General features: G+C 64.0%; 113 protein-coding genes, 1 tRNA gene and 1 pseudogene (2 of these 115 cut by a window edge). 60 read left to right on the forward strand and 55 right to left on the reverse strand.

Annotation, left to right across the window (positions count from 1 at the left end; genetic code table 11):
• The 4 genes from pstB to C3F42_RS17815 form a co-directional block, all read left to right on the forward strand.
• On the forward strand, positions 1-243 hold the end of the coding sequence (gene pstB / locus C3F42_RS17800) for a phosphate ABC transporter ATP-binding protein PstB (RefSeq protein ID WP_031315066.1). 591 nt of this gene lie to the left of the window's left edge; the window shows 243 of its 834 coding nt (coding positions 592-834); its start codon lies beyond the left edge, outside the window; the stop codon is at positions 241-243.
• Between the two features lie 73 nt (positions 244-316).
• Positions 317-1,087 (forward strand): phosphate signaling complex protein PhoU, encoded by a 771-nt coding sequence (phoU, locus tag C3F42_RS17805; RefSeq protein WP_023630537.1) that lies wholly within the window; start codon positions 317-319, stop codon positions 1,085-1,087.
• A gap of 162 nt (positions 1,088-1,249) precedes the next feature.
• Positions 1,250-2,161, forward strand: coding sequence for a response regulator (locus C3F42_RS17810; protein WP_038707068.1), 912 nt, complete (start codon positions 1,250-1,252; stop codon positions 2,159-2,161).
• Between the two features lie 151 nt (positions 2,162-2,312).
• Positions 2,313-3,212, forward strand: coding sequence for a M23 family metallopeptidase (locus C3F42_RS17815; RefSeq protein WP_094010894.1), 900 nt, complete (start codon positions 2,313-2,315; stop codon positions 3,210-3,212).
• Positions 3,213-3,262: 50 nt separating this feature from the next.
• On the opposite strand, the gene C3F42_RS17820 is transcribed toward C3F42_RS17815, so the two are convergent.
• The 3 genes from C3F42_RS17820 to phoB all read right to left on the reverse strand — a co-directional run bounded on the left by C3F42_RS17820 (position 3,263) and on the right by phoB (position 6,820).
• Complete coding sequence (locus C3F42_RS17820; RefSeq protein ID WP_023630539.1) at positions 3,263-4,603, reverse strand: hemolysin family protein; 1,341 nt, start codon at positions 4,601-4,603, stop codon at positions 3,263-3,265.
• Between the two features lie 183 nt (positions 4,604-4,786).
• Entirely contained in the window at positions 4,787-6,058 is a 1,272-nt protein-coding gene (gene phoR, locus C3F42_RS17825) for a phosphate regulon sensor histidine kinase PhoR (protein WP_232887958.1), read from the reverse strand.
• 72 nt (positions 6,059-6,130) lie between these two features.
• Positions 6,131-6,820, reverse strand: a complete 690-nt coding sequence (gene phoB / locus C3F42_RS17830; RefSeq protein WP_003253341.1) for a phosphate regulon transcriptional regulator PhoB — start codon at positions 6,818-6,820, stop codon at positions 6,131-6,133.
• Positions 6,821-6,982: 162 nt separating this feature from the next.
• On the opposite strand from phoB, the gene C3F42_RS17835 reads away from it, so the two are divergent.
• Entirely contained in the window at positions 6,983-7,354 is a 372-nt protein-coding gene (locus tag C3F42_RS17835; protein ID WP_023631403.1) for a hypothetical protein, read from the forward strand.
• Positions 7,355-7,408: 54 nt separating this feature from the next.
• Here C3F42_RS17835 and ubiA read toward each other — a convergent pair whose 3' ends face one another.
• Entirely contained in the window at positions 7,409-8,299 is an 891-nt protein-coding gene (ubiA, locus tag C3F42_RS17840; RefSeq protein WP_038707067.1) for a 4-hydroxybenzoate octaprenyltransferase, read from the reverse strand.
• Positions 8,299-8,856, reverse strand: a complete 558-nt coding sequence (locus C3F42_RS17845; protein WP_031315457.1) for a chorismate lyase — start codon at positions 8,854-8,856, stop codon at positions 8,299-8,301. Before C3F42_RS17845 ends, ubiA begins: the two co-directional genes overlap by 1 nt.
• Before the next feature lie 193 nt (positions 8,857-9,049).
• Here C3F42_RS17845 and C3F42_RS17850 point away from each other — a divergent pair, with 193 nt between their 5' ends.
• The 4 genes from C3F42_RS17850 (at position 9,050) to C3F42_RS17865 (ending at position 11,392) form a co-directional block, all read left to right on the forward strand.
• The gene (locus C3F42_RS17850; RefSeq protein ID WP_023532601.1) at positions 9,050-9,217 is read left to right on the forward strand and encodes a rubredoxin; all 168 of its coding nucleotides are present in this window, start codon (positions 9,050-9,052) and stop codon (positions 9,215-9,217) included.
• Positions 9,218-9,250: 33 nt separating this feature from the next.
• Positions 9,251-10,399 carry an NAD(P)/FAD-dependent oxidoreductase gene (locus C3F42_RS17855; protein WP_104444690.1) on the forward strand — a complete coding sequence of 383 codons (1,149 nt, stop codon included), beginning with the start codon at positions 9,251-9,253 and terminating at the stop codon, positions 10,397-10,399.
• Between the two features lie 188 nt (positions 10,400-10,587).
• Positions 10,588-10,884 (forward strand): HU family DNA-binding protein, encoded by a 297-nt coding sequence (locus tag C3F42_RS17860; RefSeq protein WP_023631266.1) that lies wholly within the window; start codon positions 10,588-10,590, stop codon positions 10,882-10,884.
• A gap of 133 nt (positions 10,885-11,017) precedes the next feature.
• Positions 11,018-11,392, forward strand: a complete 375-nt coding sequence (locus tag C3F42_RS17865; RefSeq protein ID WP_050707542.1) for a hypothetical protein — start codon at positions 11,018-11,020, stop codon at positions 11,390-11,392.
• Positions 11,393-11,480: 88 nt separating this feature from the next.
• Here the strand turns inward: C3F42_RS17865 and C3F42_RS17870 are convergent, their stop codons facing one another.
• The 6 genes from C3F42_RS17870 to exbB all read right to left on the reverse strand — a co-directional run bounded on the left by C3F42_RS17870 (position 11,481) and on the right by exbB (position 18,222).
• Positions 11,481-12,890 (reverse strand): aminoacyl-tRNA deacylase and HDOD domain-containing protein, encoded by a 1,410-nt coding sequence (locus tag C3F42_RS17870; RefSeq protein ID WP_104444691.1) that lies wholly within the window; start codon positions 12,888-12,890, stop codon positions 11,481-11,483.
• 78 nt (positions 12,891-12,968) lie between these two features.
• A complete protein-coding gene (gene recG / locus C3F42_RS17875; RefSeq protein WP_094010897.1) occupies positions 12,969-15,047 on the reverse strand; it encodes an ATP-dependent DNA helicase RecG in 2,079 nt (692 codons plus the stop codon).
• A gap of 4 nt (positions 15,048-15,051) precedes the next feature.
• Positions 15,052-15,978: a hydrogen peroxide-inducible genes activator gene (locus C3F42_RS17880; RefSeq protein WP_038707064.1), complete on the reverse strand. Its 927-nt coding sequence runs from the start codon at positions 15,976-15,978 to the stop codon at positions 15,052-15,054.
• Between the two features lie 94 nt (positions 15,979-16,072).
• Positions 16,073-16,807, reverse strand: a complete 735-nt coding sequence (locus C3F42_RS17885; RefSeq protein WP_023632734.1) for an energy transducer TonB — start codon at positions 16,805-16,807, stop codon at positions 16,073-16,075.
• Complete coding sequence (gene exbD / locus C3F42_RS17890) at positions 16,804-17,232, reverse strand: TonB system transport protein ExbD (protein WP_023632733.1); 429 nt, start codon at positions 17,230-17,232, stop codon at positions 16,804-16,806. Before exbD ends, C3F42_RS17885 begins: the two co-directional genes overlap by 4 nt.
• A 3-nt stretch (positions 17,233-17,235) precedes the next feature.
• Positions 17,236-18,222 (reverse strand): tonB-system energizer ExbB, encoded by a 987-nt coding sequence (gene exbB / locus C3F42_RS17895; RefSeq protein ID WP_023632732.1) that lies wholly within the window; start codon positions 18,220-18,222, stop codon positions 17,236-17,238.
• 191 nt (positions 18,223-18,413) lie between these two features.
• Here exbB and C3F42_RS17900 point away from each other — a divergent pair, with 191 nt between their 5' ends.
• Positions 18,414-19,271 carry an SDR family oxidoreductase gene (locus C3F42_RS17900; RefSeq protein WP_038707063.1) on the forward strand — a complete coding sequence of 286 codons (858 nt, stop codon included), beginning with the start codon at positions 18,414-18,416 and terminating at the stop codon, positions 19,269-19,271.
• Between the two features lie 46 nt (positions 19,272-19,317).
• Here the strand turns inward: C3F42_RS17900 and C3F42_RS17905 are convergent, their stop codons facing one another.
• The 5 genes from C3F42_RS17905 to C3F42_RS17925 all read right to left on the reverse strand — a co-directional run bounded on the left by C3F42_RS17905 (position 19,318) and on the right by C3F42_RS17925 (position 24,049).
• The gene (locus tag C3F42_RS17905; RefSeq protein WP_104444692.1) at positions 19,318-20,043 is read right to left on the reverse strand and encodes a hypothetical protein; all 726 of its coding nucleotides are present in this window, start codon (positions 20,041-20,043) and stop codon (positions 19,318-19,320) included.
• 55 nt (positions 20,044-20,098) lie between these two features.
• A complete protein-coding gene (locus C3F42_RS17910; RefSeq protein ID WP_028689951.1) occupies positions 20,099-20,479 on the reverse strand; it encodes a RidA family protein in 381 nt (126 codons plus the stop codon).
• A gap of 23 nt (positions 20,480-20,502) precedes the next feature.
• Positions 20,503-22,611 carry a bifunctional GTP diphosphokinase/guanosine-3',5'-bis pyrophosphate 3'-pyrophosphohydrolase gene (gene spoT / locus C3F42_RS17915; protein WP_038707062.1) on the reverse strand — a complete coding sequence of 703 codons (2,109 nt, stop codon included), beginning with the start codon at positions 22,609-22,611 and terminating at the stop codon, positions 20,503-20,505.
• A gap of 59 nt (positions 22,612-22,670) precedes the next feature.
• Positions 22,671-22,934, reverse strand: coding sequence for a DNA-directed RNA polymerase subunit omega (rpoZ, locus tag C3F42_RS17920; protein WP_008091595.1), 264 nt, complete (start codon positions 22,932-22,934; stop codon positions 22,671-22,673).
• 239 nt (positions 22,935-23,173) lie between these two features.
• Positions 23,174-24,049 carry a LysR family transcriptional regulator gene (locus C3F42_RS17925; protein ID WP_104444693.1) on the reverse strand — a complete coding sequence of 292 codons (876 nt, stop codon included), beginning with the start codon at positions 24,047-24,049 and terminating at the stop codon, positions 23,174-23,176.
• Positions 24,050-24,256: 207 nt separating this feature from the next.
• Between C3F42_RS17925 and C3F42_RS17930 the strand changes: the two genes are divergently transcribed.
• The 3 genes from C3F42_RS17930 (at position 24,257) to C3F42_RS17940 (ending at position 28,070) form a co-directional block, all read left to right on the forward strand.
• The gene (locus tag C3F42_RS17930; RefSeq protein ID WP_094010901.1) at positions 24,257-25,639 is read left to right on the forward strand and encodes a glutamine synthetase family protein; all 1,383 of its coding nucleotides are present in this window, start codon (positions 24,257-24,259) and stop codon (positions 25,637-25,639) included.
• Between the two features lie 4 nt (positions 25,640-25,643).
• Positions 25,644-26,417 carry a gamma-glutamyl-gamma-aminobutyrate hydrolase family protein gene (locus C3F42_RS17935; protein ID WP_023631274.1) on the forward strand — a complete coding sequence of 258 codons (774 nt, stop codon included), beginning with the start codon at positions 25,644-25,646 and terminating at the stop codon, positions 26,415-26,417.
• A gap of 111 nt (positions 26,418-26,528) precedes the next feature.
• Positions 26,529-28,070, forward strand: coding sequence for an APC family permease (locus tag C3F42_RS17940; protein ID WP_023631275.1), 1,542 nt, complete (start codon positions 26,529-26,531; stop codon positions 28,068-28,070).
• Positions 28,071-28,146: 76 nt separating this feature from the next.
• Here C3F42_RS17940 and gmk read toward each other — a convergent pair whose 3' ends face one another.
• Complete coding sequence (gene gmk / locus C3F42_RS17945; protein ID WP_023631276.1) at positions 28,147-28,767, reverse strand: guanylate kinase; 621 nt, start codon at positions 28,765-28,767, stop codon at positions 28,147-28,149.
• Between the two features lie 13 nt (positions 28,768-28,780).
• A complete protein-coding gene (locus C3F42_RS17950) occupies positions 28,781-29,644 on the reverse strand; it encodes a YicC/YloC family endoribonuclease (RefSeq protein WP_038707059.1) in 864 nt (287 codons plus the stop codon).
• 224 nt (positions 29,645-29,868) lie between these two features.
• On the opposite strand from C3F42_RS17950, the gene rph reads away from it, so the two are divergent.
• Both rph and C3F42_RS17960 read left to right on the forward strand, forming a co-directional pair.
• Positions 29,869-30,591 (forward strand): ribonuclease PH, encoded by a 723-nt coding sequence (gene rph, locus C3F42_RS17955; protein WP_038707058.1) that lies wholly within the window; start codon positions 29,869-29,871, stop codon positions 30,589-30,591.
• A gap of 24 nt (positions 30,592-30,615) precedes the next feature.
• Complete coding sequence (locus C3F42_RS17960; RefSeq protein ID WP_023629897.1) at positions 30,616-30,984, forward strand: DUF4870 domain-containing protein; 369 nt, start codon at positions 30,616-30,618, stop codon at positions 30,982-30,984.
• A gap of 47 nt (positions 30,985-31,031) precedes the next feature.
• Here the strand turns inward: C3F42_RS17960 and C3F42_RS17965 are convergent, their stop codons facing one another.
• On the reverse strand, positions 31,032-31,811 hold the full coding sequence (locus C3F42_RS17965) for an exodeoxyribonuclease III (protein WP_023629898.1): 780 nt from the start codon (positions 31,809-31,811) through the stop codon (positions 31,032-31,034).
• An 80-nt stretch (positions 31,812-31,891) separates the two neighbouring features.
• On the opposite strand from C3F42_RS17965, the gene pyrE reads away from it, so the two are divergent.
• Positions 31,892-32,533: an orotate phosphoribosyltransferase gene (gene pyrE, locus C3F42_RS17970; RefSeq protein WP_023629899.1), complete on the forward strand. Its 642-nt coding sequence runs from the start codon at positions 31,892-31,894 to the stop codon at positions 32,531-32,533.
• A 56-nt stretch (positions 32,534-32,589) separates the two neighbouring features.
• Here the strand turns inward: pyrE and C3F42_RS17975 are convergent, their stop codons facing one another.
• The 5 genes and pseudogenes from C3F42_RS17975 to coaBC form a co-directional block, all read right to left on the reverse strand.
• The gene (locus tag C3F42_RS17975) at positions 32,590-32,796 is read right to left on the reverse strand and encodes a hypothetical protein (RefSeq protein WP_023629900.1); all 207 of its coding nucleotides are present in this window, start codon (positions 32,794-32,796) and stop codon (positions 32,590-32,592) included.
• A 178-nt stretch (positions 32,797-32,974) separates the two neighbouring features.
• Positions 32,975-33,880, reverse strand: a complete 906-nt coding sequence (gene argB / locus C3F42_RS17980) for an acetylglutamate kinase (protein ID WP_023629901.1) — start codon at positions 33,878-33,880, stop codon at positions 32,975-32,977.
• Positions 33,881-33,910: 30 nt separating this feature from the next.
• A pseudogene (locus tag C3F42_RS17985) lies at positions 33,911-35,284 on the reverse strand (phosphomannomutase/phosphoglucomutase); the annotation flags it as partial.
• 134 nt (positions 35,285-35,418) lie between these two features.
• Positions 35,419-35,874: a dUTP diphosphatase gene (gene dut, locus C3F42_RS17990; RefSeq protein ID WP_094010903.1), complete on the reverse strand. Its 456-nt coding sequence runs from the start codon at positions 35,872-35,874 to the stop codon at positions 35,419-35,421.
• 5 nt (positions 35,875-35,879) lie between these two features.
• On the reverse strand, positions 35,880-37,091 hold the full coding sequence (gene coaBC / locus C3F42_RS17995) for a bifunctional phosphopantothenoylcysteine decarboxylase/phosphopantothenate--cysteine ligase CoaBC (RefSeq protein ID WP_094010904.1): 1,212 nt from the start codon (positions 37,089-37,091) through the stop codon (positions 35,880-35,882).
• A gap of 127 nt (positions 37,092-37,218) precedes the next feature.
• Here coaBC and radC point away from each other — a divergent pair, with 127 nt between their 5' ends.
• Entirely contained in the window at positions 37,219-37,899 is a 681-nt protein-coding gene (gene radC, locus C3F42_RS18000; RefSeq protein WP_023629973.1) for a DNA repair protein RadC, read from the forward strand.
• 57 nt (positions 37,900-37,956) lie between these two features.
• Here radC and C3F42_RS18005 read toward each other — a convergent pair whose 3' ends face one another.
• Complete coding sequence (locus tag C3F42_RS18005) at positions 37,957-39,546, reverse strand: ABC transporter substrate-binding protein (protein WP_038707056.1); 1,590 nt, start codon at positions 39,544-39,546, stop codon at positions 37,957-37,959.
• 371 nt (positions 39,547-39,917) lie between these two features.
• On the opposite strand from C3F42_RS18005, the gene rpmB reads away from it, so the two are divergent.
• Both rpmB and rpmG read left to right on the forward strand, forming a co-directional pair.
• Positions 39,918-40,154 carry a 50S ribosomal protein L28 gene (gene rpmB, locus C3F42_RS18010; protein WP_023629974.1) on the forward strand — a complete coding sequence of 79 codons (237 nt, stop codon included), beginning with the start codon at positions 39,918-39,920 and terminating at the stop codon, positions 40,152-40,154.
• Between the two features lie 11 nt (positions 40,155-40,165).
• Positions 40,166-40,321, forward strand: a complete 156-nt coding sequence (gene rpmG / locus C3F42_RS18015) for a 50S ribosomal protein L33 (protein ID WP_003253507.1) — start codon at positions 40,166-40,168, stop codon at positions 40,319-40,321.
• Positions 40,322-40,425: 104 nt separating this feature from the next.
• Here the strand turns inward: rpmG and C3F42_RS18020 are convergent, their stop codons facing one another.
• Positions 40,426-40,785, reverse strand: coding sequence for a cupin domain-containing protein (locus C3F42_RS18020; protein WP_094010905.1), 360 nt, complete (start codon positions 40,783-40,785; stop codon positions 40,426-40,428).
• A 195-nt stretch (positions 40,786-40,980) separates the two neighbouring features.
• Between C3F42_RS18020 and C3F42_RS18025 the strand changes: the two genes are divergently transcribed.
• Both C3F42_RS18025 and C3F42_RS18030 read left to right on the forward strand, forming a co-directional pair.
• Positions 40,981-42,474, forward strand: a complete 1,494-nt coding sequence (locus C3F42_RS18025; RefSeq protein ID WP_023629975.1) for an aldehyde dehydrogenase — start codon at positions 40,981-40,983, stop codon at positions 42,472-42,474.
• A 104-nt stretch (positions 42,475-42,578) separates the two neighbouring features.
• Positions 42,579-43,718: an MFS transporter gene (locus tag C3F42_RS18030; protein WP_023629976.1), complete on the forward strand. Its 1,140-nt coding sequence runs from the start codon at positions 42,579-42,581 to the stop codon at positions 43,716-43,718.
• 109 nt (positions 43,719-43,827) lie between these two features.
• Here the strand turns inward: C3F42_RS18030 and C3F42_RS18035 are convergent, their stop codons facing one another.
• The 8 genes from C3F42_RS18035 to C3F42_RS18070 form a co-directional block, all read right to left on the reverse strand.
• Positions 43,828-45,615: a monovalent cation:proton antiporter-2 (CPA2) family protein gene (locus C3F42_RS18035; protein ID WP_094010906.1), complete on the reverse strand. Its 1,788-nt coding sequence runs from the start codon at positions 45,613-45,615 to the stop codon at positions 43,828-43,830.
• A gap of 226 nt (positions 45,616-45,841) precedes the next feature.
• Entirely contained in the window at positions 45,842-46,858 is a 1,017-nt protein-coding gene (locus tag C3F42_RS18040) for an alpha/beta hydrolase (protein ID WP_094010907.1), read from the reverse strand.
• Between the two features lie 31 nt (positions 46,859-46,889).
• Entirely contained in the window at positions 46,890-47,141 is a 252-nt protein-coding gene (locus tag C3F42_RS18045) for a DUF2790 domain-containing protein (RefSeq protein WP_094010908.1), read from the reverse strand.
• A gap of 176 nt (positions 47,142-47,317) precedes the next feature.
• On the reverse strand, positions 47,318-48,805 hold the full coding sequence (locus C3F42_RS18050) for a YifB family Mg chelatase-like AAA ATPase (protein ID WP_104444694.1): 1,488 nt from the start codon (positions 48,803-48,805) through the stop codon (positions 47,318-47,320).
• Positions 48,806-48,855: 50 nt separating this feature from the next.
• Positions 48,856-49,290 carry a DUF2493 domain-containing protein gene (locus C3F42_RS18055; RefSeq protein ID WP_081941301.1) on the reverse strand — a complete coding sequence of 145 codons (435 nt, stop codon included), beginning with the start codon at positions 49,288-49,290 and terminating at the stop codon, positions 48,856-48,858.
• A 10-nt stretch (positions 49,291-49,300) separates the two neighbouring features.
• Positions 49,301-52,012, reverse strand: coding sequence for a magnesium-translocating P-type ATPase (gene mgtA, locus C3F42_RS18060; RefSeq protein WP_104444695.1), 2,712 nt, complete (start codon positions 52,010-52,012; stop codon positions 49,301-49,303).
• Between the two features lie 801 nt (positions 52,013-52,813).
• The gene (locus C3F42_RS18065; RefSeq protein WP_031316465.1) at positions 52,814-53,242 is read right to left on the reverse strand and encodes a molybdopterin-binding protein; all 429 of its coding nucleotides are present in this window, start codon (positions 53,240-53,242) and stop codon (positions 52,814-52,816) included.
• Positions 53,243-53,266: 24 nt separating this feature from the next.
• Positions 53,267-53,530, reverse strand: coding sequence for an accessory factor UbiK family protein (locus tag C3F42_RS18070; RefSeq protein WP_104444696.1), 264 nt, complete (start codon positions 53,528-53,530; stop codon positions 53,267-53,269).
• A gap of 406 nt (positions 53,531-53,936) precedes the next feature.
• On the opposite strand from C3F42_RS18070, the gene glnK reads away from it, so the two are divergent.
• From glnK to sutA, 3 genes are all read left to right on the forward strand, one after another.
• Positions 53,937-54,275: a P-II family nitrogen regulator gene (glnK, locus tag C3F42_RS18075; RefSeq protein WP_002555808.1), complete on the forward strand. Its 339-nt coding sequence runs from the start codon at positions 53,937-53,939 to the stop codon at positions 54,273-54,275.
• A gap of 47 nt (positions 54,276-54,322) precedes the next feature.
• Positions 54,323-55,657 (forward strand): ammonium transporter, encoded by a 1,335-nt coding sequence (locus C3F42_RS18080; protein ID WP_038707050.1) that lies wholly within the window; start codon positions 54,323-54,325, stop codon positions 55,655-55,657.
• Positions 55,658-56,087: 430 nt separating this feature from the next.
• The gene (gene sutA, locus C3F42_RS18085; RefSeq protein WP_023632536.1) at positions 56,088-56,417 is read left to right on the forward strand and encodes a transcriptional regulator SutA; all 330 of its coding nucleotides are present in this window, start codon (positions 56,088-56,090) and stop codon (positions 56,415-56,417) included.
• A 61-nt stretch (positions 56,418-56,478) separates the two neighbouring features.
• Here sutA and C3F42_RS18090 read toward each other — a convergent pair whose 3' ends face one another.
• The 6 genes from C3F42_RS18090 to C3F42_RS18115 are packed head-to-tail and all read right to left on the reverse strand — an operon-like array spanning position 56,479 to position 61,092.
• Positions 56,479-57,174, reverse strand: coding sequence for an HAD family hydrolase (locus C3F42_RS18090; protein ID WP_038707049.1), 696 nt, complete (start codon positions 57,172-57,174; stop codon positions 56,479-56,481).
• Entirely contained in the window at positions 57,171-58,070 is a 900-nt protein-coding gene (xerC, locus tag C3F42_RS18095; RefSeq protein WP_094010912.1) for a tyrosine recombinase XerC, read from the reverse strand. The genes C3F42_RS18090 and xerC overlap by 4 nt, the downstream gene beginning before the upstream one ends.
• Positions 58,070-58,780: a DUF484 family protein gene (locus C3F42_RS18100; RefSeq protein WP_023632259.1), complete on the reverse strand. Its 711-nt coding sequence runs from the start codon at positions 58,778-58,780 to the stop codon at positions 58,070-58,072. The genes xerC and C3F42_RS18100 overlap by 1 nt, the downstream gene beginning before the upstream one ends.
• A gap of 13 nt (positions 58,781-58,793) precedes the next feature.
• Positions 58,794-59,624 carry a diaminopimelate epimerase gene (gene dapF / locus C3F42_RS18105; protein WP_094010913.1) on the reverse strand — a complete coding sequence of 277 codons (831 nt, stop codon included), beginning with the start codon at positions 59,622-59,624 and terminating at the stop codon, positions 58,794-58,796.
• 4 nt (positions 59,625-59,628) lie between these two features.
• On the reverse strand, positions 59,629-60,876 hold the full coding sequence (lysA, locus tag C3F42_RS18110) for a diaminopimelate decarboxylase (RefSeq protein WP_094010914.1): 1,248 nt from the start codon (positions 60,874-60,876) through the stop codon (positions 59,629-59,631).
• 9 nt (positions 60,877-60,885) lie between these two features.
• On the reverse strand, positions 60,886-61,092 hold the full coding sequence (locus tag C3F42_RS18115) for a lipoprotein (protein ID WP_052752569.1): 207 nt from the start codon (positions 61,090-61,092) through the stop codon (positions 60,886-60,888).
• 207 nt (positions 61,093-61,299) lie between these two features.
• Here C3F42_RS18115 and cyaY point away from each other — a divergent pair, with 207 nt between their 5' ends.
• The 3 genes from cyaY to rnk all read left to right on the forward strand — a co-directional run bounded on the left by cyaY (position 61,300) and on the right by rnk (position 62,418).
• Positions 61,300-61,632, forward strand: a complete 333-nt coding sequence (gene cyaY, locus C3F42_RS18120) for an iron donor protein CyaY (RefSeq protein ID WP_023630903.1) — start codon at positions 61,300-61,302, stop codon at positions 61,630-61,632.
• A 1-nt stretch (position 61,633) separates the two neighbouring features.
• A complete protein-coding gene (locus tag C3F42_RS18125; RefSeq protein ID WP_081941300.1) occupies positions 61,634-61,852 on the forward strand; it encodes a DUF1289 domain-containing protein in 219 nt (72 codons plus the stop codon).
• A 155-nt stretch (positions 61,853-62,007) separates the two neighbouring features.
• Positions 62,008-62,418: a nucleoside diphosphate kinase regulator gene (rnk, locus tag C3F42_RS18130; protein WP_023630905.1), complete on the forward strand. Its 411-nt coding sequence runs from the start codon at positions 62,008-62,010 to the stop codon at positions 62,416-62,418.
• 5 nt (positions 62,419-62,423) lie between these two features.
• Here rnk and C3F42_RS18135 read toward each other — a convergent pair whose 3' ends face one another.
• The 3 genes from C3F42_RS18135 to C3F42_RS18145 form a co-directional block, all read right to left on the reverse strand.
• Positions 62,424-65,288, reverse strand: a complete 2,865-nt coding sequence (locus C3F42_RS18135; protein WP_094010915.1) for a class I adenylate cyclase — start codon at positions 65,286-65,288, stop codon at positions 62,424-62,426.
• Positions 65,289-65,456: 168 nt separating this feature from the next.
• Positions 65,457-65,708, reverse strand: coding sequence for a TIGR02647 family protein (locus tag C3F42_RS18140; protein ID WP_023630906.1), 252 nt, complete (start codon positions 65,706-65,708; stop codon positions 65,457-65,459).
• A gap of 51 nt (positions 65,709-65,759) precedes the next feature.
• Positions 65,760-66,062: a hypothetical protein gene (locus tag C3F42_RS18145; RefSeq protein WP_023630907.1), complete on the reverse strand. Its 303-nt coding sequence runs from the start codon at positions 66,060-66,062 to the stop codon at positions 65,760-65,762.
• A 146-nt stretch (positions 66,063-66,208) separates the two neighbouring features.
• Between C3F42_RS18145 and C3F42_RS18150 the strand changes: the two genes are divergently transcribed.
• A complete protein-coding gene (locus C3F42_RS18150; protein ID WP_023630908.1) occupies positions 66,209-66,871 on the forward strand; it encodes a glutathione S-transferase in 663 nt (220 codons plus the stop codon).
• A 95-nt stretch (positions 66,872-66,966) separates the two neighbouring features.
• Here C3F42_RS18150 and argH read toward each other — a convergent pair whose 3' ends face one another.
• On the reverse strand, positions 66,967-68,361 hold the full coding sequence (argH, locus tag C3F42_RS18155) for an argininosuccinate lyase (RefSeq protein ID WP_094010916.1): 1,395 nt from the start codon (positions 68,359-68,361) through the stop codon (positions 66,967-66,969).
• A 296-nt stretch (positions 68,362-68,657) separates the two neighbouring features.
• Between argH and C3F42_RS18160 the strand changes: the two genes are divergently transcribed.
• The 7 genes from C3F42_RS18160 to rsd all read left to right on the forward strand — a co-directional run bounded on the left by C3F42_RS18160 (position 68,658) and on the right by rsd (position 75,146).
• Complete coding sequence (locus C3F42_RS18160) at positions 68,658-69,407, forward strand: LytTR family DNA-binding domain-containing protein (protein WP_104444697.1); 750 nt, start codon at positions 68,658-68,660, stop codon at positions 69,405-69,407.
• Positions 69,408-69,590: 183 nt separating this feature from the next.
• Complete coding sequence (gene hemC, locus C3F42_RS18165; protein ID WP_104444698.1) at positions 69,591-70,532, forward strand: hydroxymethylbilane synthase; 942 nt, start codon at positions 69,591-69,593, stop codon at positions 70,530-70,532.
• Positions 70,529-71,299, forward strand: a complete 771-nt coding sequence (locus C3F42_RS18170; protein WP_094010918.1) for a uroporphyrinogen-III synthase — start codon at positions 70,529-70,531, stop codon at positions 71,297-71,299. The genes hemC and C3F42_RS18170 overlap by 4 nt, the downstream gene beginning before the upstream one ends.
• A 46-nt stretch (positions 71,300-71,345) precedes the next feature.
• Entirely contained in the window at positions 71,346-72,443 is a 1,098-nt protein-coding gene (locus C3F42_RS18175; RefSeq protein ID WP_038707044.1) for a uroporphyrinogen-III C-methyltransferase, read from the forward strand.
• Complete coding sequence (locus tag C3F42_RS18180) at positions 72,440-73,678, forward strand: heme biosynthesis protein HemY (RefSeq protein ID WP_023629194.1); 1,239 nt, start codon at positions 72,440-72,442, stop codon at positions 73,676-73,678. Before C3F42_RS18175 ends, C3F42_RS18180 begins: the two co-directional genes overlap by 4 nt.
• Positions 73,679-73,947: 269 nt before the next feature.
• Positions 73,948-74,445 (forward strand): disulfide bond formation protein B, encoded by a 498-nt coding sequence (locus tag C3F42_RS18185; protein WP_094010919.1) that lies wholly within the window; start codon positions 73,948-73,950, stop codon positions 74,443-74,445.
• 230 nt (positions 74,446-74,675) lie between these two features.
• Positions 74,676-75,146, forward strand: coding sequence for a sigma D regulator (gene rsd / locus C3F42_RS18190; protein WP_094010920.1), 471 nt, complete (start codon positions 74,676-74,678; stop codon positions 75,144-75,146).
• A gap of 1 nt (position 75,147) precedes the next feature.
• Here the strand turns inward: rsd and C3F42_RS18195 are convergent, their stop codons facing one another.
• Complete coding sequence (locus C3F42_RS18195) at positions 75,148-75,813, reverse strand: FKBP-type peptidyl-prolyl cis-trans isomerase (protein ID WP_094010921.1); 666 nt, start codon at positions 75,811-75,813, stop codon at positions 75,148-75,150.
• 224 nt (positions 75,814-76,037) lie between these two features.
• Here C3F42_RS18195 and C3F42_RS18200 point away from each other — a divergent pair, with 224 nt between their 5' ends.
• A complete protein-coding gene (locus C3F42_RS18200) occupies positions 76,038-77,042 on the forward strand; it encodes an AlgP family protein (protein ID WP_104444699.1) in 1,005 nt (334 codons plus the stop codon).
• Here C3F42_RS18200 and C3F42_RS18205 read toward each other — a convergent pair.
• Positions 77,018-77,497 carry a TIGR02444 family protein gene (locus tag C3F42_RS18205; RefSeq protein ID WP_094010923.1) on the reverse strand — a complete coding sequence of 160 codons (480 nt, stop codon included), beginning with the start codon at positions 77,495-77,497 and terminating at the stop codon, positions 77,018-77,020. The two genes, C3F42_RS18200 and C3F42_RS18205, sit on opposite strands and share 25 nt — an antisense overlap.
• A gap of 50 nt (positions 77,498-77,547) precedes the next feature.
• Between C3F42_RS18205 and C3F42_RS18210 the strand changes: the two genes are divergently transcribed.
• The 3 genes from C3F42_RS18210 (at position 77,548) to C3F42_RS18220 (ending at position 80,757) form a co-directional block, all read left to right on the forward strand.
• Positions 77,548-79,458 carry an ATP-binding cassette domain-containing protein gene (locus tag C3F42_RS18210; protein ID WP_104444700.1) on the forward strand — a complete coding sequence of 637 codons (1,911 nt, stop codon included), beginning with the start codon at positions 77,548-77,550 and terminating at the stop codon, positions 79,456-79,458.
• Positions 79,458-80,045 carry a mechanosensitive ion channel family protein gene (locus tag C3F42_RS18215; protein WP_023630588.1) on the forward strand — a complete coding sequence of 196 codons (588 nt, stop codon included), beginning with the start codon at positions 79,458-79,460 and terminating at the stop codon, positions 80,043-80,045. Before C3F42_RS18210 ends, C3F42_RS18215 begins: the two co-directional genes overlap by 1 nt.
• A 79-nt stretch (positions 80,046-80,124) precedes the next feature.
• Positions 80,125-80,757, forward strand: a complete 633-nt coding sequence (locus C3F42_RS18220; RefSeq protein ID WP_023630587.1) for a LysE family transporter — start codon at positions 80,125-80,127, stop codon at positions 80,755-80,757.
• Between the two features lie 66 nt (positions 80,758-80,823).
• Here C3F42_RS18220 and C3F42_RS18225 read toward each other — a convergent pair whose 3' ends face one another.
• The gene (locus tag C3F42_RS18225; protein ID WP_094010925.1) at positions 80,824-81,576 is read right to left on the reverse strand and encodes a slipin family protein; all 753 of its coding nucleotides are present in this window, start codon (positions 81,574-81,576) and stop codon (positions 80,824-80,826) included.
• A 3-nt stretch (positions 81,577-81,579) separates the two neighbouring features.
• Positions 81,580-82,923, reverse strand: a complete 1,344-nt coding sequence (locus C3F42_RS18230; RefSeq protein ID WP_104444701.1) for a nodulation protein NfeD — start codon at positions 82,921-82,923, stop codon at positions 81,580-81,582.
• A 96-nt stretch (positions 82,924-83,019) separates the two neighbouring features.
• Between C3F42_RS18230 and C3F42_RS18235 the strand changes: the two genes are divergently transcribed.
• The 3 genes from C3F42_RS18235 (at position 83,020) to C3F42_RS18245 (ending at position 84,489) form a co-directional block, all read left to right on the forward strand.
• The gene (locus tag C3F42_RS18235; RefSeq protein ID WP_023629227.1) at positions 83,020-83,478 is read left to right on the forward strand and encodes an aminoacyl-tRNA deacylase; all 459 of its coding nucleotides are present in this window, start codon (positions 83,020-83,022) and stop codon (positions 83,476-83,478) included.
• A gap of 59 nt (positions 83,479-83,537) precedes the next feature.
• Positions 83,538-83,780 (forward strand): DUF2789 domain-containing protein, encoded by a 243-nt coding sequence (locus C3F42_RS18240; protein WP_023629226.1) that lies wholly within the window; start codon positions 83,538-83,540, stop codon positions 83,778-83,780.
• Positions 83,781-83,850: 70 nt separating this feature from the next.
• Entirely contained in the window at positions 83,851-84,489 is a 639-nt protein-coding gene (locus C3F42_RS18245; RefSeq protein WP_023629225.1) for a hypothetical protein, read from the forward strand.
• A 6-nt stretch (positions 84,490-84,495) separates the two neighbouring features.
• Here C3F42_RS18245 and C3F42_RS18250 read toward each other — a convergent pair whose 3' ends face one another.
• Complete coding sequence (locus tag C3F42_RS18250) at positions 84,496-84,933, reverse strand: CBS domain-containing protein (RefSeq protein ID WP_023629224.1); 438 nt, start codon at positions 84,931-84,933, stop codon at positions 84,496-84,498.
• A 146-nt stretch (positions 84,934-85,079) separates the two neighbouring features.
• Entirely contained in the window at positions 85,080-86,810 is a 1,731-nt protein-coding gene (locus C3F42_RS18255) for a dipeptidase (protein ID WP_104444702.1), read from the reverse strand.
• 219 nt (positions 86,811-87,029) lie between these two features.
• Here C3F42_RS18255 and C3F42_RS18260 point away from each other — a divergent pair, with 219 nt between their 5' ends.
• A complete protein-coding gene (locus C3F42_RS18260) occupies positions 87,030-88,880 on the forward strand; it encodes a DUF3857 and transglutaminase domain-containing protein (protein WP_104444703.1) in 1,851 nt (616 codons plus the stop codon).
• A gap of 267 nt (positions 88,881-89,147) precedes the next feature.
• Positions 89,148-90,359 (forward strand): site-specific integrase, encoded by a 1,212-nt coding sequence (locus tag C3F42_RS18265; protein ID WP_104445321.1) that lies wholly within the window; start codon positions 89,148-89,150, stop codon positions 90,357-90,359.
• On the opposite strand, the gene C3F42_RS18270 is transcribed toward C3F42_RS18265, so the two are convergent.
• Entirely contained in the window at positions 90,360-90,908 is a 549-nt protein-coding gene (locus tag C3F42_RS18270; RefSeq protein ID WP_104444704.1) for a hypothetical protein, read from the reverse strand. It lies immediately after the preceding gene.
• A gap of 178 nt (positions 90,909-91,086) precedes the next feature.
• On the opposite strand from C3F42_RS18270, the gene C3F42_RS18275 reads away from it, so the two are divergent.
• The 11 genes from C3F42_RS18275 (at position 91,087) to C3F42_RS18325 (ending at position 98,397) form a co-directional block, all read left to right on the forward strand.
• Positions 91,087-91,287, forward strand: coding sequence for a helix-turn-helix domain-containing protein (locus tag C3F42_RS18275; protein WP_104444705.1), 201 nt, complete (start codon positions 91,087-91,089; stop codon positions 91,285-91,287).
• The gene (locus tag C3F42_RS18280; protein WP_104444706.1) at positions 91,284-91,931 is read left to right on the forward strand and encodes a hypothetical protein; all 648 of its coding nucleotides are present in this window, start codon (positions 91,284-91,286) and stop codon (positions 91,929-91,931) included. The genes C3F42_RS18275 and C3F42_RS18280 overlap by 4 nt, the downstream gene beginning before the upstream one ends.
• Before the next feature lie 67 nt (positions 91,932-91,998).
• The gene (locus tag C3F42_RS18285) at positions 91,999-92,403 is read left to right on the forward strand and encodes a MarR family transcriptional regulator (protein WP_104444707.1); all 405 of its coding nucleotides are present in this window, start codon (positions 91,999-92,001) and stop codon (positions 92,401-92,403) included.
• Between the two features lie 262 nt (positions 92,404-92,665).
• On the forward strand, positions 92,666-92,866 hold the full coding sequence (locus tag C3F42_RS18290; RefSeq protein WP_158659575.1) for a hypothetical protein: 201 nt from the start codon (positions 92,666-92,668) through the stop codon (positions 92,864-92,866).
• Positions 92,867-93,104: 238 nt separating this feature from the next.
• Positions 93,105-94,397, forward strand: coding sequence for a site-specific integrase (locus tag C3F42_RS18295; protein ID WP_104444709.1), 1,293 nt, complete (start codon positions 93,105-93,107; stop codon positions 94,395-94,397).
• Positions 94,394-94,594 (forward strand): hypothetical protein, encoded by a 201-nt coding sequence (locus C3F42_RS18300; protein ID WP_104444710.1) that lies wholly within the window; start codon positions 94,394-94,396, stop codon positions 94,592-94,594. Before C3F42_RS18295 ends, C3F42_RS18300 begins: the two co-directional genes overlap by 4 nt.
• A gap of 177 nt (positions 94,595-94,771) precedes the next feature.
• Positions 94,772-95,446: an HK97 family phage prohead protease gene (locus tag C3F42_RS18305; protein WP_104444711.1), complete on the forward strand. Its 675-nt coding sequence runs from the start codon at positions 94,772-94,774 to the stop codon at positions 95,444-95,446.
• 9 nt (positions 95,447-95,455) lie between these two features.
• Positions 95,456-96,580 carry a phage major capsid protein gene (locus C3F42_RS18310; protein WP_104444712.1) on the forward strand — a complete coding sequence of 375 codons (1,125 nt, stop codon included), beginning with the start codon at positions 95,456-95,458 and terminating at the stop codon, positions 96,578-96,580.
• Positions 96,581-96,961: 381 nt separating this feature from the next.
• Positions 96,962-97,324 (forward strand): hypothetical protein, encoded by a 363-nt coding sequence (locus C3F42_RS18315; protein WP_104444713.1) that lies wholly within the window; start codon positions 96,962-96,964, stop codon positions 97,322-97,324.
• A 2-nt stretch (positions 97,325-97,326) separates the two neighbouring features.
• Complete coding sequence (locus tag C3F42_RS18320; protein ID WP_104444714.1) at positions 97,327-97,914, forward strand: tail assembly protein; 588 nt, start codon at positions 97,327-97,329, stop codon at positions 97,912-97,914.
• 51 nt (positions 97,915-97,965) lie between these two features.
• The gene (locus tag C3F42_RS18325; protein WP_104444715.1) at positions 97,966-98,397 is read left to right on the forward strand and encodes a hypothetical protein; all 432 of its coding nucleotides are present in this window, start codon (positions 97,966-97,968) and stop codon (positions 98,395-98,397) included.
• 219 nt (positions 98,398-98,616) lie between these two features.
• Here C3F42_RS18325 and C3F42_RS18330 read toward each other — a convergent pair.
• The 3 genes from C3F42_RS18330 to C3F42_RS18340 form a co-directional block, all read right to left on the reverse strand.
• Positions 98,617-98,693, reverse strand: a tRNA-Arg gene (locus tag C3F42_RS18330).
• Between the two features lie 85 nt (positions 98,694-98,778).
• A complete protein-coding gene (locus C3F42_RS18335) occupies positions 98,779-99,642 on the reverse strand; it encodes an ABC transporter ATP-binding protein (protein ID WP_104444716.1) in 864 nt (287 codons plus the stop codon).
• Positions 99,639-101,222 (reverse strand): ABC transporter permease, encoded by a 1,584-nt coding sequence (locus C3F42_RS18340; RefSeq protein WP_256586204.1) that lies wholly within the window; start codon positions 101,220-101,222, stop codon positions 99,639-99,641. The genes C3F42_RS18335 and C3F42_RS18340 overlap by 4 nt, the downstream gene beginning before the upstream one ends.
• Before the next feature lie 299 nt (positions 101,223-101,521).
• Here C3F42_RS18340 and C3F42_RS18345 point away from each other — a divergent pair, with 299 nt between their 5' ends.
• Both C3F42_RS18345 and C3F42_RS18350 read left to right on the forward strand, forming a co-directional pair.
• The gene (locus C3F42_RS18345; RefSeq protein WP_104444717.1) at positions 101,522-102,562 is read left to right on the forward strand and encodes an ABC transporter substrate-binding protein; all 1,041 of its coding nucleotides are present in this window, start codon (positions 101,522-101,524) and stop codon (positions 102,560-102,562) included.
• 28 nt (positions 102,563-102,590) lie between these two features.
• Positions 102,591-103,496 carry a TauD/TfdA family dioxygenase gene (locus C3F42_RS18350; RefSeq protein WP_104444718.1) on the forward strand — a complete coding sequence of 302 codons (906 nt, stop codon included), beginning with the start codon at positions 102,591-102,593 and terminating at the stop codon, positions 103,494-103,496.
• A 32-nt stretch (positions 103,497-103,528) separates the two neighbouring features.
• Here C3F42_RS18350 and C3F42_RS18355 read toward each other — a convergent pair whose 3' ends face one another.
• Complete coding sequence (locus tag C3F42_RS18355) at positions 103,529-104,434, reverse strand: LysR family transcriptional regulator (RefSeq protein ID WP_046853704.1); 906 nt, start codon at positions 104,432-104,434, stop codon at positions 103,529-103,531.
• A 192-nt stretch (positions 104,435-104,626) separates the two neighbouring features.
• On the opposite strand from C3F42_RS18355, the gene C3F42_RS18360 reads away from it, so the two are divergent.
• The 3 genes from C3F42_RS18360 to gabD form a co-directional block, all read left to right on the forward strand.
• Positions 104,627-106,960, forward strand: coding sequence for a TonB-dependent receptor (locus tag C3F42_RS18360; protein ID WP_104444719.1), 2,334 nt, complete (start codon positions 104,627-104,629; stop codon positions 106,958-106,960).
• Positions 106,961-106,977: 17 nt separating this feature from the next.
• The gene (locus C3F42_RS18365; RefSeq protein ID WP_104444720.1) at positions 106,978-108,651 is read left to right on the forward strand and encodes an aryl-sulfate sulfotransferase; all 1,674 of its coding nucleotides are present in this window, start codon (positions 106,978-106,980) and stop codon (positions 108,649-108,651) included.
• A 279-nt stretch (positions 108,652-108,930) separates the two neighbouring features.
• Positions 108,931-110,218: the 5' portion of an NADP-dependent succinate-semialdehyde dehydrogenase gene (gene gabD, locus C3F42_RS18370; RefSeq protein ID WP_023632033.1), read on the forward strand. 155 nt of this gene lie beyond the right edge of the window; the window shows 1,288 of its 1,443 coding nt (coding positions 1-1,288); its start codon is at positions 108,931-108,933; the stop codon falls past the right edge of the window.

Genomic DNA, 110,218 nt, shown 5'->3' on the forward strand with positions numbered 1-110,218 from the left:
GACGAGCCGTGCTCGGCACTGGACCCGATCTCGACGCTGAAGGTCGAAGAGCTGATCTACGAACTGAAATCCAAGTACACCATCGTCATCGTGACCCACAACATGCAGCAGGCGGCCCGTGTTTCGGACTACACCGCCTTCATGTACATGGGCAAACTGGTCGAATTCGGTGATACCGACACCCTGTTCACCAACCCGGCGAAGAAGCAGACCGAAGACTACATCACCGGTCGCTACGGCTAAGACCGGCAAGGTAGGAACGCCAGGGAACGACACGAACGACTTGAAGCCTGCAGCTGCTTCGCGGAGCCAAACGATGATCAACAAAGAAAGCCTTACCCACCACATCTCCCAGCAGTTCAACGCCGAGCTCGAGGAGGTGCGCAGCCACCTGCTGGCCATGGGCGGGCTGGTGGAGAAACAGGTGAACGACGCCGTCACCGCGCTGATCGAGGCCGACTCGGGCCTTGCCCAGCAAGTGCGCGAGGTCGACGAACAGATCAACCAGATGGAGCGCAACATCGACGAGGAGTGCGTGCGCATCCTCGCCCGTCGCCAACCGGCGGCCTCCGACCTGCGCCTGATCATCAGCATCTCCAAGTCGGTGATCGACCTGGAGCGCATCGGTGACGAATCGACCAAGATCGCCCGCCGTGCCATCCAGCTGTGCGAGGAAGGCGAGTCGCCGCGTGGTTATGTCGAGGTGCGCCATATCGGCGACCAGGTGCGCAACATGGTCCGCGACGCGCTGGACGCCTTCGCCCGCTTCGACGCCGACCTGGCGCTGTCGGTGGCCCAGTACGACAAGACCATCGACCGCGAGTACAAGACGGCGCTGCGCGAGCTGGTCACCTACATGATGGAAGATCCGCGCTCGATCTCCCGCGTGTTGAGCGTGATCTGGGCCCTGCGTTCGCTGGAGCGCATCGGCGATCACGCACGCAACATCTCCGAGCTGGTGATCTACCTGGTGCGTGGTACCGACGTGCGCCACATGGGCCTCAAGCGCATGAAGGCCGAGGTGCAGGGCGAAGCGTTCGATGAGGGCGAAATCGCTAATGTTCCGGCTGAACCGGACGATAAATAGGATTGCTCCCGAGCATGAACGCCCGGCAACCGCCGGGCGTTTTCGTTTGCGGTCGAGCACCAGCAGGCACCCGCGAACCGTGTGAGAAGTCCCGGCGTGACCAGTGGTTTGGCAAATGGCCATCAGTCGGCGGTATGCTAGCCGGGATCAAGAGGAGTATCGATGAGTAAAGTGAATGTGCTGGTCGTGGATGATGCCCCGTTCATCCGCGACCTGGTAAGGAAGTGCCTGCGCAATGCCTTCCCCGGCATGGTGATCGAGGACGCGGTCAACGGTCGCAAGGCCATGGCCATGCTGAGCAAGGAACGTTTCGACCTGGTCCTGTGCGACTGGGAAATGCCGGAGATGTCCGGCCTCGAACTGCTGACCTGGTGCCGTCAGCAGGAAGAGATGAAGACCATGCAGTTCATCATGGTGACCAGCCGTGGCGACAAGGAAAACGTGATCCAGGCCATCCAGGCCGGCGTTTCCGACTTCGTCGGCAAGCCGTTCACCAACGAGCAGCTGCTGACCAAGGTGAAGAAGTCGCTGACCAAGATCGGCAAGCTCGACAGCCTGATGTCCAGCGCGCCGGCGCGGGTCAACTCGGCGTTTGCCAACGATTCGCTCAGTGCCCTGACCGGTGGTCGTCCGGACGCGGCCAAGGTAACCGCGCCCGCCGCTGCGCCAGTGGCAGCGGCGGCCAAGCCTCTGATCAACGCCCCCACGCCGAAGACTGCCGCTGCGGCGGCCCAGACTGGTCGTGGCCAAGGCCAACTGCGCCTGTCCAGTGGCACCCAGCCGTGCATGATCAAGGCCTTGAGCCTTAAGGAAGCCCTGCTGGTGGTGCGCCGCGGCACTAACCTGCCACAGGTGCTCGAAGGCGCGGTGCTGGACCTGGAGCAAGGTGAGAACGCCGAAACGGCGCGTCTGAACGGCTACCTGCACGCCATTGCGGCGCTGGAGCCCAAGCCTGAGAGCGACTGGCTGCAGCTGACCTTCAAGTTCGTCGACCAGGATGCGCAGAAACTCGACTACCTGTCGCGACTGATCGCCCGCGGCACGGCGCAGAAGCACTTCACGCCTGGCGCCTGATGGCCACTTGAGCACCGCGTCGCAGCGGATGTAGTGGGAGCGGGCTTGCCCCCTCCCACGTTACACCTCCAGCATCCCGACCAACTGTCATATCCCTCTCAAATCCGGCTGCTAGGCTTCGACAGAACACCACTGTCAAAAAGCCACCATCATGCCGCCCTCCAGACTGCTGCTGTTCTGTGCCTTGCTCACGGCCTCGGCGTCGAGCCTGGGCATGACCATCTACAAGACCACTGATACCTATGGCGTGGTTTCCTATTCCGACCGACCCCGCGTTGGCGCCAAGGTTTTCGTGTTCCGCGAACCCATGGTCGAGCGCCTGGACGGCCAGGTGCGGCTGAAGACCGAGGATTTCGCCGGTGGCGTGCGTTTTGTCGCGCGCAACGAGCTGTTCGTGCCGATGGAAGTTGAACTGCGTGTGGAGCGCCTGGCCAATGCCCAGGGCGGTAACGCCCCGCGCATCGTCCGGCGCCTGGTGCCGCCACGCTCGAACCTGATCCTCAGCGTGGTACAGGCTCGCCAAGGGGCTCGCCTCAAGTACGACACCAAGTTCCGCTACGCCATGGGCGACCCGGGCCAGCGCCCGCAGGGCTACCGTTATCCGTTCCCCTGGAAGGGCGGGCCGTTCCGCCTGAGCCAGGGCCCCAACGGCCGTTTCAGCCACTTCGGGCCCAAGGGCCGCTACGCCATGGATATCGCCATGCCCGAAGGCACGCCGATCATCGCGGCACGCGGTGGGGTGGTGGTGAAGATCGAGAACAACCAGAGCGGGCGGGGCAACAATCCGGCGGGCAATTTCGTCAGGATCCTGCACCCGGACGGCACCATGGGCGTTTACCTGCACCTGATGCGCGGTTCGGTGGTGGTGGGCGAGGGGCAGCGGGTTGCACAGGGGCAGCCATTGGCCAAATCGGGCAACACCGGCAACAGCAGCGGGCCGCACCTGCATTTCGTGGTGCAGCGCAATGTGGGGCTGGCGCTTGAGTCGATCCCGTATCAGTTCGACCGGCCAATCGGTGGTTTGCCGGACTTTACCGCAGGGAATCCATGACGCATTGCGGAGCAAGCCCGCACCCACGGATGTAGGCGCGGGCTCTCGGGTCAATCGAGCTTGAGCACCTTGGCCAGCACGATCTTCGGCCCTTTCATCTTCTTGATGATGATGCGCAGGCCTTCGACCTCCAGCACTTCCTCTTCCTCAGGGACGCGCTTGAGGGTCTCGTAGATCAGCCCGGCGAGGGTTTCAGCCTCGATGTGGTCCAGGTCGATACCCAGCAAACGCTCGACCTTGAACAGCGGCGTATCGCCGCGCACCAGCAGTTTGCCCGGCTGGTAGGCGAGGATGCCGCGCTCGGTCTTGCGGTGCTCGTCCTGGATATCGCCCACCAGCACTTCCAGCACGTCTTCCATGGTCAGGTAGCCGATCACCTTGCCGTCGGCTTCCTCGACCAGCACGAAGTGCGCGCCGCCCTTGCGGAACTGCTCCAGCAACTGGGCCAGTGGCATGTGCCGGGACACCCGCTCCAGCGGGCGGGCGAGGTCTGCAAGGTCGATGGTTTGCGGCAAGTGGTCGAGCTCTGCGAGCTCCAGCAGCAGGTCCTTGATGTGCAGCAGGCCGGTGAATTCTTCGCGCTCGGCGTCATACACCGGGTAGCGGCTGAACTTGTGACGGCGCAGCAGGGCGAGGATTTCCTTCAGCGGCGCATGGGCATCGATGCTGACCATGTCCTCGCGGGAGTTGGCCCAGTCGACCACCTCCAGCTCGCCCATCTCCACGGCCGAGGCCAGCACGCGCATACCCTGGTCGCTTGGGTCCTGGCCACGGCTGGAGTGCAGGATCAGCTTGAGCTCCTCGCGGCTGTAGTGATGCTCGTGGTGCGGCCCGGGCTCGCCTTGACCGGCGATGCGCAGGATAGTGTTGGCGCTAGCGTTGAGCAGGTAGATCGCCGGATACATCGCCCAGTAGAACAGGTACAGCGGCACGGCGGTCCACAGCGACAGCAGCTCTGGCTTACGGATCGCCCAGGACTTGGGTGCCAGCTCGCCGACAACGATGTGCAGGTAGGAGATCACGAAGAAGGCGACGAAGAACGAGATCGCCTTGACCAGCTCCGGGCTGTCCACGCCGACATAGGCTAGCAACGGCTCGAGCAGGTGGGCGAACGCTGGCTCGCCGACCCAGCCCAGGCCCAGGGAGGCGAGGGTGATGCCCAGTTGGCACGCCGAGAGATAGGCGTCGAGCTGGTTGTGCACCTTGCGCAGGATGCTGCCACGCCAGCCATGCAGCTCGGCGATGGACTCGACGCGGGTGGAGCGCAGCTTGACCATGGCGAACTCGGCGGCCACGAAGAAGCCGTTGAGCAGCACCAGGAACAAGGCGAAAAGGATCATGCCGAAATCGGCGAACAACGAGGTGAGGCTGATACCAGGGGAAGGGTCCATGATGGGGTTTTTACGGGGTCCGTCTTTGAAAGGGAGAAAAAAAGTGCCAGCGATGGCTGGCACGGGGGATCCAATGTAGCGGCTGGCGCCGCAAAAGCAAAGGGGACGCTGACCGCATCGCGGGGCAAGCCCGCTCCCATGCCAGCAGAGGCAAGCGTGGGAGCGGGCTTGCCCCGCGCGGGGTCATCCTCGATTTGTGACCAACTGCGCCGGCGCAAAGTGGCAGGTAAAGGTACTGCCATGCCCCGGCACGCTGCTGATTTCCAGGCGTGCGCGATGGCGCATCAGCACGTGCTTGACGATCGCCAGGCCCAGCCCGGTGCCGCCGGTGTTGGAGGCGCGGCTGGAGTCGACGCGGTAGAAGCGTTCGGTCAGGCGTGGCAGGTGCTTGGCCTCGATACCGACCCCCGAGTCCTGCACGCTGAGGTGCGCGCCCTGGTCGTCGGCCCACCAGCGAATGCGAATGGTGCCCTCATCCTGGGTGTACTTGACCGCGTTGAACACCAGGTTAGAGAACGCGCTGCGCAGCTCCGACTCGCTGCCCTTGAGGCGTATGCCAGGCGTTGCTTCCAGGCTGATCCGCTGGTTGCGCGGGCCGGACAGGGCCTGGGCGTCGTTCTTGATGGCGGTGAGCAGGGTGTCGACCAGCACCGGCTGGTTGTCCGAGGGATAATCGGTGGCTTCGAGCTTGGCCAACAGCAACAGGTCGTTGAGCAGCGTCTGCATGCGTGAGCCTTGCGCGCTCATCTGCTGCAAGGCACGGCTCCAGCGCGGGTTCACGTCCTCGACGTTGTCCAGCAGCGTCTCCAGGTAGCCGGTGATCACCGTCAGCGGCGTGCGCAGTTCGTGGGAGACGTTGGCGACGAAGTCCTTGCGCATCTGTTCCAGCTGGTGGATGCGGGTCACGTCGCGCACCAGCATCAGATGTTCGTTGTTGCCGTAGCGGGTAAGGTGCAGTTGCACGCGCAGGCGGTCGTTGATCGGCGACGGGATCTCCAGCGGTTCGGCGTAGTTCTCCGACTCGAAGTACTCCTTGAAGCGCGGGTGGCGCACCAGGTTGGTCACCGGCTGGCCGCCGTCCTGCGGGGTCTTGAAGCCCAGCAGGGTCTCGGCGGCGCGGTTCCACCACTCCAGGTTGCCGTCGCTGTCGAGCATGATCACCGCATCGCGCAGCGCGGCGGTGGACTCCTGGACCCGGTCGATCACTGCCTGCAGGCGGCCACGCACGCGCTGGTCGCGGCGCTGCAGGTGATAGATGCTGTCGAACACTTCGCCCCACAGGCCGTAGCCATCGGGTGGCGCCTCATCGGGTTGATGATTGCGCAGCCAGTCGTGCAGGCGCAGCAACTGCTTCAGTGTCCAGCCCAGGTAGAAGGCCAGGCCGATGGCCAGGCTCCAGCCATAGTACCCGCTGACCAGCCCGCCGATCAGGCAGACGGTGATCAGCAGGAGCATGTGGCGAATCAGGGTCGCGTGCCAGTTCTGGTTCAATTGACAGTCCTTGTACAGCGGGCGCTTGGGCTTCGATCAGCTTTTGGTCGAGAAGCGATAGCCAGTGCCGCGGACGGTTTGTACCAGATTTTCGTAGGCTTCACCCAGTGCCTTGCGCAGGCGGCGGATGTGCACGTCGACGGTGCGCTCCTCGACATAGACGTTGCCGCCCCAGACCTGGTCGAGCAACTGGCCGCGGGTGTAGGCGCGCTCCTGGTGAGTCATGAAGAACTGCAGCAGGCGGTACTCGGTGGGGCCCATCTCGGCCGGCTTGCCGTCGATGGTCACGCGGTGGCTGATCGGGTCTAGCAGCAGGCCGCCGACTTCGATCGGCGCTTCGCTGTCGCTTGGGCCGGTGCGGCGCAGCACGGCCTTGAGGCGCGCCACCAGTTCACGGGGCGAGAACGGCTTGGTGATGTAGTCGTCGGCGCCGACTTCCAGGCCCTGGATCTTGTTGTCCTCTTCACCCTTGGCGGTGAGCATGATGATCGGGATGTCGCCGGTCAGCTCGTCGCGCTTGAGGCGGCGGGCCAGTTCGATGCCGGAGGTGCCCGGCAGCATCCAGTCGAGCAGGATCAGGTCCGGCTTGCGGTCGACGATGATGGCGTGGGCCTGTTGCGAGTTCTCGGCCTCGAGGCAGTCATAGCCGGCCATTTCCAATGCAACGGCGATCATCTCGCGGATAGGCGCTTCGTCGTCGACGATCAGAATGTTTCTGCCAACCATGCTCAATTACCTCTCCCAGGAACGATGTCTTGGCCCGCATTAGATAACGGAATTATTGCAGCTGTGTGACAGGGCGTGGGCGGTTCTGGCGACATTGCGTGACTGGACTAGGCTAAAAGTGGCCGCGAACATTCAATCCACCCCTGAACAATGGTGATTCCAATGACACGACATACGCTGAGCTGGATGGCCCTTTGCGCTGCGCTGGCAGTGCCGGGGGTGGCGTCGGCTCATCACGCCATGGAGAAGGATGGCATGTGGGTCGACCACGATGGCATGACGCTGTACACCTTTGACAAGGACGCTGGTGGCAAGTCCATGTGCAATGGCGAGTGCGCCAAGAACTGGCCGCCGTTGATGGTGAAGAAGGACGACGAGGCGCCGAAGGACAAGTGGACTCACGTCACCCGCGACGATGGCTCGATGCAGTGGGCCTATGACGGCAAGCCGCTGTACACCTTCGTCAAGGACAAGAAGGCCGGGGATACCACCGGTGATGGCATGAAGGATGTCTGGCACGTCGCCAAGCCTTGATGCACCTGGCGTGGGAGCGCCGCACCGCCGCTCCCACCATTGGCCTGCGCAATGTCAGCGCAGCGCGTAGTCCAGCACCACACCAATGAAGATCAACAACCCCGCCCAGTGGTTGTGCAGGAACGCCTTGAAGCACGACTCGCGGTCCAGCTTGCGCGTCGACCAGAACTCCCAGGCGAAGCATATCGCCGCCGCCAGCAGCCCCAGGTGGAACCAGCCGCCCAGCTCGAAGCGGTTGCCCGCCAGGAGCAGGCAGCCCAGCGACAGCAGCTGCAGGCTCAGGATGATCACCCGGTCGGCCTCGCCGAAGAGGATGGCGGTGGATTTCACGCCGATCTTCAGGTCGTCGTCACGGTCGACCATGGCGTAGTAGGTGTCATACCCCACCGTCCACAGCAGGTTGGCGATGTACAGCAGCCAGGCGCTGGCCGGCAGCTCGCCACCCGCGGCGGTGAAAGCCATCGGGATACCCCAGGAATACGCCGCGCCCAGCACCACCTGCGGGTAGTAGGTGTAGCGCTTCATGAACGGGTAGCAGAAGGCCAGGGCGACCGCGCCGAACGACAGCCAAACCGTGGTGGCGTTGGTGCACAGCACCAGCAGGAAGCTCACTCCCACCAGCAGGGCGAACAGCACCAGCGCTTCGCGGGGCTTCACCCGGCCGCTGGCCAGTGGCCGGTCGGCGGTGCGCTTGACGTGGCCGTCCACCTTGCGGTCGGCGAAATCGTTGATGCAGCAGCCGGCGGCACGCATCAGCACCACGCCGAGGCCGAAGATCAGAACGTTGGCCAGGGTCGGCGAGCCGTTGCCGGCAATCCACACCGCCGACAGCGTCGGCCACAGCAGCAGGTAGATGCCGATGGGGCGGTCCATGCGGCTCAGCTGGACAAAGTCCCAGGCGCGCGGGTGCAGGCGGTTGAGAGACTTGAGCAGTTGCATGTACATCAGCGGTTTTCCTCCGTGGCCGCGTGCCACAGGGCGGGCAGGAACACCTCGGCCACCAGCAGGTCGAGGCCGGCGCGTTCGAAGCGCGAGCGCCTTCCCCACAGCCCGGAGCTGGTGACCTCTACGGGCAGCCAGTCCTGTGGATAACTGCACACTTCGATAGGGTGGCGGACGAACGCCTGGTCGCAGAACAGTAGCTCGCCCAGCGAGCGGCTGCCCAGGGTCTCCAGGTCGAGCCCCCCGCGCTCCAGCGCTGTGCGGCTGGCGACGCTGCGGGCGAATACCCACGGCTGGCCATGGCCGCGCAGGTAGACCTCGCGCACCCAGCCCTGCGCGCCAGGCCGCAGGCCCAACGCGGCGCATTCATCGTCACGCAGTGGCTGCCAGCCCTCGAACAAAGGGGTGACGCTGAAGTGGTCATGGGAAAGACCGGTCAGGCGACGGGTCAGGGAGCCTTCGTCGAACAACCAGTCCAGGGTCGGCTGGTCGGGCAGGGGCGCCAGTTGCGGATACGCCAGCCACGCGACAGCGGCTGCTTGCGGGGTTTCGTACGGCACGTCGGTATGCTTGATACAGGCCAGAGAGGCGGCGAGCTTAGCATGATTGCCGTCCTGGCTTGCATACTGCCAGCAGGCCCAGTACAAAAGCCGACCAGAGATTGCACGGTGGTCACTTGCAGGCGCGGGCGTGCCCCACGACCCGGCCACCAGTTGCAACGCACCAATGAGCCTGACCGAGGAACAGCATCCGATGAAGAAGTGGCAATGTATTGTCTGTGGCTTGATCTACGACGAAGCCGATGGTTGGCCGGACGACGGCATCGCCCCCGGCACCCGCTGGGAAGACGTGCCGGAAGACTGGCTGTGCCCTGATTGTGGCGTAGGCAAGAGTGACTTCGAAATGATCGCCATTGGCTGATCGCAACCCTGGCTTGAACAAGGAACGCACGACATGACGTCCCCCGTGGTGATCATTGGTACCGGCCTTGCCGGTTACAACCTGGCGCGAGAGTTTCGCAAGCTGGACGGCGACACGCCGCTGCTGCTGATCACCGCCGACGACGGTCGCTCCTACTCCAAGCCGATGCTGTCCACCGGCTTTGCCAAGCAGAAGGACGCCGACGGCCTGTGCATGGCCGAACCGGGCGCCATGGCCGAGCAGCTCAAGGCCGAGATCCGCACCCATACCCGCATCAGCGGTATCGACCCCGGCCACAAGCGCCTGTGGATCGGCGAGGAAGCGGTGGAATACCGCGACCTGGTACTGGCCTGGGGTGCGCAGACTGTGCAGGTGCCCGTGGAAGGCGATGCGGGCGAGCTGGTCTTCCCGATCAACGACCTTGAGGACTACGCACGATTTCGTGTCGCCGCCGCAGGCAAGCAACGGGTGCTGATCCTCGGCGCCGGCCTGATCGGCTGCGAATTCGCCAACGACCTCACCTTGGGCGGCCTGCAGTGCGAGGTCGTGGCGCCGTGCGAACAGCTAATGCCGACCTTGCTGCACCCGGCGGCGGCCGCTGCCGTGCAGGCAGGCCTTGAAGGGTTGGGCGTGCGTTTCCATCTCGGCCCGGTGCTGACCCGCCTGCAACGTTTTGGGGAGGCTGTGGAGGCGCACTTGTCCGACGGCAGCGTCATCCCTTGCGACCTGGTGGTGTCTGCGATCGGCCTGCGGCCGCGCACCGACCTGGCGGCGGCAGCGGGCCTGCAGGTCAACCGCGGGGTGGTGGTGGATCGCCAGCTGCGCACCTCTCACGCCAACATCTTCGCCCTGGGCGACTGCGCCGAGGTCGATGGTATCAACCTGCTTTACGTCATGCCCTTGATGACCTGCGCCCGCGCCCTGGCCCAGACCTTGGCCGGCAACCCGACCGCAGTGGCCTATGGCCCGATGCCGGTCACCGTGAAGACGCCGGCCTGCCCGCTGGTGGTGTCCCCGGTGCCGGCAGGCTACGAGGGCACTTGGGTGGTGGAAGGCAGCGGTGGCGACCTGAAAGTGCTCTGCCATGGCTCCGATGGCCAACTGCTGGGCTACGCCCTGACCGGCGGCGCGGTCATGGAGAAACTGGCGTTGAATCGCCAGTTGCCACCCTTGATGGCGTAAATGGCGGGCGTTCTGTCGTAATTATCCTGTTCTTGCCACGACAATGGCCGCCCAGATACTGGCGCGGCCCCGGTCGGCGTGCCATCCTCACTGGCGTCTACCGCAGCCTAGAGCCTGCGGTGCCTTGAACGCTGCTTCCTTCGGCAGCACGGCATAACAACAAGAAATCCCGTCAAAGAGGCTTCACTATGCGTAAACCAGAACTCGCCGCCGTCATCGCCGAAAAGGCCGACCTGACCAAGGAAAAGGCCAATATTGTCCTGAACGCGATTCTCGACAGCATCACCGGCGCACTCGACAAGGACACCGTCACCCTGGTCGGCTTCGGCACCTTCGAAAAACGCCACCGCGGCGCTCGCACCGGCAAGAACCCGCAGACCGGCGAGCCGGTTAAGATCAAGGCCAGCAACACTGTCGCCTTCAAACCGGGCAAGGGCCTGCGTGACAGCGTCAACGCACCGGCCAAGCCTGCCAAGAAAAAGTGATCGACAAGCCATCGAGACGGGCGCCTTAAGGCGCCCGTTGTGTTTCTGGTAAGCAAATGCGGCGAACTTGCATAAACAGGGCGATAAACGGATAAACTGCGCGACTCAGTCATTTTTCACTCGAGGCGCGTTGATGAAGTTTCGTTTTCTTCTCTGGGCCATGGGCTTGCTGATGGCCAAGGCCAGCCGCAACAACCCGGCGTTCCAGCAGCAGCTGCAGGACAAGGACCTGGTCTTCCAGATGCAGACGCTCGACGGCAAGGTTGCCCGGCACTTCATCGTCAAGGACCTGCGCATCAGCAGCAAGGGCGGCCTGCACCCGCAGCCGGCGTTCGCCATTGCCTTCAAGGATGCCGCGTACGGCTTTGCCACGCTGCAAGCCGGTAACAAGCAGCTGGCTTTCATGCAGGGGATTCAGGAGAAGAACATCCAGATCAAGGGCAATCCGGCGCTGGTGATCTGGTTTCAGGGCTTGATGAAGTACCTGAAACCGAAGAAGAAAGCGTAGTAGCGGCTTTAGCCGCGATGCAGGCACCGCGGTTTCTGGCACCCGCTTCGCGGTTGATCGCGGCTGAAGCCGCTCCTACGGGGCGGCCTTAATGCGAATGCGGCGCGTGGAACTGCGACGCCAGCTCGCGTAGCAATGCCTCGGCCTCCAGCACCTTGTTCACCACCTCTTCGGCCTTGTCCCGGGTCAGCCCCAGGCGCTCGAGCAGGGCATCCGGGATCTCGTCTTTTGGCCCCGAGCCGATCCCCCGGGCGCGCAGCAGGCGCGTCGCCAAGCACACCAGGTTGGGGAACGCCGCATAATCGCCGTCGTACGCCGGATCATGCTGGAAGCGCAGGGCTGTGGACAGTTCATCGGGCATGTCCCACAGCTTCATCAGCCAGGCACCGATCTGTTCACGGCTGATCCCCAGCAAGTGCTGCTCCACATAGCTGTGGCACAGGTGCGGGTTGACCTCCAGATGACGGCAGATCAGCGAGAAATGCGGAGGGAAGACGTGGGCCAGCAGCAGGTAGCCGAAGTTGTGCAGCAGCCCGGCCAGGTAGGTCAGGCCTGCTTCCGGGCGTTCGGCGCGCGGCATGGCACGGGTCAGGCCCTCGATCACGGCAGCGGTATAGATCGACTGCTGCCAGTACGGCGTGGCCTGTTGCGGGTGGTCCTTGGGCAGGCTCAGGGTCTTGCCCAGGGCCAGGCCCAAGGCCAGGTTGATCACCAGGTCGAAGCCCAGTACCCGCACGATGGCGTCTTCCACCGAGCGGATCTTGCCGGGTGAGGCGTAGTAGGGCGATGCCGCCCAGCTGACGACTTGCGCAGCCAAGGCCGGGTCGGTTTCGACCACGCCGGTGATGTCATCGATGCTGGCATTGGGGTCGACACGCAGCTTGATGATCTTCTGCGCGGTGTCGGCCAGCGGCGGAATCTCGATGGTCTGCTCCAGGCGCTGCTGGATGCGCCGGGCGGTGAAGGCCTGGACTGCGCGAATGACTTCCTTGGGAGGACCGTCCAACTGATCGAAACTGAGGCGAATATCGCTGATCGGCTGGCCGAAGGTGCTGGCACTGGCCTTGACCAGCATCTTCTTGAAAGCCGTCCGGCCGATTTCCAGGAGCAGCCCGGCTTCACCGGACTGGATCAGCAGGGTTTCGTTGTCGAGCAGGCTCTTTTCGTACTGGCACGGCGAGCTGGTCAGCGCGGGAATGGCGGGCAGGGTCTTGAGGTGATGCTTGTCGAGCATCTGCTTCAAGCGCTCCAGCGGCACGGCCTTGAGCTTGCGTCCGGTCAGTTCCTCGAGGCGCTTGAGGTCCAGCAACTGGCTTTGCGGGAACAGCACCATCAAGGCACCGATCTCGTCATCGAGCAGCACGGCCTGTACGCGCGAGTTGGCCGGCAGCCCCGGGTGCTCGGGCACCTCGCGGAGGCTGACGCCGAGCTTGTCGAGCAACAGCCGGATGACAGACGGTGCGTGTAGGGTTGCGGTATCCAGGGCAACTTCAGTCATGGCCTGTATCCAATCATTTCTGTAAACGCGAAGTATAACCAGCCTGGCCGCCAAGCTGGATCCATAATGGGACGGGCGTCACACCTGGCCATATTGTTGGCCGTGGCGCAACCAGCGGTCGAGTAGCGGGCTGACGTGGCCCGGCCAGTGCGCCAACAGGGCCTGGGCAGCGTCACGTACGGCCGGCAACAAGTCGGCGTCGCGCATCAGGTCGGCGACCTTGAACTGTAGGAGGCCGGTCTGGCGAGTCCCGAGCATCTCGCCGGGGCCGCGCAACTCCAGGTCCTTCTCAGCGATGACGAATCCGTCGTTGGTTTCCCGCATGATGCCCAGCCGCTCTCGACCGATCTGCGACAGCGGTGGATGATAGAGCAGCACGCAGTGGCTCACCGCGCTGCCCCTACCGACTCGGCCGCGCAACTGGTGCAGTTGGGCCAGGCCCAGGCGCTCGGGGTTCTCGATGATCATCAGGCTGGCATTGGGCACGTCGACGCCGACCTCGATCACTGTGGTAGCGACCAGCAGTTGCAGCTCGCCGGCCTTGAACTCAGCCATCACCGCCGCTTTTTCCGCAGGCTTCATGCGTCCGTGGATCAGCCCAACGCGCAGCTCGCCCAGGGCGCTGCCCAGCTCTTCGAAGGTGCTTTCGGCGGCCTGGCAGGTCAGCTCCTCGGATTCTTCGATCAGGGTGCACACCCAGTAGGCCTGGCGGCCTTCGGCACAGGCGGCGCGAACCCGCTCGACCACCTCGAAACGACGGCTGTCGGCGACCAGCACGGTATTCACCGGTGTACGACCGGGCGGCAATTCGTCGAGGACCGAGGTGTCCAGGTCGGCGTAGGCGCTCATGGCCAGGGTGCGTGGGATCGGGGTGGCGGTCATGATCAACTGGTGCGGGCATAGCTGGCCCATGACGCCTTTCTTGCGCAGGGCCAGGCGCTGCTGCACGCCGAAGCGGTGTTGTTCGTCGATGATCGCCAGGGCCAGGTGCTTGAATTGCACCTCGTCCTGGAACAGCGCATGGGTACCGACCACCATCGGCGCGCCATTGGCGATCTGTTCCAAGGCGCTGGCGCGGGCCTTGCCCTTCAGCTTGCCGGCCAGCCAGGCGACTTCGATACCCAACGGCTCCAGCCAGCGTTTGAAGGTGATGAAATGCTGCTCGGCGAGAATCTCGGTGGGGGCCATCAGCGCCACCTGGTATCCGGCCTCCAGGGCCTGCAGCGCCGCTAGCGCGGCGACCACGGTCTTGCCGGCCCCCACGTCACCCTGTACCAGGCGCATCATTGGTTCGGGTTGGCTGAGGTCGTAGGCGATTTCGTTGCCGACGCGCTGCTGGGCACCGGTCGGGTTGAAGCCGAGGTTGGCCAGGTACTGGGCCGGCAGGCGGGTGGCCTTGGGCAGCACCGGCGCACGCAGGCTGCGCTGGCTTTCCCGCAGGCGCTGCTGGGAGAGCTGATGGGTCAGCAGTTCCTCGAAGGCCAGGCGGTGCTGCGCCCAGTGATGGCCCTCGGCAAGCTCGTCCAGATCGGCATCGGCCGGCGGGTTGTGCAGGTAGCGAATGGCATCGCTCAATGGCGCCAGCTTGTAGTCGCGGGCCAGTTGCTCAGGCAGCCAGTCGGGCAGGCTGCGCGGGCCGAGCATGCCAAGGCTCTGCTGGCACAACAGGCGCAGGCGTTGCTGGGTGAGGCCTTCGGTGGTCGGGTAAATCGGCGTCAGCGTCTGTTCGACCGGCGGTGGTGCCTCATCACCGTTCAGCGCCCGGTATTCCGGGTGGTAGATTTCCAGCCCCGAGGCGCCGGGACGCGCTTCACCATAGCAACGCAGATGTGTGCCACGCTTGAGGCCCTCCTTTTGCGCATTGCTGAAATGGTAGAAGCGCAGGCTCAGCGTGCCGCTGCCGTCACCTAGGCGCACCACCAGGCTGCGGCGCTTGCCCATGGTCACGTCAGCTCCGCTGACCACGCCTTCGATCACCGCGTCCTGGCCCGGCCGCAGTTGGCCGATAGGTACCACGCGGGTGCGGTCCTGGTAGCGCAACGGCAGGTGGAACAGCAGATCCTGCAGGTTCTCCAGACCGACCTTGGCGAGTTTCTCTGCCATGGCTTCACCAACACCCTTGAGCGTGGTGACCGGGACGTTCGACAGCTCGGTCATGGGCTCAGGCCGGTTGGTCCACGGTTGGCTTGGCCACCGAGCAGAGGCGGATCGAGTCGGCGAGGATCTCGATGGCCTTCGGCCGCGGGAAGCTGGCGCGCCAGGCGATGGCCACGGTGCGGAACGGCGCGGGCGCGGTCAGCGGGCGAACTTCGATGACGCCCGGCGCGTAATGATGGCTGTGCACTGCCGATAGCGGCAGGATCGACACGCCCAGGCCAGAAGCGACCATGTGGCGGATGGTTTCCAGCGAGCTGGATTCGACCGTGGTGTGCTTGGAGGCTTCGCTGCCCTTGTTCAGGGTCGGACAGGCTTCAAGCACCTGATCGCGGAAACAGTGACCCTCGCCCAACAGCAGCAGGCTCTTGTCGTTGAGCATGGCGGTGTCGATGGTGTCCTTGGCGGTCCAGGGGTGGTCGGCCGGCATCAGCGCGCAGAACGGTTCGTCGTACAGCGGCAGGGTCAGCACGTCGGCCTCGTTGAACGGCAGGGCGATGATCACCGCGTCCAGTTCGCCATTGCGCAGCTTCTCGCGCAGTACATGGGTGAAGTTCTCTTCGATGTACAGCGGCATCTGCGGCGCCACGCGGTGCAGTTGCGGGATCAGATGCGGGAAGAGATAGGGGCCGACGGTATAGATGGCCCCGACCTTGAGCGGTGCTGTCAGCTGGTTCTTGCCGGCTTGGGCCAGTTCGCGGATGCCCTGGGCCTGTTCCAGCACCTTCTGCGCCTGGGCGACGATGCTCTCCCCGACCGGCGTGAGGCGCACCGCGCTCTTGCTGCGCTCGAAGATCAGCACGCCGAGTTCGTCCTCGAGCTTCTTCACGCCCACCGAAAGGGTCGGTTGGCTGACGTGGCAACGCTCGGCCGCGTGGCCAAAGTGCTGCTCTTGCGCGAGGGTGACGATGTAGCGAAGTTCGGTGAGGGTCATAACGTGCGTCCATGAAGTTGCGGCCCCAGCATAGCGGCTGCAATCGATAGACGCACGTTATCAGACTTGCCGTTTTGTGACAGAAACAAAAACGTCAGCGTCGGTCCAGTGAGTAGACGAACGGCGCAACCACTTCGATCGTGCCATTGTTCAGCAGCTCCGCCGGAGGCTTGGGTACCGTGCCGGCACGGCGGATCATCTCCAGCGTGGCCCGGTCCAGCGCCGCGCTACCCGAACCACCGGCCAGCGTGTACGACACTACCTTGCCTTCGGCGTCGACCACGAAGCGCAGGCGGTTGATGCCCTGCAACCCACGGCGGCGAGCGTCCTCGGGGTACTTCTTGTACTTGGCCAGGTGGCGCAACAGATCACTCTGCCAGCTCGGCAGGGCATTGCTGTTGGACGCGATGCTTGGCTGCGGCGCCGCCGACTTCTGCGGTGGCGTGTTGCTGGGCGGTGTATCCGCCACATCGTCCTTGGCCGGCGGTTCGTCCTTTGGCGGCTCCAGTTTTTTCTCAGGCTTGGGCGGCTGTGGCTTGGCCTTGGGCTTGGGCGGCTTGGGGATGGCGATCTTCGGCTTCGGCGCCTCTGCCAGCTTGGGCAGCGGTGGTTCCTCGATCGGCGTCGGCGGTTTCGGGGCGGCCTTGGGCGGAGGCGGTGGCGCGGGCTCTGGCAGTGGGGCCAGCTCGACCATCATCGCTGCCGGCGGCAACTCGAGGGCCTGGGGCACCGACCAGTTGAGCGTCAGCAGCACGGCGACCGCGTGCACACCCAGCACGATCGCCAGGCTGCCACCGTAGCGCGCCAGGTTTGAGCGCGTTTTCGTCATTTCTTGGCTGCCGTCTCGAGTCCGACCAGGCCGACCTTGAGGTAACCGGCGGCACGCATGGTGTTCATCACTTCCATCAGGTCGCCGTAGTCGACGCCCTTGTCAGCCTGGAAGAAGATGGTGGTTTCCTTGTCGCCCTTGGTCTTGGCGTCGAGCATGGCGCCAAGCTGGTCGCGCTGGGCCACCTCGTCGTCGCCGAGGTAGAGCTTCTTGTCGGCCTTGACGCTGACGAACACCGGCTTCTCGGGCCTCGGCGCCGGCTTGGCGGTCGAGGCGGGCAGGTCGACCTTGATGTCGACCGTGGCCAAGGGCGCCGCGACCATGAAGATGATCAGCAGCACCAGCATCACGTCGATGAACGGCGTGACGTTGATTTCGTGGTTCTCGGCGAGGTCGTCGCCACCTTCGTTGAGATGCAGGCCCATGGTTTACCCCACTTTCACCATGTGCGGGGCGACGCGTTCGCCACCCTGGTGGTCCAGATCACGGCTGACCAGCAGCAGTACCTGGGCGGAGGCATCGGACACCTGTGCCTTGTAGCCGGCGATAGAGCGGGCGAAGACGTTGTAGATGACCACGGCCGGAATTGCGGCAACCAGGCCCAGGGCGGTGGCCAGCAAGGCCTCGGCGATGCCAGGGGCGACCACGGCGAGGTTGGTGGTCTGGGTCTTGGCGATGCCGATGAAGCTGTTCATGATGCCCCACACGGTACCGAACAGACCGACGAACGGGGCGGTGGAGCCGATGGTGGCCAGCACGCCGGTGCCGCTGCTCATGGTGCGACCGCTGGCGGCCACCAGGCGCTCCAGGCGGAAGCTGACGCGTTCCTTGATGCCTTCCTTCTCGCGAGCGTTGGCCGACAGGCGCATCTCTTCGAGGGCGTCATGCACCAGGGTGTGGGCCAGGGTGCCTTCCTTGTTAGACACCTCGCTGGCCTCTTTCAGGCTCACCGAGCGTTTCAGGGCAGCGATCTCGCCACGCAGGCGGCGCTTGGCGCCCATCAGCTCGAAGCCTTTGGCGATCCAGATGGTCCAGGTGATGATCGAGGCGATGGCCAGGCCGATCATCACGGCCTTCACCACCACGTCGGCGTTCTTGTACATGCCCCATGGGGACAGGTCGTGGGCCATGCCCAGCGAGGTGTCTTCGACCATCGCCTGCACGTTCTCGTCTGCCGGTGCCTGGCCATCCACTGGGGCGTTGGTGTCGGCAGGCGCGTCGGTTGGCGCAGCTACCGGTGCCTGGCCTTCGGCGGCAGGCGCGGCCGTGGCGCTGGCGGCTGCCGGTGCGGCGGCAGTGGCGGCGGGCTCATCGGCCATGGCCACGGGGGCCAGTACCAGGCTGAACATCAGCGCGGCAATGGCGCGCCAGGCGCGCGACGGGGTTGGCGAAGCGGAAGATTGAGTACGTGTCATGCTGGCCGGACCTGATGAAGAGAAATGGGTTGAGTTCTTCAAGGCCTCGAAGCAGGCCGAGAACAGACAGGGCCGCCATTATTGCAAGTAATTCTTGTTAACAAAAGAATGGAGAGCGCTTTTTTTAACCTTTGTCTAGCCGCCGATCGCTAAATCCGGTTAGCGTGAACCTTTGGATTTGGAGTTTCATGATGTCGGACCTGAGAGCGTTGATCGTCGGCTGCGGCGATGTGGGAGGCCGTCTGGCCCGACAGTTGCTCGCCCATGGGTGGCAGGTCGATGGCCTGCGCCGGTCGGTGCGGGACCTGCCCGAAGGGGTGCGGCCCGTTGCCGCTGACCTGTCGAACCCGCGCCTGCCGGAAGCGTGGCCCGCACGCGCGCCGGACTACCTGGTGTACTGCGTGGCGGCCAGCCAGCATGACGAAGCGGGCTACCAGGCCGCCTATGTCGATGGTTTGCGCCATGTGCTCGATTGGTTGAAAACCAAGGGTCAGCGGCCGCGTCGCCTGCTGTTCGTCTCCAGCAGCAGTGTCTATGCACAACAGGATGGTGAGTGGATCGACGAGAGCGCAGCCACCGCACCCGAGGGGTATTCGGGCAAGGTGATGCTCGAAGCGGAGCGCCTGGCGTTGGGCAGTGGCATTCCCGCGAGCATCGTGCGCTTGACCGGGATCTATGGGCCTGGACGTGAGTGGCTGCTGAGCCAGGTACGTCGAGGCTACCGAGTGGCCGAGGAGCCGCCGTTGTACGGCAACCGCATTCACGCCGAGGATGCCGCTGGTTTGCTGGCGCACCTGCTGCAGGCCGATGCCCGGGGTGTGGCGTTGGACGATTGCTACATCGGTGTCGATGACGATCCGGCGCCGCTGGCCGAGGTGGTGGGCTGGCTGCGCGAGTACCTGGGGGTCACCGAGTGGTCGGACGAGCAGCGGGTGCGGCGTACCGGCAGCAAGCGCTGCAGCAATGCGCGGGCTCGGGCACTGGGCTGGGCGCCGCAGTATCCGAGCTATAAAGAAGGCTATGCGGCCATTCTGCAAGGGCGTGGTTGAGAGATCTGGCTCTATCGCGGGGCCAGTCGGGCCGCCGCGATGATGGCTAATCCTTTTCCAGCACCCACTGCCGGGCGCCGGCAGTCAGTTGCGGCATTTCGTCCGGCTGGGCGCGGTTCACCGCCTGGAAGATCTCCAGGGTGTCGCCGTCGCGCTTGAAGATCCACGGCGCGCCACGCTGGTTGCGCTCCAGCCACAGGCTGTCGTTGCCATCGCCCATGGTCGCGCAGTCACCCGCCAGGCACAGGGCAAAGCGGTCCGGGCCGGGCAGGCCGGTGACATTGCCGGTATCGCTGAAGCGTACTAACCCGCCCTTGCCCTGGCCCTCGACGATCTTCCAGTCACCGCCCAGGTATTGCTGGTACAGCGCCTTCTCGAAACTGCCGCCCAGCGCAGCGCCTTCTGGCGCCTTGCTGCGCACGAACGTCTGCTGATGGCCGGAGGGGTCGATAGTCACCAGTTCGTCGCCATTGAGCTTGAGTTGTTCGGTCAGGTCGCCTTCGAAGTTGACCTGCCAGTCCTTCTCGTTGGCGCTCAGGCGCCCGTCGGCGGCCTCGAAGCCATTGCTGAAGCTGGCCTGCTGGTTCTTGACGTCGATCTTCCACTCGAACACCGGACCCTTCGCGTCCAGGGCCTGGCGCAGGCTGGTGCCTTTGCTGGCGGCGTCGATGGCGGCCTGGTTGATCCAGGTGCCGTTGAAATCTTCAGGCTTGTGGCTGGCGCAGCCGCCCAGGAGCAGGGCTGCCAGCGTGAGAGGCAATGCGTGGCGCATGGTGAAAACCTTGAGGCAGGAGGGGGGTGACGGGCCTTGACCCGTCACCGGGGTATTACTCGAGAACCAGGATGGCGTCCATCTCGACCTGGGCGCCCTTGGGCAGGGCAGCCACGCCGATGGCGGCGCGGGCCGGGTAGGGCTGCTCGAAGTAGCGGCCCATGATCTCGTTGACCTTGGCGAAGTGGCTCAGGTCGGTGAGGAAGATGTTCAGCTTGACGATGTCCTTGAACGAACCGCCAGCGGCTTCGGCCACCGACTTCAGGTTCTCGAACACCTGGACGGTCTGGGCTTCGAAGCCCTCGACCAGTTCCATGGTTTTCGGGTCGAGCGGGATCTGCCCCGACATGTACACGGTGTTGCCGGCCTTGATCGCTTGCGAGTAAGTGCCGATGGCGGCTGGTGCCTTGTCGCTGGTGATGACGGTCTTGCTCATGATGACTCCTTGCGGTTGGCGGACTACGCACGCATCCGGGTGATGCGGACCACGCCGGTCAAGGTGCGCAGCTTCTTGATCACACGGGCCAGGTGCACGCGGTCGTGCACGCTGACCACCAGTTGGACCACGCTGATACGGCCGTCGCGTTCGTCCATGCTGATTTTCTCGATGTTGCCGTCGGCGGCGTTGACGCTGCTGGCCAGTAGGGCGATCAGGCCGCGCTGGTGCTCCAGCTCGACGCGCAGCTCGACGTTGAACTCGCCGGTGATGTCCTTGGCCCAGGAGAGCTGCAGGCACTTCTCCGGGTTATGTCGGACTTCACTGATGTTGCGGCAGTCTTCCAGGTGCACGACCATGCCCTTGCCGGCCGACAGGTGGCCGACGATCGGGTCGCCCGGGATCGGCGTGCAGCACTTGGCGTAGCTGAGCACCAGGCCCTCGGTGCCGCGGATCGCCAGCGGGCCTTCCGGGGCCGGCAGCTGTTCGCCTTCGGCGGACAGCAGGCGGCGGGCGACCACGTAGGCCATGCGGTTGCCCAGGCCGATGTCTTCGAGCAGGTCTTCGACCAGCTCCAGGCGGTACTCGGTGAGGATCGCCTGGACGCGCTCCTGCGGGATCTTCTCAAGGCTGCTGTCGAAGCCGGTCAGCACTTTGTTCAGCAAGCGCTCGCCAAGGCTGATGGACTCGGAGCGGCGCTGCTGCTTGAGGGCGTGGCGGATATGCGTGCGCGCCTTGCCGGTGACCACGAAGTTGAGCCAGGCCGGGTTCGGCCGGGCCCCCGGTGCGCTGACGATCTCGACGGTGGAGCCGCTCTGCAGTGGCTCGGACAGCGGTGCCAGGCGGCGGTTGATGCGGCAGGCGATGCAGCTGTTGCCGACGTCGGTGTGTACCGCGTAGGCGAAGTCGACGGCGGTGGAGCCCTTGGGCAGCTCCATGATCCGGCCTTTCGGGGTGAAGACGTAGACCTCGTCCGGGAACAGGTCGATCTTCACGCTCTCGATGAATTCCAGCGAGTTGCCGGCGCGCTGCTGCAGCTCGAGGATGCCCTTGACCCATTGGCGGGCGCGGGCATGACTGCCTTTTGGCTGCTCTTCCTCGTTGGACTTGTACAGCCAGTGCGCGGCGATGCCGTTGTTGGCCATCTCTTCCATTTCGCGGGTGCGGATCTGGATTTCGATGGGCACGCCGTGCATGCCGAACAGCGTGGTGTGCAACGACTGGTAGCCGTTGGCCTTGGGGATCGCGATGTAGTCCTTGAAGCGGCCCGGCAGCGGCTTGTACAGGTTGTGCACGGCACCGAGCACGCGGTAGCAGGTGTCGACCTTGTCGACGATGATGCGGAAGGCGTACACGTCCATGATCTCGGTGAAGGCGCGGCGCTTGCCGCGCATCTTCTTGTAGATGCCATAGAGGTGTTTCTGTCGGCCACTGACCTCGCCTTCGATGCCGTCGGCGGCCAGGCAGTTGGCCAGCGAGGTCTCGATCTTGGCGACGATCTCCTTGCGGTTGCCGCGCGCGGCCTTCACTGCCCGGTGGATCAGCGACGAACGCATCGGGTGCATGGCCTTGAAGCCGAGGTCCTCGAACTCCACGCGCACGGTGTGCATGCCCAGACGATTGGCGATGGGGGCGTAGATCTCGAGGGTTTCCTTGGCGATGCGCCGGCGTTTTTCGCCGGAGAGCACTTCCAGGGTGCGCATGTTGTGCAGGCGGTCGGCCAGCTTGACCAGGATCACGCGGATATCGCGGGCCATGGCCATGGCCATCTTCTGGAAGTTCTCGGCCTGCGCCTCGGCCTTGGTCTCGAAGTTCATCTGGGTCAGCTTGCTGACCCCGTCGACCAGCTCGGCGACGGTCTCGCCGAATTGCTGGCTCAAGGCTTCCTTGGCGATGCCGGTGTCTTCGATCACATCGTGCAGCATGGCCGCCATCAGGCTCTGATGGTCCATGTGCATGTCGGCAAGGATGCTGGCCACTGCCAGCGGATGGGTCACGTAGGGCTCGCCGCTGCGGCGGCGCTGGCCATCGTGGGCCTGCTCGGCGTAGAAGTAGGCCCGGCGAACCAGATTGACCTGTTCGGGGCCCAGATAGGTCGACAGCCGTTCGGCGAGGGCTTCTATACCCGGCATGGTTTCACCTCTTGCAGTAGAAAAGGGCCTTGCGCCGCACGGTGTCGACTGGGCATCAATTAGACGGCCTCGTTGTTCTCGTCCTCGAACGCGGCGAATACCGGATCCTCGGTGACGATCTCTTCGGCGGCGATGAACTCTGGCGTGACGATGCCTTCGGCGATTTCACGCAGGGCGACGACGGTCGGCTTGTCGTTTTCCCACGCAACGCGGGGCTCTTTGCCGCCGGTAGCCAGCTGGCGGGCGCGCTTGGTCGAGAGCATGACCAGCTCAAAGCGGTTATCCACGTGTTCCAGGCAGTCTTCAACAGTTACGCGGGCCATGGTCTTCCTCAGTAGCAAATGCGGTTAGGCGTGCAGCCCAGAATGGGCAGGCGGACTCGATAGTTTAAAAAATCACCAGCCAATAGGGAAGGGCTGTTTTGTCGGGTGGCCTTTCTCCGATGCTGTTGGAATCGCTTTGCGGGCCCTGTGGAAGCGGACTTGCCCGCGAAGCAGTCCGTGTCCTGCCTGATTCGGACGATAACGGTTCTTGTTACCTGAAAACAACCGCCCTTGACGCGTTAACGCAACATCGCGTCGCGCAGGCGCGGGGTCAGCTCCTCGAACAGCGTCTGCACCGAGCGCAGGGCACGGCAATCGGGCCGCGTCAGCAGCCATAACTGGGTGTCGCAGCCGGGCAGCGGGCCGCTCAGTGCCGCGACGCCGGGCAGGTCGTGGACCATGTAGTCGGGCAGTGCCGCCACGCCCAGGCCGGTGGTCACCAGTTGGGCGATGGTCGACATGCCGCTGCACTGGTAGCGCGGGATCAGGCCGGGATGATGCTGGTTGCGCCAGACCACGGTGGCGTGGTCCTGCATGGAATCGTCGGGGGCGATCCAGGGCACGCTCAGGGGGGCCTCCTGCAGCCGCTCGCGCAGCGCCGGCTGGCCGCAGACCACATAGGAGGTCGACCCCAGGCAGCGCCCGACAAGGTGCTCCGGCGGCGTGTTGGTCAGGCGCAGGGCGATGTCGGCATCGCGGCGGCTGAGGTTGGCGAAGGTGTTGGAGGTACCCATCTCCAGCGACAACGCCGGATAGTTGGGCATGAACTCGGCCAGCGCCGGCAGCAGCAGGCTGTGCAGCACGGCCTCGGTGCAGGTCAGGCGCACGGTGCCGCTGACCACCTGTTCGCCGCTGGTCAGGGCGATGCGCGCCGCGTCCAGGGCCTGCTCGGCGCGCTCGGCCTGTTCGGCCAGGGCCTGGGCGGTGTCGGTGGGCAGGTAGCCTTTACGGCTCTTGACGAACAAGGCGGTGCCCAGCGCCGACTCCAGCCGGCGGATCGAGCGGAACACCGTCGAAACGTCGACCTTGAGCAGTTCGGCTGCCTTGGCCAGCGAGCGGCCGCGCTCCAGTGCCAGGACCAGGGAAAGGTCCGCATGGTTGATCTGATATTGCATCGGTGCACGCTCTGCTTGCCAAAATGCCAATGTCTGTTGCGTTTTGGCCATTTTATAGTGGAACGGCCCCCGGGAATCAATGCAGCCGGTCGGCAACCAGCCCCCAACGATGGGCCAGTGAAAAGAACAACAGCAGCACCATCGTCGCCCTCCAAGGCGTCATCCGCAGTTCCCACATCGCCGCTCCGAATCAAAGGATGTACAGCCATGACGTCGGTCTCCCCGTGCGCCAGTTCTTCCCGCGAGATGAATGAATTCCTGGATGCCCATCCGGATACCCAGTACGTCGACCTGCTGATCTCCGACATGAACGGCGTGGTGCGCGGCAAGCGCATCGAGCGCGCCAGCCTGCACAAGGTGTACGAGAAGGGCATCAACCTGCCGGCATCGCTGTTTGCCCTGGATATCAACGGCTCGACCGTCGAAAGCACCGGGCTGGGCCTGGATATCGGTGACGCCGACCGCATCTGTCTGCCGATTCCTGGCACGCTGTGCGACGAACCCTGGCAGAAACGCCCCACCGCCCAGCTGCTGATGACCATGCATGAGCTGGACGGCGCGCCGTTCTTTGCCGACCCGCGGGAAGTGCTGCGCCAGGTGGTGAGCAAGTTCGACGACTTGGGCCTGGATATCTGCGCCGCGTTCGAGCTGGAGTTCTACCTGATCGACCAGGACAACCTCAACGGTCGCCCGCAGCCGCCGCGCTCGCCGATTTCGGGCAAGCGCCCGCAGTCGACCCAGGTGTACCTGATCGACGATCTCGATGAGTACGCCGACTGCCTTCAGGACATGCTCGAAGCCGCCAAGGAGCAGGGCCTTCCGGCTGATGCCATCGTCAAGGAAAGCGCCCCGGCGCAATTCGAGGTGAACCTGCACCACGTCGCCGACCCGCTGAAGGCCTGTGACTACGCGATCCTGCTCAAGCGCCTGATCAAGAACGTCGCCTACGACCATGAGATGGATTCCACCTTCATGGCCAAGCCCTATCCGGGCCAGGCCGGCAACGGCCTGCACGTGCACATTTCGTTGCTGGACAAGAAAACCGGCAAGAACATCTTCGCCAATGAGGATCCGCTGCAAAGCGACACCCTGCGCCATGCCGTCGGCGGTGTGCTGGAAACCATGCCGGCATCGATGGCGTTCCTCTGCCCGAACATCAACTCGTACCGTCGCTTCGGTGCCCAGTTCTACGTGCCCAACGCGCCGAGCTGGGGCCTGGACAACCGCACCGTGGCCGTCCGCGTGCCGACCGACAGCAGCGAGAACGTGCGCATCGAACACCGCGTGGCTGGCGCCGACGCCAACCCGTATCTGATGCTTGCGGCGATCCTCGCCGGCATTCACCACGGCCTGACCAACAAGATCGAGCCGGACGCGCCGATCGAAGGCAACTCGTACGAGCAGTTGGAGCAGAGCCTGCCGAACAACCTGCGCGATGCCCTGCGCGCGCTGGATGACAGTGAAGTCCTCAACCAATACATCAGCCCGGACTACATCGACATTTTCGTGGCCTGCAAGGAGAGCGAGCTGGCCGAGTTCGAAGTGTCGATCTCCGACCTCGAGTACAACTGGTACCTGCACACGGTGTAAGCCCATGAGCGCAATTGCGGTCCCCTTGATCGGTGTCAGCGCCTGCCGCCAGCAGGTGGGGAAGAACTCGTCGCACACGGTGGGCGACAAGTATGTCGAGGCCGCGGGCTTTGCCGGGCTGCCGCTGATCCTGCCGGCCCGTGACGGCGGCAGCGACACGCAGGCGCTGCTGGCCAGGCTCGATGGCATTCTTTTTACCGGTTCGCCTTCAAATGTCGAGCCGCATCATTACAATGGCGCGCCCAGCGCGGAAGGCACCCGGCACGATCTTGCACGTGACCGCCTGACCTTGCCGCTGCTGCAGGCGGCCATTGCCGCGGGTGTGCCGGTGCTCTGCATCTGCCGTGGATTCCAGGAACTGAACGTGGCCCTCGGTGGCAGCCTGCACCAACGGGTGCAGGAATTGCCCGGCTACCTGGACCACCGCGAACCTGAGGACGCACCCCTGGAGGTGCAATACGGCCCTCGTCACCCCGTCGGCATACAGCCGGGTGGGATGTTCGAGCGCCTGGGCCTGGCTGCGCGGTTCGAGGTCAACTCGCTGCACAGCCAGGGTATCGACCGCCTGGCCCCGGGCCTGCGCGTCGAGGCACGGGCCCCGGATGGCCTTATTGAAGCGGTGTCGATGCCTGATGCGCCGGGCTTTGTACTCGGCGTGCAGTGGCACCCTGAATGGCGTTTCGCCGAAAACCCGGTTTCGCTGCGCCTGTTCGAGGCGTTCCGCGAGGCCTGCATTGCCCATGCTGCACGGGAGGGTGTGCGCCAGAAGACCCTCTGACGTCACCCGGTAGTCTCGGATGACCCACCCCGGCAGTGAGCTTTCAATGAGTGGAAGCGGGCCCTCTACGGGGGCCTGTGAAAACAATTCCAATAGTTACGGCAAATACTCATGAGCGATTACACAGAAGCCGGCCGCCCACCCGACGTGGCGGCCGACTCGGGCAACACCCAGCGCAGCAAGGGCCTGGCCAAGGGCCGCCTCGGCCTGCTGGCCAGCGTCGTGCTGGGCATTTCCACCATTGCACCGGTCTATACTCTGACTGGCGCGCTCGGCCCGACCGTGCGTGAAGTCGGCGCCCACTTGCCGGCGGTGTTCATCGTCGGCTTCCTGCCGATGCTGCTGGTCGCCCTGGGCTACCGCGAGCTGAACTCGGCGGAGCCCGACAGCGGCACGTCCTTCACTTGGTCGGCCCGGGCCTTCGGCCCGATGATCGGCTGGATTGGCGGCTGGGGGCTGGTGGTGGCCACCACCATCGTGCTGTCCAACCTGGCAGGCGTGGCGGTGGACTTCTTCTACTTGTTCCTGGCGCAGATCACCGGCAACCAGGAGCTGGCCGCGCTGGCGGACAACCTGTTGATCAACGTCACCACCTGTTGCGTGTTCATCGCCCTGGCAGTGTGGATCTGCTGTCGCGGCATGGCCACCACCATGACGGTGCAGTACGGCCTGGTGGCCTTGCAGTTGCTGGTCCTTATCGGCTTCGCCTTTGCCGCGTTCGGCGAGACCACCGCGCCGCCGCCGCTGGCGTTCGACCTGGCCTGGTTCAACCCGTTCGGTGTCGAGTCGTTCTCGGCCTTTGCCGCCGGTCTGTCGCTGTCGATCTTCATTTTCTGGGGCTGGGACGTGTGCCTGACCGTCAGCGAAGAGTCGATCGGCAGCGACGAAGTGCCGGGCAAGGCGGCGACCTGGACCGTGCTGCTGATCCTCGGCCTGTACCTGCTCACCGCCATCGCCACCCTCCAGTTTGCCGGGATCAGCGAGCATGGCTTGGGCCTGAACAATCCGCGCATCCAGGAGAACGTGTTCGCCCACCTGGCCGGGCCGGTCATGGGCCCGCTGGCGATTCTGATGTCCATCGCGGTGCTGGCCAGCACCGCCGCCTCGCTGCAATCGACCTTCGTCTCGCCAGCGCGCACCCTGCTCGCCATGGGTTACTACGGCGCTGTGCCGCAACGCTTCGCCACGGTGTGCCCGCGTTCGCAGACGCCGCGCTACGCGACGATCTGTGCCGGTATTGCCGCGGGCCTGTTCTACGTGACCATGCGTACCCTCAGCGAGAACGTGCTGGCCGATACCATCACCGCCCTGGGCATGATGATCTGCTTCTACTACTCGCTGACGGCCTTCGCCTGCGTGTGGTACTTCCGCCGCAGCCTGTTCGACAGCGTGCGCCACTTCTTCATGCGCGGCGTGTGCCCGCTGGTGGGTGGCCTGATCCTGTCGGTGATCTTCCTGCGCACGGCGATCGACAGCGCCTCGCCAGACTTCGGCAGCGGCTCGCATGTGGGTGGGCTGGGGCTGGTATTCGTGATCGCGGCGATCATCTCGGCGCTGGGTATCGTGCTGATGCTGCTGTCGCGGCTGCGTGCGCCAGCGTACTTCCTGGGGGCTACCCTGCGTCAGCAGGCGACGTTGCAGTTGCAGGAATAAACCAGTCGGAATCCTCGCGGGGCAATCCCGCCGCCACGCCAAACGCGTGGCGGCGGGATTGCCCCGCGATGCTTTTTCAGCCGACCAGTTGTTTCAGCAGTGCTCCATGGCGCTGTTGCTGTTTTTTCAGCAGCAGACGGTTCGATGCGAACACTGCCTTCATTTCTTCCAGTGCCACTGCGAAGTCATCGTTGATGATGACGTACTCATATTCGTCGTAGTGCACCATCTCGCTGACCGCTTCCTTCATGCGTCCGGCGATGATTTCCTCGCTGTCTTGGCCACGGCCGTCCAGGCGTTGGCGCAGGGCCTCCTGGCTTGGCGGCAGGATGAAGATCGAACGCGCCTCGGGCATCAGCTTGCGCACCTGCTGGGCACCTTGCCAGTCGATCTCCAGGATCAGGTCGTAGCCCTGGTCGAGGGTTTCCTGCAGGGCGCTGCGCGAAGTGCCGTAGAAGTTGCCGAACACTTCGGCGTGCTCGAGGAAATCGCCCTGGGCGATCAGTGCCTTGAACTCTTCGTGGACCACGAAGTGATAGTTGACCCCGTGTTCCTCGCCCGGGCGCATGGCACGGGTTGTGTGGGAGACCGAGACGCGGACGCGCTCGTCGTCCTTGATCAGGGCAGTGACCAGGCTGGTCTTGCCGGCGCCGGACGGGGCCGAGACGATGTAGAGGGTGCCGCTGCTGTGGTTCATGGTAGGGGTGGCCTTACTCGATGTTCTGTACTTGTTCACGCATCTGTTCGATCAGCACCTTCAGGTTGACTGCCGCCTGCGTGCTGCGTGGGTCGAATGCCTTGGAGCCAAGGGTGTTGGCTTCGCGGTTGAGCTCCTGCATCAGGAAGTCCAGGCGCCGGCCAGCGGCGCCGCCCGACTTGAGCACACGGCGCACTTCGGTGACGTGGGTGCTGAGGCGGTCCAGCTCTTCGGCGACGTCGCTCTTCTGCGCCAGCAGGACCATTTCCTGCTCCAGGCGCTGCGGGTCGAGCTCGGCCTTCATATCGCCGAAGCGATCGAGGACCTTCTGCCGTTGCGCGGCCAGCATCTGCGGCACCAGGGTGCGCAGGGTGGCGACTTCGCCGGCCATGCTGTCCAGGCGCTCGTTAATCAGCCGGGCCAGTTCGGCGCCTTCGCGTTGGCGGCCGGCCTTGAGTTCGGTCAGGGCTTCGTCGAACAGTGCGATGGCTTCGGCATTGAGCGCTTGCGGATCGGTGGCGTCGGCCACCAGCACGCCCGGCCAGGCCAGTACTTCCAGCGGGTTGAGCGGTGCCGGTTGCTTGATCAGGCTGGCGACGGTTTCGGCGGCGGCCACCAGTTGCGCGGCACGTTCGCGATCGACCTGCAGTGGCTTGCCGGTGCTGTCCTCGCTAAGGCGCAGGGTGCACTCGACCTTGCCGCGCGAGAGGCCTTGGCGCAGGCCTTCGCGTACGGCGCCCTCGAGGTCGCGCAGGGCCTCGGGCAGGCGCAGGTGGGGTTCGAGATAGCGGTGGTTGACCGAGCGCAGCTCCCAGACCAGGGTGCCTTGGCTGCCGGCGCGCTCGACACGAGCAAAAGCGGTCATGCTATGCACCATGGGGAGTACCTCGCGTATTCAGGTGGACGGGGAGCCTGTCGGCTGCAAGGCGCAGGATTGTAGCGCAGTGCGGCGCGGGCGCCCAATCCAGCCATGCTAACGGTCGCCCCTAAACCTGTCGGAAAACACGACAGGCTGCGCGAGCGCGACGACAGGCGTGCCTTCGTCGGGTGTCGGGCTCTATAATGCTCGGCAGATTCAAAGTCCCCGTACAGGTATTCCAGATGAAACGTCCAAGTGGTCGCGCCGCCGATCAGCTCCGCTCGATCCGCATTACTCGCAACTACACCAAGCACGCCGAAGGATCGGTTCTGGTCGAGTTCGGTGACACCAAGGTCATCTGCACGGTCAGCGTCGAGAACGGTGTTCCCCGCTTCCTCAAAGGCCAGGGCCAAGGTTGGCTGACCGCCGAGTACGGCATGCTGCCGCGCTCCACCGGCGAGCGTAACCAACGCGAGGCCAGCCGTGGCAAGCAAGGCGGCCGCACCCTCGAGATCCAGCGCCTGATTGGCCGCTCCCTGCGCGCCGCGCTGGACATGAGCAAGCTCGGCGACATCACCCTGTACGTCGACTGCGACGTGATCCAGGCCGACGGCGGCACCCGCACTGCCTCGATCACCGGCGCCATGGTCGCTCTGTGCGACGCCCTGGCGGTGATCAAGAAACGTGGCGGTCTCAAGGGTGGCAACCCGCTCAAGCACATGATCGCTGCGGTATCGGTGGGCATGTACCAGGGCGAGGCCGTGCTCGACCTCGACTACCTCGAGGACTCCGCCGCCGAGACCGACCTGAACGTGGTCATGACCAGCGCCGGTGGTTTCATCGAGGTGCAGGGCACCGCCGAGGGCGCGCCGTTCCAGCCTGACGACTTCAACGCCATGCTGGCGCTGGCGCAGAAAGGCATGGACGAAATCTTCGAACTGCAGAAGGCGGCGCTGGCCGACTGAGCAGACACCAGGGAGGTGCGGGATATGAACGACTCGGATCTGCCGATCACCCCGCCCAGCGCCGATGTCCGGCAATGGGCGATGTTCTGCCATCTCTCGGCATTATTGGGGCTGGTGCTGCCCCTTGGGCATTTGCTGGGCCCGTTGGTGCTGTGGCACCTCAAGCGCGAGCAGGACCCGTTCATCGATGCCCAGGGCAAGGAGGCGCTGAACTTCCAGATCAGCGTGACCATCGCCGGTTTCGTCTGCTTCCTGCTGATGTTCGTGTTCATCGGCATCCTGCTGTTCGCCGTGCTGATGGTGGCGGTGCTGATCCTGATCATCCTGGCAGCGGTCAAGACCAATGAAGGGCAGCCATATCGCTATCCCTTCATCTGGCGGCCGATCAGATAGACACAAAAAAGCCGACCTGATGGTCGGCTTTTTTGTGCGTGCCATCCTCAGATGGTCAGCGTCCAGTCATAGTCCACGATCAGCGGCGCGTGCTGGGAGAAGCGCGGCTGGCGCGGCAGGCGAGCGTTGCGCACGAAGCGGCGCAGGCCTGGGGTAAGGATCTGGTAGTCGAACCGGTAACCCAGGTTGAGCATCTCGGCCTGCTCGTTGTCCGGCCACCAGCTGTACTGGTCGCCTTCACGGCTGACTTCGCGCAGGGCATCGACATAGCCCATGTCGCCGACGATGGCGTCCATCCAGGCGCGCTCGGGCGGCAGGAAGCCCGGCGACTGCTGGCTGTCACGCCAGTTCTTGATGTCTAGCTTCTGCTGCGCCACGTAGAACGAACCGCAGTAAATGTACTCGCGACGCTTGCGGCGCTGCTTGTCCAGGTACTTGGCGAAGTCGTCCATCAACTTGAATTTCTGGTTCAAGTCCTCGTCGCCGTTCATGCCCGAAGGCAGCAACAGGCTGGCAATACTGACTTTGTCGAAATCTGCTTGCAGATAACGCCCGTAGCGGTCGGCTGTCTCGAAGCCCAGGCCGGTGATGACTGCCTTGGGCTGCATGCGCGAGTAAAGTGCCACGCCACCTTGGGTGGGCACCTCCGCGTCGCAGGCGTAAAGGAAATAGCCATCGAGCTGGAAAGCTGGGTCGTCGAGTTCAAAGGCCGAGGCGCGGGTATCCTGAAGGCAGATGACGTCGGCATTCTGGGCTTGCAACCAGCTGAGCAATCCACGCTCGGCCGCAGCCTGAATGCCATTTACGTTCACACTGATGATCCGCATAAATGGCCCCAAAAATCTCGTGCGTGTATGATACCCGAGCTCAACACATTTAGCTAAATCCGTGGTGTCCGGGACCTTTCATGCAGCCGTATCAGCGCGACTTCATCCGTTTTGCCATCGATCGCGGCGTTCTGCGCTTCGGTGAGTTCACCCTGAAATCGGGGCGTACCAGCCCGTACTTCTTCAATGCCGGTCTGTTCAACACCGGGTCCGCCCTGGCGCAGCTGGGGCGTTGCTACGCGGCGGCCATCGTCGACAGCAAGATCTCCTTCGACGTGCTGTTCGGCCCGGCGTACAAGGGCATTCCGCTGGCAGCCACCACGGCGGTGGCGTTGGCTGACCAGCACCAGCTCGACGTGCCATGGTGCTTCAACCGCAAGGAAGCCAAGGACCACGGCGAGGGCGGCAACCTGGTCGGCGCCCCGCTGGCCGGCGACGTGCTGATCATCGACGACGTGATCACCGCCGGCACTGCCATCCGCGAAGTGATGCAGATCATCAACGCCCAGCAGGCCAAGGCTGCTGGCGTGCTGATCGCGCTGAACCGCGAAGAGCGCGGCAATGGCGAGCTGTCGGCGATCCAGGAGGTCGAGCGCGACTTCGGTATCCCGGTCGTGAGCATCGTCTCGCTGACCCAGGTACTGGAATTCCTGGCTGACGATCCGCAGCTCAAGCAACACCTGCCGGCGGTCGAAGCCTACCGCGCCCAGTACGGTATCTGACGCGCACACGGCAACGGAAAAGGCGACCCTGAGGTCGCCTTTTTCATGCCGGTGTTTCAACGGCCGTTGGGGTAGGGGTCCTGCACGGCGTCGCCGACACCAGTCAGGATCTTCCAGGCCCGCTTCGGGTGGGAGATGGTGTCGAAATCGGGGCAAGGCGGTAGTGACTTCTTACCCTGATTGGAGTACTCGTAGCCGCAGTCGGCACACTCGTAGCTACCTGCGGAAACATCGCTGCCGTAGGGAACCTCGTCTTTTTTCATCGCTGGATCTCCTGTGTGTGGGAAGTCTCCATGCTAATCAGCCGATGAAAGCAGATGTTGTAGTACCCGTCCGACACTGCTGTGGGGCTGTTCTGGGCAGTGCTCGTCTTATCGCGCTACAAGCCCGTACCCTCCATCTGCGTGGGGGGCGGGCTTGCATAGCAGTGGGCTGGTTGAATCAGCGTGGCTTGCGGTTGCTGATCAGCGTGCCCACGCCGCTGTCGGTGAAAATCTCCAGCAGCACGGCATTCGGCACGCGGCCGTCGATGATGTGCGAGCTGTTCACGCCGCCCTGGACGGCATCCAGCGCGCACTTGATCTTCGGCAGCATGCCACCGTAGATGGTGCCGTCGGCGATCAACTCGTTGACCTGCTCGGTGCTCAGCCCGGTGAGGACCTCGCCCTGCTTGTCCATCAGGCCGGCGATGTTGGTCAGCAGCATCAGCTTCTCGGCCTTCAGCGCCTCGGCCACCTTGCCGGCTACCAGGTCGGCGTTGATGTTGTACGACTCGCCGTTGGCACCCACGCCGATCGGCGCGATCACCGGAATGAAGTCACCCTTGACCAGCATGTTCAGCAGGTCGGTGTTGACGCTGACGACCTCGCCGACATGGCCGATGTCGATGATTTCCGGGGTGGTCATTTCCGGGGTCTGGCGGGTGACGGTGAGCTTCTTGGCGCGGATCAGCTCAGCATCCTTGCCGGTCAGGCCGATGGCGCTGCCGCCGTGGCGGTTGATCAGGTTGACGATGTCCTTGTTCACCTGGCCGCCCAGGACCATCTCCACCACGTCCATGGTCGCCGCGTCGGTGACGCGCATGCCATCGATGAAGTGGCTGTCGATCGACAGGCGCTTGAGCAGGTCGCCGATCTGCGGGCCGCCACCGTGAACCACCACCGGGTTGATGCCTACAGCCTTCATCAGCACGATGTCACGGGCGAAGCCGGTCTTGAGCTCCTCACTCTCCATCGCGTTGCCGCCGTACTTGATCACCAGGGTCTTGCCGACGAAGCGGCGGATGTAAGGCAGTGCTTCGGACAAAACCTCGGCTACATGGGAAGCGGCATCGCGATCGAGGGTCATGCAGGGCTCCAGGTAAGGAACGGATAGTCGTCAGAACGGCAGTTGCAGGCCTGGTTGGACCCGCAGCAACTGCGTGCGGAATACAGCCTTGATTCGGTCGAGTTCTGCGGCGCTGTCGGCCTCGAAGCGCAGCACCAGCACCGGTGTGGTGTTGGAGGCGCGAACCAGGCCCCAGCCGTGGGGATAGTCGACCCGCACACCGTCGATGGTGGTCAGGCTGGCTTCGCCCCAGTCGGCGTCGCGTTGCAGTGCATCAATGATGCTGAATTTACCCTCGTCGGTCACATCAATGTTGATTTCCGGCGTGGAAATATCATTTGGGAACGCGGCGAACAGGCGTTCGGCGTTCTGCCCGGCCTTGCTGAGGATCTCCAGCAGGCGCGCGGCGCTGTAGATGCCGTCGTCAAAACCGTACCAGCGTTCCTTGATGAAGATGTGCCCGCTCATCTCGCCAGCCAGCAGCGAGCCGGTCTGTTTCATCTTCTTCTTGATCAGCGAGTGGCCGGTCTTCCACATCAAGGCACGGCCACCGTGCTGTTCGATCAGCGGTGTCAGGCGGCGCGTGCATTTGACGTCGAAGATGATCTCGGCGCCCGGGTTACGCGATAGAACGTCCTGGGCGAACAGCATCAGCAGGCGGTCGGGGTAGACGATGCTGCCAGTGTTGGTCACCACACCCACGCGGTCACCGTCGCCGTCGAAGGCCAGGCCGATATCGGCGCCGGTCTCTTTCACCTTGGCGATCAGGTCTTCCAGGTTCTCGGGCTTGCCCGGATCCGGGTGGTGGTTGGGGAAGTTGCCGTCGACTTCGCAGAACAGCGGGATGACGTCGCAGCCCAGCGCTTCGATCAGTTGCGGAGCGACCACGCCGGCGGCGCCGTTGCCGCAGTCGACCACCACCTTCAGGCGCTTGGCCAGTTTCACGTCGGCGACGATCTGCTGGAAGTAGCGATCAAGGATCTCGACCTTTTCCACGCGGCCTTCGCCGCGGGACAGGTCGTTGCTCTTCAAACGCGTCAGCAAGGCCTGGATTTGCTCGTTGGCGAGAGTGTCGCCGGCGATGACGATCTTGAAACCGTTGTAGTCCGACGGGTTGTGGCTGCCGGTGAGCATCACCCCCGACTTGCCAGCCAGCACGTTGGCGGCGTAGTACAGCGCTGGGGTCGGCACCAGGCCGACATCGCTGACCTGGCAACCGGCGTCGGCCAGGCCTTTGATCAGTTGCTCGACCAGCATCGGGCCGGACAGGCGGCCGTCACGGCCGACCGAGATCTGTGGCTCGCCCTGGGCGAGGGTCTGGGCGCCGATGGCGCGACCGATCCAGTAGGCGGTCTCGGCATGCAGGGTCTTGCCGACCACGCCGCGGATGTCATAGGCGCGGAAGATGCTGTCGGGCAGTGCGGGGACCAGCTGGGCCATGTCGTTCATCTCTGGGGACTCCAAGTATTCAAAGGCTTCTGGGCAGGCACAAACTGAACGCTTGGACGGTGGTTTCGCCGCAGAGTTCGCCATCCATGGCCCAACGGTCTGTCGTTGGCTCAGCGGGTGCCCGAATGGCCGAAGCCGCCGGCGCCACGCTGGGTTTCGTCGAACTGCTCGACGATATCGAAGTGCGCCTGCATCACCGGCACCAGGATCAGTTGCGCAATGCGCTCGCCGACGGTGATGGTGAACGGCGTGTTACCACGGTTCCAGCAGGACACCATCAGCTCGCCCTGGTAGTCGGAGTCGATCAGGCCAACCAGGTTGCCCAGCACGATGCCGTGCTTATGGCCCAGGCCCGAGCGCGGCAGGATCATGGCCGCCAGGCCCGGGTCGCCGATGTACACCGACAGGCCAGTGGGGATCAGCAGGGTCTGGCCCGGTTCGAGGACGGTGTCCTCCTTGAGCAGGGCACGCAGGTCCAGCCCGGCGGAACCGGGGGTGGCGTACTGCGGCAGGGGGAATTCGGTGCCTAGGCGTGGGTCGAGGATCTTGGCTTGAAGAGCGTGCATGTAACTTATTGAACCTGGTTGAGCCGTTCGGCGATGAAGGCGACCAACTGGCGGGCAATCTTGCCTTTGCTGGTCTGCGCGAAAAGGGTTTGATGCTGCTGCCGGTCTATCACGGTCAGGGCATTTTCCTCGCTGTTGAAGCCGATGCTGGGGTTGGCCACATCATTGGCGACGATCAGGTCGAGGTTCTTGTCCTTGAGCTTGCGCGTGGCGTAGTCGAGCAGGTGCTCGGTCTCGGCGGCGAAGCCGACGCTGAACGGGCGGTCGGCGCGACCGGCAATGGTCGCAAGGATATCGGGATTGCGCACCATCTGCAGCAGCATGCCGTCGCCGGTGGTGGGATCCTTCTTAAGCTTCTGAGGGGCGACGACCTCCGGGCGGTAGTCCGCGACCGCAGCCGAGGCGATAAACAGGTCGCACGGCATGGCTGCTTCGCAGGCCGCGAGCATGTCCCGCGCGCTGACCACGTCGATGCGACTGACCCGGTCGGGGGTCTGCAGGTGCACAGGACCGGTGACGAGGGTAACCCGAGCTCCGGCTTCGGCGGCGGCCTCGGCCAGGGCGAAGCCCATCTTCCCTGAACTATGGTTGGTGATGTAGCGCACCGGGTCGATGTTCTCTTGGGTGGGGCCGGCGGTGATCAGCACGTGCTTGCCGGTCAGGGCCTGGCGCTTGAAGCTTTCGGCGGCGCACCACGCCAGGTCGGTGGCTTCGAGCATGCGACCCAGGCCCACGTCGCCACAGGCCTGGCTGCCGGAAGCCGGGCCGAATACCTGGATGCCGCGGCTCTTGAGCAGCTCGAGGTTGGCCTGGGTCGCCGGGTCGCGCCACATGGCCTGGTTCATCGCCGGGGCGACGGCAACGGTGGCGTCGGTGGCCAGCACCAGGGTGGTCAGCAGGTCGTCGGCCATGCCCTGGGCCATGCGCGCCATCAGGTCGGCGGTGGCCGGGGCGATCAGCACCAGGTCGGCCCATTTGGCCAGCTCGATATGGCCCATGGCCGCTTCGGCCGCGGGGTCGAGCAGGTCCATGTGCACCGGGTGGCCGGACAGCGCCTGCAGCGTGAGCGGGGTGATGAACTCGGCGCCACCACGGGTCATGACCACGCGCACCTGCGCGCCGTGTTCCAGGAGTCGGCGAATCAGCTCGGCGCTCTTGTAGGCGGCGATGCCGCCACCCACGCCGAGAACGATGCGCTTGCGATACAACCGCTGCATAGGCCTTGCCTTATTCCAGTGAAAGCGGGTGGCGACGACAGCTGCCTGCGGCAGATCGTCGCATTTTCGAAGCGAACTAGATTAACACAGCGCCCAAAGGGGCCGTAGTGGCAGGCGAGGAGGGGAAATGAACATCAGGGAGTGGCCGGCTGAAGAACGGCCGAGGGAGAAGTTGTTGCAGCGTGGCGCGGGGATCCTGTCGGATGCGGAATTGCTGGCGGTTCTGCTGGGGTCTGGGGTTGCCGGGCGCAATGTGCTCGACCTGGCGCGTGGGTTGCTGGCAAAGTTCGGCGGGCTGCGCCAGTTCCTCGAGGCGGATCGGGCCATGGTGCTGCGCGAGCCTGGCCTGGGGCCGGTGCGGTATGCGCAGTTGCAGGCATTGCTGGAAATAGGCAGGCGCTACCTGGACGAGCACATCGAGCGTGCGTCGGTTCTGGAGAGCCCGGCCTCGGTGAGGCGCTATCTCAAGTCCATGCTGCGGCACGAGTCCAGCGAGGTGTTCGGCTGCCTGTTCCTGGACACCAAACATCGGCCGCTGGCGTTCGAGATACTGTTCCGTGGCACCATAGACCGCGCGAGTATCTACCCCCGCGAGGTCGTTCGGCGCTCATTGCTGCACAACGCGGCGGCCCTGATCCTTTGCCATAACCATCCGTCGGGCATATGCGAGCCGAGTCAGGATGACGTGCACTTGACGCTGATGCTCAAGCGCTCGCTGGCGCTGATCGATGTGCGGGTGATGGACCATGTCATCGTGGGTGATGGCGAGCCTTTGTCGATGGTCGAGCATGGATGGCTGGCCGGTTAGGCAGCGCGGGGCAAGCCCGCTGTCACAATGACTGTGGGCTTGCCTCGTGATTGGGCGTCAGCGGTTGACTGAGACCTTGCTGAAATCCTGCCGCCCGAACGGGCTCACCTGGTAACCCTGTACGTCCTGGCGCAGCAACGCTGCCGCAGTCGGATGCGCCAGCGGCAGCCACAGCGCCTGCTGCTGGATCAGCGTCTGAGCCTGCTGGTACAGGCGGCTGCGCACGCTCTGGTCGTTGGTGGTGCGGCCGGCGTTGATCAGCTGGTCCAGGCGGTTGTCGCAGAAACGCGCGAAGTTGGTCCCGGACTTGACCGCGGCGCAGGCAAACTGCGGGCTGAGGAAGTTGTCCGGGTCGCCGTTGTCTCCGGCCCAGCCCATGAACAGCAGGTCGTGCTCGCCGGCCTTGGCGCGGCGGATCAGCTCGCCCCACTCGATGGTGCGGATCTCGGCCTTGATGCCGATTTTCGCAAGGTCGGCCTGCAGCATCTGTGCGCCCAGGCTGGGGTTGGGGTTGAGCAGGCTGCCCGACGGGCGGGTCCAGATGGTGGTCTCGAAACCCTTGCCCAGGCCGGCCTTGGCCAGCAATGCCTTGGCTTTCTTGTGATCGAGTGTGTAGCCGGGCAGGTCCTTGGCATAGCTCCAGGTATTCGGCGGATAAGGACCGTTGGCGGCAGTGGCGGTATCTTCGAACACGGCCTTGAGGTAGGCCGGCTTGTCGAAGGCCAGGTTGATGGCCTGGCGCACTTCAGGCTTGTCCAGTGGCGGGTGCTGGCTGTTGATGGCGACGAAGGCGGTCATGAATGCCGGGGTGGTGGCGACCTTGAGGTTGCCGTCCTTGCCGGCCTCGGCGATGTCCAGCGGCTTGGGCGACAGGGCCACCTGGCATTCGCCGCGCCTGATCTTTTGCAGGCGGACGTTGGCGTCCGGGGTGATGGCGTAGATCAGCGGGTCGACCGACGGCTTGCCGGCGAAATAGTCAGGGTTGGCGCGGTAGCGCACCACGGCGTCTTTCTGGAAACGCTGGAAGACGAACGGGCCGGTGCCCACTGGCTGGTTGTTGAGTTTCTCGGGGGTGCCGGCCTTGAGCAGCTTGTCGGCATATTCGGCGGAGTAGATCGAGGCAAAACCCATGCTCAGGGTGGCCAGGAAAGTGGCGTCGGCGTGGGTCAGGGTGAAGCGCACGGTGTGCGGCTCGGGTGCGTCGATGGCCTTGATCAAGCTGCCCAGTTGCAGAGATTGGGCATGCGGGTAGCCGCCCGGGGCGGTCTTGTGCCAGGGGTGGGCCGGATAAAGCATGCGTTGGAAGCTGAACAGGACGTCGTCGGCGTTCAGTTCGCGGGTCGGCTTGAAGTAAGCGGTGGTGTGAAACTTCACGTCCGGGCGCAGCTTGAAGTCGTAGACCAGGCCGTCAGGCGACACCGTCCAGCTTTGCGCCAGGCTTGGCACCACCTTGCCCTCGGCGGCATCGAACTCGACCAGGCGGTTCATCAGCACGTCGGCCGAGGCGTTGGTAGTGGTCAGCGAGTTGTACTGCACCACGTCGAAGCCTTCGGGGCTGGCTTCGGTGCACACCGACAGCGCTGCGGCCTGGGCAAGGCCCGTGGCGCACAGGGTGGTGAACAGGAGGGAAAGGGCGGCGGCACGCATGGTGACTCCTTGGCTGGTCGGTGGCCCATCTGCCGGTGCAGTCTGGAAATTGAGGAAATGTCCTACCCTAGTGCGGGCATGGGCAAATGACCACACCCTTTCGCATTAATTCGGCGACGGGCGGTCGACAGCTTGCCGCCCCAGTCGTTATGCTGCCCAGGCGCGCTCGGCCCGACCGGAACTCTCATATTCTGTTGTTGTGGCGGAGTCTTTCTGGTATAAAGCAGCGCTCTTTTCTAGGGGCTCGGTCTGTCGCGTAAGCGCACCCGGCCGATAAGACCCCCGGGAACACGGCGCCTTGGCGCCATTGACTGAGAGATTAAGCGGCCAACCCATGCCGGGTTGGGCATGTGGTTTTAGAGGGCTGAGGCATGTCGAGAGTCTGTCAAGTTACCGGTAAGGGTCCGGTAACTGGGAACAATATTTCCCACGCAAACAACAAAACCCGTCGTCGTTTCCTGCCGAACCTGCAGCACCACCGTTTCTGGGTTGAGTCCGAGAAGCGCTTCGTGCGTCTGCGCGTTTCCGCCAAAGGCATGCGTATCATCGACAAGCGCGGCATCGATGCCGTTCTGGTCGACATCCGTCGCGCTGGCGCCAAGGTTTAAAGGAGAACATCATGCGTGAATTGATCCGTCTGGTTTCGAGTGCCGGTACCGGCCACTTCTACACCACCGACAAGAACAAGCGCACCACTCCGGACAAGATCGAGATCAAGAAGTACGATCCGGTCGTCCGCAAGCACGTGGTGTACAAGGAAGCCAAGATCAAGTAATTGATCGGCAACCTGAAAACCCGCAACCGCAAGGTGGCGGGTTTTTTTATGTCTCCAGCAAAGTCATCGCGGGGCCTGCATGAAGCCGGGCCCCGCGATTGGGTTCATTTCTGCTCGAACATCACATAGATCTTGCGGCACGGCTCCAGCACTTCCCAGGTGCCCTTGAAGCCTGCGGGGATCACAAAGCGATCGCCGGCACGCAAGGTCTTGGCGCCGCCGTCCTGGTCGCGCAGCACCGACACACCCTGGACGATCTCGCAGTACTCGTGCTCGGTGTAGTTCACCGTCCACTGGCCCACCTCGCCTTCCCAGACGCCCGCAGCGAACTGCCCGCACGGGCTGGTGTAGTGGTTGTAGACAGCCTGGTCAGGCTCGCCCTTGAGGATTTTCTCCGCTGCCGGACGGTAGCGTTCGGCTTCGGTCAGAACTTGGGCAAAGTCGACGATGCTGGTGATACTCATGGTGGTTACCCTGTCGTTGTTTAATAAAATGAACATCAGTAGGCATTTGAGCCGTTGGTGTCAAATATATTGATAGTTTCCCCGCCCTGGTTTAGGGTGGCAGGTGCCCGTGTGCGTCGTCACCCGGCCAGAATTTCTGACAGCGCCCGTGAGTCCTCAGTGCGGCGTTGCACCTTAACAAGAGAGGAGTTTCCTATGACCACCCTGACTCGTGCGGACTGGGAACAGCGTGCCCAGCAACTGAAGATCGAAGGCCGCGCCTTCATCAACGGCGAATACACCGATGCCGCATCCGGTGAAACCTTCGACTGCCTGAGCCCGGTGGACGGACGCTTCCTGGCCAAGGTCGCCAGCTGCGACCTGGCCGACGCCAACCGCGCTGTCGACAACGCCCGCGCCGTGTTCGAATCCGGCGCTTGGTCGCGCCTGGCCCCGGCCAAGCGCAAGGCCAAGCTGATCCGCTTCGCCGACTTGCTGCGCAAGAACGTCGAGGAACTGGCCCTGCTCGAAACCCTCGACATGGGCAAGCCGATCGGTGACTCCTCCACCATCGACATTCCGGGCGCGGCGCAGGCCATCCACTGGACTGCCGAAGCCATCGACAAAGTCTACGACGAAGTCGCCCCGACCCCGCACGACCAACTGGGCCTGGTGACCCGCGAGCCCGTGGGTGTGGTCGGTGCCATCGTGCCGTGGAACTTCCCGCTGCTGATGGCGTGCTGGAAGCTGGGCCCAGCCCTGGCCACCGGCAACTCCATCGTGCTCAAACCGTCCGAAAAATCGCCGCTGACCGCAATCCGCATCGCCCAGCTGGCCATCGAGGCCGGTATTCCGGCTGGCGTGCTGAACGTGCTGCCAGGCTACGGACACACCGTGGGCAAGGCCCTGGCCCTGCACATGGACGTCGACACCCTGGTGTTCACCGGTTCGACCAAGATCGCCAAGCAGCTGATGGTCTATGCCGGTGAGTCGAACATGAAGCGCGTGTGGCTGGAAGCCGGTGGCAAGAGCCCGAACATCGTCTTCGCCGACGCCCCTGACCTGCAGGCCGCCGCTGAGGCCGCCGCCAGCGCCATCGCTTTCAACCAGGGCGAAGTCTGCACCGCAGGTTCGCGCCTGTTGGTCGAGCGCTCGATCAAGGACAAGTTCCTGCCCATGGTGGTCGAGGCCCTCAAGGCCTGGAAACCGGGCAACCCGCTGGACCCGGCAACCACCGTCGGTGCCCTGGTCGACACCCAGCAGATGAACACCGTGCTGTCCTACATCGAGGCCGGTCACCAGGATGGCGCCAAGCTGCTGGCTGGTGGCAAGCGCATCCTCGAAGAGACCGGTGGCACCTACGTCGAGCCGACTATCTTCGACGGCGTGACCAATGCGATGAAGATCGCCAAGGAAGAGATCTTCGGCCCGGTACTGTCGGTGATCACCTTCGACACCGCCGAAGAGGCCGTGGCCATCGCCAACGACACGCCATACGGCCTGGCGGCGGGCATCTGGACCTCGGACATTTCCAAGGCGCACAAGACCGCCCGCGCCGTGCGCGCCGGCAGTGTCTGGGTCAACCAGTACGACGGTGGCGACATGACCGCGCCGTTCGGTGGCTTCAAGCAGTCGGGCAACGGCCGTGACAAGTCGCTGCACGCGCTGGATAAGTACACCGAGCTGAAGGCGACCTGGATCAAGCTGTAATCGGGTAGCGCCTTTTTTCGCGGGGCAAGCCCGCTCCCACATGAGTAGTGGGAGCGGGCTTGCCCCGCGATGCTTTTTGCCAGAATTCTTACCCGGAGGCCGCTATGCGTTGGGGAACCTACTTTGCCGTCCTGGCGTCGGTGCTCAGTGTCGGGCTTGCGCTCGGCGTGAGTATGCCGCTGGTGTCCCTGCGCCTGGAGGGTTGGGGCTACGGTGGATTCGCCATCGGCGTGATGGCGGCGATGCCGGCCCTAGGTGTGCTGGTCGGTGCCAGCCTGGCCAGCCGCCTTGCCGGTTGGGTCGGCGTACCCATGGCCATGCGTCTGTGCCTGTGGGGTGGGGCGCTGTCGATCAGCCTGGTGGCGCTGCTGCCCAGTTATGCCCTGTGGCTGGTACTGCGCTTGATGATCGGTATGTCGCTGACGGTGGTGTTCATCCTTGGTGAGAGCTGGATCAACCAGTTGGTGGTCGAACAGTGGCGTGGCCGGTTGGTAGCGCTGTATGGCAGCAGCTATGCACTTAGCCAGTTGGCCGGCCCGTTGGTTCTAGGTTTTCTGGGCTCTGACGATGATTTCGGCTTCTGGGCGGCGAGCGGCTTGTTGCTGGTTGCACCGCTGATTCTGCTGGGGCGCGGCGGTGCACCGACCACTGAGGCGTGCAGCGTGACCTTCGCCGATCTGTTCGGCTTTTGTCGGCGTCTGCCGGTGATCGCCTGGGCGATCGCGCTGTTTGCGGCATTCGAGGCGATGATCCTGACGCTACTGCCGGTCTACTGCCTGCAGCAAGGGTTCACCACGGAGGTGGCGTTGTTCATGGTCAGCACTGTGGTGGTGGGTGATGCGGTGCTGCAATTACCGATTGGCGCCTTGGCCGATCGCATGTCACGGCGAACGCTGTTCAGCGGCTGTGCACTGACCTTGCTGGTCTCAAGCCTGGTGATTCCAGTGCTGCTGCATAACCCGGCGATCTGGCCGCTGTGGGTCCTGTTCGGTGCCAGCGCGGGCGGCTTGTTCACATTGTCACTGGTGCTGATCGGCGAGCGCTATCGGGATGACGAACTGGTGCGGGCCAATGCTCACGTGGCGCAGCTGTGGGGTATCGGTTGCCTGCTCGGGCCGTTGCTGGCCGGGGCGGGGAGCCAGTGGATCAGCGGGCACGCGTTGCCGTTGCTGATGGCAGCGGGAGCGGCGGGGTTGGTGCTGCTGACACGGCGCAAAGATGCATTTGAACCTGCGGCGGCGTGATTACTGACTGGGGCTGCTACACAGCCCCTCGCCGTCAAGCTTACACACATCTGTAGCGCACCATCTCGATCCGATGCAGCGGGCCCACAACGGGCCCTAGCCGGCTTCATCAGACATCATCCGAGGCGAACAACCGCTCCAGCTCCACCCGCGCCTCCTTGGCCGTCTGCATCACCTTGGCCCGGTCGTCGCGTACCTGCCCCTGGGCCTCCAGGACCTGCTCATCATGCTCGGTGAACCGGGCGATGCGGTCTGTCGCCTGCGCTTCGGTGAGCCCCAGCCCGATCAACGCGCGCCGGCTCATCTCCAGGCTGGAATAGAACGTCTCGCGAATCGGGTCGGCACCCACGTCAATCAGCTTGTGCACGTGCTGGCGGTTGCGTGCCCGGGCGATCACTTTCAGGTGCGGATACAGGCGCTTGGCCCGCTCCGCGGTGTGAATGGCCACCTCGGGATCATCAATGGTGATGATGAAATACTCCGCCTCGCCAACCTTGGCCGCGTGCAGCACTTCGGGGCGCAGCGGGTCGCCATAGAACACTGGCACCTGTTCGAACATGCGAGTCATTTCGATGGCGTCGACCGAGGTCTCCAAGGCAATGAACGGGATCTTCTGCGCCCGCAGGATGCGCGCGACGATCTGGCCCATGCGGCCCATGCCGGCGATCACCACGCGCGGGGTGCCCGCGTCGATGGCCTTGTACTGCTCGGGCACCTCGCGGGCCGCCTGCGGGCGCTTCAGGGCGCGGGCGCAGCCGAGCATCAGCAGTGGCGTTAGCGCCATCGACAGGGTGATGGTCATCAACAGCAGGTCGTAGGTCTGGGTGTCGAGCAGGCCCTGGTCCTTGCCCAGCTTGAACACCACGAAGGCGAACTCGCCGCCGGCGGCCAGTACCATGCCCAGGCGCAGGGCGCTGGCGCTGTTCAGGCCACCGGCCAGGCGGCCGACGCCTATCAGCAACGCCAGCTTCACGCCGATCAACAACAGGGTCAGGCCCAGCAACACCAGCGGCATTTCCAGCAGCAGGCGCAGGTTGGCGCCCATGCCGACGCTGATGAAGAACAGGCCCAGCAGCAGGCCTTTGAACGGCTCGATCTGCGACTCCAGCTCATGGCGGTATTCGGAGTCGGCCAGCAGCAGGCCGGCGAGGAAGGCGCCCAGAGCCATGGACACGCCGGCTTCCTCCATCAGCCAAGCGGTGCCGATTACCACCAGAAGCGCGGTGGCTGTGGAGACTTCCGGCAAACCGGTGCGGGCGACGATACGGAACAACGGACGCAGCAGATAGCGGCCGCCGACGATGACGATGGCGATGCTGGCGAACACCTTCAGGCCATGTTCGATGCTGTCGCCGTGGCTGGTGTCGGGGCCGCTGGCGGCCAGCAGCGGCACCAGGGCGATCAACGGGATTGCGGCAATGTCCTGGAACAGCAGGATGGCGAAGGCCAGCCGACCGTGGGGCGCATTGAGCTGCTTGCTCTCGGCCAGGCTCTGCAGGCCCAGTGCGGTGGATGACAGCGCCAAACCCAGGCCGAGCACGATGGCCGCCGGCAGGCTCTGGCTGAAGCCGAACAGGGCGATGGCGCCAAGTACCGCGCCGGTCAGCACGACCTGAGCGGTGCCGACGCCGAACACCGATTTGCGCATCAGCCACAAGCGTCGTGGTGAAAGCTCCAGGCCGATGATGAACAGCAGCAACACCACACCCAGCTCGGAGATGTGCGCGACGCTCTCGGTGTCACGGATCAGTCCCAGGGCCTGCGGGCCGATGGCCACGCCGGCCAACAGGTAGCCGAGCACGGCGCCCAGTTGCAGGCGCTTGGCCAGTGGCACGGCGACCACGGCGGCGAGGAGGAAAATGACGGCGGTTTGTAGAAGGCTGCCTTCGTGTGGCATCGCTCGGACTCCTTGAACTGCATGCGGCAGCGCTTGATGCAACAGCTTATGCCATCGATGAAAGAGGCGGGCATTTTCGGCGGACAAGGGATACAGGACAATCCTGGGGTTACAGGAAGCAGCGTTCTGAATGTCGGACCTTTGCTGAATCAGTCGCGGGACAAGCGCGCCCACAGGTGTGATGTCTGCGTGGGAGCGGGCTTGCCCCGCGGAGGCGATCGACCCGTTATTGCAGATGGGTTTTCAAGGCCTGTGCCGCCTGGTCCATGGCACTGCGCACACTAGGCACGCTGCTCAGTACATTGAGCAGGCCATAGTCATGGATCATGCCGTTGTATCGCACGGCGGTCACCGGCACTCCGGCGGCGTCCAGTTTCCGGGCATAGGCTTCGCCTTCGTCGCGCAGCACGTCCATTTCGGCGGTTTGCACCAGGGCCGGCGGCAGGCCCTTCAATTGCTCCACGCTGGCGCGCAGCGGCGAGGCGTGGATGTCGTCGCGCTGGCGCGGGTCGGTGATATAGCTGTTCCAGAACCACTGCATCATGTTGCGGGTCAGGAAGTGTCCTTCGGCGAACTGGTTGTAGGACGCATTGTTGAAGTTGGCGTCGGTCACCGGCCACAGCAGTGCCTGGAAGCGCAGCTTCGGCGTGCCGGCCTCCTTGGCCTTCAGTGCCACCACCGCGGCCATGTTGCCGCCGACGCTGTTGCCGGCAACCGCCAGGCGGCTACCGTCCACGCCGATCTCCTTGCCATGCTCGGCAACCCAGCGGGTGGCCGCGTAAGCCTGGTTGATCGCGGTGGGGAACTTCGCTTCGGGGGACGGCGTATAGTCGACATACACTGCCGCAGCACCGGAGCCCACCACAAGGTCACGGATCAGGCGTTCGTGGGTAGGGTAGTCACCCAGCACCCAACCGCCACCGTGGAAGAACATGAATACCGGCAATTCGCCCTTGGCCCCTGCGGGCCGAACCACACGGATCTCCAGTGGCTGACCACCGGCCTGGATGGTCCGGCGTTCGACGCGTATCTCCGACACATTGACCTTTACGCCGGCTTGGGCTCCGCTGAGCACCGCACGGGCATCCTTGGGCGCCAGGGTCTCCAGCGGCTTGCCGCCACCGGCGGCCAGGGCGTCGAGGAAACCCTGGGTGGTGTGTTCGACACCGGGGCTGCCGGCGGCGAAGGCGCTGTTCACGGCAAGGGCCAGCAGGCCGGCGGTCAGGGTGTGGGACAGTTTCATGTTCTAGCTCCTTTGGTGGGCGAGCCGCGGCTCAGTTCTGATTGGCAAGGACGGTGGGTTGCACGTAACTCACGGCGCGCAGCTGGCCGCTGCTGTCGCGGTAGGTCAAGGTGGCGGTGCTGGTCTGACCTTGGGTGCTGGTGGGGGCATCGACGCTGACGACCTTGGCGATGTCCAGGTCCATGCCATAGTGGTACGAGGTGGCTTCGCTGGCGAAGCTGCTGACGCTGGTGCCGAGGGCCAGGGTGGTGACGGTGACGGCGAAGGCTTTGCGAAGGGTCATGATCGTTCTCCGGGTTCTGCTGAGTGGGGTTGGCGACTGCTTACTGCTTGAGGTGATATTGCGCGCAAATATTTAGTGCGCAAAATATATTTCCGCTATGAGATCGATTGACTGGGTCTGTCGAAGGAGCTCAGCCATGATGCAGCGGGTGATTGCGCGGAAGCCGCCGTAATAGATCAGGCGCTGGGCCGGTACTGCAGCGCCTCCGCCAGGTGCGACCTGGCAATGGATTGCGCGCACTCCAGGTCCGCCAGGGTGCGGGCCACCTTCAACAGCCGGTGTGCTGCCCGTAACGACAGCGTCAGCCGTTCGCAGGCCTGCTCCAGCCAGGCCTGGTCGACCGGCTCCAGCGGGCAATGCCGGCGCAGCCCCTTGAGATCGAGGAAGGCATTGGCGCAGCCCTGCCGGCGCTGTTGCAGCTCCCGTGCCTCGGCCACCCGCTGGCCAACACTGGCGCTGGTCTCCCCGCTGGGCTGGTGGGTCAGCACGGTACTTTCCCGGGCCACTGTCAGGTGCAGGTCGATGCGGTCGAGCAGGGGGCCGGACAACTTGTTGCGGTAGCGCTGGATCTGCTCGCTGCTGCACCGGCAACGGCCGGTCGGGTCACCCAGATAGCCGCAAGGACACGGGTTCATGGCTGCCACCAGTTGAAAGCGCGCCGGGAAGCGTACCCGGTCCTTGGCCCGAGCTACCACGATCTCGCCAGACTCCAGCGGCTCGCGCAGCACCTCCAGCACACGTCGTTCAAATTCGGGCAGCTCATCGAGGAACAGCACGCCATGGTGCGCCAGGGTGATCTCGCCGGGTTGCGGTCGGCTGCCACCACCCACCAGCGCCGGGCCGGAGGCCGAGTGGTGGGGATGGCGAAACGGCCGCTGTGGCCAGCAATCGAGCGGTGCTTGGCCACTGACCGAGCGGATCGCCGCCACCTCCAGCGCCTCGCGCTCGTCCAGCGGCGGCAGCAGCCCGGGCAGGCGGCTGGCGAGCAGGGTCTTGCCGGTGCCCGGCGGGCCGGAGAGCAGCAGGTTGTGGGCACCAGCTGCGGCGACCAACAGCGCCCGCTTGGCAGCGATCTGGCCTTGAACTTCGCTGAGGTCCGGGTAGGGGCGTTGCTCCAGTAACAGGCCTTTCGCCACGTAGGGTGACATTGCCGGTTGAGCATTCAGGTGGGCTGCCAGTTCTCGCAGACTCCCCACCGCGTACACCACCAGGCCGTTGGCCAGGCTGGCTTCCTCGGCATTCTCCCTGGGTACTACCAGCGCCCGACCCGCGTCTCGCGCCGCCAATGCCGCAGGCAGTACACCCTGCACCGGGCGCAGCGTACCCGACAGCGCCAGTTCCCCCAGGCATTCAATGCCGTCGAGGGCGGCAACCGGTACCTGGCCATTGGCGGCCAGGATACCCAGCGCGATGGCCAAGTCGTAGCGGCCACCGTCCTTGGGCAGGTCGGCTGGGGCGAGGCTCTGGGTGATGCGCCGTGCCGGATAGTCCAGGCCAGAGTTGACGATGGCGCTGCGGACTCGATCCTTGCTCTCCTTGACCGTGGTTTCTGGCAGACCGACCAGCGTGAGCGTGGGCAGGCCGTTGGCCAGGTGGGTTTCGACGCTGACAGCCGGAGCCTGCACCCCGACCTGGGCGCGGCTGTGGACGAGGGCGAGGGACATTGACACTCCGTGTTTGCAGGTGATGGCCGCGTCCTGCGGCCTGGCAAAGCTTAGTGGTGCTCTTGTGCAAGTGGACGAGAAGAGTGCGTCGAATTTTGTCCGGCCTGCCCCCCAAGTCTGTGGGCGCCCGTCGTGCGTGGCTGCCTGGCGCAGATCACCGGAATCCCCGAACCCCGCGCCCGCGCCAGCAACTCCTCGGTATCATCACCGCCCGGCAGCGCCAGCACCAGGTCGGGCCGACTGTCGCGCAACATAAAGAGGTTGCGCAGGCGCTCGGCCAACTTGCCGTGGAGTTGCCAATTGGGCGGGTAGCGCACTATGTCGGCGCCCTGTTCGCGGGCCCAGCCTTCGATTTCGCCGCCCAGATGCTGGCTGCCGCCGTGGATCAGCACCTGGATTGGTTGCTGGCGCTGGAGGGCGTCCAGCGCCTGGCGGCAGCGTTGGTTGTCGGCGTAGTTGCGCCCCGCGCAGATCAGTACGCGCATGCCCACCCCCTCAGAACCACTGGCCGAAGCGGCGGATGTACAGGGTCTTCATGCCCTGGGCCACCAGGCAGTAGCCGAGCAGGGTAGCGGCCAGCCATGGGAAGTATTCCCACGGCAGCGGCACCAGCCCGACCATCGCCCCCAGTGGCGAGAACGGGATGTAGATGCCCAGGCACATCACCAGGCCGGTGGCCAGGATCACCGGCAGCGCCGCGGTACTCTGGAAGAACGGCACCTTGCGCGTGCGCAGCATGTGCACCACCAAGGTCTGCGACAGCAACCCCTCGATGAACCAGCCGGACTGGAACAACGCCTGCATTTCCACGCTGTTGGCGGCGAACACGTACCACATCAGGGCAAAGGTGGTGATGTCGAAAATCGACGAGGTTGGGCCGATCCACAGCATGAAGCGACCGATGTTGCGCGCATCCCACTTGCGTGGCTCGGCCAGGAATTCCTTGTCCATGCGATCCCACGGCAGCGACAGTTGGGAAAAGTCGTACATCAGGTTCTGCAGCAGCAGGTGGATCGCCAGCATTGGCATGAACGGGATGAACGCGCTGGCCACCAGCACCGAGAACACGTTGCCGAAGTTCGAACTGGCGGTCATGCACAGGTACTTCATGATGTTGCCGAAGGTTTCGCGGCCCTTGAGCACGCCTTCCTCCAGCACCAGCAGGCTCTTTTCCAGGAGGATGATGTCGGCCGATTCCTTGGCGATGTCGGTGCCGCTGTCCACTGAGATGCCCACGTCGGCATCGCGCAACGCCGGGGCGTCGTTGATGCCGTCACCGAGGAAGCCCACGGTGTGGCCATTGGCTTGCAGTGCCTTGAGTACCCGCGACTTCTGCAGCGGAGTGAGCTTGGCGAACACCGTGCGCTCTTCGACCAGGGCCTTGAGCTGGGTGTCGTCCAGGCGTTCGATGTCCTGACCGAGCAGTGGTTGGCCGGGCTCCAGGCCCACTTCGCGGCAGACCTTGCAGGTGACCACAGGGTTGTCGCCGGTCAGCACCTTCACCTTCACGCCCATTTCACGCAGGGCGGCGATGGCCGGGCCGGCGGTTTCCTTGGGCGGGTCGAGGAAGGTCAGAAAACCACGGATCACCAGCTCGCGTTCGTCATCGGTGTGGTACTGAGGCTTGCCGTCGGCAGATGGGATGTCCCGGGTGCCGACCAGCAGCACGCGGAAACCCTCCTGGTTGTAGCTGCTGGCGGTGGCCAGCAGTTGCTGGCGTCGCCCGGCATCCAGAGTGACCCGCTGGCCGCCTTCTTCCACATGGGTGGCGATAGCCAGCATTTCCTCGACGGCGCCCTTGCTCACCAGCAGGTGATCGCCCAGGGCATCCTTGACGATCACCGACAGGCGACGGCGGATGAAGTCGAAGGGCAGTTCGTCGACCTTGGCGTAGGCATAGGGCGGTTGGAAGCCCTGGTTTTCGCCGGCAAAGCGCAGCACGGCCTGGTCCATCAGGTTTTTCACGCCGCTCTGGTGGTGGCTGTTGAGCCAGGCCAGCTCCAACAGCCGCGCGTCCTTGTGGCCGCTGGGGTCGACGTGGTGTTCGAGGATGATGCGGTCCTGGGTCAAGGTACCGGTCTTGTCGGTGCACAGGACATCCATCGACCCGAAGTTCTGGATGGCGTTCAGGCGCTTGACTACCACCTTGCGCCGGGCCATGGCCACGGCGCCTTTGGCCAGGTTGGCGCTGACGATCATCGGCAGCATCTCCGGGGTCAGGCCCACCGCAACGGCCAGGGCGAACAGGAAGGCATCGCTCCAGTCACCCTTGACCACGCCGTTGAGCATGAACACCACCGGCACCATCACCAGCATGAAGCGGATCAACAGGCGACTGACGCTGTTCACTCCACGGTCGAAGGCGGTCTGGCTGCGCGAGCCGACGATGGCCTTGGCCAGCGAACCGAAGTAGGTGCGCTTGCCGGTGGCCACCACCACCGCGCGGGCGCGGCCGCTCACCACGTTGGTGCCCATGAAGCCGATGTTGGGCAGGTCGAGCAGGCCGCTTTCATCGCTGGCGCTGCCTCCGGCGGACTTCTGCGCGACGTTGCCGAGGGTGTCGTACTTCTCCACCGGCAGCGCCTCGCCGGTCAGTACCGCCTGGCTGATGAACAGGTCGCGGGACTCGATCAGGCGGATATCGGCGGGGATCATGTCGCCGGCCGCCAATTGCACGATATCGCCGGCCACCAGCTCGTTCATCGGCACTTCGCGCAGGTGCGCCGGCTGGTCGTGGCGCTCGCGGCGCAGCACGGTGGCGGTGGTGCGGACCATGGCCTTGAGGGCGTCAGCGGCCTTGCCCGAACGGTACTCCTGCCAGAAGCGCAGCAGGCTGCTGAGGCTGACCATGGCCATGATGATGATGACCTTGGTCAGGTCCGCTTCTTCCATGTCGCCTGCGCGTACCGGCAGCCAGTAGTCGGTGACGAAGCTGATGCCGGCGAGGGTGAGCAGCACGTAGATGAAGGGGTTGTGCAAGGCCTTGAGCAATTGCACCAGGGCCGGTTGCGGCTTGTCATGGGCGACTTGGTTGGCGCCGTCGCGCTGCAGGCGCTTGGCGGCTTCGTGCTCGGTCAGGCCCAGTTCGCTGGCATCGAGGTTGGCCAGGGTCACGGCCAGGCCGTTGCGTGCCTCGCGGGCGGCGCGCATGGACAGGCGGGTGTCTTCGCCGGCTTTGCTGCGGGTGTTGCGGTCTTTTACGGTCATTTGGCTGTGCTCCTGCCGCAGGAGGCGGCACGACACACAGTTGACTCACGGTGGGGAAGGTGAGTGAACGTGTCCCGTGTCGCAATGATTCAAACAATGAAAAACGTGGTTTTTCCGACGTTTACGTGTTCGCTGGCGAATGCCGGAAATAAGATCGGCAGCGAACTTTCTACTGGCTGATTCCATGGTCGGTTAATTCCATTTGTTAAGTGGCGGGCAATAGAAATCCAATGAACTTTAATTACTTAAAGTTCGGAAGTTTCTGACGATTTAAATGGCGTCAGTTCAGCGAACGGACAGCATCGCGCGCGTCACTGCAGGCGGTAACGGGCGCGCTATCGACTGGGCGGTTTCAGGGGTGAGGACAAGCCCCAGCCGCGAACAGTACGGTACGGGGCCTTGTGCGCAAAGGCGCGCAGGCGAGGGGTAGCTATATCGAGGTTCATGAGCTTGCCTCCGACCGGGCGGGCACCCGGGGCGGCAAGCTACGGCGGAGCATCAGGCTCTGGCGCGGCTTGCCCGACCTAGGGGCGGGCCCGGAGTTCCGGTTCAAGTGCCTGGCGGCCAACGGCTGCCAGACAGCGACTAGATACTGTGTCCATTGAATTCTTCGTGAGTTGAAATAAAGGCCCGCTTTTCGGGGCGGGTGAACTTTATGCAAAGCATAGCGGGGAAGTCAACCGGGAAGACGTAACTTAAACAAGTTTCATCTGCTGAGAGGGGAATTAATCCAGTGTGCCGCGCGATTAGCATCGCGAGGTAATCCCGCTTCTACCTGGGCAAGGTAGAAGGGGCATTCGATCAGGGCTTGGCGCCCAGGATGATGTGCGAGGCCTTGATCAGCGCGGTGGCCTTCACACCCGGCTTCAGGCCAAGTTCCTGCACCGCTTCACGGGTGACGATGGCATACACCTCGGTGCCGCCGGACAGCTTCAGCACCACCTCGGCATTCACCGCGCCGTCGCCGACCCGCAGCACTTCGCCTTCGAGGCTGTTGCGCGCCGACAGCCTGTAGCCAGCGGCATCGGTCATCAGCACCACCCACGGTGCCTTGACCAGCGCCACGGCCTGCTTGCCGACGTTGATGTTGAGGTTGTGCAGGCTGGCCATGGTGACCACCGCCACCAGTTTCTCGCCGCCGCCGAGGGTCAGCTCGACCTCGGCATTCACCGCGCCAGGCTGGACGGCGCTGACGGTACCTTCGAATACATTGCGGGCACTGACTTTCATGGCAAACACTCCGTGTATCGATCGTTATTCCTTGGGGGACGGCGCCATCCTGGCTTCCAGCTCGGCGAATTGCTGCTCGAGGGCTTCGAGGCGCGCGCGGGTGCGGACCAGTACCACCATCTGGCTGTCGAACTCCTCGCGGCTGACCAGGTCGAGCTTGCTGAAGGCACCCTGCATCAGCACCTTGAACTGGCTTTCCAGTTCGGCGCGGGGCGCGGCGGTGTCGCCGCTGAACAGGCGCGAGGCCTGGTCGCTCAGGGCATCGAGGAAGGCTTTGGGCGCGAGCATGTCTGGTATCCGCTGATCACTGAAAGGGCAGCAGTGTAGCACGGGGCTTTTGCCCGCTTGCCCTGCACGCTTTTCGCGCAGGGCGGCCAAAAGTCGCGCACCGATTTTGTGCACTTTGTCGCTGCTGGCAACTGGCCAATCCCTACCGATTCGCGCAACTCCCTGTTTTCCCGATCGTTGTTCGAACTGGCAAGGTTTCTGCAAAGACCCGAGGGAGCCATGCACTGATGCAGTCCCTTGTGACCAGGCAGTGCGCAGGCGGAGCCGCAAGGTCCTTCGTCACAGGCGGATCGTGTGTCGGCGGGGAGAATGGAGCCGACGACGCGTTACAAAGCCAGGCGCTGCGCTTAGACTTGAGACGGGTTTGTTTTCCTGGGGCAAGTCCATCAAATCGGGAGAGAGTTTCATGAAGCTAGTCACTGCCATCATCAAGCCGTTCAAGCTGGACGACGTGCGCGAGTCGCTGTCGGAAATCGGCGTGCAGGGCATCACCGTGACCGAGGTCAAAGGTTTCGGCCGGCAGAAGGGTCACACCGAGCTGTATCGCGGTGCTGAATACGTGGTCGATTTCCTGCCCAAGGTGAAGATCGATGTCGCCATCGACGACAAGGACCTCGATCGGGTAATTGAAGCCATCACCAAGGCAGCTAACACCGGCAAGATCGGCGACGGCAAGATCTTCGTGGTCAATCTGGAGCAGGCGATCCGCATCCGTACCGGCGAAACCGATACCGACGCGATCTAAGCGCCAAGCAAAGCCTCACCAAACCCAACGCCCCAGGAGAAAACAACATGACTCTGCGTAAGATCGCAGGGCTAGGAGCCCTATTGTCCCTCGTAATGCCAGGGCTGGCCCTGGCAGAGGAAACTGCCGCCCCCGTGCTGAACTCCGGCGACACCGCCTGGATGCTCACCTCGACGGCACTGGTCCTGTTCATGACTATTCCGGGCCTGGCGCTGTTCTACGGCGGCATGGTGCGTTCGAAGAACGTGCTGTCGGTGATGATGCAGTGCTTCGCCATCACCGGCCTGATCAGCATCCTCTGGGTCATCTATGGCTACAGCCTGGCTTTCGATACCACCGGTATGGAAAAGGGCGTGCTCAACTTCAATTCCTTCATCGGCGGCTTCTCCAAGGCCTTCCTCAGCGGCGTCACGCCGTCGGGCCTGACCTCGGCCACCGCGTTGTTCCCTGAGGCCGTGTTCATCACCTTCCAGATGACTTTCGCCATCATCACACCGGCACTGATCGTCGGAGCATTCGCAGAACGCATGAAGTTCTCGGCGATGCTGATCTTCATGGGCGTCTGGTTCACCTTGGTCTATGCGCCGATCGCGCACATGGTCTGGAGCGGTGACGGTGCGCTGATGTGGGACTGGGGCGTGCTGGACTTCGCCGGCGGCACCGTGGTGCACATCAACGCCGGTATCGCCGGCCTGGTCTGCTGCCTGGTGCTGGGCAAGCGCAAGGGCTACCCGACCACGCCGATGGCCCCGCACAACCTGGGCTACACCCTGATGGGCGCGGCCATGCTGTGGATCGGCTGGTTCGGCTTCAACGCCGGTTCCGCCGCCGCGGCCAACGGCACTGCCGGGATGGCCATGCTGGTGACCCAGATCGCCACCGCCGCCGCCGCCCTGGGCTGGATGTTCGCCGAGTGGATCTTCCACGGCAAGCCAAGCGCACTGGGCATCGCCTCGGGCGTGGTCGCCGGCCTGGTCGCCATCACCCCGGCCGCGGGTACCGTCGGCCCGATGGGCGCCCTGGTGATCGGCCTGGTGTCTGGCGTGGTCTGCTACTTCTGCGCCACCAGCCTCAAGCGCAAGCTGGGCTATGACGACTCCCTCGACGCCTTCGGCGTGCACGGTATCGGCGGGATCATCGGCGCCCTGCTCACCGGTGTGTTCGCGGCGCCTGCCCTGGGCGGCTTCGGTGCGGTAACCGACATCGCCGCGCAGTTCTGGATCCAGGCCAAGGGTGTGATCTTCACCGTGGTCTACACCGCCATCGTCACCTACGTGATCCTCAAGGTCCTGGACCTGGTCATGGGGCTGCGGGTCAGCGAAGAAGAAGAGTCGGTCGGCCTCGACCTGGCTCAGCACAACGAGCGCGGCTACAACCTGTAACCGCCACGCTGGAAAACTTGCCCGGTTCGCCGGGCATTTTTTTGCCTGTAGTTTGCCGATTCGCGCCGGGCAAACGGTTTCTCTGTCCTGATCGCGACGTAGGTAGAAAACTTACAAGTCATTGGGCGTTTCTGGTGCTTTGCTTTTTCTGCGAGCGCGCTAGAATGCGCGCCGAAGGGGCCGGACGAGTAGTCCACACACTTCGCTACCCTTTGCTAGGCTTGCCAATAGCCTGTGGCCAGCAAGGGTTCAAAAAATTTTGTCGGGCCTTGCCAGGAGCAAGGCCTGCAGGGTGCCAGGCCCCCCATGAGGGGGTGGACACCCAGGGCAGTGGCCAATCCACGGCCAGTTGAATTTTCACTGGTGGCTGCCGGTCTACGGCTGCACCGGTCTATAACTAACCTGCTTTTCGCAAGTCATGAGGTAGAACATGAGCGACGACGATCTGGAAAATGATGACCTCGAAGTAGGCGACGAAGACGAGGCTGATGATGGCCTGGAAGCTGCGGCCGACGATGGCGCGGAAGATGCCGGCGATGACGACAGCAGCCCGGCACCCGCTGCCAAGGGCAAGTCCAAGGCGGCTGTCTCGGTAGACGAGATGCCGAGCATGGAAGCCAAGCAGAAAGAGCGCGACGCGCTGGCCAAGGCGATGGAAGAGTTCCTTTCGCGCGGCGGCAAGGTGCAGGAAGTGGAGGCCAACGTGGTCGCCGATCCGCCCAAGAAGCCGGACAACAAGTACGGCAGCCGCCCTATCTGAGTGGCTGAACGCAAAGAAGCCCGCCGTCGCTGCGGGCTTTTTTGTGGGCGCCGTCTGTAAGTCAGCGCCAGCGCGACAGCACGTCGGGCAACTGCGACAGCCGCTGAATCTCCGCATCCGGCGCCTGTTCGCCGCTCCAGGGCTTGTGCTGCGGGTTGAACCACACCGCCCGCAGCCCGGCGCGCTGGGCGCCGGCGATGTCATCGCCCGGATGGTCGCCGACGTGCACCGCCGCCCCTGCGTCCACCTCGCCGCGCTTCAGCGCTTCGAGGAACGGTGCCGGGTCCGGCTTGCCGATACCCAGGTCCTCGGCGCACAGGGCGAAGCGGAAGTAGTCCGCCAGGCCGAGCCTGCGCACGTCGGCATTGCCGTTGGTGACCACGCCGAGGGTGTAGTGATGGCGCAGGATCTCCAGCACCGGCTGCACCTCTGGGAACACCTCCACTTGGTGCCGCGCATGCAGGAACACCTCGAAACCTTCGTTGGCCAGTTCCTGGGCGTGTTTCTCGCTGTAGCCGACCTCTTCCAGGGCATGGAACAGCACCCGCCGGCGCAGGGCGCTTATGCGGTGCTTGAGGCCCGGCTCGGCCTGTACCAGGCGCTCGCGGATGGCGAACAGGTGCTCGACCGGCACGCTACCGAGAATCGGCGCGTTGGCTTCGAGCCAGTCGCGCAGGACGACTTCGGCGCTGGCGATGACCGGTGCGGTATCCCAGAGGGTGTCGTCCAGGTCGAAGGTGATCAGCTTGATGCTCATGAGTCCGTGTCCTTGCTGCGTTTGGCCCGAGGGTGGGCGCTGTCGTACACCGCGGCCAGGTGCTGGAAGTCCAGGTGGGTGTAGATCTGCGTGGTGCTGATGTCGGCGTGGCCGAGCATCTCCTGCACCGCACGCAGGTCCTGGGACGATTCCAGCAGGTGGCTGGCGAAGGAATGCCGAAGCATGTGCGGGTGCAGGTGCTGGCCGAGCTCGCGCTCGCCTGCGGCCTTGACTCGCAGCTGGATGGCCCGGGGGCCGAGGCGCTTGCCCTGGCGGCTGATGAACACCGCAGAGTCTCGCGGGCCGGCGATGCCGCGCAGCTTGAGCCACGCCTGCATCGCCTCGCCGGCCTTGCGCCCGACCGGCAACACGCGGCTCTTGCCGCCCTTGCCTTGCACCTGGACCAGCCCTGCGGCCAGGTCCAGGTGTTCGAGGTCGAGCCCGGTCAGCTCCGACAGGCGCAGGCCGGACGAGTAGAACAGTTCAAGGATCGCCTGGTCACGGCGGGCAATGAATTCGTCGTCGACGCCGCCATCGAGCAACTGCAGGGCGCGGTCGGTGTCCAGCACCTTGGGCAGTCGCCGCTCACCCTTGGGTGGCGCCAGGCCATTGGCCGGGTCGTGCTGGCAATGGCCTTCGCGGTTGAGGTAGCGGTACAGCCCGCGCACCGCCGAGAGCAGGCGCGCCAGGCTGCGCGAGGACTGGCCGTGATGGTGCTGGCGGGCAACGAGCTGACGCAGTTGCTGGACCTGCAGGGCCGCCCAGCCGGTGATGCCCTGGGCGTTACAGAATTCGATGACCTTCTCGAGGTCACGGCGGTAGGCCAGCAGGGTGTGCTCGGATACCTGGCGCTCATTGCGCAGGTGTGCGCAATAAGCCTCCAGCTGGCGTTCCATCAGCGCACCGAGCGCAGTGTCTGGGTGAAGCGCGGCACCACACGGCCGAGCACTTCGGCGATGTAGCTGAGGAACAGGGTGCCGACGCTGCTTTTGTAGTGCTGCGGGTCGCGGCTGCCGATTGCCAGCACGCCATGCAGGCCCTGGTACTCCAGGGTGGCCACGGCGCTGGAGCCGACTTCCTTGTGCTGATCGTTGCCGAACAGGAACGCCAGCTCGTGCTCGCGCAGGCTGCCGCTGATGGTCTTGCCGCCGCCGATCAGGCCGCCGATGGCCTGTTGCGCCTCGGCCCCGGAAACCCAGCGTCCCACGGGCGCCGCGTTCTCGCCGAACAGGATCAGGCTGACGAAGGGTACCTGGAACTCCTGGCGCAGGCTGTCCTCGACCGCCATCACCACCTCTTCCAGGGTGCTGGCGTCGAGCAGGTCGAGGATCAGCCGGCGGGTCTTGTCAAACAGCCGGTCGTTGTCGCGCGCCACGTCCATCAGCTGGGAAAGGCGATGGCGCATCTCGATGTTGCGGTCGCGCAGCAGCTTGAGCTGGCGCTCCACCAGCGACACGCTGTCGCCGCGCTGGTGAGGAATGCGCTGTTCGACCAGCAGCTCGTCATGCTCGGCGAAGAAGGTCGGGTGGGCGCGCAGATAGGCGACCACCGCTCCGGCATCGAGCTCACTGGCTGGCGAGGGTGCAACTTTGGGCTGGTCGGTCATGGCGGATACTCGCTTAGAGACGAACTTGTCCTTCGAACACACGAACGGCGGGGCCGGTCATCAGCACCGGTTTGCCGGGGCCGGCCCACTCGATGCTCAGGCGCCCGCCCGGCAGGTCGATGGTTACCGGTGAGTCCATCCAGCCTTGGCTGATCGCCGCCACGGCGGCGGCGCAGGCGCCTGTGCCGCATGCCTGGGTCTCGCCCGCGCCACGCTCCCATACGCGCAGGTTGGCGCGGTGGCGGTCGACTACCTGGATGAAGCCGGCATTGACCCGCTGCGGGAAGCGCGGGTGATGCTCGATCTTCGGGCCCAGCTCATGGACCGGCGCGCTGCGCACATCGTCCACGCGCAGCACCGAATGCGGGTTGCCCATGGACACCGCGGCGATCTGGTGCACCTGTCCGTCGATTTCGAGTGCATAGCTGGTCGCCTGCTCATCGGCGATGAACGGGACCTCGGCCGGCGTGAAGCGCGGTGGGCCCATGTCGACGCAGATCTGCCCGTCGTTGCGCACATCGAGGACGATGATGCCGCCCTTGGTCTCGACGCGAATGCGCTTCTTCGCGGTCAGGCGCTTGTCCAGGACGAAACGGGCGAAGCAGCGCGCGCCGTTGCCGCACTGTTCGACCTCGGAGCCGTCGGCGTTGAAGATACGGTAGCGGAAGTCGACATCCGGGTTGTTCGGCGCCTCGACGATCAGCAGCTGGTCGAAGCCGATGCCGGTGTTGCGGTCACCCCATTGCTTGGCGTGCTTGGGTTGGATGTGTGCGTGCTGGCTGACCAGGTCGAGGACCATGAAGTCGTTGCCCAGCCCGTGCATCTTGGTGAAACGCAGCAGCATGGGTTCACTCCGGCAGCAGGCTTTCGCCGGCGAACAGTTCGGTGACGGTCTCGCGGCGACGCACTTCGAAGGCCTGGTCGCCATCGACCAGCACTTCGGCGCAGCGGCCACGGGTGTTGTAGTTGGAGCTCATGACGAAACCATAGGCGCCCGCGGAGCGCACGGCCAGCAGGTCGCCCTCGGTCAGGTCCAGCACGCGGTCCTTGCCCAGGAAGTCGCCGGTCTCGCAGATAGGGCCGACCAGATCGTAGGCCCGGCCTTGACCTTCGCGGGGCTTGACCGCGCTGACGTCCATCCAGGCCTGGTAAAGGGCCGGGCGGATCAGGTCGTTCATGGCCGCGTCGATGATGGCGAAGTCTTTGTGCTCGGTGTGCTTGAGGTATTCCACGCGGGTCAGCAGCACGCCGCCATTGGCGACGATGTAGCGGCCCGGCTCGAACACCAGGGCCAGGTCGCGGCTGCCGACGCGCTCGCGGATGGCCTTGATGTAGTCGGCCAGCTCCGGGGGCTGCTCGTCGCGATAGCGCACGCCGACACCGCCACCCAGGTCGAGGTGACGCAGGTGGATGCCGCACTCGGCCAGGCGGTCGACCAACACCAGCAGGCGGTCGAGGGCATCGAGGAACGGCTCGACGGTGGTCAGCTGCGAGCCGATATGGCAGTCGACGCCGACCACGTCGAGGTTCGGCAACTGCGCGGCGCGCACGTAGATGGCCTCGGCGTCGGCTATGGCGATGCCGAACTTGTTTTCCTTGAGGCCCGTGGAGATGTACGGGTGGGTGCCGGCGTCGACGTCCGGGTTCACGCGTAGCGACACCGGCGCGACCTTGCCCATCTCGGCGGCCACCATTTGCAGGCGCTCGAGCTCGTCGGTGGACTCGACGTTGAAGCAGTACACCCCCACTTCCAGGGCGCGGCGCATGTCTTCACGGGTCTTGCCGACCCCGGAGAACACCACGCGATCGGCGCGGCCGCCGGCGGCCAGCACGCGTTCCAGTTCACCGCCGGAGACGATGTCGAAGCCCGCGCCCAGGCGCGCCAGCAGGTTCAGCACGCCCAGGTTGGAGTTGGCCTTGACCGCGAAGCAGACCAGGTGATCCACCCCGTGCAAGGCATCGGTGTAGCTGCGGTACTGCGCCTCGATATGGGCACGCGAGTACACGTAGGTGGGCGTTCCGAAGCGTTCGGCGATCGCCGACAGGGCCACCCCTTCCGCGAACAGCTCGCCGCCGCGGTAGTTGAATGCATCCATGGGATTTCCTTACTGCGCGGGCGACTCTTCAGGCTGCTCTTGCTGCTGCTCCAGCACTGGCTGAGGCTGGACAGGCTTGGCATGCTGGTGCGACTTGCGCGGGCCTTTGCCGTCCTTGCCGTCTTCCGGCAGGTACAGGGGGCCTTTCTGACCGCAGGCCGAAACCAGGCAAGCAACCGCGACCACTGCCGCGAGGGAGGAAATCAGGCGTTTCATGGGTGAAATCCTTGGAAATATGCAGTATTGCGGCCGAGTATACCGAGCGACCACCTGATTGCCTATGCAAGGGGTGCCCCCGCTCGGCGGGCGTAGGCGACCGAAGGACATGCGGCTTTTTCTTGCAGCTATTAGCTTGTAGCTTGAAGCTTTCGCCCTTATCGTGCCCGGCTTGCGTGTGTACAGCCATTTTTCGAGGTCCCTGCAATGAGTTTGAGCGAAGCGCGTTTCCACGACCTGGTCGACGCGACCCAACAGGCCCTGGAAGACCTGTTCGATGAAAGCGGCATGGACCTGGACATGGAAAATTCCGCCGGCGTCCTGACCATCAAGTTCGACAATGGCAGCCAGCTGATCTTCAGCCGCCAGGAGCCGCTGCGCCAACTGTGGCTGGCGGACAAGTCCGGTGGTTTCCACTTCGACTATGACCAAGAGAGCGGCAAGTGGGTGTGTGAGAAGAGCGAAGAGCTGCTCGGCGAGATGCTCGAGCGCATCGTCTGGGAGCGGGCCGGCGAGAAGCTGGACTTCGACGAGATTTGAAATGAGCGAACAGCCCAGGCCCCCCAAGCCGCTCTACAGCAATGTAAGTCCGGCGGTGCCGTCACCTTGTATCAGCATATGTCGGCTGGATGAGCGCAAGGTGTGCACCGGTTGCCACCGCCACGTCGAGCATATCCGCGAGTGGCGTGCGGCCGATGACGAGCGGCGCCGGCAGATCTGCCGCGAGGCGCTGGCCCTGAAAGCGGGGGGCCAGGCATAGCCACAACGGCGGTGTGGGCTTGAGTATTTGCCCCGCTGTGGTAGTGTCAGGGTCTGCGTCGGTGACGCCAAGCATTTCACAAACCCCGCCCTTGGGCGGGGTTTTGCTTTATCTGCCTTTAGTAAATTGCCTGTTCAAAGGAGTCTGACTGGATCATGAGCACCAAGCCTTCCCTCATCCTCACCCGACTGGACGTGCAGCGTCTCGAGCGCCTGCTCGACAGCCTCGATGAAAGCACCCCGGGTATGCTCGCCCTGCAGGACGAGCTGGACCGCGCCGAGAAAGTGGTGGGTCACGAGGAAGTCCCGGCCGGCGTGGTGACCATGAACTCTCGCGTGCACTGCCGCGAGATCGCCAGTGGCAAGGATTACCACCTGACCCTGGTGTATCCGAAGGACGCGGGTCCTGAAGGCAACGTCTCGATCCTTGCGCCGATCGGCTGCGCATTGCTGGGCCTGTCGGTGGGTGACCAGATCGACTGGCCGGCGCCGGGCGGCAAGACGCTCAAGCTCGAGCTGCTGGCAGTCGAGTACCAGCCGGAAGCGGCAGGGGACTTCGATCTCTGAGTTGATCAGGGCTCCAGCCGCGCCTGCAGCTGTTGCAGCCCATCGTTGAGTGCCTGTTCCAGTTCGCGTTTGTAGCGTAGGCAGAGGCTGGTGGACCCTTGCTCGTCCTCCAGCAGTTCGGACAGGTCGAGGTCGGTGATGTAGCAGCGGTAACTGCCGCTGCCGCGACGCTGGCGCAGGATCTGTCGCGCGACCACGGCATACAGCTGGTCGCCATGCTCCAGTTCGGAAAACTCCTGCTGGTCGCAGTAAAGGGTGACGTGCACCTCATCGCCCGTGCCGGCCTGGAGGATCGCCTGGACCTCGAAACAGGCCTGGTTCTGGCTGTCCGCGGGTGCCGGCCTGGGTTCCAGGCTGCGCGCCTTGCCTGGACCGGATGGCAGCAACTGGTAGTAGAGGATGTCCAGCGATGCTTGTTGCAGGCTGTCCAAGGGCAGCAGGGCATCGCGGCGCATCACCATCGCTTGCAGGAAGCGCTGCAATGGCAGCAGCAGGTGCGGCTCGTCCTGTTGCGGCAGCCGCTGCTGCCAGAGCGCGTTGTGCTCGTCGAGCACGTACAGGTCGGCCCAGCCTTCGAGCAGACGGTAGAACACCTGGATGCAGCCGGGTTGGCCCTGGGCCAGGACCAGTGGCAGGTCGTGGTCCTGCAGGGCGTGGGTGTCCAGGTGCAATGGGCTGTAGCTGCTGCGCTCCTCGCCGAGCGCCGCCAGCACGGCGTCGTGGTCGGCTAGGCTGGCCAAGGTGACCTGCCCGGGCTGCAAGTCGAGGATGTGGGTGTGCTGGGCCACCTGTAGCAAATAACGGTGATTCAGGCCTTGGTCGAGCAGCAGTTGCACGGTGTCGAAAATCTCCTCGACCCGCTGGCTGATGGCTTGGGCGCGGTTGTGGCAATAGCAGCGCACCCGCACCCGCGGGCGATGGCTGCGCTGGCCCAGGCTGTTAAGGAAGTCGCGCAGGCAGCGCACCAGCGCATGCTCGCCGTCGTAGCGCTGGACCAGCACCTCGTTCCAGCTGTTGAGGGTGATCTGGTCGAGGGTCAGTACCAGGTTCTCGCGCACCCCGGCGTAGCTGAGCGAGTCGGTGCGCTCGGTGGTCATCAGGATGTTCAGGTCGCGGTGATGGCGCAGCGGGTCGACGCCGACATTCACCAGCAGCAGGATCTCGTCGGCCACGCTCGGCTGCAGCAGGCGCACCTCGCTGACTGTCTCCAGAGGCAGGGGGATGCTCTGCTGCAGGCTGCCGATAAGGTTGAACAGCTCGAACTCGCTCAGGTCGCTGGCGCCCGGGTGCAAGGCCAGGCGCGTACTGCTGTCGATCACGCCATTGCGGTGGGCCCAGGTGAGCAGTTCGAGCAGTTCGCGGCAGCGCTTGATCGGGCTGAAGTGCTCCCACTCGTGTACGCCCAGATTGCCGTTGTACAGCCCCCAGTGGTGTGTGCCCGGTTCCTTGCGGTTGGGTGATTGCACCAAGGTGAGGGTGTCCTCGGCCAGGTCCGGAGCGATGCCCGGGTTGATCACCTCGATCTTGCCGGCACGGCGCTCGAAGGCGGCGTAGAGGCGGCGGCCAAGCACATTGAGGTCACGCTGGTCGGCCCGGCTGTTGGCGTTCTGCTGGCGGGCAAACTGGGTCAGGAAGCGATAGCTGTGGTTCAGCTCGGCCACCAGTTCGCGGCGCTCGACGGCCACCTGGCGTACTTTCCACTGGCTGCGGCTGTCGAGCAGCGCCAGTTGGCGTTCGTCCCAGCCCCATTCCTCGGTCAGGCGCCCCAACAATTGGCGCTGCCAGCCCCCGCTGCGGCTGCGACCCAGGTCGCCGAGTTTCTTGTTCACCTTCAGATACAGGCTGCGCCGTACCAGCTCCAGGCGTGCCGGCTCGCCACGCAGGAGCAGGTAACGCTCGATACGGCGGTAGACCATCACATAGGGGTCGAGCTCATCCAGGTCCAGCTGGTTGGCGAACACGGCCTGCTTGTAGTCCAGGCTCAGGCAGCGCACCTGCGGGTGTTCGCTGGCGTAGGCCTCGGTGAGCAGCAGCTTGAGCAGCGACTTGTAGGGTGAGTCGATGCCCTTGAACAGCTGCCACAGCCCGGCGCCGACGAACTCGCCCGACGGGATATGCGCCAGGTGGCCGAGGTCGAGGTCGTCCTGGGCACGGATGAAGCGCTTGGACAGCAGGGTCTGGGTGTAGTCGCGGTAGTTGTGCTCCTGGTAGACCGGCACCAGCCACCACAGTGGCGTGCGCCCGGCCAGCCAGATGGCGGTGCGGTAGAACTCGTCGAGCAGCAGGTAATGCTGGGTGGTGCCGCAGTCGTCGGAGCTGAGCTGGCTGTCACGCTCGCCCTGGACGAAGCCCCGGGGTTCGATCAGGAAGAAGTGTGCTTCGGCGCCCTGGCTGGCCGCCCAGGTTTCGAGCAACTGGCACTTGCGTCGCAGGTCGGCCACGGCCTGCTCGTCCAGGTCCGGTGCATGGCACACCCACAGGTCCATGTCGCTCTGCTCGGCCTGGGCCAGCGTGCCGAGGCTGCCCATCAGGAACAGGCCGTGGATCGGCTGCGGCGGCTTGCCGTGGCGTGGCTTGTAGGTGAACGAGCGGGTCAGGCGCTGGGCTTCGGCGAGCAGCTCGTCGTCGGGCTCGAAACCGGAGACCCCTGCGGGGGTGGTGCCGGAAACATAGCCTGGCAGCAGCGGATGATTGACGTGGAAGAACAGCGGCAGCAGCGTGAGGACCTGCTGCTGGCGTGTGGATAACCCTTCCATCGCCCGTGCCAGGCGGCCCTGGTTGATCTTCAGGAAGCGCGCGCGCAGCTTGGCCAGCTCCTTGCGGTCGATGCCTTGTTCCAGGTCGGGGCGGATTTCGTGGGGGTGGTTCATTGCGCGCTCAGGCAGGCCGGGGGAAGCACTGGCGAGTTTAGCCTGAGTGGCGCGGTCGGATAAGGGGTTGCTGGCTTTTTGACGTCAGATTTGCAACGCCTGTGCAAGCCATCGATGGTTAAGCCCGCTCCTGCAGGTCTGCCGAGTTGCAGGAGCGGGAGCAGGGGTTCAGGCCGGCTGGGCGGATTTTGATTTGAGGATGGTCAGCAAAAGCCGGACGCTTTCAGCGGCATCGATACCGAGGCTGGTCAGGTAACCACCATCGGGTTGGTCGGTGAGCCCTTTGTCATGCAGGCGCTTGGCGGCGGCGACCAGGGCGGGGGAGGCGTCGCTGCTGACCTTGATGCCTTCCTGGTGGTTGTCCAGGTTGAACTGGGAAAGGACTTCCAGTTCGGCGATCAGTTCTGGGGTAAAAGGCATGGGCAACTCCTGACTTCGAGACAAGGATGGAAGTCAGGAGTGTAGTCAGGCTTATTCGATGCCGCCTTGATCCGCCTCAGGTGGCAGCTCCGGCAGGGCGCGCAGGGCGGTTTCGTACCACTCGGTATCGAACGGGCGATCTTCGTCGAGCATGGCGTCGATCTCGATGGCCAGCACGTGGGCCATGAGGTTGAGGATGTCTTCACGCTCGTAGCCGACCAGGGTCAGCTTGTTGAAGGTGGCCTTGGCGGCTGGCGGCTCGCCGCTTTCGATCTGGTTCTCGATCGCCTGGGTCAGGGTGGCCTCGGCGAAGTCTTCTTCATCATTGTTGTCGATGTCTTGGGGTTCGCTCATGGCGGTGCTCCTGTGGTGAGGCACACAGTGTGCCACGCTTGCGCTGGCAATGCCCGGCCATCAGCGCCGGGCATGGCACTGGCCAAGGGTGGGCAAGGGAGCTATAACAGCCGGGCCAACCCCATACGGCCTTGGAGGCTGTCTCAATGCTCAAGCTTCATGGATTCGCGGTCAGCAACTACTACAACATGGTCAAGCTGGCCTTGCTGGAGAAAGGCGTGCCCTTCGAAGAGGTGCCGTTCTTCGGCGGCCAGTTGCCTCAAGCCCTGGCCATCAGCCCCCGTGGCAAGGTGCCAGTGCTGCAGACCGAGCACGGTTTCATCAGCGAGACCGGGGTCATCCTCGACTACATCGAGCAGACCCAGCCGGGCAAGGCGCTGCTGCCGGCCGATGCCTTCGGGCAGGCCAAGGTGCGCGAGCTGCTGCGGGAAATCGAGCTGTATATCGAGTTGCCGGCGCGTACCTGCTATGCCGAGGCGTTTTTCGGCGCGGCGGTGGAGCCGCTGATCAAGGAGCGGGCGCGGGCCGACCTGCTGGCGGGTTTTGCCACTCTCAAGCGCAATGGCAAGTTTGCGCCTTATGCGGCCGGTGAGCAGCTGACCATCGCCGACCTGATGTTCTGTTTCTCGGTCGACCTGGCCTGTGCGGTGGGCAAGAAGGTGCTGAGCATCGACTTCCTGGCGGATTTCCCGGAAGCGAAGGCGCTGTTGCAGTTGTTGGGTGAGAACCCGCACATGGCGCGGATCGTGGCGGACAAGGATGCGGCGATGCCGGCGTTCCTCGAAATGGTCAAAAGCGGCAAGCGCTAAGGCCGGAAACGATCACGGGGCAAGGCCGCTCCCACGTCTCCTTGCACAGGCGGCGTGGGAGCGGCCTTGCCCCGCGATTGATCTGGCAGAAGCGCTTAGCGCGAAGCCAGCAAGGCCTTGCCGCGCACCACGGCCGCGCGCACCTGCGCCGGCGCGGTGCCGCCGATATGGTTGCGGGCGTTGACCGAACCTTCCAGGGTCAGCACGGCAAACACGTCCTGCTCGATCTGGTCGCTGAACTGGCGCAGCTCTTCCAGGCTCATCTCGGCCAGGTCCTTGCCAGTGTCGACGCCATGTTTCACCGCGTGGCCGACGATTTCGTGGCAGTCACGGAACGGCAGGCCGCGGCGCACCAGGTAGTCGGCGAGGTCCGTGGCGGTGGAGAAGCCGCGCAGGGCCGCCTCGCGCATGATCGCGTGCTTGGGCTTGATCGCCGGGATCATGTCGGCGAAGGCGCGCAGCGAGTCGCGCAGGGTGTCGGCGGCGTCGAACAGCGGCTCTTTATCCTCCTGGTTGTCCTTGTTGTAGGCCAGCGGCTGGCCTTTCATCAGGGTCAGCAGGCCGGTAAGGGCGCCGAACACGCGGCCGCTCTTGCCACGCACCAGCTCCGGTACGTCGGGGTTCTTCTTCTGCGGCATGATCGAGCTGCCGGTGCAGAAGCGATCAGGCAAGTCGATGAACTGGAATTGCGCGCTGGTCCACAGCACCAGCTCTTCGGAGAAGCGCGACAGGTGCATCATGGCGATGCTGGCGGCGGCACAGAATTCGATGGCGAAGTCGCGGTCCGAGACGCCGTCCAGCGAGTTACCGGCCACGGCCTCGAAGCCCAGCAGCTTGCAGGTCAGCTCGCGGTCGATCGGGTAGGTGGTGCCGGCCAGCGCGGCGCTGCCCAGGGGCATGCGGTTGGCGCGCTTGCGGCAGTCGACCAGGCGCTCGTAGTCGCGGCTGAGCATTTCGAACCAGGCCAGCAGGTGGTGGCCGAAGGTCACCGGCTGTGCGGTCTGCAGGTGGGTGAAGCCGGGCATGATGGTCTCGGCTTCACGCTCGGCCTGTTCCAGCAGGCCCTTTTGCAGGCGGGTGATCTCGGCCAGGATCAGGTCGATCTCGTCACGCAGCCACAGGCGGATGTCGGTGGCCACCTGGTCGTTGCGGCTGCGACCGGTGTGGAGCTTCTTGCCGGTGATGCCGATGCGATCGGTCAGGCGCGCCTCGATGTTCATGTGCACGTCTTCCAGGTCGACGCGCCAATCGAAGGTGCCGGCCTCGATCTCACCCTGGATGGTCTTCAGGCCATCGATGATGGTGTCGCGCTCGGCGTCGCTGAGTACGCCGACCTGCGCCAGCATGGTGGCGTGGGCGATCGAACCCATGATGTCGTGACGGTAAAGGCGCTTGTCGAAATCGACCGAGGCGGTGAAGCGGGCGACGAAGGCGTCGACGGGCTCACTGAAGCGGCCGCCCCAGGACTGATTGGTCTTGTCGGTGCTCATGGATTCACTCGTTGAAGGCGTGAACGGAAAAGTGGCGCCGATCATAGCAGGGTTGCGTCCGCCGCCGCAGGGCGCTGGTCGTGAGAATCACCCGGTAACCTGGGGGTGCGGCATATTCAACGATTGAACGGCAGCGTTCCACGGAGCGTCTACAGTTGGACAAAGGGCTGGCGGCAAATCTGCCAGGCCAGTGAATCTTTGGCCTTCGCACCGGTCTGTAGCGTGACCGCGTTTCGGTCGCCCACATTTGTCTACGCTATACCCGTGCGAGACTCACTCAGGAATCCAGCGCAATTATGAATGTCCTGATCGTTGATGATGAACCCCAGGCGCGCGAGCGCTTGAGCCGGCTGCTTGGCGAGCTGGAGGGTTACACCGTGATGGAGCCCAGCGCCACCAACGGCGAGGAGGCCCTGACCCTGATCGAAAGCCTCAAGCCAGACGTGGTGGTGCTGGACATCGGCATGCCTGGCCTTGATGGCCTGCAGGTCGCGGCCCGCCTGTGCGAGCGCGAATCGCCGCCTGCGGTGGTGTTTTGCACCGGCGACGACGAATACGGCAGCGAAGCGTTCAAGGACAGCACCTTGAGCCATGTCGAGAAGCCCATCCAACTCCCGGCGTTGCGTGACGCGCTGCACCGGGCCGAAAAGCCCAACCGCGCGCAACTGGCCGCGCTGACTCGCCCAGCGGGTGACGCCGGCGGCGGGCCGCGCAGCCACATCAGTGCCCGTACCCGCAAGGGCATCGAGCTGATCCCGATTCCGCAGGTCATTTATTTCATCGCAGATCACAAATACGTGACCTTGCGCCACGAGGCAGGCGAAGTGCTGCTCGACGAGCCGCTCAAGGCCTTGGAAGACGAGTTCGGCGAGCGTTTCGTGCGTATTCACCGCAACGCGCTGGTTGCCCGTGAGCGCATCGAACGGCTGCAGCGCACGCCGCTGGGGCATTTCCAGCTCTATCTGAAGGGGCTCGAGGGCGATGCCCTGACCGTCAGCCGGCGGCATGTGGCCGGGGTGCGCAAGATGATGCAGTCCTTGCACTGAAACCCTTTGATTGCGTGGGAGCGGCGATGCGGCGACCCGACTTGCCCCGCGATGAGGTGTAATGCCCGCCATCGCGATCGCGGATCAAGCCCGCTCCCGCGTGGCGCTTTGCTGATCTGAATCTGCGGGCACGCCCGGAGGAGCTGTTATCATCGGCGGCATTTCTCTGGTTCGGGGCGTTTCATGTCCACTCGCGAAATCCGCATTGCCACCCGTAAAAGTGCCTTGGCCCTGTGGCAGGCCGAATATGTCAAAGCCTGCCTGGAACAGGCGCACCCAGGCCTCGTCGTGACCCTGGTGCCCATGGTCAGCCGTGGCGACAAGCTGCTCGACGCGCCGCTGGCGAAGATCGGCGGCAAGGGCCTGTTCGTCAAGGAGCTGGAAACCGCGCTGCTCGACAACGAAGCCGACATCGCCGTGCATTCGATGAAAGACGTGCCCATGGACTTCCCTGAAGGCCTGGGCCTGTACTGCATCTGTGAACGTGAAGACCCGCGCGATGCCTTTGTTTCCAACACCTTCGCAAATCTCGAAGCCCTGCCGGCCGGCAGTGTCGTCGGCACTTCGAGCCTGCGTCGCCAGGCGCAATTGCTGGCGCGTCGGCCCGACCTTCAGATCCGCTTCCTGCGCGGCAACGTCAATACCCGCCTGGCCAAGCTCGATGCCGGCGAATACGACGCCATCATCCTTGCCGCTGCCGGCCTGATCCGCCTCGGCTTCGAGGACCGCATTTCCGCCTCCATCAGTGTCGATGACAGCCTGCCGGCTGGTGGCCAGGGTGCGGTGGGGATCGAATGCCGTAGCGCCGATACCGAGATTCATGCCCTGCTGGCGCCGCTGCACCATGCCGACACCGCTGACCGGGTGGTGGCCGAGCGTGCCCTGAACAAGCGCCTCAATGGTGGCTGCCAGGTGCCGATCGCCTGCTATGCGGTGCTTGAAGGCGAACAGCTGTGGCTGCGTGGCCTGGTTGGCCAGCCCTCCGGTGGCACCTTGCTGGTGGCCGAAGCCCGCGCTGCGCGCGTGGATGCCGAGGCCCTGGGCGTACAGGTCGCCGAAGACCTGCTGGGGCAGGGCGCCGAGGCGATCCTCAAGGAAGTCTACGGCGAGGCCGGCCACCCGTGAGCCCCTGGCGCCTGCTGCTGACCCGCCCTGAAGAGGACTGTGCGGCACTGGCGCAGACGCTGGCCGACGCGGGTATTGCCAGTGCCAGCCTGCCGTTGCTGGTTATCGAGGCACTCGCGCCGGAGCCGTTGCAGATGCAGCACCTGCGGACGATCGCCGAGGTTCAGGCCATCATCGTGGTCAGCAAGCCGGCGGCCCGCCTGCTGCTGGACCAGCTCGCCCAGGCGGGAGTGACGCCGCCTTGCGCAGGTTGGTTCACAGTAGGTGAGGCGACGGCGCGAATTCTTCAGGAGCATGGGCTGCAAGTGGTCTTTCCAGAGGCCGGTGACGACAGCGAGGCCTTGCTCGGGCTGCCCGCCTTGCGCGAGGCTATTGCCGCGTCAGCGAGGCCTCGCGTACTGATCGTGCGCGGCCTCGGAGGTCGTGAACTGTTGGCAGAGCGTCTTGCCGAGCAAGGTGCTAGTGTCGATTATCTGGAATTGTATCGCCGCTGCCTGCCCGACTACCCTACCGGAACCCTCGCTCGAAGCATCGATGGGGAACGCCTCAATGGCCTGGTGGTCAGCAGTGGGCAGGGTCTTGAACACTTGCATCGACTGGCGGGTGCGGACTGGCCGCGGTTTTCTCGATTGCCGTTGTTCGTGCCCAGCCCACGGGTAGCCGAACAAGCCCGTGCACTCGGGGCGCTGGATATTGTGGATTGTCGTGGCGCGAGCGCCACGGCCTTGCTGGCAGCCGTGCAGCGTACCGCTGCGCCTGCCCCTTAAGGCGCTAAGCTAGAAAGCGATGCGCCACCATGCAAAGGATGGATACGTGAGCGAAACTGTCTTGTCCAACACCGAACAACCCTCGGCGCTCGAAGCGCCGGAACCTACCACCGCCAAGCCCGCCCGACGCTCCGGCAACGGCTTGGCGCTGCTGGCGCTGCTGCTGGGCGCCGCTGGCGTCGCGGTCGGCGGCTGGGGCGTCTGGCAGGTTCGCCAACTGCAAGGCAGCGAGCAGGGGCAGGGCGAACACCTGCAAGCCCTGAATCAGCGTGCCGATGCACTGCAGCAGCGGGAGCAGCAGCTCAGCGCCCAACTGGCCAGCCTGCCAGCAGCCAGTGAACTGGAGGACCGTCGTCGCCTTGTGGCGCAACTGCAGGGCGACCAGCAACGCCTGAGCCAGCGCCTGGAGACGGTACTGGGCGAAAGCCGCAAGGAGTGGCGTCTGGCCGAGGCTGAGCACTTGCTGCGGCTGGCGACCTTGCGCCTCTCTGCATTGCAGGACATTACCAGCGCCAAGGCGTTGGTCGAGGGCGCCGATGAGATTCTTCGTGAGCAGAGCGACCCAGGCGCTTTCGCTGCCCGCGAGCAGTTGGCACGCAGCCTGGCGACGCTGTCCAGTACCCAGCAGCCGGACCGTACCGGTCTGTTCCTCAAGCTTGCCGCGCAGCGCGAGCTGGTCCAGCAGCTCAGCGCCCAGTCGCCGGAGTTCGACAGCCAGGCCGATGCCATGGGCGCTCTGACGGCCGATGGCGACGGCGCCAGCCGCTGGTCGCAATGGTGGGCGGAGATCTCCAAGTATTTCCAGATCGAGTTCAATGCCGACGATAACGTCCGGCCATTGCTGTCCGGCCAGTCGCTCAACCAGCTGCGGCTGGCCTTGAGCCTGACCATCGAGCAGGCCCAATGGGCAGCTCTCAATGGCGAAGCCAAGGTCTACACCCAGGCTTTGGACGATGCGCGCAGCGTGTTGCTGGCCAACTTCAACCCGGACAACCCGCAGAGCAAGGCGATGCTCGACAGTCTCAATCAACTGGCCGAACAGCCGGTGTCGGTGGTCACCCCTGACCTGAGCGAAAGCCTGGCAGCGGTGCAGGCCTACATCCAGCGCCGCCACCTGCCAGTCGACGAGGGGGCCAAGCCATGAAGCGCGTCTACCTGCTGGCAGTGCTGGCGATCGTCATCGCCGCGGCGCTGGGTATCGCGATTGCCAAGCACAGCGGCTACGTGCTGATTGCCTACGGTAGCTTCCGCTACCAGTCGGGGCTGTGGGCGGCGATTGGCGCGCTGGTCGGGATTGTTCTCTCGCTGCTGCTGGTGCGTTACCTCGTCGGGCTTGTGCTGACGTCCTCCGGGGTGGTCAACCCTTGGTCACGGCGCAACCGTAACCGTCGCAAACGCATCGCTGTCGAGCAGGGGCAACTGGACCTGGCCGAGGGACGCTGGGCGAGTGCTCAGCGCCATCTGCAGCGTGCCGCAGAATCCGATCGCCAGCCATTGCTCTACTACCTCGGCGCCGCTCGCGCGGCCAATGAGTTGGGCAAGGTGGAGGAGCGTGATCAATTGCTCGAACGGGCCCTGGAACGCCAGCCCCAGGCTGAGCTAGCCGTTGCACTGACACATGCCCAGTTGCAAATGGACCGTGGCGAGAATGAAGGCGCGCTGGAGGCCCTGCAGGCTATGCAGGAGCGCCACCCGCACAATGCGCAGGTGCTGCGCCTGCTGCATCGCCTGCACCTGGAGCGTGGGGACTGGTCGGCGCTGATTCGGCTGTTGCCGGATTTGCGCAAGCACAAGGTGCTGCCGGCCAACGAGCTCGCCGGTCTGGAGCAGCGTGCGTGGGGCCAGAACCTGGGCTTGGCGAGCACTCGGGGCGAGGATCCGCAGACTGCTCGCCAAGCGCTCGAGCGTGCCTGGCAGCAGTTGACCAACGCCCAACGTCAGGAGCCGCAACTGGTTTCGGCCTATGCCGAGCAGTTGCGCCAGGTTGGTGCACAGGGTGAGGCCGAGCAGGTATTGCGCAGCGCGCTCAAGCGCGGCTATGAAAGCCATCTGGCACGTTTGTATGGGCTGGTGCGCGGTGATGATCCCGCCCGCCAGCTGCAAACGGCCGAAGGTTGGCTGAAGGAGCATCCTCAGGACCCGAGTCTGTTGCTTACCTTGGGCCGGCTGAGCCTGCAGAATCGTCTGTGGGGCAAGGCCCGGGATTACCTGGAGAGCAGTCTGCGCATGGAGCGTAATCCAGAGGCTTGCGCTGAGCTGGCGCGGCTGTTGGCCGGGCTGGGCGAGACCGAGCGCAGCAACCAGTTGTTCCAGGAGGGCTTGGGGCTGCTGGATGAACGTTTGCTGGCATTGCCGTTGCCGGAAGGGGTTCGGGCCTGAAGGCAGGCCTGGATTCGTTCCGTGCAGAATACCTTGGCCTTGTGGGTTGTGCCTGGCAGCGGCGCTCGCTGACAGGCTCGCTCCCGGCGTGAGATGTGCAACTGGAAGGCGCTGATTTTTCCTTCGTTCGCGTCAGAACATTCCCACTTTCTGTGAAAATGATTCCCTATCCATTCAGCGACTTGTCTGTGCTGTAGCGACTTGATACAAAGCGCTCCTTTCCTCTACCGTTTCAAACCACATCTCCTCTTTTCGGATCACCTTCGCCCATGTCGCTGGCCTGCCTGCGCAGCTTTTTCTTTCCCGCCTTCCTGGCCGCCGTCTCTGTGCTGGTGGCGTCGTTTCGCCTCGAGAACTTGGTCGGCCTCGACCCTTGCGCGCTGTGCTTCAGCCAGCGGCTGATGCTGGGGCTCTATGCACTGGTCTGCCTGGCTGCAGTCGTCCACGCCAGGCATCAGCGCGTGCATGCGTGGCTGGCCTTGGGGTTCTCGGTTGCTGGCGCTTTGCTGGCCAGCCGACATGTCTGGTTACAGGCCGAACCGTTGCCGGTCAGTGGTTGCCATCTGCCGCTGGCGCATCTGATGGAACGCCCTTGGGCCGAGATATTGCGAACGTTCCTGATGGGTACCCCGGAATGTGTGTCAGTCAACTGGAGCTTTCTCGACCTGACCTTACCTGAATGGAGCCTGCTGGCGTTTCTGTTACTTGCCGCGCAACCGCTGTCGTGGCTAGTGGTGTATCGATTGCGCCGCGGCACGTTGGCTTGATCCAGCGCAACGAGCCGGGGATTGCGCGACCAGCGGTGGCTGGCGGAGGGATTAAACGCTTGTATGAACTTTGTCTGCTGCGTACCTTGATGGGCAGGTCGCGCGGGAATAATCTCCCAGCACGCATACCGAAAATACAACTGCTCGATGCCGTTTGCTGATGTCACCTTTGTGCCACGGTGTTGTGTCGCGAGGTGCAGCGGCATCTACCCAGAAGGGAAGAGATCGCCATGCTCGATAGTTGCCAGAACGCCCAGGAACGCTGGGGCGGTGTTCACAAGCTGATCGATCGGTGGCTGGAGGAGCGCCAGGAGTTGGTGCAAGCCTTCCGCGCCCTGCGCGATGCCAAGCCGGCGTTTGCCGACAAAGACAAGAACCGCGATTTCTGCGCGGTGCTGGTTGACTATGTCTCGGCCTGGCACTTCGAAGTCAGCGAGCAATTGGTCAGTGAAGCCAAGGCATTTGGTGATACCGGTGCCTTGGAGCTGGCAAAGCAGATCAACCCACGCATTGATGACAGCACCCAGATCGCCCTGGCTTTCAATGATCATTGCGAGAAAGGTGAGTGCAGGGATACCGAGCGCTTTGCCGAGAAACTGGCCAAACTCGGCGGCCTGTTGCACGAGCGTTTCGAGCTGGAGGATTGCCTGATCGAGGTGTTGCACAACGCCCACAAGCAAGAAGACGCGGTGCAGGCCTGATTCAGTCAGCCACGTCCAGCAGTTCGATCTCGAATACCAGTGGGGTATAGGGTGCGATCAGGTCACCCGCACCGTCGGCGCCGTAGGCTTGCGCCGACGGGATCACCAGGCGCCATTTTGCTCCCGCTTTCATCCGTGGCAGCGCCACCTGCCAGCCCTCGATCACCGAGTCCAGCTTGAACCACTGCGGTTGAAGGTTCTGGTCGAACACCGTGCCATCCGGAAGCTTGCCCACATACCGTACTTGAACGCGGCCATTGGCCTTGGGCTGCGCACCGCTGCCGCTGGCCAGTTCGCTGTAGAGAATACCCTCGGGCAACTCACGTACTCCGGTCTTGGCCCGCTCACCCGCGATAAAGCGTTTTTCGGCCTCCACCAGCTTGTCCACCTGGGCTTGCTCGGCGGCGGCGTTGGCTTGGGTTTCGTGCTGTTCAAGGATGGCCTGCATGCGTGACTTGGCAATCCGTGGCGGCTCGCCCTGGTAGGCCTGGCGCAGCCCTTCGACCAGGGCGTCGAGCTGCAGGCCGGGTACTTCCTGACGCAGCCGTTCACCGAGGCTGGCGCCCAGGCTGTAGGCCAGGTCGCTGTCGTTGGCGGGGGCGGCCTCGGCATTGGCCAGGGAGAGCGGCGATACCAGGCACAGGCCGAGAATCAGATAACGAGGCATGGAGGTCTCCTGCGGCAATGAGCGCGAAGTATGCCAGCGTTGTTGGCCAGGGATGTGTAAATATCGGCACTGCACTAATGGGCAACTACACTTGTTTCCAGCTGCAAGACAACAACTTTGCCCAGGCATGCAACGCGGCGCTACCGAGACGGTCAACATGCCCTAGCGGCGGTAGCAGCAGAAGCATAGTATGAGCCGCACTCTCGTCAGCCAGGAGGTAAACCATGTCGGCCAAAAAGAAGCCAGTAAGTACGCCGTTGCACCTGCTCCAGCAACTTTCGGGCAGCCTGCTCGAACATTTGGAAGATGCCTGCTCCCAAGCGCTGGCGGATGCCGAGAAACTGTTGGCCAAGTTGGAAAAACAACGTGGCAAGGCCCAGGAAAAACTCCACAATGCTCGTCTGAAGTTGCAGGATGCCGCCAAGGCCGGTAAAGCCAAGGCACAAGGCAAGGCTCAAAAAGCTGCTGGCGAACTTGAAGACTTGCTCGATTCTCTCAAGGATCGCCAGACTCAGACCCGCACTTATATCCAGCAACTCAAGCGTGATGCCCAGGAAAGCCTGAAGCTGGCACAGGGCGTCGGCAAGGTGCGCGAGGCGGCCGCCAAGGCTCTGGACTCGCGTACGACGGCACCGAAAGCCGCGGCCAAGCCTGCTGCTACCAAAGCGCCGGCGAAGGCTGCCGCCGCGAGACCTGCCGCCAAGCCTGCGGCCAAACCTGCTACTGCCAAGGCACCTGCGAAGGCTGCCGCCGCGAGACCTGCCGCCAAGCCCGCAGCCAAACCGGTTGCCGCCAAGGCACCTGCGAAGACCACCACTTCGAAACCTGCCGCCAAGCCCGCAGCCAAACCGGTTGCCGCCAAGGCACCTGCGAAGGCCGCCACTTCGAAACCTGCCGTCAAGCCCGCAGCCAAACCGGCCGCCGCCAAGGCACCTGCGAAGACTGCCGCCGCAAAACCTGCCACCAAGCCTGCGGCCAAACCGGCTGCTGCCAAGGCACCTGCGAAGACCGCCGCCACCAAGGCCCCGGCCAAGCCAGCAGCAACCAGGTCTGCGGTGAAACCGGCAGCCAAGCCAGCCGCGAAACCGGCGCCTGTCAAAGCGCCAGCCAAACCGGCCGAAAGCAAGCCAGCCACTCCGGCCGCCAACGCCACCCCGGCGCCTGCGGCCAGCGCGACTACGCCTGCGACCACCGGCACTGCGCCTCAGTCGCCGACTTCGGCGTCCTGAAGCTCACGGGCCGCGGCGCGCAGCTGATTTAGCGCGTCGTGGTTCCTGGCCAGGCCTGGCACCAGCCAGGCCAGCCAATCCGGCGTCGCGCTCGCTTGCGCCGGCCACCCACGCGCCAACGCTTCCAGGCGTTCCAGCAAGGTGCGTTCAGCCTGCAGTTCCAGCGCTTTCACCTGCTCACGCATCACGCTCAGTTGTGGGTCGGCGAGCGCGTGTTCGCGCCATTGCCGGCGCAGGGAGCGTAGCGGCGCCACGACGTCGCGCTGCCAGGGCCGGGCCAGCGCCTGCAGGGTGGCAATCCGTTGTTCGTCAGGGGCTATGCCGCGGGCCTGCAGCCAAGTCCCGCAGAGCAGCAGGCAGACATCGCCGCCCAGTTCCTGGAGGGCCAGACAGGCCGCCTCGACACCCGGCCGGGCATAGAGGGCCAGGGCATGATTCCACAGGTCGGTGTGCATGGTTTCACTCGCGCCAGTGATCGGGGAAGCTGGTAGACTCCGCGACCATCATGATCAGACTATCGAACCTCACTTTACAGCGTGGTCCCCAGCGCCTGCTAGAAGGCGCCGAGATGACCCTGCACACCGGCCACAAGGCCGGCCTGATCGGTGCCAACGGTGCCGGCAAATCCAGCCTGTTCGCCTTGCTGCGCGGCGAGCTGTCGCCCGATGCCGGTGACTGCCAGCTGCCCGGCGACTGGCGCATCGCTCATATGCGCCAAGAGGTCGATACCCTCGACCGTATCGCCGTGGACTATGTCCTCGATGGCGACGTGCGCCTGCGCAAGGTCCAGGCTGAACTGGCCGCCGCCGAACTGGCCCACGATGGCACTGCCCTGGCGCGCCTACACAGTGAACTAGACAGCGCCGACGGCTACACCGCCGACGCCCGCGCGCGCAAGTTGCTGGCCGGCCTCGGCTTCAGCAACGAGCAGATGGACCGCCGCGTCGGCGATTTCTCAGGTGGCTGGCGGATGCGCCTGAACCTGGCCCAGGCCCTGATGTGCCCGTCCGACCTGCTGCTGCTCGACGAGCCCACCAACCACCTGGATCTCGACGCCATCCTCTGGCTGGAGGACTGGCTCAAGGGCTACCCGGGCACGCTGCTGTTGATCTCCCACGACCGCGACTTCCTCGATGCCGTGGTCGACCATGTGCTGCACGTCGAACAGCGCAAGCTCAATCTCTACAAGGGCGGCTACAGCGCCTTCGAGCGCACCCGCGCCGAACGCCTGGCGCAACAGCAGCAGGCCTACGAGAAGCAGCAGGCGCAGCGCGCGCACATGGAAAAGTACATCGCCCGCTTCAAGGCCCAGGCCACCAAGGCCCGTCAGGCGCAGAGCCGGATCAAGGCCCTGGAACGCATGGAGGAGTTGTCGGCGGCCCACGTCGACTCGCCTTTCGACTTCGTCTTCCGTGAGTCGGAGAAGATCTCCAGCCCCCTGCTCGATCTGTCCGAAGGCCGCCTGGGCTATGGCGACAAGGCCATCCTCGAGAAGGTCAAGCTGCAGCTGGCGCCGGGTGCGCGCATCGGCCTGCTCGGCCCCAACGGTGCGGGCAAGTCGACCCTGATCAAGAACCTCGCCGGTGAGCTGCAGCCATTGTCCGGGCGCCTGGTGCGTGGCGAAAACCTCGCCGTCGGCTACTTCGCCCAGCATCAGCTCGACTCGCTGGACGACAAGGCCAGCCCGTTGCTGCACCTGCAACGTATCGCACCGGGCGAGCGTGAGCAGACCCTGCGCGACTTCCTTGGTGGCTTCGACTTCCACGGCAATCGTGTCGACGAGCCGGTGGTCAACTTCTCTGGTGGCGAGAAGGCCCGCCTGGCCCTGGCGCTGATCGCCTGGGAGCGGCCGAACCTGCTGCTGCTCGACGAACCGACCAACCACCTGGACCTCGAGATGCGCCTGGCGCTGACCATGGCGCTGCAGGATTTCGCGGGTGCCGTGGTGGTGGTCTCCCACGACCGTCACTTGCTCAAGAGCACCACCAACGACTTCCTGCTGGTGGCCGACGGCAAGGTCGACACCTTCGATGGCGACCTGGACGACTACAGCCGCTGGCTGGTCGAGTTCCGCCAGCGCAACACGCCGGTGAGCAGCACGCCGGCCAACCCGGACAAGACCGACAAGAAAGCCCAGCGCCAGGCGGCCGCGGCCCTGCGCCAGCAGTTGGCGCCGCACAAGAAGGCGGCCGACAAGCTGGAGGCCGAGCTCAACCAGGTGCACAAGGACCTGGCCGAGGTCGAGACCGCCCTGGGCGACGGTGGCGTGTACGAGGCCGCGCGCAAGGATGAACTGCGCGACCTGCTGGCCCGCCAGACCAAGCTCAAGCAACGCGAAGGCGAGCTTGAAGAGGCCTGGATGGAGGCCCTTGAGACCCTCGAAAGCATGCAGGCCGAACTCGAGGCGCTGTCCTGATGGAGGAGCTGCGCTCGCTGTTGCCGGGGCAGTGGATGGACTCGATGTGGCTGGGGTTGCAGATTCTGCTGATCCTGATCGCCGCGTTCATCCTGCAGCGCATGGTCGCTCGCGGGTTGAGAAGCCTGGGCGAACGCTACCCGTTGCCGCACGAGCTGATGGTGCCGGTGCGCGGCGCCTTGCGCTGGCTGATCATGGGCAGCGCGCTGCTGTTCGTGCTCGAGCGCCTGGGCGTATCGGCCACGGTGCTGTGGACCGCGCTGTCGGGCTTCGTCGCGGTGGCGGCGGTGGCGTTCTTCGCTATCTGGAGCGTGCTGTCCAACCTGCTGTGCGCGGTGCTGATCTTCACCGTCGGGCCGTTTCGCATCGGCGATGTGGTCGAGCTGGTCGACACCCTCGACAAACCGGGAGTGAAGGGCCGGGTGATCGCCATCAACCTGCTGTACACCACGCTGATGGAAACGCCGGAAGCGGGTGGCGCGCTGGTGCAGGTGCCCAACAGCCAGTTCTTCCAGAAAGCCGTGCGCCGTTGGCGTGGTGCCGAGGCCACCACTGCGGTCAAGCCGGAATCGATCGAAACCGACTGAAGCCGCAGAATTTACTGGTTATTTTTTCGCCAGAACCGTAGCTTAACGCTTTGTAACAAATGTTCGAGCGAGGTGTGCGATGTCGATGGAAACGTGGTTGGCCTTCTTTGCCGCGTGCTGGGTGATCAGCCTGTCGCCGGGTGCCGGGGCGATCGCCTCGATGTCCAGCGGGCTGCAGTACGGTTTCTGGCGTGGTTACTGGAACGCCCTGGGGCTGCAACTGGGCCTGATCGTGCAGATCGCCGTCATCGCCGCCGGTGTCGGCGCCATCCTCGCCGCTTCTGCGACGGCCTTCCAGGTCATCAAATGGTTCGGTGTAGCCTACCTGGTCTACCTCGCCTACAAGCAATGGCAAGCCTTGCCGATGGACATGAGCGACGAGTCTGGCGTGCGGCCTATCGGCAAGCCGCTGAGCCTGATGTTCCGAGGCTTCCTGGTCAACGTCAGCAACCCCAAGGCGCTGGTATTCATGCTCGCGGTGCTGCCGCAGTTCCTCAACCCGCACGAGGCGTTGCTGCCCCAGTATGTGGCGATCACCGTGACCATGATCAGCGTCGACCTGCTGGTGATGGCGGGTTACACCGGCCTGGCTTCGCGGGTGCTGCGTCTGTTGCGCACGCCGAAGCAGCAGAAGCGCCTGAACCGTACCTTTGCCGGACTGTTCATTGGCGCGGCGACATTCCTCGCCACCCTGCGTCGCGCGCCCATCTGAGTTCGTCATCGCGGCGCCAGCCCGCTCCTACGGTTCAGTGGGAGCAGCCTGGCCCCGCGAATGGGTTCAGCGCTGACGATCCACCAGCCCCTTGAGCAAGTCCACCGGCAGTGGAAACACGATGGTTGAGCTCTTGTCCCCGGCAATCGATCCCAGTGTCTGCATGTAGCGCAGTTGCATCGCCCCCGGCTCCTTGCCCAGCATCTGCGCCGCCTGCATGAGTTTCTCCGACGCCTGCAGCTCGCCTTCGGCATGGATCACCTTGGCCCGGCGTTCTCGTTCGGCTTCGGCCTGACGGGCGATGGCACGGACCATCGATTCGTTCAGGTCGACGTGCTTGATCTCGACGTTGGCCACCTTGATGCCCCAGGCATCGGTCTGCGCGTCCAGCACTTCGCGGATATCCGAATTCAACTGTTCGCGCTCGGCCAGCAGTTCGTCCAGCTCGTGCTTGCCGAGCACCGCCCGCAGTGTCGTCTGGGCCAACTGGCTGGTGGCGGCGAGGAAGTCCTCGACCTGGATGATCGCCTTCTGTGGGTCGAGCACGCGAAAGTACAGCACGGCGTTGACCTTGACCGAGACGTTGTCGCGGGTGATCACGTCCTGGGGTGGCACATCGAGCACCACGGTGCGCAGGTCGACGCGCACCATCTGCTGGATCCCCGGAATCAGGATGATCAGGCCCGGGCCCTTGACCTGCCAGAAGCGCCCGAGCTGGAACACCACACCGCGTTCGTACTCGCGCAGGATGCGCAGCGCCGACAGCAGCAGTATGGCCAGCAGCACCAGCACGGCGCTGAAACCGAATTGCATCAACATCGTCTACTCTCCTTGCGCCGTGGGCGCAGTGGCGCTGACCTCCAGGGTCACGCCATGACGGGCCGTCACCCGCACGTGCTGGCCAGGTTGCAGCGGTGTCGCACACTGCACCTGCCACTGTTCGCCCTGGGCCTGTACCGAGCCGCAGAACGGGTTGTCGGTGCGCACCTGCGTCACCGTGACCAGGCTGCCCACCAGTCCGGCATCGCCGCTGACGAGGGCGCGCCGGCGCGCTTTCAGCGCCATGCCCAGCACGCCGCCGAGCAACAGCGCCGAGAGCACAGCCAGGCTGATGATCAGCGCCAGCGGAATGCCGAAGCCGGGGGCATCGGTGTCCATCAGGATCACCGCACCGACGACGAAGGCGACGATACCGCCGAAGCCGACCACGCCGAAGCTAGGCAGGAACGCCTCGGCGACCATGAACGCCACCCCGAGCAGGATCAACGCCACCCCGGCATGGCTCACCGGCAGCAGTTGCAGGGCATACAGCGCCAGCAGCAGGCAGATGCCGCCGACCACGCCGCCGACCCCGGAGCCAGGATTCATGAATTCGAACAGCAGGCCGTACACGCCGATCATGATCAGGATCAGCGCCACGCTGGGGTTGGTGATCACTGCGAGCAGGCGGGTGCGCCAGTCAGGCAGGTGTTCGGTCACACTGGCCTCATGGGTGCGCAGTTGCACGGTCTGGCCTGCGACGAGCAGTGACTTGCCATCGAGCTGTCGCAGCAGGTCGGGGAGGTCGTTGGCGATCAGGTCGATTACCTGCAAGCGCTGCGCTTCGCTGGCCGACAGGCTGACGGCCGCGCGCACGGCCTTCTCCGCCCAGTCGGCGTTGCGCCCGCGCAGTTGGGCCAGGCCACGGATGTAGGCCGCAGCATCATTGACCTGTTTGCGTGCCAATGCGCCTTCTTCGCTGTTCGTGGCGGGTTGTTCAGCTTTGCCGGGGACGCCGATCTGCACTGGCGTCGCGGCGCCGAGGTTGGTCCCCGGGGCCATGGCCGCGATATGGCTGGCGTAGAGGATGTAAGTGCCGGCGCTGGCTGCCCTGGCGCCACCCGGGGCGACGTAGGTGGCCACCGGCACGGGGCTGGCGAGAATGGCCTTGATGATTTGGCGCATGGCGCTGTCCAGCCCGCCGGGAGTATCGAGGCGGATCACCACCAGTTGCGCGCCTTGTGCCTGCCCCTGGTCCAGCCCACGCAGCAGATAGTCGGCGCTGGCCGGGCCGATGGCATCATCGACGCTCAACAGCCATACATTTGCGCCAGGCGCGCTTTGGCCACTCGGCACGAAGCCGAGGACCAACAGCAACAGCAGCATGCGCCAGCGCTGGGCGATCACCTGTCGTCACCTCATGCGGACCCGTCCTTGAAGTTTAGCCTTGGCTGTCGAGCCACGACCTAAACTTGTGGATGGGGGCAAAACCGGAGGTGCATCATGCGTATGGCCAAGACCCTTCAGCAGCGCCTGGACCAGGCCAACTGCGACTACGACATCATTCCCCATCCCCATTCGGCCACCAGCCTGGAGTCGGCGCGCACGGCCGGCGTACCCGCCGAGCGGGTCGCCAAGTCAGTGATGCTCGATGACCGCCATGGCAACTTCATCATGGCCGTGCTGCCGGCCAACCGGCATCTGGACATGACCGAGGTGCGCATGACCGGCGCCTGGCAGCTGACGCGCGAGAGCAACTTGCCGAGCCTGTTCGGCGATTGCGAGCGCGGCGCCATCCCGGCCCTGGGCGACGCCTACAACATTCCCATGCTGCTCGACCGGAGTCTTACCCGCCAGGGCGATGTCTACCTCGAGGCAGGTGACCACGATCATCTGATCCACATGAGCATGGAGCAATACTTGAAGCTGGTGCCGCACGCCGAAGTGCGCGAATTGAGCTGATGCTCGCAACCAACGCCGGGTTGGCGTCGTGGACGACCCGCCCGGCCCGAGGAGGAATCATGGAAGCACCGAACCATCCATTCGCCGACCTGTTCAAGCAACTGGGGCTGGCGGACGATGCCACCAGCATCGACCAGTTCATCACCACTCATTCGCCGTTGAAGAACGAGATCAAGCTGGTGGACGCACCGTTCTGGACCGAGGCGCAAAGAACCTTTTTGAAGGAAAGCATCATAGAGGACGCCGATTGGGCGGTACCCTTCGACCAACTCAACGAAGCACTGCGTCGCCCCCGCAAATAAAGCGCCGAGCGGCACCTGATGGGTGATCGGGCCGTTGCTATGCTCAGGTAAAACAAGAGGGGATGGCGCAATGAAAGATCCCTACGCACCAGGATTCTGGTGCACCGTGACGATCCTGGGCACCCTGACCGCCGGCTACTTCTACGGTATCCGGCACACCCACCAGATGAACCAGGCCGTGCAGTTTCTCTATGCCGCCGCCGCCGTTACCGCGGCGGTGGCGCTCTGCGGCCTGGCCTGGATCGCCTGGCAGCATTTGCACCTGAACAAGCGTGAGGTGGCCCAGGGGCGAACGTTGCTGACCATCTGGAACACCAAGGTTGCCCTGCGCCGGGTCGAGACGGTGTTCGACCGCTACTTCTGGGGCAGCTACTGGCACTCCGGGCGCACCTTCGAGGAGGTAATGGGCGAGCTCAAGGGCACACCGTTGGAGCAAAGCCTCGACGCCCTCAAGCGCCAGTGCCGGGAGCTAGACCGCGAGGTGCACGACCACCACCATCACTGGCTGGCCAATGCCCGCGACCTGTCCAGCGTGGCCACGGCGATGGCCCGCGAGCGCTACCAGTTGGACCTGTGCGATGCTCCGGTGCGCGATGGCGGCAATACCGCCGTGCTCAATCGCGATCTGGAAGTGCTGGTGTACACCTGGTCGGCGCGCCTGCGCAGCTTCGACCATCAACTGGACGAGTTGGAGCGCGCTTACCACTAGGCGGGATCATTCGCCGCGGATGTATTGCTCGAGCTGCAGGATCAGGTTGGCCTGCTCGGCGATGGTTTCCTTCACCAGGTCGCCAATCGACAACAGCCCCAGCAGCTTGCCGTTATCCACTACGGGCAGGTGGCGCAGATGGCGGTTGGTCATCAGGTTCATGCAGTACTCGAGGTTCTGCTTGGGCTCAACGGTGACTACCGGCGAACTCATGATTTCCCGTACCGGCGTGGCAGCCGATGAGCGCCCCTTGAGCACCAGTTTGCGGGCATAGTCGCGTTCGCTGACGATGCCTACGACCTGGTCGTTTTCCATCACCGGTAATGCACCGACGTTCTTCTCCGCCAGCAGCTTCAAGGCATCCAGCACCGAGTCATCAGGGCTGATGGTGTAGACGGTCTGATGCTGGGACTTGGCTTTGAGGATTTGTTCGACGTTCTTCATACGGGCCTCGGTGGGTGAAAAAGCGCGGTGTCGGAGTAAATAAAGCATCCGGCACGGCGCTCTGCACGGCAATGCAGGAAACGGCATCGAGGTGATTGAAAAACGTCATCGTGGCAAGGGGCCGCAATGCGGCCCCGGGTGAATCATCAAAGCTTCGGCATCTGCCCGATCCGCGCCACCATCTCGCTGACGATCTGCAGGTCGAGCATGAATTGCTCCACGGTCTTGAACTCGTTGTCGTTGTGCCCGGTGTACTTCACATCCGGCATGGCCAGGCCGAACTGCACGCCATTGGGCAGGTCGTGCACCGAGGTGGCGCCGGCGGAGGTGCCGTACTCGTGCTTCATGCCCAGGTTCTCGCTGGCCACGGCCAGCAGGGCCTTGACCCACTCGCCCTCGGGGTTGCGGTACATCGGCTCGTCCATGCTGTAGTCGAAGGCCACCTTGGTCTGGCTCTTGGCAACCCAGCTGTCGAGCTTGCCGGAGATCTCACCTTTGAGGGTGTCGAGCGACTTGCCTTTGGGAATGCGCAGGTTCACCGCCAGCTTCAGCGCCTTGTCATCCAGGCCGACGAAGGTCAACGAGGTGGTCAGCGGGCCCATGAAGTCGTCCTTGAAGCCCACGCCAAGCTTGTTGCCCAGGTAGTCCAGGCCCCAGTTGTCGGCGGCGTAGCGGGCGGCGTCGGTGATGTGGTTGTGCTTGAGCGGCACGTCCTTGCCCAGGCCATTGAGGAAGTCGAGCATGCGCGCCACCGGGTTGACCCCGGACTCGGGCTCGGAGGAGTGCGCCGATACGCCGGTCACGGTCAGCAGCACCTGCTTGCCGTCGACCTTGGCGTCGATGCTGAAGTCGCCACCATGGCGCTTGACGTAGGCCGCGCCGGCTTTTTCCAGGGCCTTGGCCAGTTCGGCCGGCTTGTCGCCGGTCAATGTCGCCACCGAGCTACCGGGGATCTGGTTGGTGGCCAGGCCGCCGGTGAGGTTGATCACCTCGGCGCCTTTGCCATCACCGGCACGCTTGGCGAAGGTAGCCATGACGGTGCCATAGCCTTTCTCGGCGATCACTACCGGGTAGCCGCCGTCCAGCGCCAGGTTGTAGTCAGGGGTGGCGTTGCGTTCGAAGTAGTAGGGGATGGCATCACCGGTGGTTTCCTCGGTGGTGTCCACCAGCAGCTTGAACTGGCGCGCCAGCGGCAGCTTTTCGTCCTTGGCTACTTTCAGCGCGTAGAGCGCGACGACGATGCCGTTCTTGTCGTCCTCGGTGCCGCGGCCATACATGCGATCGCCCACCAGGGTGACCTTGAACGGGTCGAGCTTGGTGCCGTCCTTGAGCTTCCAGTTTTCCGGGGTGACCGGCACCACGTCGGCATGGGCGTGGATACCGATGACTTCCTTGCCTTCGCCCAACGTGATCTCGTAGACGCGGTTGTCGATATTGCGGAACTGCAGGCCGAAGCCCTCGGCCAGGGCCTTGATCTTGTCGGCGATCTTGAGGAACTCCGGGTTCTCGTGCTGCGGCACACCTTCTTTGCGCACGGTCGGGATCTCTACCAGCTCGCGCAGGGTCTCCTTTGCGGCCTTGCCGTACTTGATGCGGGTGTACAGGCCCAGCAGGCGGTTGATCTCGTCCTGCTGCTCGGCAGCCAGGGGCTTGCCGGCCAGGTACAGCTTGAGGGTGTCGTCCAGCTTGTCGGCCTTGGCCAGGTCGCTGCCGGCCAGCTTGCCGAGGAACTGCTTGAAGTCGGCCGGGTCGCTGCCGTCGTAGGCCTTGATGATGGCGGCGGACTGCTGCTGGGAGAGGTTGGCCTGGGCCGGGATCGAGAACATGGCCACGCTGGCCAGCAGGAGCGATGCGGCGGATAGCTTGGTAAATGGCATGGGTGTGCGCATTCCTTTGCAAGGGGTGGAGGGCGACCGTTTACGCAAACGGAAGATGCCCACGCTATCACCAATGACTACCGGCGCGGGAGAGGTGGCAATGTGCATTTCTGCACAAACGTGCAAGCTTTCATCTACGGCGCGGCCTGCAGCTTTATGACAAAAATGCGTATCATTAGCGTTTTTTGTAATAACCCGTTTTACGAGAGAAGGATCCTCATGTTCACGTCTTACCTTGCACCCCTGGCCGGGGTGCTGGCCTTCACCCTTGCCTGCATCACGCCCGCCCAGGCACGGGACGATGGCACTGACCACTCTGTCACCCTGGAAAAGGTCGTGCAGACCTTCACCGTGCAGACCGACGGCAGCTTCCAGGTAGCGGTCGAGTCGGTCTCGCGCATCAACGAAGAGCGGGCCATCCAGACCAAGGCGCAGGAGCCGCTGAGCTATAACCGCTCGTACGAAACCCTGGAGGTCGACGAAGCCTTCACCCAGAAGCCTGATGGGCGCAAGGTGATGGTCGATGCCTCGCAGATCAAGGAGCAGCAGGAGCAGGCGTCCACCTACGCGCCGATGTTCCAGGACTCTCGGGTCAAGGTGGTGATCTTCCCGGAAGTGGCCGTCGGCGATCGCCTGGTGCTGCGCTACAAGCGCCATCGCAGCACTGCGCTGTTCCCCGGCCACTTCGAGGACCTCACCGGCCCGGACTTCCACCCCGTGGGGCAATTCTCGCTGATCTACGACCTGCCGGCGGATCTGCCGCTGTACGCTGATGCTCGTGGCTTCAAGGCGTCCACGCCCAAGGCCGGCAAGGGCCGCAAGGTCTACCGCTGGGACTTCGTACCCGCCGACAGGGGCAGGATCGAGGCGAGCGCCGTGTCCTACCTGGACTACGGCCAGTACCTCGCGGTGTCGACCTTCAAGGATTACGCAGGGCTTGCCGCCAGCTACCAGGCGCGCGCCGGCGTGGAAGTGACACCAGCCATCGCCGCACTATCCGAGCAGTTGACGGCTAACCTGCCCGATGCCCGGGCCAAGGCGCTCAAGCTCAGCGACTGGGTGCGTGAGAACATCCGCTACGTGGCGGTCTATGTCGGTGCCGGCGGGGTGGTCCCGCATTCGGCGCAGAGCGTGCTGGACAACCGCTATGGCGACTGCAAGGACCATGTCGCCCTGCTCGAGGCATTGCTCAAGGCCGCAGCCATCGAAAGCTCGCCTGCCCTGGTCAACCTCGGCAACGCCTACCACCTGCCCAAGGTGCCGACCTTGGGCGTGCTCAACCATGTGCTGACCTACGTACCGAGCCTGGACCTGTACCTGGACTCGACCGACCCGTCGGTGGCCGCCGGCTACCTGCCGCTGATGGACCTGGACAAGACGACGTTGCTGACCGTCTCGGGCGCGTTTGGCAAGACCCCGGCCTACCAGTTCGGCAAGCAGGTCGGTGAGATGCTGTTCAAGGTCAAGGGCACGGGCGCCGCGGACTTCACCGGCGCTTCGACGATCGAGGGTTGGTCCAGCGAGGTCAACCGCTATGGCGCCAACTCGATGAGGCCGGCCGACCTCGACCGCATGGTCGAGCAGGTGCTCAATGCCTACGGGCAGCGGGGCAGCGGCAAGATCCTGATCCAGCCATCGGTGGCGCCGGAGCACTTCCACAGCCAGGTCGAAGGTCATACCGAGAACCTGGTGAACCTGCCAGGGCCAGTGGGGCTTCCGGCACTGAGCAGCCTGGTCGGCGGTATCTCGCAAATGGTCTATGGCTTTGCCGCCGAAAACGAACGCACCCAAGGCTTCGTCTGCATTTCCAACGAAGCGGTGGAGAAGGCACGCTTCGAGTTCCCTGCCGAAGTTACTGTCCTGGCGACGCCCAAGGCCGTTGCCGTGAAGGAAGGTAGCTTCGACTACAGTGCCCGTTACACTCGCGATGGCAACGCCGTGGTGGTCGAGCGGCGCATGCAGTTCAAGCATCCGAAGGCGGTGTGCACGCCTGAAGAGTTCAAGACGATGAAGCCGGTAATTGAAACCATGGTCAGGGACCTGCAAGGCCAGATCATCGTGCAGGGCTGAGGCCCGGAAACGCAAAAGCCCCGCCAGAGTGATCTGAGCGGGGCTTTGCTTTTACCGTCACCGTGCAAACACCTGGGTGGCGGTTGATGTCATGGCGCACTCGGCGGGATTCGAACCCACGACCCCTGCCTTCGGAGGGCGAAACGAGGTCCAGTATTTACGGGGATATGCCCGTATTCGTTGGGCCTTGTCGTATGGTTGTGTATGGATATACAGGTCGGTATAGTGCTTTTTGCTGTCACCCTGCTGTCACGGATCTGGAGCGCCATGAAGACCAAGTTCACCGCCAAGCTATTGGCCACCCTGGCGCCCCAGGAGAAGGCCTACCGCGTGCACGACACCCAACAGCCAGGCCTGTGCATCCGGGTGCTTCCGTCCGGCCACATGAGCTACATGGTCACCTGGGGCAGGAACAAGACAGCCACCCTCGGGCGGGTGAACGTCGTCACACTCGAGCAGGCCCGCCGGGAGGCTGCCCGTTACCTAGCCGAGGCGCAAGAGCACGGCGAGCCCCTGGCGATCACCCAGGCACGGCTATCCGACGCCATGCCGACGCTGGATGCGTTCCTGCGCGACCAGTTCGAGCCCTGGGCGCTGGCGCACCAGCGCGACGGCGACAACAGCGTGCGCGCCATACGCCACAGCTTCGCCGATCTACTGGCGCTGCCCCTGGACCAGGTCACGCAGAAGCGCATCGAGCAGGTGCGCACCGGCTGGTTAGCCGCCGGCCGCTCGCCGGCCACAGCAAACCGTAACGTCACCAGGTTGAAAGGCCTGCTGAGCCGTGCCGTCGAGTGGGGCGTTCTACCCGAGCACCCGCTGGCGAAGGTGAGGCGACTCAAGGTCGATGGGCGCGGTAGGGTGCGCTATTTGGACCTGGCCGAGGAGCAGGCCCTGCGCAAAGCCTTGGAGGAGCGCGAGGAGGGCATTCGGGCAGACCGCGACAGCGCGAACGCCTGGCGCACCGCTCGCAACCGGGAGCTGCTGCCAGATCTGCGTGCTGCCAAGTTCGCCGACCACCTGAAACCTCTGGTGCTGCTGTCACTGAATACCGGCATGCGTCGTGGTGAAGTATTCAACTTGCACTGGCATGATGTGAACTTTCAGGGGAAATTTCTCACAGTAGAGGGCGAAACCTCAAAGTCTGGCCAGACTCGCCATATTCCCTTGAACAAAGAAGCGCTTGCAGTATTGAAGGCGTGGCGCGGTGATATTGTTCGAGTGGGATTCGTGTTTCCGGCGAAAAGCGCGGGGCGGCTAGATAACGTAAAAAAGAGTTGGCTTGGGGCATTGAAGTTAGCAAATATCGAAAACTTCAGGTGGCACGACTTGAGGCACACGTTCGCGTCGAAATTGGTGATGGCCGGTGTGGCGCTGAACACTGTGCGTGAACTTCTGGGGCATTCGGACATAGCTATGACGCTTCGCTATGCCCACTTGGCACCGGACACCAAGGCCGCCGCTGTAGAACTGCTTTGATCAGTCCCAGGCCGGGTTTTCTGGGTAGCGACCAGTAGCAAACGCCTCATCGACCACGTAGTTGAGCCGCGCCCAATTCCGACGAATCCTCTCCATATTCACCCCACCAAACCCATTCCAGAATATATCCATCAGGGCTGACAGCAGCTTGTCGTGTTCACTTCCAGTAACGGCGAAGCCTATACGGTCCTCACCATCAAAGTATGTGTTTTCAGTAATCAGCTCGATAAGAGATACGTCCTTTACTGTAACCGTGCCTGGTAGTGCAGCGACTGTGCGAAACAATCGCGTTGGACCGTCCAGCGACCATATGTAAGTAAGAAGTTCGCTGTATCTGATTTCAGGGTAATCGGCCGGGTCAAGTCTCGTCCCAAAAGTTTGGAATGGAACAATTTTTGTGTAGAAAGTTGTTCGTAATGACCTCTCAACTATTGTAGTTAGCGACCGCTCCTCAAGTTTCGCTAGTAGTTCAAGTCCGAACTTAAGGTCTGGGGATACGCGTAACGAAAGCGTGTCTGCTTTGGTCCTGTTTACTGGCGCCTTTGCCATTGCTCCACCTCCTTCAGCCGGAAATCTAGAGAGCATGGCACACCAAAGCATTCTGTGTCGATACGTGTCACTCCGTGTATTGCAGTGGCTCCACATGTCAGAAATGTGTGGACATGTCATCACACACGAGGCTATGGTTTGTGTAAGACATTGCAGTACATGACATGAGGAGGCACCTATGGAAACAGCAGCACCAATACAGCCAATGGCAGTGGGGCCAGAGGATGCAGCGCGGCTCACCAGTCATAGCCGCAGCGCTATCTACAGCGCGATCGCCAAGGGAGAGCTGCAGGCATTCAAGTCAGGAAAGCGTCGGCTGATCCTGATGAAGGAGCTTGAGGCTTGGATCAACCGGGTGGCGAAGGAGAACAGCAAATGACGATCGATATTGTGGACTCGTCGGGGCGTTTCATGGGGGAGCTGAGGCTGTCCGGCGCTGTGTCTGTGGTTGACATTGGGGCCGATGCAATTGCCTTGACCGATGGAGATGGAAACCTGCTTGGCACCATCGCCACGCGGCAGGGCTACTACAGCTCTGACCTGGTTGAGCTGCGCGGCCAGGCTTCGCCGCGATCAAGGATGAAACCTGATTCAGTTCCTGAGCTGGCGGTGGTTGGACTTGATCCCGAGCAGCGCCAGGTACTGGCAGATCTGGTGGACGCTGAGCGAAAGCATGCAACTCGATGGTGGACGATGCTCAACGAAATGCGAGCGCGTCGAGAGTTGCCCGACTGGGTGCGCGAGCGGTTTGTAGGCAGTGCAGCGGATCACGATCGGTGGCTAAGCGACTGCACAGAGACGAATAGCGCGCTCTTTGGTCGACGGAAATACATCCACGGGGAGGGTGAACTGGAGATTGTCGAGACTTGGGTAGGGGATGTTCTGTTTGAGGTAACGCGGCGCCCTGACCCTGCGGGCCGGGCCAAAAGCGCCGAGTCGGTAGAACAGTTGCAGGAGTCGGTGTTGCAGCACCTCTCCGGCGAGATCGCATTGGTAGGCACCAACGAGAGGAAACCATCGTGACATATCGAGCGAACGTTGACAACGGTCGGACCGGCTCGCGCCTGGATGGCACTGCGCCGAGGTCCTGATGGCCAAGAGGAAGACCCGCCGCGACTCAGATTGGGGAGGTCGTGGCGCGTACATGATCCCCAGGCTGCTGGGCGAACACCCCGACTTCATAACGATGACTGGTTCGGAGCTGCGCGTTTTCATGCTGCTGCTCTCGCAGTACCGCGGGAACAACAACGGCGATCTGGCAGCCACGCACTCGATGATGGAGGAGCGGGGCGGCATGGCCGAAGGAACGCTCGCCAAATCGCTGCAAGGCCTGCAGGAGCGAAACCTAATCGTGAAGAGCAGAACGAACATGAAGGGGCGGGAAGGGGCCAGGTGCGCGCTGTATGCGTTGACCTGGTTGCCAATACACGAATGCCCGGGGAAAGGGTTAGAGATCGGCCCGACTAACACCGCGTCGCGGCGCCTGGCCGGCTGATGTTTACCGGCTTCATTTTTTGAAGTCATAGGCGCGATTTTTTGAAGCCTTCCCTAGGTTTTCGAGCTGCTGAAGGCAAATAACGCATCAATTTTTGAAGCCTTACCCGCCTGTTTGGCGCAGTTCCAGCTTCAAAAATTGAGCCCCTTTATAACTATTACCACCACAGGGATTTGGAATGCGCAGAGTTAAGACAGAGCAAGCCCGGTGCCGATCGCTGGCTGATGCCGGATGCAAGCGAGCGGGCGGGTATACGTTCCTGGTGTTCGACTGGCTTCCGTGGACTGCCGCTGGCTGCTGCCGCAAGTGCGCGGTGTTCGTGAAACCGCAACTGCTCGCTGCCCAGGCCAGCACGATGGGAGGCCACCTGCATCTGGTTGTCGACAACGCGCCCAAGCAGTTGGCGCTTGATTGCCTGGCGCCGGGTGAACGAGGTGTCGCACACGGCACGGGGTCCAGCTGATGCAGGGCGGCATATGGTGCCGGGGGCATTTCCTGCCGGGGGCAGCAGGTGCCGGGGTGCATTCGCCGAGTACTCGCCGAGATCGCAGCGAGCCATCGTCCACCGTGTTGCCCGCGCCACAGTGTGCAGGAAACACCACAGTGGACTGCCGAAACCGGCGATTTGGTCTGATTCGGCTCAGCAGGTCCGAATCGGCACCTAGGCAACCCCTGATTTTTTGGGCTGGAGGCCGGAGAGGATGACCACAAAGCACATAAGTTTCACTGACGCCGAGATACGTAAACAGGCCTGCCAGGGCGTGCGCCAGTTGCGCGACCCACGCTTCCCCGAGCTGCGCTTCCGATTCTCCACCGTGGACCGCACCCGGGGCGCCTGGCACGTTGTTTTCAGGGGTAAGTGGGGCAAGGCCGGCGACTTCCCCAGCCTGACCACCAAGGCCATGCTTGCCGCGCTGCCGGCCATACTGGCCCGCCGTGCTGTGGACGCCGAGGCCACTTCACTGACCGGTACCTGGAGCTGTACCGGGGAGCTGCTGGACTGGTACCTGGATCGCATGCTGCGCGACCGTAACTTGTCAGCCAGGCGCAAGGCCGGCGCGAAGTCGGCCATCACTTGTCACCTTGCGCCGCGGCTAAATGACCTGCCTTTGCTCGAGGTGAGCAAGGCCACACTTGACCAGCGCCTGATGTGGCCGTTGCAGGAGCGCTATGCCCCGTCGTTCGTGCGCCTGGTGTTCAACGTGCTGGCGGTGGCCATGCGCAAGGCGCACCGGCTCGGGAAGATCGAGAGTAATCCCATGGGCGCGCTGCGCTTCGGGGACTTCGTCGGGGTGCGGATCAAGCCTAAGTCGTCACGGCTGCGCGAGAAGGACTTGCCCGATCTGCTGGCCAAGCTGGCGAGCTGGAGCGAAGCACGGCCCGGTGACGCCATGCTGGCGCTGATGATGCTGTGCCACGGTACACGCCTGGGCGAGACGCGCAGCGCACAGTGGCGCAACGTCGATCTGCAGGCCGGCCAGTGGTTCATCCCCGCTGACGACACCAAGACCAAGCAGAACCACACGCTACCGCTGACCCGCCAGGCTTGCGCACTACTGGCCCGCCATCAAGTCCAGCAGGCCGCCCAGGGCTACCGAGGCGCCTGCCTGTTCCCGGCACGCCGGCGCGGGCCACTGGGCGCCACTGCAGCGAGCCAGGTGTTTGCCGAGCTGAGCGCCCGCCAGTGGACCAGCCACGACGTGCGCAAGGTCGCCCGCACCTGCTGGATGGACCTGGGCGTGGATTACCTGGTGGGCGAGATGCTGGTGAACCACGCCCTGCGCAACATGGACGCCACCTACATCCACACCACCGCCGAAGCCCTCAAGCGCCAAGCCCTGGAGCGCTGGCACGACCATTTAGACGGGCTCGGGTTGAGCGCACTCACAGGCGAGACATACCCGAGATACGAATTTTCACAGAATCCGACGCAGGCCACAGACCACGAGGCCTCTAGCGGGAACCCGGATGCATCACAGAGGAGCATGCAATGAACACTGATTACCGCTTGCCGCGCAAGCCATTCCCTCAGGCGCTGGCCTTGATGATCGCCAAGAAGGCGGACGTGATGGCCAAGGCCTTCGAAGAAAGGGCTATCCGGCAGCTGGTTTTCGATGCGCAGCGGGCGCTCGACCAGGGACACAGCCTTGATCGAATCGCGACCGAACTCGGGCTGCCCAAGACCTCATGAGTCGCGCCCGCCTGCATCGATTCCCAGTCTTATAGACCCGCAAAATGACGCTTCACGCGGCAGTAGTTGGTGTATACTGGACGCCCATACAGCACGTGATGTGCTGTATCCCGTCCCAGTTGCGCGTGATGCGTTCCTTGAGCGGCAAATGATCCTATTTGCTCTGAGAGAGAACCTATGCGCCCATTCCAAACCGCGCCTTTGCAATTGAAGTTCGCCGCCGATCAGGCGGTGGGCAGTTTCACCGGCTATGCCAGCACCTTTGGTGGTGACCCAGACGCCCATGGCGATGTGATCGCCCCCGGCGCTTTCATCGAGAGCCTGGCCAAGCACGCCGCCGCCGGCACTCGCCCCGCGCTGCTCTGGCAGCATGACCAAACAAACCCTGTCGGTGTCTGGGAGTCCTTTGCCGAGGATGACCAGGGCTTGCTGTCTGCCGGCCGCCTCACGTTGGACGTTCCTCAGGCCAAAGCAGCACATGCGCTGGCCAAGGACGGAGCCTTGGCGTTGAGCATCGGGTACACCATCCCGCCGGGCGGGGCTGTCCTGGTGAGCGGTGCACGGCTGTTGAAACAGATTGACCTGGTGGAGGTGAGCCTTGTGGCCGTCGCCGCCAACCCCAACGCCCGGATTGTCAGCGTGAAGAGCGCTTTCGATCCTAGTAACCCGAATCCTCGGGACTTCGAACGCGCCGCACGTGATGTGCTGGGGCTTTCTGCTCGCGAAGCCAAGCGGCTGATGGCGGGCGGCTGGAACAGCCTTGTTCGAGACGAGCAGGCCGACAACAGCGCAGAACTGGCCCAGATCGCGGCCAGACTCCAGAACATCACAGCGACCCTTCAGGGTCTTTGAGGAATCCATATGTCACTCGAGCTTCTCACCAAAGCAGTTGAAGACCACGGCACTGCCGTAAAGGGCCTGGCCGGCAAGATTGAAGATGTGCAGACCAACATTGACCAGGTCTCTGATCGCCTGGCCGACTTGGAGATGAAGGGCGTCCGGCTGCGCGGGGCTCCGGCGCCAAGCACTACGAAGACAGCCCTGCAGACCTTCGCCAAATCCCAGGGCATGGAAGCAATGCGCGGCGGCGCGAAAGACTCGGGCCGGGTTGAGCTACCCGGTGTGAGCATCAAGGCACTGGTCAACTCGGGGCGTGGACAAGCTGGCGACAGCGAGTACAGCGGCCAGGCCGAGCGAGCGGCGGGTATTCAGAACGACCCGCGCCTTGCATTCCAGCTGCTGGAGGTGCTGTCCACCATCCCAGTAAGTGGTGGTACCTACGAGTTCACACAGCTCGAGAGCTTCGACAACAACGCCGATTACCAACTGAAGGAAGGCGAGCTCAAAGCTGAGTCGAACATCGGCCTTGAGCTGGCCTCCACCAGCATCCAGACCATTGCGCACTGGACCCGTGCATCCGTGCAGGTGCTCGATGATGAGGCCTCGTTGAGCTCCTACATCGCCAACCTGCTGGGCTACGGCCTGCTGTCCAAATTGGAGGGCGAAATCATCAACGGCGCCGGCGGCACCGGCAAAATCCTGGGCCTCCTGCAACAGGCAATCCCCTACACCCCGACCATCGCAACCACCCCTACCGATCGTGTCGGTGAGGCGGCGGCGGCGATGAAGTCCGAGGGCTGGAAGCCGAGCGTCGTGCTGATGAACCCGATGGACTGGTTCGCCATCCAGTCAAGCAAGAGCGCGGACGGTCTTTACCTGCTGGGCGGCCCACAAGACCCGGCGAATGCAACGCTGTGGAAGAACGTGGTGGTGGAAAGCCCAAGTCTCGCCCGCGGCAAGAGCCTGCTCATCGACCCGGCGCACGTGCGTATCTTGGACCGCATGCAGCCTACCGTCATCGCCAGCCGATTCGACCGCGACAACCTGGTGACGAACCTGGTTACGCTGCTGGCCGAGCTGCGGGCAGGTCTGGCCGTGTTCGCGAAGGACGCCGTGCGATCGGTCGACCTGACCCCGACACCCTGACAGCAATGTGGCCAGGGCATCCTGGTGGGGATCAGTCGGTCAGTGCCCCGAAGTCAACCCCGACAGCCTGCGCAGCACTCAAGCGATACTCCAGCTGGTGGCAGGCACCGAACATCACCAAGGGTGGGGGGCGGTCGAAATATGGGCGCTCGCCCGGAGCTAGACCGCCTCCGACCCCACGCACAGATTTTTTTCCCCTTTAACAAAAAGTGTTAAAGCCGGGTTAACACCATGCCGAACGTGCATGAGGCTCTGAGTCCCGCACCACGTGGCTTTCAAGCAGGTTTCGGTGCTCTGGGCGGTGTTAAAGCTGTTAACAGCTTTAACCTGAAATGTTAACGCTTTAACACGTGGCTTTAACATCCAGAGGTGACCCTAGCGATGACCATTCAGCCCGCTACCCAGACTTTCCAAGATCGATTTCTGCACGCCTGTACGACCACTGATTTCGCCGACAACCCGAAGGCCGTCGGCGGCTATGACGTTTGGAACGTCGAGTGCGTTCGCGACGGCCAGCACGTAGAGCTCGACGGGCCATTCTTCACCGAGGATGAGGCCCGGATATCCGCAGACCTGCTCAGAGGCACTTTCAGGGGAGCCAGGGCGTATTCAGCTTGCTGCAGCGCCGCCTGGAACCCAGACCCCGACTACGAGCAGCTGATTCGTGACCAGGCCCGCATGTCGCGCTCGCTGCTGGCTTGCCGTCTCGGTGTCGTGCTGGCCACCAGCGCAGAGGAGAAATAGGGATGGCTTCAATTGCCCATGACGCCCCGTCAACGACCACTGTCTACCTGTCCGGCCCGCTGATCCGCAAGTTCTTCCGGAAGAAGGACTACCTGCTGGATGGCAAGAACACCTGGGAAGTGTTCCGAGCCCTGAAGGCAACAGTGGCGGGGTTTGACCAGGAGATAAGGCGCCTGGAGGCGCTGGGTATGCGGTTCGCGATTTTCAGGAACCGAAAGAACGTAGGCGCGGATGAGTTCTCCCGCGGCGGAGTGAACGAGGTGCGTATCGTCCCGGTGATTGAGGGAAGTAAGCGCGCTGGCCTGCTGCAGACAATCATTGGTGTTGCCCTGGTCATCGCCGCGCCGTTCACTGGCGGGTCCACCATGGCGGCCGGCATCGCTATTGCCGCTGGTGGGGTACTCCAGATGCTCAGTCCGCAGGCACGCGGGCTATCGCAAAGCGCGGCGCCTGAGAACAGGCCGTCCTACGCTTTCGGCAGCGCGAGCAATACAACCGCTAGCGGCAACCCGGTACCGATCTGCATCGGTGAACGGCGCTGGGGTGGGGCGATCATCTCGGCCTCGGTTTACGCCGAGGACAAGGCCTAGATCGGCAGGGTGCAGGCGTGTACTGTCTTCTGGTCAATCTGAGGACTCGAAATGCACAGGATCATGCTGGCGGCCACTGCGGCCGCATTCCTTACCGCCTGCACCAGCACGCCGGTCGACCCAGAAACGGCAAAGGCCGTGCCTGCACAGCGGCTCTTTTCCCATCAGGCGCAGGTGCAGCCAGGAGCCAGGCTGGTTGTAACTCGGGACGCGGGTTACTGGGCTTCCGGTGGCTGTATGGCTAAGGTGGTCATAGATGGCAGGAAGGCGGCGAGGATGGATACCGGCGAGGTTGCCACGTTCTGGGTGACCCCCGGCCGGCATTTCGTCGGGATCGATGGAGATGACCAGGGAAGTGGCTTGTGCGCGATGCAGATGGGGCAGCAGCTCAAGGAGATAACCGCCGAGGTAGGCGCAGGCGAAACGCAGCGGTTCCGCATCACTGGGCAGAATGGCGTGGATATTCGCCCAAGCTCAATCTAACAAGCGCCCAGGAGGCAGGTGTTTCACTGATCTCACCGTCGTGAAACGGTAGGTATTCTCAAATTTGAGGGCACCACCTGACGCATCAGGATTTCGAGAGGCGCGAAACCTGACGCATCAGGCACAAAAAAGCCCCGGTCGTCGGGGCTTTTTGCTGTCACGCTGCTGTCACGGGCTGTTGTCCCAGGTAGCGCGAATCCACAGGAGTGGCGGAATTCATGGCGCACTCGGCGGGATTCGAACCCACGACCCCTGCCTTCGGAGGGCAGTACTCTATCCAGCTGAGCTACGAGTGCAACGGGGCGCATGATACCCATCTGATTCGGTGGCGTCCATGGCCTTGATCTATGGAGTGTTTTCCCAAGGGACAGCGGGCGCCCGTCATAGCGCGATCAGCTCCGGTCGCAGCCCCTCCACTCGTTGGCCTGTCGGCTTGAGATACCCATCATCCCCGGTGATCTGCTGCAGGACCTTTTCCCGCAACCCATGTAACCCCACGCCGGTGCGCTGGCGCGGGTGCGTTAGATCAATCGGCACTACGGCCTTGATCCGCCCGGGACGAGGTTCCAGCACCACCACGCGGTCGGCCAGGTAGGTCGCCTCCTCGGCATCGTGGGTGACCAGCAGGATGGTAATCCCCGAGCGTTCGCGAATCGCCAGCAGTTCATTCTGCAGCTGTTGGCGGTTCAAAGCGTCGAGGGCGCCGAAGGGTTCGTCCAGCAGCAGAATGCGCGGGCTGGCCACCAGCCCCCGGGCGATGGCCACGCGCTGGGCCATGCCGCCGGATAGTTGGTGCGGATAGGCCGATTCGAAACCGACTAGCCCCACCAGTTGCACGTACTCGTGAATCCGCCGGGCACGCTCGCCTTGAGTGAGTGTCTCATTGACCAGGCCCAGGCCGATGTTCTGCGCCACTGTCAGCCAGGGAAACAGGCGGTGCTCCTGGAACACGATGCCGCGTTCAGCGCCGATGCCGTTGACTGGCTGGCCATCGACGCGGATCTGGCCGCTGTAGTCGTTGTCCAGGCCCACCAGCAGGCGCAGCAGGGTGGATTTGCCGCAGCCCGACGAACCGACGATGGCGATGAATTCGCCCTGTTCGATCGACAGGTCAAAGTCGCGAATGGCTTCGAACGGCTGGCCGTCGACGCTGAAGGTCTTGCCGACTTTCTCGAAGCTGACCAGCGGCGGTGTGGCATCAGCTTGGTTGGCCGCGTGCAGGGCCGGGGTGATGAAGGCATTCATGCGGATCTCCAGCGCGTGGCGCGCGATTCGAGGCGTTGGCCGAGGTGGCCGAGCAGGGCGCCGACCAGGCCGATCAGGACCATGGCGGCCATCACCTGGTCCATGCGGAACAATTGCTGGGCGCCGATCATCAGGCTGGCGATGCCGCCGTCCGAAGGCATGAAGTACTCGGCGCCGATGGTGCCGAGCCAGGCGTAGATCAGCGCCAGGCGCAGCCCGGCGAAGATCGCCGGCGCGGCGCCGGGCAACACCAGCAGACGCAGCCGGTGCGGCAGGTCCAGGCGCAGGGCCTGCGCCGCCTCGCCCAGCTGTGGCGGGAGGCTGGCGATGCCGCGTTGGGTGGCGATCAGCAGCGGGAAGAACGCCGCCAGCGCGACGAACACCAGCTTGGCGCCTTCACCCAGGCCGAACCAGGCAGTCAGCAGCGGCACCCAGGCGAACAGCGCCACCTGGCGCAACGCCGACAGGCTTGGGCCGAGCAGGCGCTCGGCGTTGGCTGACAGGCCCAGCAGCAGGCCCAGGGCGAACCCCGCGCCACCGCCGATCAACAGACCGGCCAGGGTGCGTTGCAGGCTCAGGCGCAGGGCCTCGGGTAACGAACCGTCGAGCAGGCCTGCGTACAGGCTGCGCAGCACATCCAGCGGAGAGGAGAGGATGTTGGCATCGACCCAGCCAAGGCTGTTGGCGGCCTGCCACAGCAGCAACAGCCCCGCAGGCAGCAGCAGGCTTTGCCAGCCGCGTGGCACCTGGCCGCGCAACTGCTCGCCAGTGGCCGGCTGCGGCCAGTGCAACAGGCTGCGTTCCAGGCGCGAGAAGCCGCGATCCATCAGTGCGCCGACCAGGCCGATCAGCAGAATGCAGAGGAACACCAGGTCGAGCATGAACAACTGCCGCCCCCAGACCATCAGGTAGCCGATGCCTTCGCTGGAGGCCAGCAGTTCCACAGCCAGCAGCGAGGTCCAGCCAGTGGCCAGGGCCAGTCGCACACCGGCGAGAAACGCCGGCAGCGCGGCGGGCAGCAACAGGCGCAGGAACAGCAGGTGAGGGGGCAGGCGCAGGACGGCGGCGGCCTCGCGCAGTTTGGGTTGGGCGTCGCGCACGCCGACCAGGGTGTGCAGCGTGACCGGCACCACCACCGCCTTGACCAGCACTACCAGTTTGAGCAGCTCGCCGATGCCGAAGAACAGCATGAACAGCGGGATCCAGGCCAAAGTCGGGATTTGCGCCAGGGCGACGAAGGTGGGCAGCACCAGAGTCTGCGCCCGTCGCGATCCGCCCAGCCAGGTGCCCAACAGCAGGCCGCTGGCGATTCCTGCCAGCAGCCCCCAGATCAGGCGCTGCAGACTTATCCACAGGTGGCCCCAGAGTTCGCCGGAGCCGAACTCCAGCGCACTCTGCCAGACCAGCGCGGGGGCGGGCAGGATCTGTTCGCTCATCCAGTGCTCACGGCTGGCGACGACCCACAAGGCCGCCACCGCCAACGGCACGATCCACGGCAGGTAGGCGCGGCCTTGCGTCGCAAAAGGGCCGCGTAGCGGCCTCCACAGGCGCCGCGGACTTGCGCTCAAGACTTCGCTCATTGGGGCATCTCCCAAACCGTTCCTTGTTTATTCGTTTATGGAATTAAAAATTCACATAAATTGCATTCAAGAGATAAGAGCATGTGACTGGTGCATGCGAAAGCCCCGTCCCGTTGCGTTTTCCTCATATTTTCCATGCGTTTCCTGCAAGCCCGTCGCAGGCCCGCATGGCGCCTGGGTTATGTCTTATGGTTACTAAAAAATGAAGTTTTGATCTTTGTAGGTTCTAACCGGACCTGCCTAGCTTCTGGCCCATAGCGCCGGCCATCGCCGGTGGCAGCCTGCCAAGGAGCCTTGCCATGAGAACCACCTTCCGCCACCTGCTCAGCCCGTTGCTCGCCGCCTTGTTGAGTGCCGTGCCCGTGGCAGCCCATGCCGCCCAGCCGGATGTGATCCGTATCGCCGTGCCCGACCTCAGCGCCGGCAGCAAGCCCAGCGCCGGCGGCGTAGTGGACGTGCTGCGCGACCAGCAATTGCTGGAGAAAGAGTTTGCCAAGGACGGCATCCGCATCGACTGGCGCTTCTTCAAGGGCGCAGGCCCCGTGGTCAACGAAGCCCTGGCCAACGGCCAGGCGAACTTCGCCTACCTGGGCGACCTGGCCGCGATCATCGGCAAGGCCAGCGGCCTCGACACCCGCGTGTTGTCGGCTGGGGTGCGTGGCGTGAAGAGCTACCTCGGCGTGGTGCCGGGCTCGGGCATCCATAGCCTGCAGGATCTCAAGGGCAAGCGCGTGGCAGTGTTCCGCGGCACCGCCAACCAGCTGTCGTTCGCCAGTGCCCTGGCCAGCCAGGGGCTGTCCGAGCGTGAACTGAAAGTGATCAACCTCGACTTCAACGCCGCCAATGCCGCCCTGGCCGCCAAGCAGATCGACGCCACCTGGGGCCTGTCCAACCTGCTGTCGCTGCGCGAGCGGGGCTTGGTCGAGTTGCCGGTCAACTCACGCAACCTGCAAGGGGCCGGCAGTACTCAAGCGGTGTTGCTCGGCACCGGCGCGTTCATTCGCCAGCACCCTGACCTGGTGCAGCGCCTGGTCAATGCCCAGGAGCAGGCGGCGAAGTGGCTGCGCGACGAGCGTAACCGCGAGGCCTATGTGGACCTCGTGGCCAATACCGCCAACTGGCCGAAGTCGATCCTGCGCGACGACCTGGCCGAGGAAAACCTTGCCGAATACTTCGACCCACGCCTGGACGCTGGCTTCGTCGGCCTGCTGCAACAGGGCGTCGACCTGGCCGCCAAGGAGCGCCTGATCCGCCGTGGCTTCCAGGTATCCGACTGGGTCGAACCACGCTTCATCGATCACGCCCTGCAACAGGACCAGGCCGTCCAGGCCGCCCGCTGACCCGACAACAACCCTGAGGAGCACGACCATGAGCAACGCCGCACTGGCCACCGCGCCGCAAACCCTCGAACTCGATATCCACCCCGTTGCCGGGCGCATTGGCGCCGAGATTCGCGGCATCAAGCTGTCCGCCGACCTTGATCCGGCCACTATCGACGCCATCCAGGCGGCGCTGGTGCAGCACAAGGTGATCTTCTTCCGTGGCCAGGATCACCTCGATGACGTCGGCCAGGAGGCCTTCGCCCAACTGCTGGGTGAGCCGATCGCCCACCCCACGGTGCCCGTGGTCGACGGCACCAGCTACCTACTTCAGCTCGATGGCGCCGAGGGGCAGCGGGCCAACTCCTGGCACACCGACGTGACCTTCGTCGATGCCTACCCCAAGGCCTCGATCCTGCGCAGCGTGGTGGCCCCGGCCTCCGGTGGCGACACGGTGTGGGCCAACACCGCTGCGGCCTACCAGGAACTGCCCGAACCGCTGCGTGCCCTGGCCGACCAGCTGTGGGCGGTGCACAGCAACGAGTACGACTACGCCAGCGTGAAACCGGATGTCGATCCGGCCAAGCTGGAGCGCTACCGCAAGGTGTTCACTTCGACGGTGTACGAGACCGAGCACCCGGTGGTGCGCGTGCATCCGGTCAGTGGCGAGCGCGTGCTGCAACTGGGGCATTTCGTCAAACGCATCAAGGGCTATTCGCTGGCCGACTCACAGCATCTGTTCGCGGTACTGCAGGGGCATGTGACACGCCTGGAAAACACCGTGCGCTGGCGCTGGCAGGCCGGGGACGTGGCGATCTGGGACAACCGCGCAACCCAGCACTATGCGGTGGATGACTACGGTACGCAGCCGCGCATCGTGCGCCGCGTGACCCTGGCTGGCGAGGTGCCGGTGGGGGTGGATGGGCAACTGAGCCGGACCACGCGCAAGGGCTGAAACCGCTGGGGCCGCAAAGCGGCCCCTGTTCGCTACAACTCGGCGTCACAGGCCACCAACTGCCTCACCAATCCCTGCGCCAGCGCCGACAAGCCATACCCCACCCGGCTCACCACCCCATAGCGGGTGTAGAACGCCTCCTCCTGTTCCGGCGCCAGGTCTGCCAGCTTGAGCGCCACCAGCCCTTCATACGGCCGCAGGTTTGCGCTGCAGGCAATGCCGATGGTGTCCGAGTGCAGCACCACATTGAGCAGCGCATAGCCATGCTCGCATTCCACGCTGGGCAGGAAGTCCTGGCGCCCACTGAGGTCGCTGAGGATCTTGCGGATATTCGGCGGGCGGAAGGTGGTCGCCAGCGGATAGTCGAACAGGTCCTGCGCCCGCACTTCGCCACGCTCGGTCAGCGGATGCCCGGCGCGGCAGCAGAAATGCCAGCGTTGTGGGGTGAGCTTGTGCACCTGGTAATCCGGGTCGGCTTCGAACTGGCGGGTGTCGGCGACGAAGAACTCGATCTCCTCGGCGATCAGCCGGCGGTTCAAGGCCTGCCAATTGTCCACCTGGAAGCAGGTGCGCGCTGCCGGGTACTCGGCGACGAAGCGTGCAACCGCCCGCGGCACCAGCCCGCCGGCGGGCGCCGGCCCCGAACCAAAGCGCACCACGCCGGTGGTGGCGCCGTTGAACTGGTTGATCTCGTTGACCAGGTTGTGCGCCCCATGCACCAGGCGCCGCGAATGTTCCAGCACCAGCAGGCCCTGGCGGGTCGGCGCCAGTTCCTTGCTGGCGCGGTCGACCAGGCGGCAGCCGACGTTGTGCTCCAGCGTCTGGATGCTGCGGCTGAAAGCCGATTGCGAAAGGTTCACCGCAGCCGCCGCGGCGACGAAGCTGCGGTGCTCGACAAGGGCGATGAAGTGGCGGAGCTGGCGCAGGTCGATATGCATTTTCTACATGGAAACTTTCGGTGGAATGCAATTGCTGGGAAGGGTTGGGAACCTTATAAAGGGAGTCTCTTATTCCACAAAATATGAATTACAAATATTTATATCTCTTAAAAGAATATAAGCCAGCCTGACCGCGATTCGGTTCCGCCAACGGAAATGCTCGCCTGGGCCCTTGCCTCAAGGAGCATCTGCATGTCCCGACTTTCCCGTTGGCCCGCGCGCGCCTCGTTGTTCGCCCTGCAACCCCTGGCGGCTGGAGTCTTGCTGGCCGCTTCCGGCAGCAGCTTCGCCGATGAGCCCAACGCCTCCCCAGCCGTGACGCAGGAAGCCCAGCTCGGCACGGTCACCGTCAATGCCCGGCGACGCGAAGAGACCGCACAGAGCGTGCCCACGCCGATCAGCGTGCTGGGCAGCGAAACCCTCGAGACCCAGCGCATCTACCGCGTGCAGGATTTGCAGCAACTGGTGCCGAGCACCAACGTCGCCTATGTGCACGCCCGCCAGTCGAGCATCTCCATCCGCGGCCTGGGCAACAACCCGGCCAGCGATGGCCTGGAAGGCAGCGTCGGGATCTACCTCGACAACGTCTACCTCGGCCGCCCGGGCATGGCGGTGTTCGACCTGCTCGATGTCGAGCAACTGGAAGTGCTGCGTGGCCCGCAGGGGACGCTGTTCGGCAAGAACACCACTGCCGGGGTGCTCAACATCACCACGCGCAAGCCAACCTTCCACCAGGAGGGCAGCGTGCAGTCATCGCTGGGCGAGGATGGCTACTGGCAGACCCAGGGCAGTTTCTCCGGCCCGTTGACCGACACGCTCGCCGGGCGCATCAGCGCTTATCACACCGAGGACGACGGCTATGTGAAGAACGTCTACAACGGCCACGATCTCAACGGCGGCAAGCGCCAGGGCTTCCGCACCCAGTTGCTGTTCAAGCCCAGCGAAACCTTCAATCTGCGCTGGATCGGCGAATACAACGAAGAGAACTCCGACAACGGCATCCTCAGCCTGTACAGCACCGGGCCGACCATCAATGGCGTGAACCGCTACGAGAGCCTGGCCGCCCAGGCTGGCGCGACCCTGGTGTCGGGCAAGGATCGCAAGGTCAACTTCGACGCCGACCAGATGGTCAAGGTGTTCCAGGGTGGTACTTCGGTGGAAGCCAACTGGACCCTGCCCAACGACTTCACCCTCACCTCGATCACCGCCTACCGTTGGTGGGACTTCACGCCGCGCAACGACGACGGCCTCAACGTGCCGGTGTTCCGCAGCGCCGGGGTTTCGGTGCGGGACAAGCAGTATTCCCAGGAAATCCGCCTGGCTTCGCCCTCCGGAGGATTCTTCGACTATGTACTCGGGGCCTACTACTTCAAGCAGGACCTGGATAACAAATCGTTCACCTACAACGGACCGCAAGCCGACATCTGGAACCTGACCCCGGCTGGCGCCCTGGCCAACGTCACCACAATCGGCAACGGCCACATCGATACCGACAGCTACGCGTTGTTCGCCCAGGGCACCTGGCACCTGACCGAGCGCCTGGATTTCACCGCCGGGGTGCGTGGCACCTACGAGGAGAAAAGCGCCTGGGTGACCCGCGACGCGCCGTCCGGCGGCGCTGCCGTTACCGGTGCGGCGGCCGCGGCTCGCCAGGGCCGGGTGGGCGCCTACGATTCGGGTGACCTCAACCAGTACAGCTTCGCCCCTTCCGGGCTGCTCAGCCTGAGCTACCGCTTCAGCGACGCGGTGCTGGGCTATGCCAGCCTGTCCCACGGCGAGAAGTCCGGTGGCGTCAACCTCACCGTCGGCGCCGCGCCAAGGCTGGGCACAGACTCGCTGCTGGTGGGTACCGAACGCGCCAACAACGCCGAACTCGGCATCAAGAGCACGCTGCTGGACAACCGACTGCAGCTCAACACCAACCTGTTCTGGACCGAAGTGCACGGCTACCAGGCCAACGTCTATGACGAGGCCAACCGCGTGCAGTACCTGGCCAACGCCGGTAGCGTGCGCTCGCGGGGCCTGGAGTTCGAGGCCACGGCCCTGCCGGTCCGCGGGCTGACCGTGAATTTCAATGGTTCGTGGAACGACGTGCGCTACACCGATTACGACGACGCACCGTGCCCGCCGGAGGTGAGCCTGGCCAATGCCGCCGCCACTTGCGATCTGTCCGGCCACCAGGTGGTCGGCGCCTCCAAGTACATCGCCAACCTCAACGGCCAGTACAAGTGGCAGCTGACCGAGCGTATCGAGCCCTACGTGACCGCCAGCTACGCCTTCCGCTCCAGGGCCGTCGGCACCATCGACGACTCCGACTACGGCCAGATCCCCAGCTACGCCATCGTCAACCTGTCCACCGGCGTGCGCCTGGACCAGGGCGACGGCGTGCTCGACCTGTCGCTGTGGGTGAAGAACGCCGGCGACAAGACCTACTTCACCAGCCTGTGGAACTCCGCCAACGGCGGCTATGCCGGCGTGCTGGGCACGCCGCGCACCGTGGGCGCCACCGCCCGTTACGACTTCTGAGCCCAAGGAGCTTTGCCATGAACGCCAAGACCCAGCCCCACGACCTGCCTGAAGGCGCCTGCCTCACCGCCAAGGTGCCCGACCGCGACGAAGCCCTGCTCGGCGACGTGGTGGTCAATCCATACCGTCTGGCGCCGTTGACCGCGATCATCCGTGATGGCGGGCGCACCCTGAGCGCCGCCCATGTGCGGGTGCTGGGACGCGGCGAGCGCGGTATCGATATTGTCTACGACGTGTCCGACCGCTCGCTGTGGACCTACGGCGGCATTCCGGTGTTCGGCCTGTACCCCGATCACGTCAACCAGATCGAGGTGAGCTACAAGCTCGATGGCGAACGCATCCGCGAGCGTTACGAAATCTACGCCCCGGCAGTGCGCCTGCCGGTGGTGGCGAAGCAGACGGCGGCGCTGCCCGAGGTCGAACCGGTCAAGGTCGCGCCTGGCTTCGAGCAGCGGCTGTACCTGTTCAATCATCTGCTGGCCGAGATCCCAGGCGGGCGTGCCTTCAAGTGGAACGGCCTGGGCGGCGCTGCCGAGTGGGACTCGGTGGGCAACAACTGGATCGCCGACAGCAACGGCGATGTGCGCTGGTACCTCGATATCGAGCAGATCCACGATTCCAACCATCGCGACGGCCTGGGCGGGACCATGGGCTTCCACCAGACCCGCGACGGCAAGCTGATCTGGGGCCAGGGCCAGACCTATTCCAAATACGACCTGCTTGGCCGGCGTATCTGGCAGCGCAACCTGCCGGACAAGTTCGCCGACTTCTCCCACGAGATCCGCGAGACACCCAACGGCACCTACCTGTTGCGGGTCGGCACCAGCGACTACCGCCGCCCTGACGGCAAGCGCGTGCGTTCGATCCGCGACCATATCATCGAGGTCAACGAGGCCGGTGACGTGCTGGACTTCTGGGACCTGAACCAGATCCTCGACCCGTATCGCGGCGAGCTGCTGGGAACCCTGGGCAAGGCGGCGATCCAACTGCCGGACGGCGTGCAGAAACAGGACGAGCGCCTGGCCAACGAGCTGGCCGAGGGCGACCTGCCGTTCGGCGATACGCCGGGGGTAGGTACCGGACGCAACTGGGCCCACGTCAACGCCATCGACTACGACGCCGATGACGACAGCATCATCGTTTCAGCACGACACCAGGGCGTGGTAAAGATCGGTCGCGACAAGCAGGTGAAGTGGATTCTTGCCGCGCCCCAGGGCTGGCCGGCGCGCCTGCAGGACAAGGTGCTCAAACCCGTGGGCGAGGGCTTCGAGTGGTCCTGGACCCAGCACACCGCCTGGCTGACCGGGCACGGCACGCTGACCGTGTTCGACAATGGCTGGGGTCGGGACCTCGGCCCGACCAAACTGGCGGGCAACTACAGCCGGGCGGTGGAGTACAAGATCGACGAGGTCAAGGGCACGGTCGAGCAGCTCTGGCAGTACGGCAAGGAGCGCGGTGACGAGTGGTACAGCCCGATCACCTCGGTGGTGGCGTATCGGCCCGATACCGATACCCAGTTCATCTATTCGGCTTCGGTGAACTTCCTCACGCCCCAGAAGCTGACGACCAGCGTGCTCAATGAAGTGCGTCGCGGCACCCAGGAGGTGACCGTGGAGCTGAAAGTGCACAGTCGCCAGCCGGGCAGCGTGGGCTACCGGGCGCTGGTGATCGACCTCGACAAGGCGTTCTGATGAACTAACCTCCCAAGGCCCTATCGCGGGGCAAGTCGCATCGGCGCACCGATACGACTTGCCCCGCGATGCATTTCCACTGATCTGAATTCCGACCACTCGTTCTTTTTTTCGAACAGCCTATTGTCCAACCCCCCAGCGCCCGCTTAGCATTCCGTTTGAGATTTCAAACGCTCGGCACCCAGGCGTCGAACACCCTGGTGCACGAATTCCTGACGGCCGCCCTCGCATCGAGGGCGCCTTTTCAACAATCAAAATTCGCAGTAAAGGGAAGCCGACATGCAGCTCAAAGACGCTCAGTTGTTCCGCCAGCAGGCCTTCATCAACGGTGAATGGCTGGATGCGGACAGCGGTCAGACCATCAAGGTGACCAACCCGGCCACCGGTGAAGTCATCGGCAGCGTGCCAAAGATGGGCGCCGCCGAGACCCGCCGCGCCATCGAGGCCGCCGACAAGGCGCTGCCGGCCTGGCGCGCACTGACCGCCAAGGAGCGTGCCGGCAAGCTGCGCCGCTGGTTCGAGCTGATGATCGAGCACCAGGACGACCTGGCTCGCCTGATGACCACCGAGCAGGGCAAGCCGCTGGCCGAAGCCAAGGGCGAGATCGCCTATGCCGCCTCGTTCATCGAGTGGTTCGCCGAAGAAGCCAAGCGCGTCTACGGTGATGTCATCCCTGGCCACCAGCCGGACAAGCGCCTGATCGTCATCAAGCAGCCGATCGGTGTCACCGCCGCCATCACCCCGTGGAACTTCCCGGCCGCGATGATCACCCGTAAAGCCGGCCCGGCCCTGGCCGCCGGTTGCACCATGGTGCTCAAGCCCGCTTCGCAGACGCCGTACTCCGCCCTGGCCCTGGTCGAGCTGGCCACCCGTGCCGGCATCCCGGCTGGCGTGCTGAGCGTCATTACCGGCAGCGCCGGCGAAGTCGGCTCCGAGCTGACCGGCAACTCCCTGGTGCGCAAGCTGTCGTTCACCGGCTCGACCGAAATCGGTCGCCAGCTGATGGAAGAGTGCGCCAAGGACATCAAGAAAGTTTCCCTGGAGCTGGGCGGCAACGCGCCGTTCATCGTGTTCGACGACGCCGACCTGGACAAGGCGGTCGAGGGCGCGATCATCTCCAAGTACCGCAACAACGGCCAGACCTGCGTCTGCGCCAACCGTATCTACGTGCAGGACGGTGTCTACGACGCCTTCGCCGAGAAGCTCAAAGCCGCCGTGGCCAAGCTGAAGATCGGTAACGGCCTGGAAGAAGGCACCACCACTGGCCCGCTGATCGACGGCAAGGCTGTCGCCAAGGTCCAGGAGCACATCGAGGACGCCGTATCCAAAGGCGCCAAGGTGCTGTCCGGTGGTAAGCTCATCGAAGGCAACTTCTTCGAACCGACCATCCTGGTCGATGTGCCGAAAACCGCCGCCGTCGCCAAGGAAGAGACCTTCGGCCCGCTGGCGCCGCTGTTCCGCTTCAAGGACGAGGCCGAAGTCATCGCCATGTCCAACGACACCGAGTTCGGCCTGGCCTCGTACTTCTACGCCCGTGACATGAGCCGCGTGTTCCGCGTTGCCGAGG

The organism is Pseudomonas sp. PONIH3 (assembly GCF_002934345.1).
GTDB lineage: Bacteria > Pseudomonadota > Gammaproteobacteria > Pseudomonadales > Pseudomonadaceae > Aquipseudomonas > Aquipseudomonas soli.

Coding starts and splice junctions, on each gene's coding strand:
- recG (WP_094010897.1), bottom strand. CDS start 15,047: ATGACCGAGCTGTCGAACGTCCCGGTCACCACGCTCAAGGGTGTTGGT.
- C3F42_RS18255 (WP_104444702.1), bottom strand. CDS start 86,810: ATGCCATTTACCAAGCTATCCGCCGCATCGCTCCTGCTGGCCAGCGTG.
- ubiA (WP_038707067.1), bottom strand. CDS start 8,299: ATGTACATGCAACTGCTCAAGTCTCTCAACCGCCTGCACCCGCGCGCC.
- exbD (WP_023632733.1), bottom strand. CDS start 17,232: ATGGGCCTGCATCTCAACGAAGGTGGCGACGACCTCGCCGAGAACCAC.
- C3F42_RS17910 (WP_028689951.1), bottom strand. CDS start 20,479: ATGAGCAAGACCGTCATCACCAGCGACAAGGCACCAGCCGCCATCGGC.
- C3F42_RS18070 (WP_104444696.1), bottom strand. CDS start 53,530: ATGCTCGCGCCCAAAGCCTTCCTCGATGCCCTGAGCGACCAGGCCTCG.
- C3F42_RS18320 (WP_104444714.1), top strand. CDS start 97,327: ATGGCTTCAATTGCCCATGACGCCCCGTCAACGACCACTGTCTACCTG.
- C3F42_RS18365 (WP_104444720.1), top strand. CDS start 106,978: ATGAACGCCAAGACCCAGCCCCACGACCTGCCTGAAGGCGCCTGCCTC.
- phoB (WP_003253341.1), bottom strand. CDS start 6,820: ATGGTTGGCAGAAACATTCTGATCGTCGACGACGAAGCGCCTATCCGC.
- rsd (WP_094010920.1), top strand. CDS start 74,676: ATGCTCGATAGTTGCCAGAACGCCCAGGAACGCTGGGGCGGTGTTCAC.
- C3F42_RS18055 (WP_081941301.1), bottom strand. CDS start 49,290: ATGCGCGTACTGATCTGCGCGGGGCGCAACTACGCCGACAACCAACGC.
- C3F42_RS18150 (WP_023630908.1), top strand. CDS start 66,209: ATGCTCAAGCTTCATGGATTCGCGGTCAGCAACTACTACAACATGGTC.
- C3F42_RS17860 (WP_023631266.1), top strand. CDS start 10,588: ATGCGTAAACCAGAACTCGCCGCCGTCATCGCCGAAAAGGCCGACCTG.
- C3F42_RS18295 (WP_104444709.1), top strand. CDS start 93,105: ATGACCACAAAGCACATAAGTTTCACTGACGCCGAGATACGTAAACAG.
- C3F42_RS18300 (WP_104444710.1), top strand. CDS start 94,394: ATGAACACTGATTACCGCTTGCCGCGCAAGCCATTCCCTCAGGCGCTG.
- C3F42_RS18275 (WP_104444705.1), top strand. CDS start 91,087: ATGGAAACAGCAGCACCAATACAGCCAATGGCAGTGGGGCCAGAGGAT.
- C3F42_RS18245 (WP_023629225.1), top strand. CDS start 83,851: ATGAAAGATCCCTACGCACCAGGATTCTGGTGCACCGTGACGATCCTG.
- phoR (WP_232887958.1), bottom strand. CDS start 6,058: ATGCTCCTGCTGATCACCGTCTGCCTGATCGGCGGGCTGGTCAGCGGG.
- glnK (WP_002555808.1), top strand. CDS start 53,937: ATGAAGCTAGTCACTGCCATCATCAAGCCGTTCAAGCTGGACGACGTG.
- C3F42_RS17880 (WP_038707064.1), bottom strand. CDS start 15,978: ATGACCCTCACCGAACTTCGCTACATCGTCACCCTCGCGCAAGAGCAG.
- C3F42_RS17925 (WP_104444693.1), bottom strand. CDS start 24,049: ATGCAATATCAGATCAACCATGCGGACCTTTCCCTGGTCCTGGCACTG.
- C3F42_RS18250 (WP_023629224.1), bottom strand. CDS start 84,933: ATGAAGAACGTCGAACAAATCCTCAAAGCCAAGTCCCAGCATCAGACC.
- C3F42_RS18235 (WP_023629227.1), top strand. CDS start 83,020: ATGCGTATGGCCAAGACCCTTCAGCAGCGCCTGGACCAGGCCAACTGC.
- C3F42_RS18140 (WP_023630906.1), bottom strand. CDS start 65,708: ATGCCTTTTACCCCAGAACTGATCGCCGAACTGGAAGTCCTTTCCCAG.
- C3F42_RS18210 (WP_104444700.1), top strand. CDS start 77,548: ATGATCAGACTATCGAACCTCACTTTACAGCGTGGTCCCCAGCGCCTG.
- C3F42_RS18260 (WP_104444703.1), top strand. CDS start 87,030: ATGTTCACGTCTTACCTTGCACCCCTGGCCGGGGTGCTGGCCTTCACC.
- C3F42_RS17850 (WP_023532601.1), top strand. CDS start 9,050: ATGAAGAAGTGGCAATGTATTGTCTGTGGCTTGATCTACGACGAAGCC.
- spoT (WP_038707062.1), bottom strand. CDS start 22,611: ATGCCGGGTATAGAAGCCCTCGCCGAACGGCTGTCGACCTATCTGGGC.
- mgtA (WP_104444695.1), bottom strand. CDS start 52,012: ATGACCGTAAAAGACCGCAACACCCGCAGCAAAGCCGGCGAAGACACC.
- C3F42_RS17815 (WP_094010894.1), top strand. CDS start 2,313: ATGCCGCCCTCCAGACTGCTGCTGTTCTGTGCCTTGCTCACGGCCTCG.
- C3F42_RS18305 (WP_104444711.1), top strand. CDS start 94,772: ATGCGCCCATTCCAAACCGCGCCTTTGCAATTGAAGTTCGCCGCCGAT.
- C3F42_RS18325 (WP_104444715.1), top strand. CDS start 97,966: ATGCACAGGATCATGCTGGCGGCCACTGCGGCCGCATTCCTTACCGCC.
- argH (WP_094010916.1), bottom strand. CDS start 68,361: ATGAGCACCGACAAGACCAATCAGTCCTGGGGCGGCCGCTTCAGTGAG.
- hemC (WP_104444698.1), top strand. CDS start 69,591: ATGTCCACTCGCGAAATCCGCATTGCCACCCGTAAAAGTGCCTTGGCC.
- C3F42_RS18310 (WP_104444712.1), top strand. CDS start 95,456: ATGTCACTCGAGCTTCTCACCAAAGCAGTTGAAGACCACGGCACTGCC.
- C3F42_RS18185 (WP_094010919.1), top strand. CDS start 73,948: ATGTCGCTGGCCTGCCTGCGCAGCTTTTTCTTTCCCGCCTTCCTGGCC.
- C3F42_RS18360 (WP_104444719.1), top strand. CDS start 104,627: ATGTCCCGACTTTCCCGTTGGCCCGCGCGCGCCTCGTTGTTCGCCCTG.
- C3F42_RS18315 (WP_104444713.1), top strand. CDS start 96,962: ATGACCATTCAGCCCGCTACCCAGACTTTCCAAGATCGATTTCTGCAC.
- C3F42_RS17820 (WP_023630539.1), bottom strand. CDS start 4,603: ATGGACCCTTCCCCTGGTATCAGCCTCACCTCGTTGTTCGCCGATTTC.
- rnk (WP_023630905.1), top strand. CDS start 62,008: ATGAGCACCAAGCCTTCCCTCATCCTCACCCGACTGGACGTGCAGCGT.
- C3F42_RS18180 (WP_023629194.1), top strand. CDS start 72,440: ATGAAGCGCGTCTACCTGCTGGCAGTGCTGGCGATCGTCATCGCCGCG.
- C3F42_RS18270 (WP_104444704.1), bottom strand. CDS start 90,908: ATGGCAAAGGCGCCAGTAAACAGGACCAAAGCAGACACGCTTTCGTTA.
- C3F42_RS18030 (WP_023629976.1), top strand. CDS start 42,579: ATGCGTTGGGGAACCTACTTTGCCGTCCTGGCGTCGGTGCTCAGTGTC.
- C3F42_RS18145 (WP_023630907.1), bottom strand. CDS start 66,062: ATGAGCGAACCCCAAGACATCGACAACAATGATGAAGAAGACTTCGCC.
- C3F42_RS17965 (WP_023629898.1), bottom strand. CDS start 31,811: ATGCGGATCATCAGTGTGAACGTAAATGGCATTCAGGCTGCGGCCGAG.
- C3F42_RS18355 (WP_046853704.1), bottom strand. CDS start 104,434: ATGCATATCGACCTGCGCCAGCTCCGCCACTTCATCGCCCTTGTCGAG.
- C3F42_RS18100 (WP_023632259.1), bottom strand. CDS start 58,780: ATGACCGACCAGCCCAAAGTTGCACCCTCGCCAGCCAGTGAGCTCGAT.
- rpmB (WP_023629974.1), top strand. CDS start 39,918: ATGTCGAGAGTCTGTCAAGTTACCGGTAAGGGTCCGGTAACTGGGAAC.
- C3F42_RS17885 (WP_023632734.1), bottom strand. CDS start 16,807: ATGACGAAAACGCGCTCAAACCTGGCGCGCTACGGTGGCAGCCTGGCG.
- C3F42_RS18045 (WP_094010908.1), bottom strand. CDS start 47,141: ATGACCCTTCGCAAAGCCTTCGCCGTCACCGTCACCACCCTGGCCCTC.
- C3F42_RS18160 (WP_104444697.1), top strand. CDS start 68,658: ATGAATGTCCTGATCGTTGATGATGAACCCCAGGCGCGCGAGCGCTTG.
- C3F42_RS18205 (WP_094010923.1), bottom strand. CDS start 77,497: ATGCACACCGACCTGTGGAATCATGCCCTGGCCCTCTATGCCCGGCCG.
- rpmG (WP_003253507.1), top strand. CDS start 40,166: ATGCGTGAATTGATCCGTCTGGTTTCGAGTGCCGGTACCGGCCACTTC.
- C3F42_RS18285 (WP_104444707.1), top strand. CDS start 91,999: ATGGCCAAGAGGAAGACCCGCCGCGACTCAGATTGGGGAGGTCGTGGC.
- C3F42_RS18125 (WP_081941300.1), top strand. CDS start 61,634: ATGAGCGAACAGCCCAGGCCCCCCAAGCCGCTCTACAGCAATGTAAGT.
- C3F42_RS18090 (WP_038707049.1), bottom strand. CDS start 57,174: ATGAGCATCAAGCTGATCACCTTCGACCTGGACGACACCCTCTGGGAT.
- C3F42_RS18220 (WP_023630587.1), top strand. CDS start 80,125: ATGTCGATGGAAACGTGGTTGGCCTTCTTTGCCGCGTGCTGGGTGATC.
- C3F42_RS18265 (WP_104445321.1), top strand. CDS start 89,148: ATGAAGACCAAGTTCACCGCCAAGCTATTGGCCACCCTGGCGCCCCAG.
- C3F42_RS18005 (WP_038707056.1), bottom strand. CDS start 39,546: ATGCGTGCCGCCGCCCTTTCCCTCCTGTTCACCACCCTGTGCGCCACG.
- C3F42_RS18135 (WP_094010915.1), bottom strand. CDS start 65,288: ATGAACCACCCCCACGAAATCCGCCCCGACCTGGAACAAGGCATCGAC.
- C3F42_RS17905 (WP_104444692.1), bottom strand. CDS start 20,043: ATGCGCCACGCATTGCCTCTCACGCTGGCAGCCCTGCTCCTGGGCGGC.
- C3F42_RS18020 (WP_094010905.1), bottom strand. CDS start 40,785: ATGAGTATCACCAGCATCGTCGACTTTGCCCAAGTTCTGACCGAAGCC.
- dut (WP_094010903.1), bottom strand. CDS start 35,874: ATGCACGCTCTTCAAGCCAAGATCCTCGACCCACGCCTAGGCACCGAA.
- C3F42_RS18200 (WP_104444699.1), top strand. CDS start 76,038: ATGTCGGCCAAAAAGAAGCCAGTAAGTACGCCGTTGCACCTGCTCCAG.
- dapF (WP_094010913.1), bottom strand. CDS start 59,624: ATGCTGCTGCGTTTCACCAAGATGCACGGGCTGGGCAACGACTTCATG.
- C3F42_RS17960 (WP_023629897.1), top strand. CDS start 30,616: ATGAACGACTCGGATCTGCCGATCACCCCGCCCAGCGCCGATGTCCGG.
- C3F42_RS18025 (WP_023629975.1), top strand. CDS start 40,981: ATGACCACCCTGACTCGTGCGGACTGGGAACAGCGTGCCCAGCAACTG.
- C3F42_RS17900 (WP_038707063.1), top strand. CDS start 18,414: ATGTCGGACCTGAGAGCGTTGATCGTCGGCTGCGGCGATGTGGGAGGC.
- C3F42_RS18195 (WP_094010921.1), bottom strand. CDS start 75,813: ATGCCTCGTTATCTGATTCTCGGCCTGTGCCTGGTATCGCCGCTCTCC.
- argB (WP_023629901.1), bottom strand. CDS start 33,880: ATGACCCTCGATCGCGATGCCGCTTCCCATGTAGCCGAGGTTTTGTCC.
- C3F42_RS18340 (WP_256586204.1), bottom strand. CDS start 101,222: ATGAGCGAAGTCTTGAGCGCAAGTCCGCGGCGCCTGTGGAGGCCGCTA.
- C3F42_RS18080 (WP_038707050.1), top strand. CDS start 54,323: ATGACTCTGCGTAAGATCGCAGGGCTAGGAGCCCTATTGTCCCTCGTA.
- C3F42_RS17940 (WP_023631275.1), top strand. CDS start 26,529: ATGAGCGATTACACAGAAGCCGGCCGCCCACCCGACGTGGCGGCCGAC.
- C3F42_RS18345 (WP_104444717.1), top strand. CDS start 101,522: ATGAGAACCACCTTCCGCCACCTGCTCAGCCCGTTGCTCGCCGCCTTG.
- C3F42_RS18335 (WP_104444716.1), bottom strand. CDS start 99,642: ATGAATGCCTTCATCACCCCGGCCCTGCACGCGGCCAACCAAGCTGAT.
- cyaY (WP_023630903.1), top strand. CDS start 61,300: ATGAGTTTGAGCGAAGCGCGTTTCCACGACCTGGTCGACGCGACCCAA.
- C3F42_RS18035 (WP_094010906.1), bottom strand. CDS start 45,615: ATGCCACACGAAGGCAGCCTTCTACAAACCGCCGTCATTTTCCTCCTC.
- C3F42_RS17930 (WP_094010901.1), top strand. CDS start 24,257: ATGACGTCGGTCTCCCCGTGCGCCAGTTCTTCCCGCGAGATGAATGAA.
- C3F42_RS18225 (WP_094010925.1), bottom strand. CDS start 81,576: ATGTTGATGCAATTCGGTTTCAGCGCCGTGCTGGTGCTGCTGGCCATA.
- xerC (WP_094010912.1), bottom strand. CDS start 58,070: ATGGAACGCCAGCTGGAGGCTTATTGCGCACACCTGCGCAATGAGCGC.
- C3F42_RS18065 (WP_031316465.1), bottom strand. CDS start 53,242: ATGAAAGTCAGTGCCCGCAATGTATTCGAAGGTACCGTCAGCGCCGTC.
- C3F42_RS17870 (WP_104444691.1), bottom strand. CDS start 12,890: ATGACTGAAGTTGCCCTGGATACCGCAACCCTACACGCACCGTCTGTC.
- sutA (WP_023632536.1), top strand. CDS start 56,088: ATGAGCGACGACGATCTGGAAAATGATGACCTCGAAGTAGGCGACGAA.
- C3F42_RS18350 (WP_104444718.1), top strand. CDS start 102,591: ATGAGCAACGCCGCACTGGCCACCGCGCCGCAAACCCTCGAACTCGAT.
- C3F42_RS17865 (WP_050707542.1), top strand. CDS start 11,018: ATGAAGTTTCGTTTTCTTCTCTGGGCCATGGGCTTGCTGATGGCCAAG.
- C3F42_RS17855 (WP_104444690.1), top strand. CDS start 9,251: ATGACGTCCCCCGTGGTGATCATTGGTACCGGCCTTGCCGGTTACAAC.
- phoU (WP_023630537.1), top strand. CDS start 317: ATGATCAACAAAGAAAGCCTTACCCACCACATCTCCCAGCAGTTCAAC.
- exbB (WP_023632732.1), bottom strand. CDS start 18,222: ATGACACGTACTCAATCTTCCGCTTCGCCAACCCCGTCGCGCGCCTGG.
- gmk (WP_023631276.1), bottom strand. CDS start 28,767: ATGAACCACAGCAGCGGCACCCTCTACATCGTCTCGGCCCCGTCCGGC.
- C3F42_RS18240 (WP_023629226.1), top strand. CDS start 83,538: ATGGAAGCACCGAACCATCCATTCGCCGACCTGTTCAAGCAACTGGGG.
- C3F42_RS18050 (WP_104444694.1), bottom strand. CDS start 48,805: ATGTCCCTCGCCCTCGTCCACAGCCGCGCCCAGGTCGGGGTGCAGGCT.
- C3F42_RS17950 (WP_038707059.1), bottom strand. CDS start 29,644: ATGGTGCATAGCATGACCGCTTTTGCTCGTGTCGAGCGCGCCGGCAGC.
- rph (WP_038707058.1), top strand. CDS start 29,869: ATGAAACGTCCAAGTGGTCGCGCCGCCGATCAGCTCCGCTCGATCCGC.
- C3F42_RS18280 (WP_104444706.1), top strand. CDS start 91,284: ATGACGATCGATATTGTGGACTCGTCGGGGCGTTTCATGGGGGAGCTG.
- rpoZ (WP_008091595.1), bottom strand. CDS start 22,934: ATGGCCCGCGTAACTGTTGAAGACTGCCTGGAACACGTGGATAACCGC.
- C3F42_RS18115 (WP_052752569.1), bottom strand. CDS start 61,092: ATGAAACGCCTGATTTCCTCCCTCGCGGCAGTGGTCGCGGTTGCTTGC.
- C3F42_RS18215 (WP_023630588.1), top strand. CDS start 79,458: ATGGAGGAGCTGCGCTCGCTGTTGCCGGGGCAGTGGATGGACTCGATG.
- C3F42_RS17835 (WP_023631403.1), top strand. CDS start 6,983: ATGACACGACATACGCTGAGCTGGATGGCCCTTTGCGCTGCGCTGGCA.
- radC (WP_023629973.1), top strand. CDS start 37,219: ATGAACATCAGGGAGTGGCCGGCTGAAGAACGGCCGAGGGAGAAGTTG.
- C3F42_RS17975 (WP_023629900.1), bottom strand. CDS start 32,796: ATGAAAAAAGACGAGGTTCCCTACGGCAGCGATGTTTCCGCAGGTAGC.
- C3F42_RS18040 (WP_094010907.1), bottom strand. CDS start 46,858: ATGAAACTGTCCCACACCCTGACCGCCGGCCTGCTGGCCCTTGCCGTG.
- C3F42_RS17810 (WP_038707068.1), top strand. CDS start 1,250: ATGAGTAAAGTGAATGTGCTGGTCGTGGATGATGCCCCGTTCATCCGC.
- C3F42_RS17935 (WP_023631274.1), top strand. CDS start 25,644: ATGAGCGCAATTGCGGTCCCCTTGATCGGTGTCAGCGCCTGCCGCCAG.
- pyrE (WP_023629899.1), top strand. CDS start 31,892: ATGCAGCCGTATCAGCGCGACTTCATCCGTTTTGCCATCGATCGCGGC.
- coaBC (WP_094010904.1), bottom strand. CDS start 37,091: ATGCAGCGGTTGTATCGCAAGCGCATCGTTCTCGGCGTGGGTGGCGGC.
- lysA (WP_094010914.1), bottom strand. CDS start 60,876: ATGGATGCATTCAACTACCGCGGCGGCGAGCTGTTCGCGGAAGGGGTG.